The sequence below is a fragment of the Bacillus sp. CH_70 genome, from assembly GCF_038007045.1.
In the GTDB taxonomy this organism is placed as follows: Bacteria; Bacillota; Bacilli; order Bacillales; family Bacillaceae_G; genus Bacillus_A; species Bacillus_A cereus.
Genome location: NZ_JBBOWL010000002.1, coordinates 1 through 115,343, shown reverse-complemented (window position 1 = coordinate 115,343; position 115,343 = coordinate 1). Strand labels below are relative to the sequence as shown.

Below are 115,343 nucleotides of genomic sequence, written 5' to 3'. Positions count from 1 at the left end.
GATTCAAATTATATTTGTAATTAACATTGTTAGGAGGTATTTAATTTTGGAGAAAGTGTTAGCATTGTTTAGTGATGCCCTCCTACTTGCTGCTCCAATTTATGAAGAAAACAAGCAGTTATGGGCCAAATGGAATAAATATTATAAAGAAGTACAAGAGAATCATGATAAATTAGTAACATCAGCTAATATGTCCCCTTCCTTTTCGACACTTGTTTCTTGGTTAGGTCAGAAACAAGAGCAAGGAATATCGTTGTTAAACATTTATGCCAATCTGAATAAATATAAAGTTGAGATTCAAAATGTACTAGATAAGATCATTGAACAAGAATTCGGAGAAAAAGTTGAAGCAGTTGAACCAACTCAAATTTCAATTTTTGAAGATAGTCAGGTAACAGAACATATAGAAGATATATCGGATGATTACTATCCTGTAACCAATGACGCAATGTACTATCAATTACGTGATGGAATAGCAAAAAATCATTTTGAGGAAGATGAAGCAGTAGCAAAACCGGTACTGCCATTAGAAACAAAAAATTCAAGCGGAGTTGCACAACTATCATCACATAAGGATGAGGATTTGAGATTAGTGAATACAAACGAAGCAGAAAGATGGTCTATATTGGTTGATGGAGTAATTAGTAATATGGATGATCTTACAGCAGACTGTTTGGATACCATTACAATACAATGGTTAAATCAAGCTAAATCTCCAGATGAATTCATAGATTTTAGCTATGAAAATGTGTTGGAATTATGTAATATGCCAAAAGCATCAGCAAACGGTGTAGAGTATTATCGTGCAGAAGATAAGATAAAAGTAGCGCAACGTATTGCAGCGTTAGCGAGCATCTTTATTTATTTGAATGATGATAATGAAGTTGTAGTATTGAACGATCAAGCTGAAACAGGGGAAAAATTTGAAGTAAAACGTGAAGTAATCAAAAGGCTATTCGTACTGGACTCTGTAGTGTTATGGAGAGATAAGAATACTAATGAATATATGGGGATAGAATCCTGTAAGATTAAACCAGGTAGTTTTTTATCGGGCTATTTGTATGGATCTAATAGCACAACTGCTTTATTATCGAAAAAAGCATTAGAGTATAATAGCTATAGACACAAGTTTCATAAACGTTTAATACGTTATTTATCCTGGCAGTGGCGAATCCGTCAACAATACAGTACTTTAAAAAGACCATACTCCATTGGTGGAGAAAAAGGTTTACTGTCTGTAATGGGTATTACAACTACAAAGGGGCGCCCAACTCGAATTCGTGAACAACTAGAAAATGTTTTAAATGATTTAGAAAAAGAAAATGTCATTTCACATTGGGCATATGCAGAAGAATTGGATGAAACAAAGATAGGAGAACGCAATTGGTTTAAGAATTACTTTGAAAAGTTGGGAATCATTATTTTACCTCCAAAAGAATTGATGAATAATATAGATAGCATGGTGAAGAAAAAATCAATAGATACGCAAGAGAAGCAAGAGGAGCGTTATATTGTAGATACAGTAAAACAACCTACTGTAGGATCAGAGGATATGGTTCGAGAGAAAATTATGCATCAGCATATGCATCAAAATAAAACAATGCGTGAGATAGCAGATGAAATAGGTCTATCCCCTGCTACACTCTCAAGATTTTGTAATAAAAAAATGAAGCGTATTTCAAAAAGTGTTAATGAAAAACTAAACAAGTGGTATGAAAGACAAATAATTATAGAATCTATGTAAAAAGAAGCAGATACCTTTAAATTTATTATCAATACCTAAAACACAAAAAGTCATAAAAAATAAAGGGTGATACATATTAGTCATGTGTAATATGTATCACCCTTGTAATTTTTGTTCAACAATCGCGCCCGATTGTTGAAGATGCTTATTGAAGAAAAGCGCCCGTTTGTTTAAGTGTAATTGTTCACAAAGCATTAAAGGAATGCTTTGTCCGTTGTTGAAGAAAGAAAACACCTCAGTCATTTTTCTTCAGGGTAATAGCCATATGTATTCTTCCGTTCATCATGACGGGTAATTGAGAATCCATTGATAGTCTAAAAAGTTTCTAGCAGTAATAAAGTCCCCTTCTAAAAGACTATGTAGCAATAGACTATTCATATATCCAGATTCAAACACGTAGTACATTTATGCGTTTCTATACTTTACAGGCGAAATGCAAGTCAAGCGGATCGGAAATGAATTGAGCCTTGGTTTATTTTTGCTAAAATTTTTAATTGATATGCGGCTTCCAATGTTTTATGCTAATTATGCTCTTTATTGCAAATATTTCACATAAAAGGACGGGTCAACTTGAGAAAATCGACAAAGCTAATCATTGCCGGAGTTGTAGCAGCAGTACTATTGCCCTTGGTTTATCTTCAATTAGAGACAGGAGCTGTAACAAAGAAAGCAAGCAATGTCATCTATGACAGCAAATATGGTAAGTGCGGGTTTCTTGACAAGGAATGGGACCAGTTGGAAGAAGCTGGGATCACAAACGCCAGCATAGATGAAATGGTTGCAAATGCTTCGAGTCCTGGGGTTGTGTGTGACGACCTGGAAGACATGCTGTATAACATTCAAAATCCAGAGTTAACAGAAGAAGAGGAAGCCGCTAAAGAAAAAAAATCTGCTAAGTTGGAGGAGGCAGCAAACCAGGCGATTGAGAAAGACAATAGGAGAATCGAAAAAGCAAGAACCTTCATAGATACTGACCTTAAAGCCATGATTGACCCCGTGTTGGTCGATGATTTCAATATGGAGTATAGGGTTGAGGCGGATGAACATTATGCAGGGAATATTAATGTGTTTGTAGATGCCGAGCAAGAAAGCAAGCAGGGAAAAAAATTGCGAAAAGCCTTTATTCAGAAATTTGGTGACGGAGATGTGGATGCCAATTATCAAATTTTGATTTTAACTGAAGACGAAAGTGTTATTGCAAGGGTTTCATTACCTGAATTATAAAAGGAAGGGGCAGTCTGTTGCCCTTCCTTTTTGTTATTGTCTTTTTAATTGAATTTAAACTAACCTGCCCCGTTTGTTTAAGTGAAAATCATCACAATTTTGATTTTACATTTTAACAAAATATCTCCCATAGTATTGAACACGTTCCTCCAGTAAGTATCTCAATTAAAGATAATCTATTTCTCGTCTGACTTTTCCAAAAGAAAGTTTAAATTGCCATGATATAAACAATTCCAAAAGTGTCTATTGTAGTTATCATCATTAATTAATATGTTATTATCAAGCTCGACTAATTTGTTCTTCAAATCATGAAAAGTCTTTATTAGATCACAATCTTTGTAGTGCTCCTGCTCTGCTAGCTGAACCCAATACTTTTTAAAGCAATTGAAGCAGGAATACATTTTCTCTATAGAAGAATTAACAAAATATCTTTCTACTCTTTCCGTAATCTCATGTTCTAGCTCATATATTTCTCCTGTGGGCTGGTAGATAGCAATTAGATTACCTGAATCCATATTACTCCCAATAACAAGGTATGGTTTAAACTTCTCTAAACTCGCTAAAAACGCTTCTGTATAATCTTTATCCAATATCGATAGAGAAAAATCATTTTGTTTTGTCCATTCCACTATATCTAAAAGAAAACCATTTGAATAGGTGTAAAATTCTACATTGAGACATTCAAATTCATTTCCTTTAATTTGATGCTTAAGTAAAAAGTGCATACTATCAATGGGCAAATTTAATTTGGCTATTTCCAATGTCATTCCTCCAACCCTTAATAATTAATCCATTTTCTGCTTCTAAACAAACTCAATTAAATTTTAGCATAAAGAAATGGTCTTCTTGCGGAAAGTGGAATATGAAATAATAAAAAGGTATGAGTATACAACCCACACCTTTTTACCGTTATAAATATTCGTTATATGCTTAGTGCATCAATCATGGTCAATGTCACCTTCGATATATTGACTGAGTTTATCCTTAATTGCCGCACTTTCTGGGGTTACTTCTGCTACTTTACGATTGTGAAGACGAGAGCCGCCTTGCATTTCATCTATAGGTAATGTGTTTTTATCATCTTGAGAAACAGTAGCAGCCATTTGTTGCTGTAACCATTGCATTGTTAAGTTAGATGTTGTATTTTTACCATTGATTTCTGCAGTTCGTTGAATTTCCTGTTCTTGCTGATTATGAGTTACAGTCGATGTGTAAGCAGGCTCTCTATATTGTGGTGTATGCTTCGCCCTTGGCACTTCTATTGGGGTTTCAGTAATAACTGATGCTTTTTTGTTAATTTCAATAGGTTCTCTATGTATACTTGTGTCTGGTACATTTTCTTTTTGAACATTGATTACTTCATTAATTTTTGCGGGTTCTGTTGAAGTAGAAGTAGCAATTGATGCTGTAGCGTCATCCTTTTCTAGCTTAGGAGCAGAATTTCTTGAGTAATCTTGCACAGACTGATTATTTGTTAAATCACCTTCATTGTCAGTATCATCTTCATTATTATAAAAATCGTAAGTATCAGGATTTAACGTTTGTAACCAACCATCTATTGCAGTAGGCACTGTTTTAGGTGTACTCAATTCCTCAATTACAGTTTCTTCACTATCAACATCTGTATCTGTAACATAATCATCATATTTAATTTCCGTATTCAATGACTCTTCACGTACTTTTAGCCAATAAGCAGCTGCTTCTGCATCAACTTGAATCTTAGCTGTTTTAAACTCAGTGGCAGGAACAAAGTTTGCATTTACTTGTATTCCTCCTTGAGGAGCATTATCTTTTACAATTTTAGCAGCACACTGGAATGCTTTTTGAATCAATATATCATTTTCAGAAAGAATGGGTACCTCTGTTTTCGAATAAGAGTAGGATGTTCTACGTGTACTTTGAGTTTTCGTTTCAGCTGTTACCATATCAATTTCTTGATCGCCTTCACGTGCTTCATAAATTGTTTTCGTACCCATAAGCTTACTAAACAATTTAGCATCTTCATTAGTAACATCACCATAAACAAGTTTATTACGAAATGTACCTAACAGGATATCCATGAATCTTGGGCCATGTTCAATTGCTAATTGACTAATGGTTTGTGCAATAACAATTAAAGGAGCTTTATATTTACGTGATTGAGCAGGAAAACTTTTAAATGCTTTATAAATGTAATCAGCAAACTCATCAACTAAAACGGGATGGTATGGAGATACGTTAGGTTTACGACGGAAAACAGCATTTTGCACTGCATATAAACATAATTTACCGAATACATCAGATAGGTCAGAAAGTTCCCCTTTCGCTGTATTGATTAAAAGGATACCTCCAAATTCCAAATGCTTTTCAAAGTCAAAATCTGATGGACCACATAATACACGACGGAGCAGAGGTTGAGCTGAAATATCATTTAATGTGTTTCGTAAACCACGAACGAAGGTTTCTTGTTTATCAATAATCTTTGGCTGCCCATAGTATTTCCCTTCAGTATGATAAACAACTTCCCCTCCCCCACGACCGCCAGAAATTTCAGGTACATAATTTAAATCAAACCATTCATCAACTTGCTTCATTATGCGCCAATGATTTCGTTCATCTCTATCAGGTATAGATTCAATATCATTAGGAAGTCGCTCTTTTAACTTGAGATGCATCTCAAAAACGAGATTAGCATCATTATACAAATCAATTAAATGTTCAAATCTAGCTTCAAATTTTGAATCATGGAGTTTTAACAAGTAAATATGTTGTTTAAGATGCGAACGCTCAGATTGAACAAAGAAAGGATTTCCCGCGCCATTATCAGAGAGCCCCGTTAATACTGAACATAACATCTCAGCAACCTTATCGACTGGACCACGTACAAAATTTATTGAAGGGGTATCAGGATTTGTTGGGTCTAAATAGAAAATAACACTTTCGGGAATTTTGTGTGCTAATACCAATTTATATACTTTTTCGCAGAAGTCATTTGATGGCTCGATAACAGTAAGACCATTAACCTGCGTTCCTTTTACATCCTCTGAATGATAATCTTTTCTTGCATATAAAGTTTTAAAGTTATTAATCATGGAAGCCATATAGTCAAGAATTTGATTGGCAATTGGCAAACCTAGGGCAGCGGATTTCCCTGTACCAATGTTACCGATGATCATTATATTAAGCGTTAGAGACTTGCCCTGTATAACTGCCATTTCCCGTGTAGCACTGTTAGGACCAAGAAAGATATCAGGTTCTGGCAATTTTGATGGATTTTTCTCAGTGAAAAATTTGTGTAATGAAGTAGCAAGTTTTCGTTGTCGATCATCATTCAAAAAGGAAAGCATCCAACCAGGTATTTTAAATACGTATTCCCATTTTCCGAATTCATCTAAAAGCTCTTTTTTATGTTCAAAAAAAATCTTAAAGAGCCATAAGAGTACGAGAATAATAATAATTACAGGTATAGCAAATACAAGGTGCATGATATTACTGAAATTTGAAAGGATAGTATCTTCTAATCCTTTGTCATTTAGTGAAACCTCTCCAGCTTTCGAGTTTAAGAATGGAATAAATATCTTAGCTAATGGAACACTAAACGCCCATAAGTACTGGGCAACTATACCAATTAACATCATCGAGAATATAAACCATCTACGCTTTATCTCCTGGTAGGTCTTAACCTTGGTTGATAGTTGCCAAGTATAAATTAAAATCCAAAAGCTAAAAAAGGTTTCAATGTAATAATTAGTTTCAAATGGATTACCGAAGATACTTAAAGTAGGTAATGAAGCCCCCATTTGTATCGACCAGAAAGAAGCGTATTTATAAATTCCTCTAAAAGCAAAATACCAAGCTAGCAGAAGTAGTAATGTCACAACATAGTAAGATGAGCGGGCTGCTAAACGACATTTCCAGCTTTTCGAAATATCGATTGTAACTGTATAGGAATTTTTTTTGCTCTTTCCGGCTTTTGGGTCCTCCCCATTACCTGGTGCATTATTGAGTTCAGTATTCTTTTGAACTGCATTCTCCAAATTCTTGTTTCACCCTCTCTTTTAACGAATAAAAAGCAGCGGTGAAATTAAGCAATTCAGCAGAAGTAGCCAATAATATATTCTCTGGTGCTATGGAATTGTGAAACAAATCAGTAAAAATGGCTTGCTGCCCACGCTCTAATTCATCCGCTTCATATATCCCCAAGATCTTAATTGGGTTTAGTGTTCGGTGTTGATTTTGCATGGCCAACAATCCTGATAATTGTTGTAATTTAAAGTGTGCGTTAACCTCCCCTACCTTAAGTATTGTTGATATACATAATATTTCTAAGTAATCTAAAGAATTTTTTTCTTCATCAGATGATTTTTTTCGTAATACCAAAATGTCATCTGTTAGCTCAAGTAGTTTAGAATGCTGCATTCCTTTCGTTTGCATTTCATTTTTATTAGATATCCACTCTACCGAATAAGGGAAAGAAGAATTTATGTTTAAACGTTCAGTGATTTTTTTGAGTAGGTGATTTTTACTTACACTATTAGTTTTGCGAATTTCTTGAAGAATATTATTTACTACAAGTGCCGCCCCACCCATATTGCATACGTAAACATTGAGGTTATCCACTACACATAAACGTGGTATATTGCTAAAGGCTTTTTTTAAATTTGTTACACGTGTTGTCCGTTTTTTGTAAGTAGAAATGGTATGGTAGGAGTCATCGATAACAGAAAATAACACGTAATACTGCTTAGATGGGCTAGCGGCAGCGATATCGAGATATTTTTTTAACTTATTTTCTAAAAACGGAATGTTTTCCGATCCTGTATCAACTTCAATGTTGATAATAGAATTGTTACAAGTAATAACCCAATCAGGAATGATTAATGGGTTTCCCTTTGAGTCAGGATAAAATTCTTTAGATGGACGAAAAGAATATACAAGTTGAGGTAAATCTGGTAGGAAAGAAACGGGTTGAAGTTCTGGTTGAAACATTTCGCGATACTCTTCATCTTCGTATAAAAAGTAAGCATCATTTGAATTGGAGTACATTAGGTTTGGTAAATGTAAGTTTTGCTTCACAATCGAGTTTAGCGGAAAAAGATAATCTCCCTTACCACCTACAATAGCACCAGTATGTTCATTTTGGGATTCTGCTTCAAGTAAATTTAATACAAATTGTGTAATAGCTATATTGTGTTCATACTGCCTTTTGGTAACAAATGAGGTACTACAATCAGAAATTAATTTCAATCGGTATAATATTTCAACCCCTTTTGAAGAGATAGAAACAAAATCCAATGTAAATCCGCGCTTTTTTCTCACACTTATGTTTTCTTTTTTTATTAATTTCATTTTAGCCCACTTGGTTAGCTTTGATGAAAATGTAGTTCGACTTATAGGTTCCCCACTTATCAATTCATAAAATTTGCGTAATTGAATTTGAGATACTGTTCGTTGTTCATATAAAAATAAAACTGTAAAAATGTCAGAACGATTAAAATAAACTCCACGATCATTTTCCCCGACGATATATTTAACGGTATAATCAAATGATTTTTTCAATTTTAAACACTCCCTTGATATGAAAATAATATACGGAAACTTGCATAAAATTGAGTGCAATTGTCAACAAATGAAAGTAATTAATATTGGATAAATTCAGCAGTTCAGTACATAAAAATGATTAAAGTATATTTTAACTGAAATTTACAAAAAAGTAACCCATTATCCCCTAGGAACTCTCGGTTTAAAAACATATATCATTTCGTCAGGTGTGGGTAATTAAATCTAATGATATCAAGTAGAAAATTTCTATTAGAGTTGGTCATATGTACTTCGACATAGATAAGAGAACATATGACGAACTCTAATGATAAAAAAAGGATTCGTCATATGTACTTCGTCATGTAGGTGTAGAGTATCAAAAATAGTTAAAATGTACAGTGAATATACTTTTGCATGGATAAAATTAAGTATTAAACAGAATTGTATTTAATTCTGTAGAGGTATCCGTTTGTCAGAAGGAAAAATTACATCATAAAAGAAATAAGTAAATAAACATAATAAAGTAAATGAAAATTGTGTATATTTCATATTTTGCATGTTACAATCTGATTTAAGGGGTGAAAAAATGCGGAATTGGAACACAGAATATGGGTTAATAACAAGGATAATACAAAGTGAATTTGAAACAGACTTTCTTTATACTAAAGTAATCAACACATTAAATAATGAGTATGAGATAATTCCATTACAGTTTGCAGCACTAGATCCTTATAAAACGTATAATACCTCACAGGTTAGTAGAATTTTGAGAATAAAATCAAATCAGTTAAGATATTTAATTAACAAATACGGTGAATACATCCAATTAATAAAAAAAAGAGCTAAATATGTTATTTCATTTAAAGCTTTATACAGGATTTATTTAGTAAACCTATGTCTAACAAAGAAATTATTTAATTTAGCTGAGTTTAACAGCATTATGACTTCACATGTTAGTTATAGAGATTATATTGATATGAAATTGACAAGTTATACTGACAAGTTTGTAGAACTTAACTATAAAACTAGCCAATTGAATGAAAATGAATCACAATTTTATGTATTATTCCTGCAAATCTCTGAAATTACTACAGAATTAATAAAAGAAATAACTAAATATAATATGACATTAACATCCCCTTTCCTTTCTGTTGACAACAAAGGGAGAAATGAGTTGGTAAATAAGAAGCAAGATCATGAAGTTCTTTTCAATAAACTAAGTGTTTTATATAAAACTATATAGTTAAAAGAGTAATACTTAAAAAGTATTACTCTTTTTTTATAGGGTTATATACAAATTTTATTTATAAGTCTTTCATATAAGACCTTTAAATGAGTCGTGTAATAATCCGTGGTAATATTCTATTGATATGGAATTAATATAAAATCATATAAAACCTTTAATAATAAGTGTTTATATATACGTCTTATATGTAGTTCGTATATATAAGGTGTATAAATCAAATGACCATGATAATAGTACGTTATTTTAGGAGTATTATATATTGGAATTATAATTCTAGATTAAAATATACATAAATACTGCACTCATATTTATTATTTAATGGTTATTGTTAGTTATATGAAACCTGATATTAACATGTTTTATTTACTGCTTATATGAACGACTTTCATATACGTCTTATATATTTGACGTTGATATATAGGACATTGTTTCAATTTTACATTTTGTAAATATTATATAAGTCTTATATATAACAACTTAATATAAGTCTTATATATAATGACTTGATATACGTCTTACAATGATGTAATATATTTTTAGGAATAATTAACCAACGTTTTAAGGGGGGGACAACTTGAACGAGGTATTAAGTGAAAAATATAAACAAAACAAATTCACTGAAGAAGTTGTGGAAATGTTTGCAGACATTATTGAAGGAGACGAAATACTCTACAATGTATTTCATTACATAGGATCTCAAGTAAACAAACAATACCAAGAGACAAAGTATATGAGAGGAATCTCAATAAATGAAATAGTAGAAAGTGTTGTTATTGATAGGAGAGTAAAGAAACCTAAGGGTAAATCCTATTCATTAGAACTTGAAAGAACTAACATTTCAAGAAGATCGGCAGAAGGTAGTGTTGCTACTTTAGCTTCAATGTCATTAATAACAGAAAAAATTATGCATCCGTATAAGTTTTTAATTTCAACTATTAGGGGACAACAAGTATTAGTTGAATTAGGGAAACGTAAAAAAAGTAATGAGAATAAGGGAGAGATAAAATAATGGCAAAAAACTTTCTGAAAAACGAAGTAGCTGTGAAAATGACTATGGTTGGTTTTGGTCAAGCTGGAACTAGAATGGTAGATAAGTTTGCTGAGTATAAGCATACAGACGGTACAGCAGTTTATAATTGCCTAGCATTGAATAGTAATGATGGAGATTTAGCTGAACTGAAAAATGTGCCGAAAAGTAACCAAGTTTCACTAAAATTAGGTGGTTTGGGTAAGAATCCTGAGCGTGCTGTAAAGGTTTTAGAATCTAATGAAGAAGCTAAAGATAAATTAAAAGAATTCATAACGGAACGTGTTAGACCAACTGATGAATTAGTACTATTTTTTGCAGGTTTAGGCGGTGGTACAGGTACATCTACAATTATTCAAGCAATTGAAGAATTCTCCGCTTTTCATAATAAACCTGTAATTGCTGAAGAACTTAAAAGTATGGCAATGAAAATTCCTAGAGAAGAATTAATAAAAAATCAACAAAAGTATGCAAGAATTGCTTTCAATAATGCTATTGAGCGTAAAGATTTCATTAAAATGGGTATTGTAGTTACACTTCCAGTTAGGGCGGATGGGCCTGATGTACTAAGACAGGTGAATAAATTTTCACAAGAAATTTGGAAGTTAGCTAATGATCCAGCGAAAGGCGTTGCATTTGTTGTATTTGCAGATAACCAACACTTCTATGATGAGTTTAAGGGATTAAACGAAAATGAGAAAAAAGGCATTGGAAACTCACGCGACTATGCAAATCAACGCATTGGAGATATTATTCATGAGTTAAATACAGCTGCAAATGGTTCAGGAACATCAGTAATTCTAGATTCTCAGGACTTTAAACGAATTTTACTAGAAAGAACAGGCTGTTTAGTAATTAATAAGATTTCACGTAATATGAATCAAATTGAAAACAGTGAAGAAATTGTAGATATGTTCTCAGAATCATTGAAAGGAAGCTCATTCCATCACCCTATTGACCTGATGAAGACAAATGAAAATGGAGATTTAGAGGCATCGAAGGTACATCATTTTGGTATGTTAGCAATTTTAGATGAACAGAAGAACATTGATGACTCATTTATGGATGATGCAAAAGTAGAAGTGACAAATAAACTACCAATCAATGGAACTGTTTTTAATGGTTATTTAGTGAGTAAAAATGACTTTATGGGCAGCGTGTATACTTTCTATAAGACAGATGCACTACCATCACGTTTATCTAAAGGATTAGTTGAAGAATATAACGAATTTAAGGAAAAACAGAGTCAAATTCAATATACAAAGTCACAAATTAATACTATTGAAGCGCAGGACTCGGACGATGACTTCAATATTAACTTTGGTGATTACTTTGAATTAGAACCAGTTAAAGATGAAGAACCACAAACGCAAAATGATGAAGAATTAGCTGCATTTATGGATCCCGATAAGATGTTCGGAACAAAATAAAAAATAAGCCTGGAGTTTTCCAGGCTTATTTTTCTGTTTTCATTACATTTTTCATGTATTCAATCATGTTCTCATCAATATAGTTTTCTATGAAAAGTTGTTTTCTCGCAAGATCTTCCTCTTTTTTAAACCAACCAACTTTTTTAATACGAGTTTCTTCTGGTTGTGAACTCCACTCTCTTTCAGCTTGTTTTCTTAATTCTGTACGCGCTCTATGTTGAATTATCATATTATCTAGTCTTTCTTGTCTTTGGCGCTCTTTTAACATTTCAGGGTCTTCTGGTTCAGGGAGCACTGCACGTATAGCATCTTCAAACTTACCTTGATACTCTAATTCAATGTTTTGTAAATGCATTTGAATCTTTTGCTCTACTATTTTTTCAATAGTCGCTGCAGCTTCCTGCATGTTTAATTGGGTTGAGACTTCACTGGTTTGATTTTCTGGAGAAACTGGTCTTAGTTCAAATTGATGTGGTAAAAGCTCAATAATTGCATCTAGCGACCACTTTTCATCCCTTTTTAGCTTGATAAATAAAGCTATGTCTAAATCCAGTGTGTTATATAGCTTTTCATTTGTATTATTGGTTCTTAATGTTCCGTGTAACCCCTTTTCCTCTAGGATATTGAACCAATTGTATACAGTGTTATGATGTCGGCCTACTAGTTTTGAAAACTCTGTTATTCGCCAAGCTTTTTCAAAAGCATCTTCATGACTAGAGTTTGTATTATTTGACTCCATATGTTCAGTTGTATTTTTGTTATCTTGTTCAATCATCGTTGTACCTCCTTGAAATATAATGGCCATAGCAAAATGGAATTAACATATAAAGTGAGATTGACATGTTAAGTGTCTTTCGACGATATAAACCTCAATACCTTTATCGATTGACATTCACATGAAATGTGTCATTGATATATAAAGTACCACTTGTTAACATAAAGTTGATAATTAAGGGTTTGGGATTAACTATTGCTAATGTCCAGTTAATAATCCGTTAGTTATTAGTGATTATTGTTGCTATGAAATTAACAAATTAGTCTACAATATATTAATGATAAGAAAATATTAGTGATTTGTAAATAAATTATAAGGATATAGCATTAAACTTAAAGACTTAAAAACTAAAAAGTATGTATAAATCTAAAGCGAAAAGCCCATACTAATAGTAAATAAAGGCCTATATTTATTGTAATTTATGATACTCGATATTAGAAAACCATGAACGGTATAGTTAATTGGTTTCAGTAGGTCTTTAGAATGCACGTGAAGGCTATTATAGGTTGTTGAAGTACTTTTATGCAGTTTAATATAAACTCACTTTTTCTAGGGGGTATCACCCCTTACAAGTGATCTCTATATAATCAAAATTGATTCATACAATTGCCACTTTTAAATCGGAATTAATAAAAAGTGATTTATTGTTTTTGGTTACTATCAAAATACTTTCGAGAATGATATCTTCTCCGATTTATCCAGTGAATTTTGCTATAGAAAAAAGCCTTTTAATAGATGTAGAATCTAAAACTCTATTTGTATGTATATTTTCAACTTTAGAATCAATGATTGTTAATGTCATGTCAATACGTATGAGTGATAGTTGATATGACACTACCATTAATAGATAACTAGCTCTATTAACATGTTAATCTCAGGTTACATATCAATTACAAATGATTTCTTCTTTTAGGATGTTTTCTTTTTTAATTTTTCAATAGAAACCTGTTGTGGTAGATAAATTTTTAACTAATGCAAATTTCGAAAATCCAAGATCTGCATCTATGCGTATTACAACTACATAATTGTTAATGTTATATCAATGTTTAACGAAAATTGTTGATATAACATTAACAATATAGACAGTATTTCTCACTACGTATCGCCTTTAGACCATATATCAATGATAAACAAAGGCTGAAAAGCATTGAATTACCGTCGTCATTTGTTATTGTAATTAAATTTTAACTATTTTTTGATAGTGTGAAAACAACTTCTAGGATAGATCATCACTAGATTCGCTTCGAGCAAACCGCCACAGAAGAAAAAAATCACCAATATAGTTTTTGAAATCTTGAAAGTTATAAACACTTCTCCTTTTTGACACCTTATTGTTAATGTTATATCAATATCAATCAGAATAATATCGATAACAAAAGAAAACAATCGCTTAACATGTTAATTTCAGGTTATATGTCAATGATAGACAAAGGAAAAACTGTTAATTTTTCGGTGTCACTAATAAGAAACTATCAATTGTATGGAGTTCTTGTTAGTTTCTATGTGCAATTATAGTTCTATTAGAGTATTTTTGATTTTTCATTAGAAAACTGTTGTAGTAAATAAATTTATAATTAATACAGATCGCCAAGACCCAAGATCTGTATTAATGCGTATTTGAACTACTTAATTGTTAATGTCATATTAATGTTAAATGAAAATTATTGATATGACATTAACAATATAGATAGCATTCCTTTCTATGTGTTGTTTTTAGACTATATGTTAATGATAAATAAAGGGTAAAATGCTGTCATTATTTATTATCCCGATTAAATTTTTAACTATGTTTTGATGGTGTCGAGTCATTTTCTAGGATAGATCGTCACTAGATTCACTTCGAGAAAACTGCCGCAGCAGAAAAATTTCAACCGATATAGATTTTGAAATCTTGAAAGCTATAAATGATTCTTCTTTTTTGACACCTTATTGTTAATGTTATGTCAATCTTATTCGAAACGATATCGATAACAAAAGAAAACAGTCAGTTAACATGTTAATTTCAGTTGATATGTTAATAACAAACGAAAAGGTTAAAAACCAGTTATCTTTCCTTCGGTATTAACATGAGATTGATAGTTTCAGGGTGTTTCTTTTTTATGTCTTACTAGCATTGAAACATTTTTATAGGTAGTTTATTAATTAACTTATTTCCGCGCAATCTGTTGCAATGGACTAATGTTCAACTAATATAGATCTTGAAGTTTAGATAGGTGCAAACGTTTTTGATAAGTAATCGCTTGTTAATGTTATGTTGATGTTAACCGGTGAATACTAGTGATAAAGTTGGTGCGCTTCATTTGATATGTTAATCTTAGTTGATATATCAATGTCAAATATAGGTGAGATGTATTGATTTTCTGTTGGTATCAACATGAGATTGATAATTATATGACTGTTTTATAGCCCTTATTCTAAAGTGGTTTTGGGTAGAATTAATTAATTTCAAACAAAATATAATGTTATGATGATTATTTACAAGAAACTGATTATGGTTAACAAGATTGTGCTTAATAGCGCAATTAATTGGTTAGTAGAGATTATACTGTACCAAAAAAAGTATGCAGAAAACCATTAGTGAACGGTTAATAAGGAGGTCCCTTATAGTTTAGTAAATATAGATTGCTAAAATAGTATCTAATTCCGAAGAAGTTCTCGCTTCAAAAGGTCCAAAGGGGGTTAAGCAGTGAGATGCCTATGTATAATTATAGTGTGGAGTTTAATAATATTATAATTAACCTCTAGATTAAATAAAGAATTTTTAGTATATTCTTATTATAACTTGTTAATTTTTAAAATTTCTAGTGATTACATGAAGCCCTTCGGGTTACGGATTAAATTACACGTTTGTGTGGTATTTAACCTCCGTATTCCAAAGGGCTTTTTTATTTGCTCAAGGGGAAAGGAGATATGTGATGTCAATTGAAAAGTTAGCAGCAAGTAGAATATTAAGGCCAGTAAGAAGCATGAATAAGGGGAGTAATGAGAGATGGTTTGAATATTATAGAACAACGTGCCCTATATGTGGTAAGCAAGGATGGTGCATGGTTAATGATTCTGAAACTAAAATAATATGTGGACGAATTTCATCTGAAACAGTATTCGGGGAAGCAGGCTATTTACATATAATAGCTGAAGATCAAAAAAGGGGATATGACTTTTCTCAAAATCAGATGATTAAGGAACATAAGAAGAAAAATGATTACAACCTTGATATTATTTACACTTTATTCCTAGAATTTTTAGACGTGCGAGATGAACATATTAAAATGTTAATGGGATCAAAACGTAGGATTACAAGAGAAGTAATAAATGTTAGAAATTACAAAAGTTTTCCTATTAAACCTTGGGATACTACGAAAGAGCTAATAAAAAAAGTAGGGGGGAAAACAAGCTATATTGTTGGAATTCCAGGATTTTATGCAAAAGAAACAAAGGATGGAAGATATTTTACGTTTGCAGGAAGGAGAGATTCTTTATTAATACCGCAGAGAAATATATATAATCAGATATGCGGTTTTCAATGTAGAATTGATAATCCTGAATATATGACAGTTGTAAAAAATCATAAACCAAGCTTTAAGGCAGAAGTTATTGAGCAGCCCAATACTATAGAGGTGACCTATAAAATCAATGGGAAGATAGAGTCTATATTTAAAGGTAAAATCGATGTTACAGAATGGTATGAGATTAATTATGAAGGTGAAAAATTAGGTGAAGTACAATTAAAGTTAGAAAGTAAATATATTTGGATCAGCTCAGGTGGGAAATTCCATGGAACAGCAGCTGGGAACCCATTGCCAATACATGTAGCAGTACCTAGTCGAGAGTTGAAAAGTTTGGAACGTGGAGAACTAATAAAAAAGGATAATGTATGGATTTCAGAAGGGAGTCTAAAATCTGATATTTCTGCTGAAAACTTAGAGGAGCTTCTAACAAATGAGGAAAAAGTAATGTATGGTACCACAGTTGTATCAATACCAGGGGTTAAAGTATGGAGAATATTAATTGAACCATTAAAAAAAATGGGAGTTAAACAGGCGACGTTCGCTTTAGATATGGATATGATTACAAATTCAGATGTTCAACGGTCGTTATTAGAATGTGCGCAAGCGCTTTATCAAGAAGGGATAAGTATTAATTATGCAAGTTGGGATATTAATCTTGGAAAGGGGCTAGATGATTTACTGTTAAACGATTATATTCCAGCAATAGAGAAAGTGAGATAAACGCTATTTTAACGAATTTCCCGAAAGAATTCTCCTTCCTCAAGCGTGTGAAGGGCGTAGCCCAACGGTAGGTGGGAGATGAATTTCGGTTTGGCGTAGCCCAAAGGTTTTCCTTTTTATTTTGCCTCTGATATAAGCAGTCTTATAAATTATAAAGGCTGGTATATAAATGAAATTAGATAGTAATAACCATTCAGTATTCTTGTTGTATTATCACCTTGTGTTGGTCGTGAAATACAGAAGAAATGTGTTTGATGATGATATGTCAGACTATGCAAAAGATATGTTTGTTCGATTATCTGAAAACTATAACATCACATTAGTTGAATGGAATCATGATGTAGACCATGTTCATATTTTGTTCAAGGCACACCCTAATACAGAAATGACAAAATTCATCAATGCTTATAAAAGTGCAAGTTCTCGACTTATTAAAAGAGACTTTCCACAAGTGAAAAAGAAACTTTGGAAAGAGATGTTTTGGGCAAGAAGTTTTTGCTTGCTAACTACTGGTGGTTCGCCAATAGACGTAGTAAAAACATATATTGAAAGTCAAAGTGAAAAGTGAGGTGAAATGATATGACAAAGCAGAATAAAGCATATAAATTCCGTTTGTATCCAACAAAAGACCAAGCACATCTTATGCGTAAAACCTTCGGTTGTGTACGTTTCGTGTATAACAGAATGTTAGCTGAACGGAAAGAAGCGTATGAAAAACATAAAGATGATAAGGATCAACTAAAGAAACAAAAGCTTCCCACTCCTGCGAAATACAAAGCAGAATTTGAGTGGTTAAAAGAAGTGGATTCATTAGCTTTGGCAAATGCTCAACTAAACTTGCAAACTGCCTATAAAAATTTCTTTCGTGGTCTAAATGACTTCCCAACATTCAAAAGCAAAAAAGACAGAAAGTCTTATACAACGAATGTAGTGAACGGAAATATTATGTTGCTTAACGGTCATATCAAATTGCCAAAACTAAAAATGGTACGTATCAAACAGCATAGAGAAATACCACAAGGCCATATAATCAAGTCATGTACGATTTCTATGACACCTACTGGTAAATACTATGTGTCCATTTTGACTGAATACGAAAAAGAGATCGTACAAAAAGAAGTAGAAACAGTTGTTGGATTAGACTTTGCGATGGATCAATTATACGTCAGTTCTGAGGATGAGAGAGCCAATTATCCTAAGTTCTATCGTGAAATGTTAGACCGATTAGCAAATGCTCAACGAGTATTATCAAGAAGAACAAAAGATTCTATTCGTTGGAATAAACAACGTATCCGTGTAGCTAAATTACATGAAAAAGTAGCGAACCAACGTAAGAACTTCCTTCATCATAAGTCTAAAGAGTTAGCTACTCATTTTGATGTTGTAGCTATTGAAGGTCTAAATATGAAGGGAATATCGCAAGCACTTCATTTTGGAAAAAGCGTTGCTGATAATGCTTGGGGTATGTTCACTTCTTTCTTAGCTTATAAACTAAATGAACAAGGCAAACAGCTTGTGAAAATAGACAAATGGTTTCCTTCCACAAAAACATGTAGCAGTTGTGGAAATGTGAAAAGTATGTCATTGTCTGAGCGAGTCTACTCTTGTATATGCGGTGTAAATCTCGATAGAGATTATAACGCAGCTATCAATATCAAAAATGAAGCAATACGCCTATTAGCGTTAGCATAGATAGCAATAAAATAACCCTTGGAACAAGGGAGTTAGCTCGGCTGTCTTAGGACGAATTCGTTAGCTACCAAAAGTAACGACTAACCGAGAAGCTCCGACTTCAAACAGTCCGTTAGGACGTTAAGTGGCGGGTAGTTCACTTGAAATAAATTAAGAGATATATTAATAAGGGCTAGAAATGATTAAGTACTTTTCTATACCATAACTAGAATGAGTGGTTTTTATAAAATCGAAGGATGTATTGTATAGAAGAATACAATACATCCATTGTTTTATACGTGTTCTTGATAGTCATAAGGGTTTAAATTGTATATATAAACTTTGATGATTATGAAGATTTATATAAATATAATTAGTTTAATCATAAGGAAATGATGGGTATTTTAATATATCGGTAATTTTTTTAAATTTTTAGAATAATTTATTTTACATTTTGTTATAATCCTATATCATATACATACAGGAGAAATTTGGAAGAGTTTTGAAGGCGAAGTTTCGTATCTATGTAATACCGATAGTAGTTTTTAATTACTAAATAATACTATTCATGTATACGAGGTGAAACAAATGGGGAGACGAGTAAGCGAGAAGAAAACAAAAGAGCAGTTTTTATATGAGAGAAGAAGACAATTAGAAATAATGGAAGGTATTAGTAGCATCTGCAAAGGATGCGATATTTATATAGAATTGAGAAAAACGAAAGCACATAAAGAAGTTGCCAATACATGTGCAAGGAATTGTAAGTTGATTAGTAACGTACAAAAGGAGACAAAGATGTTTTTAGAAACAATTCGTTAAAAATGAGAAGGGAGGAATAAGTATGAATCATTCATATAGTAGCTTGAATCGCGATGAATCATTAGATAAAACTATAACACAAAGTTCTACTGCAAGAAGTATTAAGCCAATGGCAAATCTAGAAGAAAACACTTTTGAAATTAAGGAAATTGGGAATTATAAGGTACTATCAAAACAAGAAAGTTTAAAATTATTTCAGCGGTACAAACATGGTGAAAAGGATCTACGTGATTATTTGTTTCATGTGAATGTAGGACTAGTATTATCTATTGCAAGAAAGTACAAAAACAAGCACCCTGATATAGAGTTTGATGATCTGGTCCAAGAAGGTAATGAGGGAATGTTACGGGCAATGGAAGATTTTAATCCGGCATTAGGGTATTGCTTTTCCACGTACGCTTTTTGGTGGATACAAAAAAGTATGTTAGGAATTATATGTAAAAAAAAGTCCGGATCTTTTAAAATCCCTAATTATGTGAATCAATTTAATTTAAGATATGTCGAGTTAGAAGATAAATATCTACAAATGTACAACAGAACCCCTTCAGTGGAAGAAGTAGCAAAAGAGTTAAATGTAACTAGCGAAACAGTCATTAAGCACAACGTATATTATAAGCGAGCTACTACTATTACTTTGGATGTAGATACAATAAATGAAGATATAGGTATATTAAATCCATTCTATGATGATAGTTCAGCAATTCCGTCAACAAATGAGATGGTAATTGAAGACTTAAATTACGAGATATGGTTAATATTTGATGAAGTATTAAACCCAAAGCAAAAGATGGTACTAAATCTATGTTTTGGTCTTCTAGATGGTAAAGTATATTTGCATAAAGAAATTGCAAAAGCACTTATGATAACAACTGAAAGAGTGTCACAAATAAAGGATGAAGCAATTAAAAAATTGAAGAAATGTGACTATAAAGAAGAAATTTTTAATCTATTACATGAAAAGTTGAAAGTAATGGATGAACTTAATATGGTGTGAAAATATATTTTTGTATTCATCAGAATATACAGTATAACGAGCGTGTTGTATCCTTTTTCTGTCTGAAAATTTTAAAAAAGGGGTGTGTTAAGGGGATAACATGTACTAAAAACTCAATAGATGTAAAATAAAAAGAAGGATAAATGGGTGCTACCTGTTTATCCTTTTTTATTTATCATGCTTAAAAAAATAATATTATCTTTATTTTTCCTTAGTTTTTCTATAGAAATATCTCATGATTAATTATGAAGGATAAATAATTTAATTACTCTCATTTATGAGGTACCAATAGAAAGGAGGCCATTGTTGTTATATGCATAATAATAGAAAAAGAAACGTAATTAAAGAAAGGATTAGACAAGAAAAAGAACGACGTGAGCGATTACTAGCAGAGGAAGAAGAACAATATGAGGATGTCTATAAAGATACAATAAGTGAGCAAATACCACAAGAGCATTCAGAACAACCGCGGAACCAACGTGAAGAAAGTGTAAATGTAAATTCACCTAAAAATGAACCTTCAAATAGTAACCCAGCTCTTGATTGGATCACTACAATTCAAAAACAGGCAGGCACTTCTGAAAATGATTTAAAAATAGAAGAAGCAAGGGAACGTGAAGAAGTAGAAGCACGTAGAAAGGCAGAAGAAGAAGCAAGAAAACGAGCAGAAGCGGAAGCACGTAGAAAGGCAGAAGAAGAAGCAAGGAAACGTGAAGAAGCGGAAGCGCGTAGAAAAGCAGAGGAAGAAGCAAGGAAACGTGAAGAAGCGGAAGCGCGTAGAAAAGCAGAGAAAGAAGCGAGAAACCAGGAAGAAGCGGAAGCGCGTAGAAAAGCAGAGGAAGAAGCGAGAAACCAGGAAGAAGCGGAAGCGCGTAGAAAAGCAGAGGAAGAAGCAAGAAAACGAGCAGAAGCAGAAGCGCGTAGAAGAGCCGAAGAAGAAGCAAGAAACCAGGCAGAAGCGGAAGCGCGTAGAAAAGCAGAGGAAGAAGCAAGAAAACGAGCAGAAGCAGAAGCGCATAGAAGGGCCGAAGAAGAAGCAAGAAAAGAGGTAGAAGCTCGACGGAAGGAAGAAGAGAGAAAACTTGAAGAAGTAAGAAAAAGAAGATTAGAGGAAGAAAAGAAAATAAAAGAAGCACAACAGATACAAAAAATAGTAGTAGCTAAAAATGAACCAGAAAGTGATGAGATTAATTTAAATAAGGAAAGAGATCTACCAAATGAAACAAAATTTGAACAAGAAGAGAAAGTAGTAATCGATAAAAAAGGAATCTTAAATAATATGAAAAAATATAAGTACGCTATTATAGGAGTCGCATCGATTGTTTTATTAGTAGTAGCAGGTTTTGCCTTTAGTAATTTGAAGAATTCACAGGCTGCATCTGCAAATAATGTAAATAGTTTAGAAGTTAATGTGAATTTAATAAATGGATTAAGGTTATCTGCAGTTCAAAAATATCAAGATGCTGCCTTGGAATTTGATAAAGTTGATTATAAAAAATTAGGAAAAGAAGATAAAAAGGCAGTTTTATTTACTTATCTTTTAAGCGGTAAAGCACAAAAGGCTATTGACTTAGAGCAAGATTTTGCAGAATCAGTAGTTTCATATTATATAGCTGTTGATAACTTGAAAAAGGTAAAAGAACTTAAAACTAAAAATTCACTAATTAATTTTGAAATTGCTGCGTTAGATAACAAACATGAAGAAGTTATCAAGTTAAGAGATCAAGTGCCACTAGATGGTAGAAGAGAAGGAATGATTGTTAATAGTTATTTGAAATTAAATAAATCTGAGGAAGCTAAAAAGTTTGCTCAAAAGGTTGGAAATAAAGATTTACTTGAAAAAATTAATAATTCTGTACCCAATAGTTCTGCTACATCTGTTGCAACTATAAGTGCAGGTTAAGTAATGGGGAGGAATTGATTGTGCCTTTAGATTATTCAAAAATCTTCAAGAAAGTTTTACTTGCAACTACTGCTACTACCTTAAGTGTTGGGGTAGTTTCAGGCTGCTCGCTGTTTTCTTCGGAAAAAAAGAGCACCAAAACAGCATCAGTATCTAAAAAGAAAAAAGATACTGAAAAAGAAAAGAAGAAAGATGAGAAAAAAGATGAAAGTAAGAATGAAACGAATGAAAATTTAAATACTAACGATTTTGATGAAATCATTGATAATGCAAAACGTAGCTCTGATCAAAATTTAGCCGGAATCATTGAAAATAACAAAACTAAAAAGAAATTTGATGATTTAACTGATTCAATTGCTACCGCGGCTATAAATTCAGATAGAAATCTAGCATCAGTTATTGACGGTGATAAATCAAATAATCGTTTTTCAGATTTAAATACTTCAATAGCATCAGCAACAAACAATCCTTCTGTTTCGGATAATAAGGATAGTAAGAACTTTGTATTTGGTGGCGATTTAAATATCAATGATGGGGTTGCTATTGCAGATAACTCAATACCTCCAATTAATATTGATAAAAAACCACCAACTTCTGGTGATACAAGTGGCGGGGAAGTGAAACCGCCAACTGGTGGTGAAGGTAATAATGGAGGTAGCACAAAACCACCAACAGGCGGAGATGGTAACGATGGTGGAGGCGGTACAAAACCACCAACAGGCGGAGATGGTAATGATGGTGGAGGCGGTACAAAACCACCGACAGGCGGAGATGGTAACGATGGTGGAGGCGGTACAAAACCACCGACAGGCGGAGATGGTAACGATGGTGGAGGCGGTACAAAACCACCGACAGGCGGAGATGGTAATGATGGTGGTACAACAAAACCAGAAAAGGATACAGTGTCACCAGTAATTACAGCAAAGCAAGGTGTAACTGTACATGTAGGAGATAGTTTAAATGCAAGTGATTTAGTAGAAGTAAAAGATAATAAAGACCCAAACCCAGTAGTAACAGTAGGAGCGTACGATACAAGTAAGGCAGGGGAAATTCAAGTAACAGTAACGGCAACAGATGCATCAGGAAATAGCTCAAGTACAACAGTAACTGTCAACGTAGTCGAAAAAGAAGAAAGAGATACAGAAGCACCAGTAATTACAGCGAAGCAAGGTGTGACAGTGTATGTAGGAGATAGTTTAAATGTAGGAGACTTGGTAGAAGTAAGAGATAATAAAGATCCAAATCCAGTAGTATCGATGGGAGAGTACGATACAAGTAAAGCAGGAGAAATCCAAGTAACAGTAACGGCAACAGATGCATCAGGAAATAGCTCAAGTACAACAGTAACTGTCACCGTAGTCGAGAAAGAAGAGGAGAAAGATACAGAAGCACCGGTAATTACAGTAAAAGAAGGTGTAACTGTACATGTAGGAGATAGCTTAAATGCAGGTGATTTAGTAGAAGTAAAAGATAATAAAGATCCAAACCCAGTAGTAACAGTGGGAGCGTATGATACAAGTAAGCCGGGTATAATATCAGTTCAAGTAACAGCAACTGATAATGTGGGTAACAGCTCAATTGCAACGGTAACTGTCACCGTAGTCGAGAAAGAAGAGGAGAAAGATACAGAAGCGCCAGTAATTACAGTAAAACAAGGTGTAACCGTACATGTAGGGGATAAATTAAGTCCTGAAAGTTTAGTGAGTGTAAAAGATAATAAAGATTCAAATCCAGTAGTAACAGTGGGAGCGTATGATACAAGTAAGCCGGATACAATATCAGTTCAAGTAACAGCAACTGATAAGGCGGATAACAGCTCAACTGCAACGGTAACAGTAAAAGTAGTAGAAAAGGAAGAAGAGAAGGATACGGAAGCACCAGTAATAACACCAAAACAAGGTGTAACCGTACATGTAGGAGATAAATTGAGTCCAGGAAGTTTAGTGAGTGTAAAAGATAATAAAGATTCAAATCCAGTAGTAACAGTGGGAGCGTATGATACAAGTAAGCCAGGTACAATATCAGTTCAAGTAATGGCAACTGATAAGGCAGGAAACAGCTCAACTGAAACAGTTAATGTGGTAGTTCTTGAGAAAGAAAAGCCAGAGCAGAAACCAGAACAAAAGCCAAAACAGAAAAATGCAGGAACAACTTCTAAAGAGCAGGATAATGGATTACTTGCATCAAATTCTAATGATGTAGCTAAATAAGATTTTAGCGGAAATTTATAATAGCGAAGATTTTAGAAGGTTCATCTATAAGTTTTTTATCATTTTAGCCAAGAAGACTCCTTCTTCAAGGAACAAGAAGTGAGTAGGTGGGAGATGAATTGGCTTCGAACAAGGGATGGCAGAAAGCCATCTTAATTGTTCGACATACATAAAGTGTTACTTCACTATCCACCGAAATGGAGGTGAATCAAATGATAATTAATAAAGCCTATAAGTTTCGTATCTATCCAAATCAAGCACAAACAATTCTAATTAACAAAACAATAGGTTGTTCTCGCTTTGTATTCAATCACTTCCTATCCCTATGGGATTACGCATACAAAGAGACTGGAAAAGGTTTAACATATGGTACATGCTCTGCCAAACTTCCTGCCATGAAGAAAGAGTTTGTTTGGCTCAAAGAAGTGGATAGTATTGCGATTCAGTCGTCTGTTCGCAACCTTGCGGATGCCTATATACGCTTTTTCAAAAAACAAAATAGTGCCCCGCGTTTCAAATCCAAGAAGAATAACGTACAATCTTATACCACAAAACAAACAAATGAAAATATTGCCGTTGTAGGGAACAAAATAAAGTTGCCGAAACTAGGCCTTGTTCGATTTGCCAAAAGTCGCGAAGTAGAGGGACGTATTGTAAATGCGACTGTTAGACGAAACCCTTCTGGTAGATATTTTGTGTCACTATTAGTTGAAACAGTACAAGAACTTCCGAAAACACATTCTTACATTGGAATAGATGTAGGACTAAAAGATTTCGCTATTTTGTCAGATGGAAAACCCTATAAAAATCCGAAGTTTTTCCGATCATTGGAAGATAAGTTGGCGAAAGCACAGCGTGTTCTTTCTAGAAGAATGAAAGGATCTTCTCGCTGGAATAAACAACGAGTCAAGTTAGCTAGAATTCATGAATACATATCAAATGCTAGAAAAGATTACTTGGATAAAATCTCAACTGACATCATCAAAAACCACGATGTGATCGGTATAGAGGATTTGCAAGTATTGAATATGTTAAAGAATCATAAGTTAGCAAAAGCAATTAGTGAGGTATCATGGTCACAATTTCGAACTATGTTGGAATATAAAGCAAAATGGTATGGCAAACAAGTCATTGTCGTATCGAAAACATTTCCTTCCAGCCAATTATGTTCTTGTTGTGGATATCAAAATAAAGACGTTAAAAATTTAAACCTACGTGAATGGGACTGTCCTTCTTGTTGTACACACCATGATAGGGATATTAACGCAAGTATCAATATAAAGAATGAAGCGATAAGGCTTCTAACCGCAAGGACTGCGGGGTTAGCCTAATCAACTAGAGTTCGATAGAACTCTTTACTTAGTAATCCCTCACTTCTAAACGAAGTGAAAGTGGGAGTAGTTCAACAGTCGAACTTAACTAATCAAAATCATATTGTAAAAAGGTCCGACTGTCCTACAGTTGAACCTTTTTTATATGTTTAATTAATTGTATTAAAATTTCATAAATTTATTTAATGGTTTATAGCGTAAAATTACCTTACCTTCAATATCATTCAAAGATATAAATCCTATTTCTTTAAATCTACTGTCTAAGCTTTCTTCGCGATTATCTCCTAATACAAAAATTGTATCATTCGGAACCTTATCGAAACCGTAAATACTTTTTAATGAAAAATCAGCTGTATTACCTTTTGCGTATAGACCTTTTACCACAAGTCCATTTATATAAAGCTGCTGTGATTTATATTCTATTGTATCTCCAGGTAAACCAATTACTCTTTTTATAATTGTTTTATTATTAGAAGTGTTTTCTAGGTGGGGATTAACAACAACTATATCAAATCTTTGCAGATCGTCTATTGAATGGGTGAGGTGATTAATTAAAACCTTGTCATTATTAAATAAGGTATTTTCCATAGAGACTCCAGAAACCTTATATGGAAAAAAACGAACTGTCTTAGTAAAAGTAAGGTAACGCCAATTATAAATATTAATATTGGAAAAACAGAAATTAGACGTTTTTTCAATTGTAAATCAAACTCCAATCTGAGGGTTAATAATATTCATCATAACATAAAATCAATGGATTAAATATTCTGAATATTGTTGTTTTTATAGATGCAATTTGTTAAAATTAAGTATACCTTTTTTAAATTTCAATTTTTTATATCTATAACCACTATAGCCCTTTCGGGGTTTCGATTTTCAAAGATAGTTTAAGTTTTTTACTTTTACTTTCTTTTTAAATATAACTCCGAAAAGGGCTTTTTTGCGTTTTTTGGAGAACATCACATTGTGAAAGGATGAACCTCAAACAGATGCTTTAACTCCAATCAAAGTAGAAGATTTGAAACAAAAAATTCAATACGATTATTTGTTTGAAGATGAATTATCACAAAATGTGATTAATGACTTAGGAGGGCAATTCAAATTAATATTTGATGATATTGATAAGAACGGCCACTTAACCATTTATCAAAATAAAAAAGAACTAGAAATGTTTTTAGGAAATCATGTAACTACTGCAGAATTAGCTGATGAATTTACATCAGACTATTTTAGTACAAATAAGAACTACAAAGTTACTTATAAAAGTAAGGCAATTCTATTTATTTATGAAAAATCAAGAACAGTTACAAAAGTAAAAAAAGGATTGTTTTTGGTAAAACAAAACGACTTAATCCTGGAATTTAAATATGCACCAGAAATAGATGGATTTCGAATTTCTGAGATTACATATTTAAAATAAAAAATTATTTGGAGGGATTTATTATGTTGGTGCGAGACGTTCTCTCATAAGTAATGCGCGGGCATAAGCGACAGAGAGGACTACTCTAAGGTTTAATAACCAAAATGAGTAGGATAACTATTCAGACGAGATAAGGAATGATGGAGTAACGCCCTGAAACTTATCCAGTGAGATTTCCACCCGCATTATACAGGCATGTATAGATGTGGAAAGCCGGATAAAATATGCAATCACGAACCGAAGTGTCCGATAAGGATAACCGAAAGCCTATGGGAGTAATAAACCCGAAGGGATTGTTCAAGTATTGTATGCTGTCAACCGACATGGTGAGAATGTGGTAAACCACTGACGAACTTGCGAATGTACGCTTCGATAATAATACGGTACAGAAATGTATCGGGTCTGAAAATATGATTTGTCTAATGGAAAGAAAGGTATTTAACATTGCCCTAATCCTAACGTTGTTATAGGCAACGGAGCTAGACACGGAGTAGAGCAAGCACCTAAATCGGCAAATGATAGTCTGAATGGAACGTCGAAAGCTTTCGGGCGATTAAACAAAAGGGGGCACCCTGCCTGTAGACGAAACCCAATAGGGAAATAAGCTACTTAACCGAAAGTGAGAGTGCTGGCACGACTGACGATATCCCTTGTAATGAGGGAAGGAGGAACAGCCAGTAGACATTATATAAGGGAAAATGTGGTTTCACTAAATCCTAGCATGGGTTCTGGTATGACGAAAAAGGTCACGGAACTATGAAGGGAAGTGATAGACCATGAATAAACAATCTGTGGAATATATGCTAAAAGACAAAAAGATTAGACATTCGGAATACTATGGTATGACGGAAAGTTTTGATGAACTTTATCAGAAGGCAAAAAACAAACAAAACTTCCGAAATCTAATGCGTTACATTACCGCAGAGGAAAATATTCTCTTGGCTTACCGTAACATCAAGCGAAATAAGGGAAGCAAAACATCATCCATGGACAAAGTAACCATACGAGAAGTAGCGAAAATGACACAAGAAATGCTCATTAATTTTGTAAAACAACGCTTTAACAATTACCAACCACGAGTGGTACGTAGAAAGGAAATCCCAAAACCGAACGGAGAAACAAGACCTCTGGGTATACCATCCTTTTGGGACAGACTAATACAACAATGTATCCTTCAAGTTCTTGAGCCAATCTGTGAGGCGAATTTTCACACTAGAAGTTATGGATTTCGCCCTAACCGAAGTGCCGAAAATGCAATAGCCGATGCAACAAAAAAAATTAACATACAAGGACTAACGCAAGTGGTAGATGTTGATATCAAAGGTTTTTTCGATGAAGTAAATCATGCGAAACTTATACGCCAGTTATGGACACTAGGTATTCGTGATAAACAACTTCTCGTAATTATCCGCAAGATATTAAAAGCGCCAGTGCTAATGCCAAATGGAAAAGTAATGCACCCACTGAAAGGAACCCCACAAGGAGGTATTCTCAGCCCTCTATTAGCAAATATTAATTTAAATGAATTTGACTGGTGGATAAGCAACCAGTGGGAGACTTTTTCAGCAAAGAAAGTAAAACCGCGAATGAAAGATGGAATTTGGAGCAATGACAGTGTAACCAGCTGTCTAGCGAAAAATTCTAATTTAAAGCCGATGTATATTGTTCGCTATGCTGACGATTTTAAAATCTTCACAAACACAAAAAGCAATGCCTATAAAATCTTTATGGCAAGCAAAGTGTGGTTGGGAAAACGCCTAAAATTACCTATCTCAGAAGAAAAATCGAAGGTAACAAACTTGAAAAAGCAATCAAGTGAGTTTTTAGGATTCACGCTGAAAGCTGTCAAGAAAGGTAAACGTCAAAGCGTTACAAAATATGTGGCAAAAACTCATATCGCACCAAAGGCACTAAAAGCACTAAAAGCACTAAAAGCACTAAGAGCAAAATTAAGTGAGCAAATTAGGAAAATGCAGAAATCACCGAATAGCATGAACTGTATAAAGGAAATCGGAAAATACAATAGTATGGTTATCGGAATGCACAACTATTATAACATTGCGACACATATCAGCCTTGATCTTAAAAGAATGGGCTTTGAATTAACCAAACAAATGTATAATCGTTTTCCTAAAGCAAAAATGCAAGATAAGAAGAACTCCAATGGTTTCACAAATATGGGTGAATATAATGGGAAAGATAAGGGATTGAAGCCATACCTAAAATCAAAAGCATTACGATACTTAATGAAGGTACCAATTGTCCCTGTGTCAGCTATTAAACACCGAAATCCTATGATGAAACGACAAGCTGTCAATAAGTATACGGAAGAAGGGCGCAAGCTTATTCATGCGAGTTTAAAAATTGTCTCAGAGAAAGAACTTAAATGGCTAAGGGAACACCCTATTCTCTCGAGCAGGGCAACGATTGAGCTTAATGATAATCGTATCTCCCTTTTTGTCGCTCAAAATGGGAAATGTGGAGTAACGGGTGAAAAACTGGACCTAACTGATATGCAATGTCACCATAAGAAACTATGGAGTAAAACACATGATGATAGTTATCAAAATCTAATTCTTATCAAATCGGACGTTCACAGGCTAATACATGCGACAAAACAAGAAACAATAGATAGACTTCTTCAAACATTAAACTTAAATAAAAAACAACTACTGAAACTAAATAGATTGCGCAAGCTAGCCGAAAATGAAGAAATCTGTATCTAAACCTAAAGTTTGTGATGGAATTTTCGTTATTTTGATTTAAAAAGGCATATAACAACAGAATGTTTATGATTTAGGAGAAACCAGACTTATATAATGTTGGAACGCCGTATGCGGTGAAAGTCGCACGTACGGTGTGAAGCGGGGGGAAAGATGGAGATAACTTCAAAGTTTTACCTATCGCTATCAAATTAGAACTGTTATTGCTGATGCATTAAGAATTGATGATGAAGTGAATGGTTTTTTGAAGTATTGTGATAATCATGGAAAAATAGTTAAAAAAATAACTCCGAGCGGGTTCATGGAACGTGAACAAGGCCAACCGCTTTTGGTTATGGTAATCGAATATGAAGAGAAAAATTAACGGCAGTTATGAAAGAGACGAGGGTCAGTTCCTTGTCTTTTTTATTTTCTAAGAAGTGCGGATATATAGACTATGAAAATATTAAAAAAAGTAACCGTCTTTAATTACAAAGAATTTGAGAATTCTTTGTTAGAGATGAATAACCGTGAATTAGATGTGTCTGATTTAATGGTACCTGTTGATTTAGCTAAAGTTTATTCGTAAAGATTCATTCTCAGTTAAAGAGCTATTGGATCAGAACTTTCAACTTGAATCTATAGTGGCAGCTGTTGATTATATGCGGCCTAAAATAGTTGGAAATCATACTACTTTATACAAGATTACAAGGAATAATGCAGTGGATTTGATAAAAGGAAACCCAAGTAAGGAAATAATGAAATAACAAGGAGAAAGTGGGTATACAGAGCAAACAGTGATAGGATTAAGAGTAAAAGGTAAAACTATTTTAGCAATTGTAGGCGAGATATATCAAGATGTCTTAACAGATGAAGATACTATAGCACCTAGCGACATTTCATGTGATCGAGTAGTAGAATCACAACCACAAAAATGTAATACCAATCGATATTTGATTGTAAACCATCATATTGTATTTCATGCAAAAAAGGATATAGTAGGGTATTTCCTGCAACTGAAGAACAAAGGCAGCATATAATTTCATTTTGCATTTTCATAAAAAGGAGAATGCAAAATGAATAAATGTACATTTGGTGGAAGAGAATCAGATTTTCATGATACTAAAATTGTAGGCGGTTATCAAATATTAACATATTGCACAGATTGTGAAGAAGAAATTCCTCAAGATCAAAAGGATTTTTAGAAGAAATTTAATTTAGAGAGGGATAACTCAAATGTAGAAGTGAATGGACCAACAAGTTCATTCACTTCTTTTATTTGTGTACTCATAGTACTAATTAGAGTTACTATCTCTAATTGAGCTTATAGATGGTGCTAACTAAACACATGCTTATTAGATTAATAGTTTGAATGGACTTCTATTTTACGATTTCAATCTTTCCTCAATTTTAAGTACTGGGAAGTAATCACCAACCTCATTTGTTTCCTTTTCGTTACGAGTCATACTAACACTTCCTATGTTAGCATATGTAACAGTTAGTGTTTGCCAGCCTTCATGTTTTAGTAACTCATCTGATAATTGACTGTATCTATTAACGGCCATATCCTTAGCAGGAAATAGATTGTTAGATGCTAATACAATACTTGCTTTTATTTCACCATTTTCAACAGTTAGGTTATTTAATTTGTCATTTTCTCCAATAGAATAAAACTCAATTATTTCTTTTACTTTATCAACTGTAAGTTGCTGTGGTGATTGTTCTACTGCTGATTCCGCGTTCACGGTGGATAATTCCTGTTCTGCTTTTTGTTCTATCGGCTGTGTTTGAGTATCTTTAGTCGCTAAGTCTGCATCTTGCTTAGACGGCTGAGTTTGGGTTGTTTCAGTTTCTACGTCTGCTTGAGTATCTTCATCATGAGGTATTTGTCCAATACTTTTTTCTGTGGTACCTGCTTTATTTCCGTATTGTATATCTACAATATTCCCAGCTGCAATAACATACATATTTGTCGCTTTATTGAACTGATTAATACCATCTTTCCACTCGGTACCTTCTGTATCAGACATTCCTGTTAATAGTTTTGATGTAGATAATTCATATTCTTCCATTGCTTTTATTAGGTTCTTGTGTTGAGTTTCATACTTTTTGTCTGGAACTAAGTCTTTAAATTCTTTAGTTACCTTTCTAAATTCCATAACCGCTTCTTTATACTCTTCTTGTGACGAAGATAGCGAATGGTCTTTCTCTTGTATTTCAGTCATTTTATTGGATGCCTTCCTCATAGCTCCAGTTCCTTTTAAAAATCCTTTTTCATACTTTGTTTCATCTTCTATGTTTCCGCAACCCCCGACAAATAGCATAAGTGGAAGTAATAAATATACGAGCCTAAGCCTCAACATGTTGTAAACACCTTACTTTCTAATTTTTTGTTTATATTCGTTATAGATTAAACCACTACACTTTTTTTAGGCTTCTAAATTTAAAGTGTAGTAAACTCAGAACTTAATATGTATGTATTTGGTGGTCATCTCAATATCTTTGTTTACGAATATTATGTTTGAATAATATTGTAATTGTAACATTTAAATTGAAAACTGCACTATAAAAATTAAAGAAATCATTTCTTGTTTTGATATGCAATTAAATAATATACACACCATAAACCAACAATATGGTTTAAAGTTTTTGTATTATTTCTAGTTTTTTTGCATTGGATATTTTTGGTTATTGATGTGGTATAATAAGTATATAATCTTTTTTCTTTTTCCTTTCTGTAATTAAAGCAACCTATCGGGTTTAAGTGTACGCATTTTTAATGTGTTATGTCTTCTCCTTTTAGGTTGCTTTTTTATTTTGCTTAAAAAAGGAGTGATAATTTGAATCATTTATTGAGACTTTCAGAAACAATACATCCTGTTACCTTAAATGCTTATCAATGGAAAATAACTAAAGGGAAAATAATTAACAAAAGATTAATTAGAATTAAAAATATCGATTTAAGAATCGATACAGAACTCGAAGGTGTTAGAGTAGGTGATACAGTTTATATTCATGTAGGAGATGTTATCTCGTATATCACAGCCGCTGAATGGGATCAGTATCAAAAAGAACAACATGTAATTGAAGATAGTTACAATAAGATGGTAACTAGTAGTATTCGTAATAGAACCTTATTTTAATAAAAAAGATAAAAAAAGGAGTGTATATTGATGAATGTGTCTATTTATAATCTCGAAAATAAAGAATGGAAAGAGAGAAAAGAAACAAAAAAACAACAGTTTTAACGAAGTACTGAAGACATTGCAAATTCTTGAAAAAAATTTAGATTGGAATACCTATATTGAACCGGCAGAAATAGATTTGGGAATTTATCCAGAGTTGATAAAGATGGAAAATATAATATGAAATAAGTTAATAGGATATCAAGAAGATTTTTACTTCTTTAATATATATTAACTTATTTAAGCGAAAGGTGTTGTGGTTAGTACGAGAGACAGGAACGAGAATAATAAGTTTATGCAATTATGAAAACGTTGAAAAAAAACAAGTAGCATTTGAAATACTGGAATTCTATATTTATCAAAATTGTAGTGTAATTTATAGCATAATCGATGGGAGATTGAAAAAATTAAATAACCATCAGGCTTTAGAATTATTAGAAAGTGTAAAGATATCAAAGAATTTGATTTGTTAACTTGAGAAAGTTAAATAACAAAATAAATTTTCTGAATTTAAAGATAAAACAAACCTCATTGTGATATAATTTAGTTGCATTTTTTTCTTTTTCTTTTTTATATCACTAATTACTTATAACCTTTCGGGTTAATGAAATTACACAAAAAGGAACTTTATGTTACTTTATTTCATTGTGTAAACAATTCATTTTCCTGGAAGGTTATTTGTTTTTGCCTGAAAGGGGTGATGCTATGTTATAGCAACTAATTATTAAATAGAAACTGCTGCTGCAATGTTAAAAGTTTTTCAAAAAGGGGTGCATATTATGTTGGTTACAGTAATTGTTTCAGTTGTGGCTGGTATGGTCTCAGGATTGGCTAGTCATTACATCACAAACAAAAAGTTTTTGTTGCCTCGTAAGAGCAAGCTTGCATTTCACCCAGGTTTCTTGGGAGAGATGTTTGTAGGAAGTATTGCTTCACTCGTTGGTGTTGCAATGTTTAACCCTGAAACAATGATGGATATTCTTAAGGTGAGTATTCTTGCTGGGATTTCAGGGCAAGCTTTCCTGCTGCACAATCGCTTGGCAACGGAACAAGTAAAAACCGACGAGATTCAGTCGATTTCAAAGAAATTGAACGAACTCGAAAAAAAGAATAAGGAATAATAGAGGAGTAATCTGGTATAAATAGAAATAGAGAGATGAGGAGATTTGGTTATGTAACGGCCAAATAAAGTGAGTTGAGTTGAGGTGAGCCCGATGTCTCGAAAGGAAGTTTTTGATTATCTAGATGATCAAGAAAAGGAAGATTTAGCAGAATGGACAGAAGAGCTTAAGAATGCTCAATCTACGAAAGCAGTTAAACTGTATTCAGATAAGATAAAGGAACTGCTAGGAAAGATTGAACAAAGAATGATTAGTTCAGGAGAGGAAGCAGCGACGGTTAGCTTCTAATTGAATAGCAAGAAAAAGGAAAGCTGGTGGATTTATCCACCAGCTTTCCTTTATTATTTAAAAATGTTCTATGTAAACAGATGAGCTGGTTGATTAGGGGTTTTTTATTAAAAAATTTAAGAGGAGTGTTTATAATGAGTACAGATTTATTACAGCAATTATTAGAGGTTGATCAAAAAGCAAGAGAACAAGAAAGAGTTCATTTAATCCAAAACTTTTTCAATTTAGGTGTTTCAGTTGAAATCATAGCGGAAGCAACTTCAGTAAGTGTAGAGGATGTAAAAAGAATAATTGAATAGTAAATGTATAAGGTTAAAAATTGTTTAATGCCCTATTTAAAAATATAATAACCATCTATCGTATAACAGATAGATGGTTATTAAAATTGTTTTAAAAACTAGTTAAATATAAGTATTGAGTCAATGTATTCATCTCAAAGCGTAAAAAAGACACAATGGATAGTGTCTTTTTTACGTTGACATGCTATGAAAGAAAATGTAGTGATTAATCATAATTTGTTGGATGCTTCTTGGTTAATTTTAGTATAATATTATCATTAGTGATTTTAAATGTAATTATTCATATATACATAAATTTTATTATGTTTATATCTATGTTTTTTCTTCTTATATATGGTGCATAACTTGAGATTGTATAATGTCTTTCCATAAATCCTCCCTTATTGAAGTAGAAGGAACATCTATACTGGGAACAAAAAAGGAACATTTTCATAATAGAACCAGATTTTATAGTAAAATAGATACCATGGTATGAATGTACGTTTTAGATATGAGCTCAATGGACCATATGCTTATAGAATTGAGAAAGAACTTAAAATAAATAGGTTGTATATTTTAAGACAGTAATGCTTCAAGCAATATAGATGGCACGTTAATAAATTAAATGATTTAAAATTCACACTATATAAAAGTTAAAGAATACGACTAAGGAAAAGAGGGGTTTGCAGTGTGCTGCACATTCAAGAATTAATTCTTACGTAGGGAGTGCTTATATGAAAAGTTTGAAGCATGTAATATTGCTAGTATTATGTTTCTTATGTCTAAGTGGTTGTAATCAAGAAAATGGAGCTGAGGTACAAGAATATATAAAAGAAAAACACGGTATTGATGTAGTTGTAACAGATTGGAGCTCGATAAATGAAAATAATGGTGGTAATACCTACCATACTGTGCAAGAAAAAAATAACAAATATCTAAAATTCCGAGTAAAGGTACAAGGTCTCCTCTATTCAAAGCCAGTAGGTGATGAATACCAATACGGAAAAAAAACATTTGAGGAATATAAGAAATTCAAACCAACTCTAGAAGAAATAAAAAAATTAGGCTACGTGGAATCTGAAACAGAAAATCCTCTTCAATATATATTAGATAATAAAGATCCAGATGAAGGAAAACCAACTAATGAATTATTATTAACTTTGCAAATGAGTAATGAGATTGACTTTAACCAATTGAATTCAGTAGAATTAGATCGTTTATATGCTCTATTTCAACTCATTCAGGAGAATAATAAAAAGATAACAGAACTTGAAATTAAGGATCATACTGGCCAATCTTTAGGTGAACCTTTTAAAAATGTGCAAGAAATGATAACAAAAGAAGAACTGTTACTAACAATGAAATCTACGATGTCAGATGCCATAAATAAATATTGGGAAAACTGGATTAGAACACACACCAAAGTAGAAGAAAGATTACATGAAATGCAAAACGATCGATTTGCAATTAAAAGTATTACTTATTCAAGTTCAGATGAAGAGGATAGTCGAAAATATTTAGTGACTTTAGTTATTAATACCACCAATAATATATTTGAAAACAATCCCCTTTTAATTGAGGATTTAATCAAAGTAACCACAATCCTTAAAGAAGAACTATATAATAAAAAATTTAACATCTATTTAACCAATAAGACAGGAACAATAAATGAAAATTGGTTATCGTCAAAAGAAATCAAAGAAGCAAATAACATCGAAGATCTTGTAAAAGAAAGAGATCCTGCGAATTAAATTTAAAGTCCTCTGCATGTTTGTTATTTGATGTGAATGCACAATATTTCGAAGTCCCAACCCAGGCTAAAAATCCAACGTATTTTTGAAAGAAAAGGGCTTATATTTTCATTTTGAAGTATTTACTTTTCATAGCTTGATAGTGATGTAGTGCTATCTCTATATGTTATTATTAATTGTACTAGGAGCATAGGAGCGTTATAATATTCCCTAATTACATATAATGAGGTGCAGAAAATGAATAAAACAGAATTAACAAAAGTAGTTGCGGATAAAGCAGAACTTACACAAAAGGATGCTGCTACAGCGACACAAGCTGTATTAGACGCTATAACAACAGCTCTTGCAAATGAAGAGAAAGTACAGATTCTTGGATTCGGTACATTTGAAGTACGTGAAAGATCTGCACGAACAGGTCGTAACCCGCAGACAGGTGAAGAAATGCAAATTGCTGCCTCACAGGCACCTGCATTTAAAGCTGGAAAAGAATTGAAAGAGGCAGTGAAATAAGTATACTAAGAGAAAAAGGATCTGATACTCATGTCGGATCCTTTTTATTTGTAATACAGCAATTTCTAATTTAAATTGTAAAAGGACAATAAATCTATTAAATTTTTAAAACCAAAAACAAGCATAACCCCGTTCTAATTTTAGGACGGGGTTAAAATATAGTTGTTTCTGTAGTGTTTTAAGAAAAGAATGTACTTTTTAATAGACTACATGCTACTGAATTAAGTCTATACTTCTTTGTGATAATTCAAGCTAGAATTCTATTCTATATTTTTTTTAGTTGCGTAATCACCATAAAAATAAGTGTCACGTATATCATCATAATTAGGAGTAGCAATTACGGTATATTTACCATTTTCATTGACTTCAAACAAAGCTACGTTATTATATTCCCAACCAATAAAATGATCTGGATTTGAATCATCTACAAACATATCTATGTTGTATATCCCCTTTGTTAATACCCCACTTTTTTGGAAGTCCTCAATTAGATCTTTGGCCTTTGGAATAGGATGTTTATTTTTATTCATATCAAATCTAAATAGAAAATTCACCACACCTACATACCTACCATTATAATTTTCACGTCGGGGATCACTTGGTATTAATGTAGGTAAAAGTTCAGGAGTATCAATTTTTTGAGTCTTTTTAAAATTATCAAGTAGCTCTTGAGAATTATTTATATTAAACTCAATGTTGTCATAAGGAAATATACGAATAGGACCATTTTCTTCTGGGTCTGCTTTACCAGGATATTTTACTAATCCATATTTTTTTATGATCTGTTTCATTACTTGAACTACTTCTGGATGTTGCTCAATATATGCGCCCTTGAATTGTTGGAAATAGATATCGTCACTTTCATCTTCTAAAATTTTAAAGGTATATTTTTCAATCATTAGGAAGGGATAAGCACGATATGGCTTTTTAATTTCTACATAAGTTTGATGACCAATCCCATTAAAAGTATTATCTGTCCGAATAACAGAAAACTCATCTTGTATTCCATAGTTTGTTTTTAAATATTCTTGTATTGGTTGATTCAGATCATCTTGAGAGAAACTAGAGAAACATCCACTAAGAATTAGGAATGATGTACTTACTAAGATGACTTGAATCAATCTTTTAATACTCTTCATTTTTCCCCCTACATTTCTAAAATTTTATTAATATTATAACATTTTCCATTACACTAAACTGCTACGTTGACTTAAATACACTTCTTCACAATATTAATGAAATAATTAATAAAATCAATCTGCAATCTGGTCCAATTGCTGAATAACATGACCGATATTTTTATAGCAACTCTATTATTTCTGTACAAAAGGAGATTTTATGTGAGAGATGTCGTAAAGTTTTTTAGAAAACTACCGGGTTAAGAGTATGCAAATTTTTATGCGGATTTTCGGCTAATTCAGTAACAAACGAGAACTCTAAAACTGGGCTAGGATAGAAATGTATAAAAAATACATAGATCCATAGAACAAAAAAGAAGGTTCCTTTGTAGGAATACGGTTTCCTCTTTTCGTTGCTACCGATAATGAGATCACATGAATACCCTATTTATGCGAATCTGTACAAAGTTTTCTTTGCTGATGGTACAATCAAAAACATGGAGGGATATTATGGGGATTTTTTATGTAATACCACTTTTTCTAATATTCGGTACTGCAACATTTTTATTTATCAAGGCTGGTTCACCAAAAATTAAGGATAAAAATCTATCATTGATAATGGTTTGTTTAGCGATAAATATACTCTTAATTCCAATATCTTTTTTGGGAGGTTCGTTTGTTTCTTATAAAAATGAGGCGGCAACAGAATTTACATATAATAATCCACTTTATTTTTGGAAAGGATTTTTCTTTATTCAAATAATACCGCTTTTTATACTACTTGCTGCTTTAATATGGTGGTTTATCCGCAAGGGTAATGAAAAAATCGACACATAAAGTTTAGGTATTACTACCAATAATGAGACGTTATGTTAACCTTCTATGTATACTGTATACATAGAATTAAGAAGATAAAAAGGGAGTTTAACTTTGGAGGACATGCAATGGAATTTTTTATGAGTTGTGAAGTTTGGAAAACGGTTAAACATAGTGATGTAAAGTTAATAAACGAAGTAGAAAACACCTTAAAAGAACTTGAAAATAATCACTATGGTAATGAAATTGAAAGCATAGGTATTATTCCAATTGTTGTTGATATAATACCCGAACTTGAGAACTCAGGCTTTTTCAAAGAAAGAAAACTCTTCAAAAGAAAAGACAAAAAAGCGGATTTAAGATTAAGAATTAATATTGAGACGTTTTTAAATGCCGATCGTGCCGCAAAGAAATTACTAATCGTTAAAAATGTCATTGAATGTGTAAGAATATTAGGAACAAAGGCCAAGAAAGATTTTGATGCTGAAAGATTAGAGAATGACATTCTAAATTTGTTTGAAGTTGAAAAAGGCGTAATTGATAATATTAATATGTAAGTGAATTACAAATTACTTCCAATAACGAAAATTATGTAAATAAGCTGTCCATATGGACAGCTTATTTTATATTTTTGCTAAACGGGGTCCTGCCACATCGCTATCAAGCTAAGAAATTCATTGCATAACAAATACTGTTACAATAATATTTTTATATTTTGTCGAATGAAAATAAAAAAAGAGAGCCGCAGCTCTCGCTGTTAAATTTTTTTATTTAATCTCTAGCAAGTGAAAAAAGTTTCTTTTATGATTAAATCAAATCACAGTATATCTTTGTTGTTACGCAACATTTTTACATAAAAAGCTAGTCGTTTAGCGAATTGTAGCCTTTGCTGATGACAAATTTTATAAAAGAAAAACCCATCAAAAACTAGATGAGTTTAATTTTCATACCAAGTTCCATTCACTTTCACCCGAACACGTTTTTGTTACTTACATGACGTTAGTTTGTTATAGCTAAAATTCAAACTATATTGTAGATGCTGTCATAGTTCTAAAAATACACAGGGTGATTTTTTTATAGTCTTTCCATTCGTTACTATATGTACCTTGGTTTTTTAAATCACCTTCTCCACCGAACACTGCTGCGACTTCTTCGTAGGACATACCTTGACGTAAGTTTTTGAGAGCATCAATCATGCGTTTCTGCTTAGCTTCTGCATTACAATTCTGTTCTTCTAGCTCTTCTAATCTTTTTTCTTCTTTCGCTAGCTGTTTGTTTTCTTCCTTTTCCATTTCTATTAGTTCTTTTTCGTAGTCGGCATGGACTTTTGTTCATTCGTATTCATATTTGTAATCTAAATACTTATTCCATCCCATAATCACAAGGGTGATAAAAATTAAACTACATAGTATAACAATCAGCTTCTGCTTCAAATCCCCATCCCCTTTATGTACTCAAAATATCAAAACAAAGGTTATACAAAGTTGAAAATGGTTGATGTAATGCATTTAGATGGAAGTCAATCGGTGAAAATGAATCCTCGTTGGAAACAAAAAGGGCGTTTATTTATTCATGAAATACTAACGAAACGCGGAATTATTTCAGAAATGGATAGGGCGGAGATTTAAATGATGGAGGAAAGCACATTATCACTGGCGATCGTATCGTCAGTAATATGTTTATTATGTTTATCGGAATACCTGGTACACCGAATGAATAGATGTCTGGTATAAAAAAACGGGATGGTAACAAGATGACGAATAGACAGCAGCGTGATGAATAAGAACAAAAGAAAATCTTGTGGGTCATAAGGGATTTAAGAACTAGGGTTGAGGAAACATGCAAGAGGTATATATCACTCTAGCCAAATGATAAAAGCCCTACAGGGGATGTAGGGCAAGACTAAGGGTATTGAAGAATTGTCGATTCTAAAAGTAAAGGACTTCTTGGAATGTTATAAGTTTAACATAAAATCTATTAAAACATTATATAAAGATGTTACGAAATTATGAATATAAAAAAACAAAGATAAAAATTATGAAAAAAGTTGATAATCCATAGGAGCCAAAAGGGATTATGTTTGTAATAGCGTTTTTATAGAGTGAATACGACAAGCTCTTGCTTTTCGTAATATTCGGTAATCTAATAGGGTGCCCTACCTAATAGACTGGTTCCTGAGTATTATGATGCCTGAAAGCATCAAAAAAGCCCGTACAGAAGCACAGGCCAGTTGTTACACATATCGGTAACTAAATTTTAACAGATTGTTAGGTAGTTATCTATTAAAAATGAAAAAACGCTCGATGGCAACGAGCGTTGTAGAGAAAATATTCCCTAAAATTAGCTACATGTATTATAACATACGTTTTCTCTCAGTAAATAAGGAGGAATGAAATATGATTGAAAATCCAATTACTTACGGTAATTATCATGACTCATCAGCAAGAGACTTTATTGAAGAATGTGAAGGTTGCAATGGAGAAATATACTTCGGTGAAAGTTACTTAGATTTTGGTGGTGATTACTTACACGCAGAAACAGAGTGCATTACGCAATATGTAATGTCTCATTCTACAGAGAAAGTGGCAGGTGAATAAGATGGGACTACAAACCAAAATTGAAGCTGAAATTCAAATTTTAATGAATTTGGTTGAACGATATAAGCAAAGCAAAGAGCCTAACGCTGCATCAATGGTTGTAGCTTACGAATATGGATTACAAGCACTTATGCAAGTCTATGAAGCTAGTAAACAAACGGAACTAGCACCATTTTAAAAAAAGGGGGGATTCATATGAAAACTGAAAATTACTTTTCTAAATTAGCTTAAATAGATTGCACGGAACATGTTGAAAAGGAAGGGCGTTTTACCTGCTTATCATGGACAGTTAAAAAACTTCGTGAGGTAGATTCAATAGCAACATGGGAAGTAAAACGATTTAATGGAGGGTCTTATCTCAAAACAGATTGTGGTTACTTTGTAGAGGTTGAATTAACTGTACAAGAATACCACTGAGTCAAAGTCACCCAATACTAAACAATCAAAACAAGACGATTGCAGAGCGTAACAGCTTTGACATTAACACGAGTATCCAGCGGTGCTTAGTAAAAGCAATTGCAATTCACAGATTAGGTTTATAAATTTATGCGGGTGAAGATTTACTAGAAATCCAAGAGGAAATAATTAATGCTCAACAAGTTAGTGCAATTAAATTAAACATAAAAAAATTAGCTACTCGTCGAAAAGTAGATGAAGACAGGATTAAAGGACAATTAAGTATTAAAGAAATTGGCGAATTGACATTAAAACAAGCAGAAGAAGTACTTAAGAAATCAACAAAGTGGGTTAAAGGCAACATAGCAGTATGCGAAAGGGCGAATGCGTGATGTTTAAGATACCTGTAAGGCGTGGGTCTATGAAGGAGATGTTAATAGCAGTTCGTGATTTAGAAAAACGAGGTTATGACTATGTAACGCCAATTAAACGAATATATAGGGCAGAAAGAACCTTTTATCATGAAGGTAAGTTCAGAGGGAGAGAAAAGGTTCGGTTTACTGGCATGGAGGACAATGTGAGTTATGAGTGTTGGATGAAGAAAGTGAACTAAATGAGCAAATTACTTATACATTAACAACCGTCAATCGTTTTATTAGGATTAATAAAACGATTGGATTAATTGAAGCGATATTTTTACAACAAGTTCATTATTGGTAAATATATTAAAGTATTTCAATGAAGGCTATAACAGTTACGATGAATGGCTTAAGTAATTTCCTTTATGGTCTTCTGCTACATTACGAAGGATAATAAACAAACTTGAGAAGCAAGGGTTACTTATAAAAAGGAATTACAACAAGTTAAAAATAGATCAAACAAAATAGTAAGGTTCAATCTACTATATTTACAACAAGCCTTACAGGAGTGTGTTTAGAGGGTGCGTATTACGAACGGATTGTATCGCGGATTCTCAATAACTTCAGAACGATTACTTTCAAAGAAACAAAGTATTACAGAAGAAAGACATTATCATTTTTAAAGGGGGAATTAAAATGTGTGCATGTAACGGAACGGGAGTAATTAAGAACGATATGGGTAATGGATGCTTTCAATTTGCACCTTGTATTTGCGAAGCAGGGAATCGCAGTCCTGAAGAAGTGGATAGAAGACGTCATGCCGTTATGGCGGAGCTAAGGGAAATTCATCAATTACAACTGGAGGGGAAATGGGATGCCACGACTTGGAACGGATTTGGAAAAGGAGAATTACATAATGGCGTTGCAACAGGAAAGGTACATGAAGAAATTGCGTCGTAACTTATATATCGCTTTAGAAGAATTAGACTTAGTGTTTGATGAAAGTGAAGTGATTCAATTAAGAAAAATGTGGGATGAGGATAAAGGTATTCTCGAAATAGCAAAAGAGCTAGGAAGGCATCAACTAGAAATCGCCGCATTAATCATGGATCAGGCAGATAAGAACAAAATCAAATCGCGCCCAATGGGGTTAGGAGCATGAAACAACTAACACTAGAGGATGTAGTCGGAAGTTTTGATTATACTGCAACAAGTACAGCGGATAAGTTTTTGAAACGTAATAGCATTATGACGTATTCAGTAGAGTTTTACGATAAAGACGAGAAATGGAAGCTCCGTTGGTTTGACGCGAAGTCCGGGGGCGCAGCTATAGAAATGGCTAAAAAGAAATACGGGAATATACAAATCATTACCACCCATATTTCAGATAGAACTTTAGAGGAGATTATGAATTTGGATTAGGAGGCATAGCGCCATGATGATAAATAGATGGCTAGAAAAGGAAGATTATCAAGCAGCCGAGAAGAACGGCATTGGCTATAACATGTTATATCGTAGGGTGTATCAAATGGGATGGGATGTTAGTAAGGCAATTAATACACCGCCTCGGAAATATCAATTTAGGGAACAAAAGTGGTTAAGGATAGCATTAGAAAATGGGGTTAAAAAGAAGACATTTTTAACTCGTGTTTATAAAGGGATGTCACCAGAGGAAGCAGCAAAAAAGCCTGTAAAGAAATTAAGAGCAACAATGGAAGATATGGTCAATTTAGCTGAAGAGAACGGTATTTCATATAGCACATTTAGTAAAAGAGTATTAAAAGGAGGATGGAGTCCACAAAGGGCAGCAACTACACCTATAAGGAGACCTAAGAAGAAAAGCGGCTAGGAGGCAACATGGACAGGAAACAAATCTATATCGATGTTTTACTACAAAAAGGAATTTATAAAGAGGAAAAGACAGGTCGACAACTTTATGAGATGACTGAACAAGAGTTGTGGAATCTAATTAAAGGAGTGTATCAAGAATGATGGAAATACAACATGGTGTTTACGAAGTGACTCAATTATTAATCAAAGCAAAGGGAGGTAATTGACACTCCCACGGCTAAAGCCACAAGCTAGCTAACGTCAGTGGGATTCTTACTACCAAAGGCGAAGTCTATTTCTAGTATCGCTGACGTGCAAGATTGCGGTGTGCCATCACCACGCCGTATCCAGTGCATATAGCAGATACGGCACTCATTCTATTACCAAACGAGTCAGATTGTGAGTTCTCAAATGTGTTTTAGCGTCTTGTGCTTGACGACTCAATACATTTTACGGAGTAGAAGAATTTGTTACTTCAACCTCCTATGTATTCTGTTTTCAGAGAACAAGATTGTTTTAGAGACTTTTACTTGCCTATTATGAAAATGATACCAATTCAAATTCTTGATGTAGAGAACGTACCTTCGGTGTTTTATTTGTACATCGCATTTGACCTCACTCTCATCCCATTCCTAAAGTGGGTGCTATCGCACCGTAGTGGGGTTTCCCGTTCGGAAAATCTATAAAAGATGTGGAGTTACCAAGATATGCAAAGTCTGGTGGTGCTGGTTTTGATTTTGTAGCAGCAGAGGACACGATTATATGGCCGGGCCAAACAAAGGTTGTACAAATGGGATTAGCTTTGGAGATTCCACCAGGATATGAAATGCAGCTACGCCCGCGTAGTGGTATGACGCGTAATTCTTGGAACTGAGGATAGTGTACTTGTTGATTACATTGAATTCCTTAAAGAGGCTAGCATGCAAGCTAATGTAATTGAAAGAGGGAATCTGGTCTTCGGATCAACGGAGGGTGAAATAAAAAAGGCTAGGATTTGTTCCTAGCAAAGAATTATGTCGTACAGAAAGGTAAAAACCTAATGTTTGCAATTTCATTATATAACGTTTCTGGGGTGGAAGAATTAAATCATAGCAATCTTTATGTAACTTTTACATGTGATTGAAATATTTGATAACACAGAAATAGATTTATTAGAAATTGAAATTATTAAAGGGATTTCTGCACATGGAAATCCTAAATGTAATGTATGCGGTAAAGAAATCTTAATAGTACCGAGTTACGTGGTTATTGATTTAGATGAAGATACTGCTTACTAGGAATAGAGCTCCTAGCAAAATTAAAGAATCAACTAAAATTAAGAACTGGTTTTTCTGTGGTTTTCGAAATTCCCTTATTAAGCTAAAAACGACACTCATTCCGAAACAAATGTATAACAAAATCATTATTGTTCCTGACATACTTAACACTCCTAATATATTGATAATTTAATTATATATCGAAAAGTACGCGTATGTAAATTTTTAACAAAAAACTTGCTGGAATAAAAAAATGGCTCTTACTATTACGTAAGAACCCCATAACCGAAGAAAAAAGTCGTATGTGAAACCAAACGGGAATCACAACAATATTTTAACATTTCAATATATAGTTGTCTATACATCGAATTGAAAAAATATTTATTTAAACGAAGGAGCCCTAGATTTAGGGATCTAGAGCTTCTTGTGTGGGTATAATTCACACAATTTATGAAAAGAAAAGAACTTACTGAAGATAACACATAAATGTTTCATAAATGTATCAAAAAAGTGAAAAAATAGTTATTTGAATAGAAAATGACAGCTGCCACAAAAATAAAAATTCATTTTTATTAATTGGTATTTTTACTCTTCTTAGAAGAAATTGTACCAAAGATTGCTCCGGACATTGCTCCAATTAAAATCATAAAAATTGCACTCCATGCTGCAAATGACATAATTACACCTCCTAAAAATAACTTATTGTAACTATTTAAAGCTATTGTTTCTTATTCTTTTTAATAGAAATGATGATTGCAACAACTGTTAAGAAAATAAGAGGAGACCAAGAAAAGAAAGACATTTAGTATCCTCCTTTCGATATTAATTTTAAATATTGTATAAACCGATTATTACATGTTTATAAATTTAATGTGTAGAATATGTAATATTGCATATTGAATTGTAGGACGTGGGGAGATGAAGACGATAGTCGAACCAAAACACCATTTTAATAGAGAACATTTAACAGGACCCGATTAGGGGGGACGGGTCCTGTTAAGGGAACGATAGATTCTTATAGGATTACCAATATATTACCATAAAAGGTAATTAAATTCCATCAGTTGGGTGTTGAGAAAGCTTTTCATAAATGCTTTATTTTACATAACAAGGCAGCTAGCTAAAGTAGCTAATTGCTCGGTTGTACAATTTTAGAAGTTTCACTGGATACAGATATATGTTTTACAAAAGTTACAACTATATTATAAACAAATATTAAAATATTATATATGAAAGAAAAATAAATAAAAATTTCATTTTGTTTATTTTAAAACCAAAAAAGAGCACTTTATTAAGTGCTCTCGTGACGAGATTCATTTTGTGAAGACTACTTTATTTTATAAAGAAAGGAACACAGAATATTATATGCTTTTCTTGTTAATTGAGTGTATTTTTACAGACAAAGAGCAGCTAGCAAAAGCTAACTGTTCGGTTCTCCTAGGGGGAATAAGGAGAAAATCTAATGTAATATAAAATATTGACAGAATATTTAGTTTCATTCACAAGAGATTATATTCCGAAATTTGGATTATGATAGTCGATATTCTCCATATTGACCAGAAAAGAACTAAAATTTCTAGTGAAATTCCAAGGGTTCTTTTCTTAGTTTTTTGAGATTCTTTTATCAAATAGCCAACAGCACTAATTGCTATAAGAATAAAAAGAATAAGTTCTAGTGTAACTGGCATTTTATCTGCTCCTAAACAAAATATTTCGTATATAACAATTATAAGATATTTAATGATTATTAGTAGTACACATTTGAAAAAATAATCCTTTTGTCATAAACAAAAAGGCAGTTGTTTCCGCAGCCACCTTTCAGTAAAATAAAGCACTTTTTCATGAATGAAATATGGATGATTCTTGAAAAGGTTATAGGGTTTAATCCCATTTTTATAATTCAAGTGACGAACTTAATTTTAAGAAAGGCATGACTACATTATATGATAGCTTGTCAATAATGCTCACGAGTAAATGAGCAGTTAGCAAAAGTTAACTGCTCTATACAAGGAGATACAAAGAAAACTATTTCAAATGATTTTTTGCATACAGCCTACATATAGTATTGACTGAAAAATTATTTTAAATCCAATTTACTTAAAGTAAACATCCCTACAGATACAATGGCTGCACCTATTGTAGAACCTATCCAATCTCTCCAACTTAATGCATTTAAAGGTGTATCTGTTAGATCCATAATTAAGAAGATAGCAAACATTAATACACCAAATGCTAAGCATCCCCAAAAAGTTTGTAAAGATTTAATTATCCTCTTCCGGAATTTGTTCATATAAATCATCCTTACTAATATCTTGTATTTTTATAAAAAAATTATTGCATGTATGGAAATTGAAAGGAAAGAATATGCAATATTACATATTGAAACTTAACGAAATAATCATTTTTATAAAAAGTGAGGAATAACAATATGATTTAACAGCAGAAGAGATTCCTGAAATATTAAAAACATAAAATCACAAGCAGCCATAACGGGTGCTTTTTTCTTTGTTATAAAGAAATTACACATTAAGCATGTATTTATACGCGCTGTTACGACACGCTAAGGAATAGTAATAAAAAGATGAGACCAATAAAACCGTATAAAAACCAAAAGAATCCTAATACGGGGAATATTTTATGAAAATTAAGCATGATAAACCTCCTTGGGTATATAAAGGATTATAATATATCGTTGGTCTATATAGAAGGAAAAACATAAATTGGTACATGTTAAACGAAGGGTTGAATAAAATGGAAATACAGATTAAAGGATTCTATATAAATAGGTAGAATCTAATTATTTAGTTCACACTTTAATCCAAGGGGTACAAATTCGATGCGACGTGAAAAGGATTTGTTGAAACAATGGAAGGCGGATTTGCAAGCTATTCAAGAAGAGAAGAGACTGAAAAAGAAGGCTAAGAAAAAAAATAAGAAATATAGCATTCCGGGTAATACAGCTGACTTCATGGATGGCAAGAATACTTATCGTAAAGAGAATGGGGTTTGGAAACAAAAGAATAAATAAAGTGAGAATAAAGGATTTTGATTAAGTGTATGGTAAGTATCGTAGGCGCTGCCGTGTTCTGGTTAGCGTCTTGTTTGATGTTAAGGAAAGATAAGGGGTGAGATAGACTTGCAAATCGAAATATTATTAGTCTGAAACATAGACTAGTAAACAAACTATTTCTAACTTTTAATCATAGAATATAATGAATTCTAATTTTAGAGGAGGGAATCATATCTATGGGATGGGATAATAATTTTGGGCATTCTCGAGATTGTAATAGATTTTGGGATGATTTAGTATTTTGCGGATGTGGTCGTAGACGAAGAAGAAACGATTTTAACGACTGTCATTGTAGACGTGACTGCGATTGTGATGAGTGTCGTCGTAGACGTAATCATGACCGCGATCGTGAGCATGAACATGGTGACCATCGAGATTGGTAAAGCCTTTTGAAAGAGTGCATATTTTAATAGCACTCTTTTTTATTATTTTTTTTAATCAGAAGGATGCTGTTTCGATTTTATTTAACATTTTACAAAACAAACGAACACAACGAACGAAAATAGAAGGTGAAGAATCTTGAACTCAAATGTTACGTTTTCTATGCAAATGAATGGTGAAAGAAAAGATGCTACGGCTTATGTTAGTGGCATAGCGAATATAGCTGTATTTTTGTTAGCTAACGCAGATAGACATATAGTCGATAAGTTGATAGGTCAAGTTGGACTGGAAGAGAAAATGTTTATCGAAGCTACTTTAGCGGGATTAAAACATCATTCTCAATAAGTACAATGTCTCAAAAACATTTGATTACGAGACATAGTCGCCATCAACCAAATATCAACGATCATTATGTATCAAAACTATGTCTCAAAAACAATTGAATTTGAGACAGGAAATTGATACAATCAACCTATCAAACATAAAGGGTGATGTGGAATGATATTTGGTTATGCGAGGGTATCAACCAAAAAACAAAGTTTGGATATGCAATTAGATGAGTTGAAACGATACGGTTGTGAGGAAATCATAACTGAAAAAGAAAGTGGTGCGAAGAAAGATAGAAAAGAACTTCATCTGCTTCTTAGCAAACTTCGAAAGGACGATACTTTAGTTGTTTATAAACTGGATCGTTTAGGAAGAACAATGCATCAGCTTGTTAATTTGCTTCAAGAGTTCAATGAAAAAGGTATTCACTTTGTTTCTATTAAAGATGGAATTGATACATCTACAACAATGGGACGATTCCTATTCCATATATTTGGCGCAATGGCTGAAATGGAACGCGAAGTAATAAATGAGCGCGTTATTAGTGGTGTAGCTGCTGCTAAGGCAAGAGGAAGAGAAGGCGGAAGAAAGAAAGCTCATACCCCTCAACAAATACAAGGTATGATGGAAATGCTTGCTTCTGGCAAAACGAAAGTTGAAGTATGTGAGATGTTCGATGTAGCTCGTGCAACCCTGTATAGGTATATAAAAGAACATGATTCTAAACAATCGGTTTTAAATGCTGAGGAGGGTGAAAATGAATAGTAGAGAGGAATTCGAACAGAATCGTACGTACTACTTAAAAGTTTTACCAAAAGAGTGTGCAAATTGTGGAGAAATAAATGATTTAGATATACACCACGTAGTTCCTTTAGCGAAAGGCGGAACGAATCGGATTAGTAATTTGGTTATGCTATGTCTTGAATGTCATGGAAAAATACATGGTGTGAATAGGGTTAAACATAAGGAATTACAAAGGATAGGGATTGAAAAAGCGAAAGAGCGCGGTGTGTATAAAGGAAAGCCTAAGAAATATATTGAGACAAATGAAAGTATGAAACAAGCTTTGGAATTATTTAAAGATCGTAAGAATAACGGTTATACCGTAAAGAAGATATGTAATGAAACTGGAGTTAGTCGTACGGTGCTTTACGAGAGAGCAAAAGAAAAGGGGATTATGTAGGAGGGGGGAAGGTATGGGAGAATTAAGGTTCATGAGTATAGATGAGTTTAATAAAAAAATACACAATCTCGACAGTGGCGTTTACTTAATTACAGATCATAACAACCAGGTTGTTTATGTAGGTAAAGCTTTTAAAATAAAAAATAGGGTTAATGCTCATTTTAAGGGGTATTCCAATACTAAGGATCACGCACACTTATTTAATGAAGTAGCTTATATTCTTGAGGATAGTCCATTGAAACGCTCTTTATTAGAGATAACTTATATGATTGAATATAAAACAGTGCTGAATAAAGAAGTGCAAGAAGAGTTTCCAGATCTATATACTAAATATATTAAGCAGACAAATCAAAAGCGAAGATCAGTTGCCATGTCGTTGGAGGTTGACGAGGCATGGGAACAAGCGGAAATAGAAAACGTTGTAAGAGATATAGAAAATGGAAAGCAGCAAGAAATAGAGAAACAAAGAATTGAAACGGAACAACAACGCAGATTCGAAATAGAAGTGAAAGAACTGCAAAAGAAAAGGAACAGAGAAAGAGATAAATTAAAAAAAGATTTGATTAACATAGCTGGTGGGAAATCAATGTTTTATGAAATTCTGTCCTTATTGGAAAGTGGATATAATCCTAATCTTTTAGCTGATGCGCTTAAGATGGAGCTTGCAACTATAAATTTATTTAAAGAACATAGGAAGAGTTTTCATATACCGCGTGATCATAAGAGGTTGATTAAACATCAAGATATCATGTATTCATTATCTGGTAAAAAGAATACAGGGAATTCAAGATTAAATCATTTACTTTAAAGTAGCGAATCCGCTGCTTTTTTTAGTTTATAAAGAAAAAAGCCCAATAAGGGGCTAGATACTTTTCTTCATGCCACATTTACGGCATTCTCTTAAATAGATGAAATCTTTAACGGAACTTTTGAATGCGGTATTTCCGCAATTATCACAGCGACCGCTGATTTTGTCAGGATGTTCTGTGTAAGAGTATATCTTGCTTAGATCATACTTTTGTTCATGTTCTTTATTTTCCATTAGTCTCACCTACATATCAATCTGAATCAATACAGCTTTATCATAATAACATGAAGCGTTCATATAATGGATGTTTTTATTTTGCAAAAAGAACCCGCTGGAGTTCGGGTCCTTTCAGAAGTGATGATGTTTTCTCGGCTTAGGAACTGAGAAAATATAATACATCGAGATTCATAGAATTTCAAGACTGAATTAGGGATTTTTTACCAGTTAAGGGATTACAATAGTTCCTGAGAGTGCTAGGCATCATGAAGGTTACAATTCTGTCAAAATTACAGCTACAGGCCAAACTGCTAGTAAGTAGTCTGGTATCATGCAGCGTGTCCCGGCCTGCTTTTTTGATTTTAAAATATTACTTATTATCAGGGTTTTATTTAAATTTATAAATATTCATATATTAATATTTATATAAGGTGAAATATGGTATTTTATAGGTAGTAACTAATATTTGATAGGAGTGGGAAAAATGATTAACATTAAAAAACTAGCTTCTTCATTACTTGTAAGCGCTTTATTTGTTGTCCCTACAAGTGCAAGTGCAGCGAGCGTGTATGGCGTAGTAACTAATAAGTGGGATGCTAATAGTAGCACTATTCAAAACGCAGTACTAATTAATGACAACAAAATTTATGCTGTAAGTTCCAATGATTATGCTTTTCTTAGTACTGAAAATGGTCAAACAGACTCAAATACAAAAGGAAAAGTTAGTCCTAGTTTTCCTACCAAAGGTATGGTGAAAATAATAGAATTTTCATTGCTGGTATGCAAGGAAAATGGAAAGTTGTAGGAACAAATGGAAAAGATTTAGAGAAAGGGAAATTATCAGATCCACGTACTCCGAGATTTGTTAAAAAATTATTGAATGGACAAATTTTGTTAGTGCATAATGACGGATATTATACACTTCTAGATGCAACTTCGAATGTGAAAGTGGCTAGAACAGGCAAGTGGCAAAATAACTGGAATAGTAACGATACAGTTGAGTTTACGAATGGAAAACTTTTAATGGTAGGGGATAAAGGGAACTATCAAGTCATGTCAACTAACGATGGTAAAGTTATTGAATCAGGAGATTGGGGATTCCCTAAACATGGTATCCAATCTATTGACCAACTTACTGATGGAAAAATGTTGGCTGTAGGAGAAGGTTCAAATATCATTCTTTTTGATAAAGATGGTAAAAAGATTGATGACTCTGGAACAGTACTATCCGATAAACCAAATAAGAAGTATAAGTGGGATAAAGTAGTAGCTCTTGAAGAACAGCATGCATTAGTAATTAGTTCATCTGGTGACATTTTATTGGTTCATGTGGACGATACAAATAATATTTCAATTAAAGCGCAAACAAAAATAAATAACTATGCTCCTGATAAATCTATATTTAAAGTTAAAAATGATAGAGTGTTTGTTACGCTTACTGGAGGTAGATTTATAATTTTCCAAATAGATTTAGATTCATAAAATCATAAACGTATGTCGTAGAAATGAATAAATTCGGATATAAGTTAGACTAACATTTTAAGAATTCAACAAAAAAGCAAAATATTCTATGTAACTGTAAATGAATTATATGTATATGCAAAGTGAAAACTAAAACCGTCCAGTTTGAAGTGCACCCCAATTATTAGACACAGTCTAACAATTGGAGGTGCATTTTTTATGACTAAATTTTCTTCAACAGAGAAAATCCAAGCAGTGAAACGATATTTAGATGGTACAGAAAGTGGAAAAACAATTGCTAAATCTATAGAAGTTACTCCTAGCTTACTTCGTGAGTGGATTAGACGATATGAATCTTCAGGTGAAAATGCTTTTGAAAAACGCTATACACCCTACTCTACCAAGTATAAACTAAACGTACTTAATTATATGAATGAACACGGGATATCTATCAGAGAAACAGCGGCACTTTTCAATATTCCGTCTTATAAAACACTTCGGAAATGGAAAATAGCTTATGAAACAGGAGGATTGGATGCCCTATATTCAAAGAAAAAGGGGCGTCCAACCATGAAAGATAAGAAAATAAAACCAGTAGTAGAGGGCTCAATAGAAGCAGTACAAGCGGAAAATGAGCGTTTACGTATGGAAAATGCCTATTTAAAAAAGTTGAATACCTTAGTTCAAAACAAGAAACAATCACAAAACAAGACAAAGCCGAAGTAATCTATGAGTTAGGGCATGAATTTCCTGTCAAAGAGTTACTTCAACTAGCAAACATTCCACGTAGTACGTACTATTACTGAATCAAACGGTTCAATCGTCTTGATTCAAATACGGAGGTAAAAGAACAGATTCAAGCTATTTATGATGAACATGGTGGGTGTTATGGGTATCAGCGTATTCGTGATGAACTGATAAATCGTGGACACAAAATAAATCATAAAAAAGTGTATCGCCGTATAAAAGAATTAGGGTTAAAATATCTTGTTCGTATAAAAAATATCGCTCTTACAAAGGGACAGTTGGGAAAATTGCGCCGAATATTTTAAATCGCAACTTCCAAGCCGATAAACCAAATGAAAAGTAGGTTACAGATATTACGGAGTTTAAGTTATTTGGGGAGAAGTTATAGTTAGCACTAATGTTAGATTTATTTAAGGGTGAAATTATCACGTATACAATTGGTTCTAGACCGACCTATTTCCTTGTTTCAACAATGTTAGACCAAGCCTTTGAACGTGTAACAGATCAAGACAAACCCCTCATTCATTCTAATCAAGGGTGGCACTATCAAATGAAACAATACCAGGCTCATATTCTAGAGGCTGCCTAATGAAACGACTTGTCTAGCTTTCGGGGGTCACTCCACTGTAGAGCTAGCCTAATAAATTAGAGTTCGATAGAACTCTTTACTTAGGAATCCTCCTATTCTAAGCGATGTGAAAGTGGGGGTAGTTCAAAAGAAGTAAATATGAAAAAGTTAGAGAATTATCTTAGTTATTAAATAGATTCTGCCTATACTTTAAGTAGAGCCCAATTTATTAAATTTAAATAGTTTATATGTTCATATATAGAATTTTGAAGGGGGTAAATTGTAAATGGTTCCAACGTCAACATATGTGGCTAAATGGGTATTAGATGACTTAACACTTGTATCAAGACCAAACCAGGGGATCAAACTAAGTACATTTAAAAAGTTAGAAAAACTTTATGTAGAATACAGAGAAATGATTGAGAGAGATACTAGTTTTGAAATTACACATTATCTGCTAGAGTTTATCAATCCACATAATCTTTTTGTAGTAAGAGATGGTTACTATATATTTGATAATAAAACGATGAAATTTATTAAAGTATCAGGCGATATTCATTTTTTAAATCAAAACTTAGCGTATTGTAATAATGGAGTTGCGGTGGATTTAATAAACGGAAAAATGCATTTTTTAGAAGGGCATTATTATAAAGTTAAGACCTCATATGTTGATTTATTAAAAGGAGAAACTATCCCTGTAATGGTACTAAGTCATTTAGATAATAATGTTGGAGTATCAGTTCCTTTGACAATGTTTAATGAGGAAAGAACTTTTAAAATTTCAGAGAGTTATATAGTGGATCTTGCCTCAAAGAATTGTAACAATGAGAGTGAATTTAGTGAAAAGGAAAACGTAATACGATTTCTAAAACCTTCTATTGTGTAGTTAAGTATATATGTTAATTAAATTCATAATGAATTTAAAAGGGTGAAGTAAATTTCTTTTGAAATGTATACAGCCTTTCGAGATAAAGTAATTATAAAAGATGAATATAAAGGATTGGTGGAATTAATACATACAGGAAGCTGGGAAGAAGCTGCTTTAAAGTTTCCATTCGTTAAAGAATATATAAAAGTTAATCATAGTAAAGATATTCCATTTACAAAGAAACAGATAAATGAAGCATTTGCAGAAGATGATTTTTTATATATGAGGTGGCACATAGGAACCTGGGAAGAAGAGAATGATTATTATACAAATTTTAAAGATAATGAATGGTCATTTATAGCCAATCTAAGGAACTATAGAGATCTAGAACATAACGTGGCACCTATCATATTATTTATGAATGTGGTTTTAAAGGAAGTAGCAGCACATATTATAAGGCTGGAAGTTTGATATGGTGAGGCTGATGGACCGGAAGAATACTTTTTTATAAATAATGAATTTAAAAAGAGTAGCAGTAATTAAATATTGCTGCTTTTTATTTATACACTAGAAATTATTGTTGTTAGCGTTATATATATTCATTTATAATAGAATATGGAAAATTTTACACTGCAATAATAAAGATTTTAGTATATAAGAGCTGGGAGCAGTTCTTTTTATTTTGCTCAGAGGGAGTGTGAAAGAAACAAGTTTATGTTAGTAGCGAAGTTAAATAATTTAATAGAAAATAAAAAATTAGAATTAGTAGAATTGGTAAATAAACATGGCTTTAGTCATACGAAAGTCCTCTATTTAAGTCAGGAAATTGATAACTTAATTAATAAATATATGATTATAAAAAAAGGAACCCTATAATAGTAGGGTTCAAAGGGAACAGATACATAAAATAAATAAAGAGAATAATTTTATTATATAAGAAATCTGATACCGTAATATTGAGAAAGTGTAAAACCTTAATTAAATATTTTGATTTGAAAAGTGATGTGATTACGATTTTAAAATTAAGAACAGATTTAATAGAGAAAGCGTTTAAACTAACTCATATAAAAGAAGACAGCAACGCTAGTAAACAGGAAATTAATATTGCATTTAATTTAAATGAAGACTTACAAAAAATAAACGAACCTAAGAAATTTAAATTTTATCTTTATAATGAAAAGCAAGCCAGTGAATTCTCATCATCTGATTTCTCAAAAGACGCTAAAAAAATTACACGTTTATGGATACATCTTTGCTTTAACTTAATGATGATGGGATACGGAAAAGATTCGTATCGATAAATTTTTTAGGGGAAAATAGTTAATCATCGATATAATTAAATTTACAATATATTCAAAGGAGGAGCTCAATTTGAAGAAAACATTAATTGTTGGAGCAATATGCTTATCGCTCGCTTCTTTAACTGCATGTGGTAATGAAGAAGCATATTCTGAAGCGAGTAAAAATGAGATTGTAATACACATACCTAAAGAAAAATCTAGAAATCTAGAACGATTTGAAACATTTTCTCAAAATGTAAAAGATAAGAAAAATGACGAGATACACATTAAAAATTATTTAATTGACGAGGAGGCCAAAGTACCGAGTTTAGACACTGTAACTTATCAGAATGAGAAATTTACTTTTATTCACAAGTACAAAAACGACAATAGAAAGGATATATGTAATAAGTTCGTTACTCCTCAAGAAACACATGGTCTTGCATATATGCTAAGAGATTGCACCCAGTCAGAAGATGGTATTATACTTCAATATACAGCGAAGGATGGTGAGGGATCACACTCCATAAAAAATAAACCTGTTGAATTTATTGAAGTTGAGGGTGATAAAAAATACATATTCGTTAAGGACTTAGAGATTGGAGACTTCTTGAATGCTATAAAATTCACTCACTTCGATACCCCAACAAATCCATCTAACATAAAAGAACCAAATTTTAAAATCAATGTTCATTATTTAAACGGAACTACCCAGACGTATCATTTGTGGATTGACAAAGATAGATCAAAAGCATTACTTATGGACCCAGAACAAATAAACCATGGACATGAAATCGATAAAATATTTGTAGATAACATAATAAAAGCATTAAAGTGAAAAAGACATATCTTAATACTCCTCGTAAAGTTGCATTTTTTCGATGGAAACATGAACTTAATTACTACTTAAAAAATTGACCGCTCTCACAGGTGGTTTTCTTATGCGTTTATCCCAGTCATCTCGTCTAACACATTATCCTTCGGGTACAGAAAACATATTGTCAGTCTACAACTACTGTTCAATAGTCTAAAACATATTTTTAATCAAACAGATTCTGCTTTTTTCTCCTTGTGTTAAAGATAAGATTGTATTCTTTAAGCTTCTCTTTTTTTGTAGATTTTTGATACGGATGTTTTTGCCCCCCTCGAAAAGGAGGAATACGGGATTCAGCCCATCAAATTAAGATTTTGAGCTTCACCTTTAACGAAAATTTTGTGTTTTTTATCGCAAAGAAGTTCATTTTTATCGTTTTTGGGGCAACCTGTTTTGTTAAGCTTGATGGGAATGGGGTAACACCACATCGCTATCAACCTAAGAATTTTCTAACACCCCAAAACGAGCTAACTTCTCAAGGATAATTCTAGAATGAGCATTTTTATAGGTTTTTCGATTAATTTTCGAATGATGTCCTATCGCTATCGAAAACCATAGTAGGGAGGGCCGCCGTTTCGAATCCTGTTCAGACGATTGAAATTAGAAGTAGAGTACATGTTTGCATTCTACTTTTTCATGTTTTGTAGTGAAAAGCATATTTTAGTATGATAGGTTCAAAGGGGGAGAAGAAATGGAGAGCATGGCTTTTTTGGATGATTCTAAAACGTATCGTTATTCGTTAGAACGTATTTGGGACCCATATAAAGAACGTGTACTGTTTATTATGTTAAATCCAAGTTCAGCGAATCAAGATAGTGAAGATGCGACTTCCAGACGTTGTTTAAATATTGCGAAGCGTCTTGGTTATGGTTCCTTGGAAATTGTAAATTTGTTCGCGTATATAGCCACAAAACGTAAGGATTTGCTTCAAGTAAGTAAAGAAGATGCAATTGGACCTGAAAATGAAAATCATGTGATCCGTGCTTTAAACCGAGCAGATATGGTGATTGCAGCTTGGGGAGAAAATTGTAAATATCACAATCGGCATAAAGATATTTATGAGTTATTCAGAGGTTATCATTTACACTGCCTAGGGAAAACTAGGGATGGGTTTCCGAGACATCCTTTATACCTAAGCAGGGATTCGCAGCCAATAGATTACATAAAACCAGAGCGGGTTGTGCACCGCCTTATACGAACAGCAAGAAACCATGAACGAACAAGTAAAGAGGGACTCACAACAAACTGTAATGGTGAAACTGGAGGCGACGCATGGGTGTGGTGTTCCATTTGTCATGAAGAACATCCCGTTGCTGGATCCACCGCTTGCTTATCTTGTATTAATAAACTTATAGAAGGCTATCATAAAGAAGCATGAAAAATGCCCTACTCCTTTATAAGGAAGTGGGGCATACATTTATCCAAGATTAATTTCTTTTCTGCGCTTTTCTACATATTTTAACATCTTTAGAAATTCATCATCTTTTCTTTGTTGTTCTTCTTTTTCGTTTTCAGAATATAAGTGTGACTCCAGTACTGCGTCCTCTAAATCGAACTGTTTTCCGTTCCTTGGATTGGTAACGCGAATAGAATAGAGTTTGAATGTATCAGTGATACAATTCGAAGTGCCAAGGATAGTAACAGGAGCTCCCTTAAACAACAAAAATGGAATAATTCCATGTACTTCTAATTCTTTTCTAAGATATGCGATATCTCCCGCTTTAAATTTGTTTTGCATCATGCATCAACCTTTCTAATTTTTATTTCGTAATACATTAATATTATATTATTTAAATTTATATTTTATAACGATTCTTGAAAAAAATTTTGATGGTGTTGAAATAAGAATCTACATTGATTCTAGTAAAAAACCTTTCTGATTCATATGAGAGGTTTTCATCGTTCTATATGGTTAGCACTTTTTATTTTATTTCGTAGGTGGAAACAATCCAGTTGTCATGATATTGTTTTCCGTTAAGATGATCGATTTTCAGAGGCACTATCTTGTGTAAACACCTTAAATGAATGGTAGGTGTAAGAGTAGGGGCATCTCTTTTTATTTTTGAAAGTATGGTTACGATACTAATAAAGGTGTGATTCCATGCGTGAGATACAATTTCAAAATCTATCTTTACAAAATATGAACTTTCACACAGTTTTTGAGCAAATCTATTCGTATATAAAAAGTGACCCGCGGCAAAGCTACAAACTTATGATTGGAACGGACTCACAAGTGCAAAAAAGGGGGACATTGTTTATTATGGGTATTGTGATACAAAGGGAGGGGAAAGGGGCCTGGGCATGTATACGAAAGGCATATACTACGAGACAAATGAAGGTATTACATGAACGGATTTCGTTTGAAACATCTTTTACAGAAGAAGTGGCTATGTTGTTTGATGAAAGGAAGAAAGAGAGACTCATTCAGCTGATTTTGCCATATGTGTATGATGGTGGTTCACTCTCCATTGAAGGACATATCGATATCGGGTCAGGTAAAAGAAACCGTACGCGAGAATATGTGGTAGAAATGATGAATCGTGTAGAAAGTATGGGACTGGATCCTAAAATCAAACCTGAATCATTCGTGGCTTCTTCCTTTGCAAATCGGTATACAAAGTAAGAATATTAGTGTCGTAGCAATATAAAACGCCCACTTGTTTTGAAAATAAGTGGGCGTTTTGTCGTGAATTCATATAACATATTTAATTGAAAGCGTCTTCCATCTCCTGATAGCACTTTTCGTGTTTGTCTCTTGTTATCTCAAGTACGGCTCTCATGTCTTCAAAGCTGAGGCTTTCCTGGCACTTGTCACAGATGAAAACAAAAGCATTGTTTTTTAAAATATCAATACCAATAATGCGCATTTCTTCTTCACTTAATGCTTCAATTTCGTGTTCTATCGCAAATTTGATTAAAGTAATGGCATTAGGATCTTGCACACGTTTAATGAAAAGGTGATTCGTTCGTGTTACAACGGTACTTCACTCTATGGAGGGATTCAGGAGGGGTATGTACTTAGATTAACGGATGTGTTTCACTATAATGATTTTTCAAAATCTGTAGGAAAATTTGTCCGAAAAAATCATGTGCAAACCAAGCGACACTGGATGACACAAGCGGTTATCCCAAATCAATTAGTAAAATAGAAAAAACGCAATTCCAAGTGGAACTGCGTTTTTGTTTTTATTTGAGTAGCATGCATGAATCTGTTAACAGAGAATACACGTGACTAAAATGGATTACTAATAACATATTTTTATTTATTCGTAACTTTTAGAGTATCTAACACGACTTTAGTAGCATCTGCAATAAGTTTATCATCGTATTCTGCATCTTCTTTATTATGATTAGAAAGGATGGCAAGAACAATTGGCTTTTTATTTGGTGGCCAAATTATTGCGATATCATTTCTTGTTCCATAAGAACCTGCACCTGTTTTATCAGCTACTTCCCATCCTTTTGGTACGCCCGCACGAATTAATTTATCCCCAGTTGTATTTCTCTTCATCCAATCTACTAACAGTTCACGTTTTTCAGATGGTAGTACAGTTCCTAATGTAAAAGATTGAAGCGTCTTAGTGATTGCTTCTGGTGTACTTGTATCATGTGTTTCTCCTGGATTTACTTCATTTAATTCAGGTTCAAATCGCTCAGAATTAGTAACAGTATCACCAATTTCTCTCAAGATTTTTTCAAATGCGGATGGACCACCTAACTTTTTAAGAATTAAATTATGTGCCGTACTGTCACTATATCGAACTGAAGCATCTGCAAGTTCTTTTAACGTCATTCCTGTATCCACATGCTTTTCAGTAATTGGATTATAATTAGATAGGTCTTCACGTGTATACGTAATTCTTTCATCAAGAGCTTCTATTGAATTTTGACGTAAAAGAGCTCCCACTGCTAATGATTTAGATGTAGAGGCAAATGCAAAACGATTATCTGCATGGTAAGCAACAGTCTGATTTGTACTTGTGTCCAGTGCGTAAATACCAAGCTTAGCGTTATATTCTTTTTCAAGTTTAGCAAAAGCATGATTGCCTGTATTTACTTGCTTAACTTGATTGATTTGATTTGTTTGTTTAGGTGATTCTGATTGCGTATTACTATTAGAACAGCCTATCAGTGTCACGCATGAAAGTAATACGACAGGTACAATTTTTTTGTAATGTGAATTGGTAAAGAACTTGTTTAAAACGAACATAATTTTCAACCTCTTTCAAGAATATATGGATTTAGTCTAGTTTTTCATACTGATGCAATTGTAGAGAGCATACGATAACGATACTCTGCAGCTAAAATATTTCGGGTTAAAAACGTTTACGAAATGAATAACCCACTGTTCAAGCGAAGCGTTTTTATTACCTATTCACTTGTAAGGAGTAGCCCGTAAAAGTATGAAACTGGTAACATGTAAACGTAGTATTTCAATACACACCTTTTTTACATTCTTCTCCTTTGCAAAATAATGAGTCCTTTCATTTTTTTATTAACTGTATAAATAGGTGTCTAACGAGATAGGTTGTATCCGATTTGGACATCTATTTTCAGGAATACACGTAATAGACATTCTAAGTAATGTATTTGTTCCACTTTTAGATGAAGAAGAACTTGATTATGGTAAAAATATATTATGAATTACTATATAGAAACCTAGTTCGGTAAAGAAAAGTAATCGTGTAGCATTCTTATTGCTACCTCCTCCTAAAATACGCTCACTGACTTTATAAACTGTATTTTCAGAAATATTGCAAGCGTGTAAGACAAATGAAAGGTAATTCAATATGAGAAAAACAACCTTACTACTACAATGAAAAACAGAAACATGAATAAAATTCATGTGTTACGATATGAAATTTAATTTGGTACTTAATAATTTTGACCAAGTATCCCAGTTTCAATAGGAGAAGCCGAAACAGATCAGTTGTGAATTGTACATGACTCGTATTAAAAAAAATCATACTGTGGGCAGATATCTTCTATCAAATCTCATTCGTAGTGTGTACATTTGGAGGGAATTTCTCATATGAAAATAGTAAAAGTAAATGATCTTAGTAAAGAATATACAGGAAAGGTTCCACATACAGCACTTTCAAATATAGACTTAACAATTACGGAGGGGGAATTTGTTGGGATAATGGGACCTTCGGGAAGTGGGAAAACAACATTATTGAATATGATTTCTACTATTGACTCGCCAACATCAGGCAGTGTATGTATTCATAATCAAAATCCGTATCAACTCTCCTCCGATGATTTGGCCTTATTTCGCAGACAACAATTAGGATTCGTTTTTCAATCCTTTAATCTGCTTCATACTTTAACAGTAAAAGAGAATATAGTTCTTCCGCTCGTATTAGATGGCATGAATGTGAAAAGAATAAATAAACGAGTAGAATCTATTTCGGAAAAATTAGGAATCAACGAAATTTTAAATAAGCGAACATATGAAATATCAGGAGGGCAGGCACAGCGAACAGCGATTGCCCGTGCACTCATTCACTCTCCTAAATTGGTTCTTGCCGATGAGCCGACAGGAAACCTAGATTCTAAAGCCTCTCAAGATGTGATGGAACTATTAACACTATTAAACAAAGAAGAAAAGGCAACAATGATGTTAGTAACGCACGATCCAGTTGCTGCAAGTTACTGTGACCGCATAATTTTTATTAAAGATGGCCAGTTATACAATGAAGTTACTTGCAAAGATAATCGTCCATTATTTTATAAAAAAATTATGGATAGTCTTTCTATGTTAGGGGGGAATAAACATGACTTTTCGACAACTCGCATTTAATAATGTTTTACGAAATAAAAGAATATATCTTGGTCATTTTTTTAGTAGTACATTTGCGGTATTGATTTTTTTCACTTATGGGCTACTTGTCTTTCATCCGAACCTACAAGGTGAGCTGACTCATCTAAGTACCATCATGAGTGCATTTGGAAAAATAGGATTTCATTTATCCTATTACTTAATCTTTGTTTTTTCTTTCTTATTTATTTTCTATTCTGTTAGTGCATTTTTAAAAAATAGAAAAAAAGAGTTTGGATTATTAATGTTACACGGAATGTCTAATAAGCAGCTTCATCGATTAATTTTCTTCGAAAATATGTTGATTGGAATCCCTTCAATCGTAGTAGGCATTGGACTAGGAATGGTTTTTTCTAAATTGTTTTTATTAATTAGTGGGTCTTTATTAGGGATAGAGCAAACGTTAGCATTTTACTTTCCAATCAAGGCAATGGTAGTAACAGCAATGTCCTTTTTGGTTTTATTTCTACTTATTTCTTTGTTTACATCAAAAATGGTGAAAATGAATGAACTTGTAGAACTCATAAAATCAGATGAAAAACCAAAAACTGAGCCAATAGTGTCTGTTTATATATCCTTGTTGGTACTTATTTTATTGGGAGCGGGTTACTCCTGCGTTCACCACAGTATCGCTGCGGTGGATTACATGACTTTAAAACAACTATTCTTACTCGTAGGAGTAGGAGTCGTATTCATTGTATGTGGGACCTATTTCTTCTTTACTCAATTGTGTGTATATGTGTTATCTGCTTTAAAAAATAGAGAAACTACATTCTTTAAAACAACCAATCTCCTTGTTATTTCAGAATTAATGTATCGCATGAAAGATAATGCGAGAACCTTTTTTATCGTATCAGTTATATCTGCAGTATCTTTTACAGCAATTGGAGTTTGTACGGCTATTGCAAATCCTGAATTGGCTAAGCATGAGACTCCATATGCATTTACCTATCGTTCAGATGAGGGGAATATAGAAGAAAAAGCTCATATTGAAGAAATAAAGAAACAATTAGAGGAATCTGGATTTTCATATAACCTTGTAGCAACAGAATTTAAAAGGACATTAGACGGATTGGCTTTGATTAATCTTTCTGCGTATAATGAATACGCTAAAAAATTAGGGCATGAAATAGAGAAATTAACAAATGAAAATGATAGCATTGCTATACGACTTAATAAGAAAGAGAAAAGTACAGAGCATCTGAAATTTTTTGAAATAAATCATGGTGAACTCGAGATTCCACTTTCTGTACAAAAAACAGTGTATATCCCAGAGTTAGCCATGATTGATAACCCTGTTATTGTTTCTGATGCTGTTTATAATAAGGTCATACAGGTTCAAGAAGAAGGCGTACTCCGAGATTACACTATTTACGGTTTTATCGTTAAAGATTGGTCTGAAACTAGTGCGATTTCCACAAGTCTTAAGAAGTTCATTGGTACGAATCAAGAAGATTATTATAAGTTTTCATCACTGTATTTAAGATGGATTGAAATGAAACAACAAAATGGATTACTTTCTATTTCAAGTGTAATGGTGGGCATTGTATTTTTCGTATTTACGCTAAGTTTTTTATATTTTCGTCTATTTACTGATTTAGAACGTGATCAAGTGCAATATGAAATGATCTCAAAATTAGGTTTAAGTCAAAGAGAGTTAAAGCAAATTGTGACAAGACAAATGATGTTACTATTTTTCCTGCCGATAGTAGTGGCGATGATTCACAGTAGTTTTGCATTTCTAACGTTTCATCAATTAGGACAAACAGTAAGCAGAGAAATGTCTGTTTTACAAAGCTCAATTGTAGTATTAGTAAGCTTTATTTGCATTCAAATGATTTACTTCTTTATTATTAGACACCACTATTTAAAACGCATACGTACAAAAATGTATTCATATAATAGATAGGCAAATATTAAAGGTGCATACTCAATCAGTAAATTTGATTGGGGATGCACCTTTAAATTGTTGGGGAATATATCCAGGTTAATGAGGAACACAAGGAAAAAGATAATTAAAGCCAACCCATAAATAAAAGTAGCTACTAAAAGCTAACTGCTCTCCAAATGGAATGAAGTGTGTATTTATATTATGACTTAGCTGCCCATTGTTCTATTTCAATTTTAACATCTGATAATCCTAATTCTGAAATGTATGCAATTTTCATTGCTGGATGTTTCGTTAATTTGGTCTCTCATACGGATGATACCGGTAGCATATTTACTCTTTGCAAGGAATGTGACTTTATGACACCGGAGCGATAGGAAGTTCAATCAAATCACGCAGAAACCACGCAACTTACTTCATACACAATCAGAATAATCTCACGGTGAAGAGAGAATAGTTGACGATCTACCAAGAGGCATTCGTGCTTCTTTTTTTAATAAAAGCATTATAAACACTGATACATCAATAAAAAACGAATGTAAAATCTATTTGATTTATCACTCGTTTTCATGTTTTGTTTTGATAAAATGAAATATGGTTAAGGCATTATAAATAAATAGAAAAATCATGAATACCAGCATAGGGAGTTTCATTTTTAATTTTTGTTTCTAGATTTTGCATGGTGTACTCTTGCCATGCTTCTAAATGATTCGTATCCCATGATTGATTAAATAGTTGATACAAATAAATCTCTCTTAATTTCAAGAAGGTTGGGATTTGTTTGATTGTATCCTTATGTAGGCTATTTTCCGTTGTATATCCCTTGAAGAAATTACGCATAAAACTATCACAAAAAGTATGTGTATTGCCATTGAAGGAGTCGTGCTGCCAATAAGCATGATAGAAAGCTACTGCAAGATCCTGTGCAAACCAATTGTAAGAACACTCATCAAAATCAATAATGGTTATAAATCCTTTCTTGTTCATAATTAAGTTCCCCTGATGATAGTCATTATGGATAGGGCCGAAATTGTCAGGCGTTATGTTATCGGATGTGAGACTGTTAAGTAACTTATCATATTTTTCGCCAATCCACGGAATTAGATTTTCTCTAATATTAAAGACATCAAGGTTATCATTACGCCAAGCAGGACGGTGTATGCTTTCAAATTTGTGGGTTTTTGATATTGCATGCATTCTCCCTAAACTTTTACCAAATTGTTTAAACGTTACTTCATTCCAGTGTGATTTATTTGTAACATCAATTGAATCGCCTGGAATATATTCGAAATTTGTCTTAACTCGTTCTCCTTCATACGCTAATGGAAGTATAACCTTTGGAACAGGTACACCTTTATCATGTAGAAAACCCATCCACTCTATTTCTTGCATTACCATCTCTTTCGTTTTACTTTTTTGGGAAATCCTGACTACGCTGTTGTGCTCTTTGTTATGAAAAATATCGTTATGAAAACCTCCATTTAATCTAACCCTATTTTCTGGAATTTTGTATTCCCCTTTCCCTCTCAATTTACAAAGATGCATTTCTAAAACAGTGGGATTGTAAACATATTTAGGTCCTATTGACCAATTCATATTAGTCTTTCTTTCACTTTTTAGTACATATTTTCAGAAAAGGAAGCTACTCTCACTGTATTTATTTTGCTACTACAAATATGTCGTTCTCCCTAAATAATAAAATTTTTGAGTTCTTTATGAAAATTCTGTTGTTTTTCTATCTTATAATATATATAATAAATGAGTTTGCTTCATAAGGTGTAATAAATGAAAAGAATCTACTTTTCCTAACTGTAACAGAAGTACATAATAGATGGTGCTATATAAGTACCAAATGGTTAGTTAAGCTGATTGGCAGAATAAATTTACAATGATATACCTTTTATATCAAATTATGATTACATATAAATATAAGGAATAACGATAACGTTAATACAGAAAACGGAGGAATTTATGAGTACATTACAGGCATCATGCCAACATATGCAGGAAATAGTTTACCTAGTACATAAATATTACAATGAACTGTATCAATATCAATCCATACTGGAGGCATTTCCTGATGTATCCATTCAGCGTATTTCTGATGAAGAACCAGTAGTATTAGACGGTGTATTGTTTTCTCATTATGTACAAACAACAGACTGTCTTGTTATTTTTGTATCAGATAAAGGAGAGCAACCAGCTTGTGCCGTGTATCATTTAGTTGGTGAGGATGAACTACTTCCTTGTTTAGTGGATAGTTCATATATAACTGATGAAACAAGAGAAGAATTCTATCTGTGGGCGAATATCTGGAATGATACATATTACCAGCTCCAAAAAATTGCGCAGGTTATGCAGCATAGAGTTTATCAGAAATTAGAAGAAAAACAAGTTGACCTTGATAAATTACAATCTGGATTAGAGAAAATGGAGAAAAGAAATCTCTCTCTCAATGCACAAAGTTATCGCGGGGTGATACCAAGAAATTATAACCAATCGCTAATCAATAAGGAATTGGTAACACATGAATAAGTGACTGGATATCAACAACGAGCAACAAGATATTGTTGTCTATGATGTAATGAAATATCATTTATTTAAACAAAAAAAGGACTAATTGTATAGGATAGTCAACTGGACATCTGATGTCTAGTCATGTAAAATTTTACATGTAACTAAATTGTTATAAATAGATTATTGAGTAACTAGAGGGAGAGATTACAAATTATAAAATCAGAGAAATCTACAATTGCTGAGAAAGTACAATCTATTAAAGGAAAGACAGTTGCAAAGTATGGGGCAGTTGTTTTCCTATTCTTTGGATTGACATCTTGTTATAACCAAAAAAACGATAGATTATCGTCACAAGTAGAACTTTATCGAGAAAAGTCAATGGAATTAGCCGAAAAGTATGATGACCTAGTAAGTGATTACGACAAGCTGAAGGCTAAGCTGTATGCTATAGAGAATCCACCTGAAGAAACACATGCAGAAGTTGATAGCGCTGAAGAAAATCCTGTTGAGAAAGAGGAAGAAACGCCGATTCAAAATACGGAGCCAGAGAAATCTGAAGAGAAAACACTCAAAGAGGAGCAATATGCAGCCCGAGAAAAGAAAGCATATGCGAATCTCACTTCTCTAGGAAGTTCAGAAGCGCAGGAAACATACAAAGAACTAATTAAGCCAAAGCTTTCAAGATGGGCTAGTAAGGATATGTTACAAATAGCGAAGGAGGGTGTGAACTTTCGTGAGATAGATGATAGTAACCTACCTTGGACAGATGTTACTGAGCCGAACGGAACGAGTACGAAGCATATCTATAAGAATGGTTATGACCAATTAGAGATTACATACAACTTTGACGGGACCATTACAAAATCTGAATGGAAAACAGGAGTGAACAAATAAGCTGAAAAACCTAATGTCTACACTTACGTCGTCAAATTTTGATAAAACAGTTATCGCATACTCAAATGGGGTTCAGGTCTTTAAAGGTACATTACAAGATTACTTATTTATGCCCTATCAAGAGAAGCAGGCACTAAAGGTCACAACATTCCGTATCTGTACCAAAGAGGGGAAGTAATATTTTTATATTTGAAAGATTACAAGAAGCATAAACTCATAGCAGTAAGAGAGATTATGAATGAATCTTGATTAATAACTACGTTTATGGAATAGAATGCGAATTGGCTATATTTACGAATAAAAAAGTTACTACAATAGATGCAAATGATGGTTGATATTGTGAAAGACAATAAATTCATTCATACAGGCAATGCGGTGGAAACAAAAATGTACCTAGAGTTCTTATTTCAAGAAAAGTTAAGTTTTTCTCCTATTTTAGAAGTCTGCGAAGTTACTTTATACGATGATCCCGATAACTTTATTATAGTCATGGATGATGCGACTTGGGAGAACGCTAGAACAGAAGGGAATAGAGGAGTAAAACAACGTTATTCACAAAAACAAATACAGCAATTACATGAGGTAATTTAAAAAGACAAATACCCGAAATTAATTGCATTTAGGGAACTGTACCCCTTTACGGGGGAGCAGCTGACAGTGTTTAAAAATATTATACATGCAGATATTATGCATTTTCTGGGGTTTCTTACGGTGTATGGTTCCAAAAAATAGAAACACATTCGTAACAGAAAAAAGGTATTCCATATTTTTGGATGGAATACCTTTCTCTTTTTAGATACATCAACGCTTTATATCTTCTTCTTCGCTTCTTTCCGCTTCTTCCACGATTTTTGGAAATCACGGAATACAAGTACACATAAGATAAATGTCAGTATAATATGCAGTAATTTCCAAAATGCATCTACATTTGTACCTCTAAAACTAGATTCTTCAATGGCACGGCTCACGAAATCGATTAGGAAAATGAAAGATAAGAAGAGTATCATTCTATCTTCTCTTTTTCCTGTAAAATATAAAAGTAGAAAGACTATACCTAAAATAAGTGGTGTATAAATCGTGTCTAACATGAATTGTATGTCTCCTTTTGCTACTAGATATTCTAATATGTAAACTATATACTATTATAATTGCTTATGTAGTGAATTTGAAGATAGACTTCCCATTGGTTCGACACATAGAACTAGAGCATGGATGTTTACCACATAACTAATGATAAACTTCAAAAATTTACAAATTACCCATTTATTGATGAGATATTCCTAAAATCCCATAAGATCCTTTACATGTGTAGCGTTCTGTTTAGATGTTAGTATTTCAAGTAATAAAAAGGCAACATCAAAAGCTGTACCTGGATTTGAAGATGTAATAATATTTCCATCATGAACAATTAAATCATTTTGTACGATCGCACCAAAATTCTTTAATTGCTCTTTTCGTTTACTCGTTGGATGACTGTATGTGGTTGCTTTTTTATTTATAAGGATTCCGCTTTTACCGAGTACTAAGGATGCTACACATATACTGGCAATTGGCTTCTGTTTGGCATGAAAATGTTGAATTACATGTAAGAATTCATTACTGTATGCATCCCGATAAAAACCAGCTTCTTCAAATCCTCCTGGAATAGCTAATGCATCAAACTCGTCTAATTGAATTTCATCAATCGTTTTTTCTGGTATGACAGTAAAATTCCAGGTACAGGTCAATTTATTTCGAAGACCAACTGTTACGACCTCGGTGGACCCATCACCCTCCCAATTATTCCAACCTAGTACGTCAGTAAATACACTCGCTTCCACTGCTTCAAATCCGTCAGCTAATAATAAACAAATCTTTTTCATATTGAAAATCGCCTCCTTCTATCCTAATTTTATATAAAGATAGTAGGCTGATACATAAGTTGAATAAGGAAATTTGATTGTTTAGCTTTATTATATAAAGAATTTCATTTATTCTAGTTTATAAAAAAAGGTTGGATAATTTATGGATCAGATTGATAAAAAAATCGTGGAATTATTACAGTCAAATGCAAAAATTTCAATGAAGGATTTAGCAGAATCCGTTCACTTATCTTCTCCATCAGTAACTGAGCGCGTACGGAAGTTAGAGGAACAGCAAATTATTGAAGGATATCATGCACATGTTTCTCTAAAAAAATTGAATCGCCCAATTTCTGCACTTATTTTGTTTAAGACAAAGGATTGTAAATCATTAGCTAACTTTTGCTATAACCATCCAGATGTACTTGAATGTTACAGAGTAGCAGGGGAAATTAGCTATATTGTCAAAATAGCAACATATTCTGTAGAAAGTTTAGAGCAATTTATTGATGATACAATGCAATATGGTACGCCTTCAACGAATATCGTGCTATCTTCTTATGAAAAAAAAATAATTGCTCCTTTTATTAGTGAAGAATAAAATACTGGATTAATCCATTTCTTACTGTTTATTCAATAATCCTAAAGTCTTTAAAAATAGCCTGATATTTCTAACCTGTATAAATAAATTAAGGTCTCTAATCATTTTAGTGTACCTATTTTAATTAATTTGATGGGTACGGTAAACCCCGACATGACTATCATGCGCAATAGTAAAGAATGATGAATTAATGCAAGGTTGCGGCAAGAAAAATAATATATCTTTACTCGAAATTCAGTCCTTTTGTAATACATATGGATAAGAAATAGAATTTCTTAAAACTGTTAGAATTATTAATCGCATATGTTCAGTTATCGATTAACATAAAGGCACTTGTTAAGGTGCGCTGGTCAGTGAGTTAATGTCGGTTGGATATAGAATCAAGAGAGTATAAAAATATTATCCTTCGTAGAACTTGAATTGAAAGTATATTAGACACTTCTGTGTCTTTTTTATCTTCTTTTGATTTTCGGTTTGTGTGATAATTAAGCCGAAAGGTTGTGGATGAATGAAGATAGCAGTGATACAAGCAAGTACCCAAACTAGCAAAAATGAAGTGATTTTTGAAGAAACAAAAAAGGCTGTGGCGAAGCATGGATATGAAGTTTTCAATTTTGGTGTTACAGCTGAAGAATCGGAGTTGAGCTATATCCAAGTGTCCTTAGCTGTTGGACTACTTCTAAATTCAGGTGCAGTTGATTTTGTCGTCACTGGATGTAGTAGCGGTGGTGGAATGTCGATCGCGTGTAATACACTTCCCAATGTCATTAGTGGATATCTGCCAACTCCAACAGATGTGTTTCTATTCGGTAGGATAAATAACGGAAACTGTGCATCACTGCCTCTTGGAGTAAACTTCGGGTGGGCGGGGGAATTAAACCTTCGCTTCACTCTTGAGAAATTATTTGAAGAACCATTCAATACAGGATATCCTGCAGAATCAGCTGATCGAAAAAAGCGTGATGCAGAAATTTTTAAAGCTATCAAAAGTTTTTCACATCATGACATTATTCAAATTATAAGACAGTTAGATACAGACGTTATGGATCCAGTTCTTCAAAAACAAGATTTAGTAGAATTCCTCTTAGGTAATGGTTCCAATACAGATATATCAAATTATCTTATCGAGCAAACGAAGCGTTTTAATTATAGTACGTAATTCCTTTTTTTCAGAACGTTTGGTGAATTTATCATTAAGCATAGGTTGATTCAAAGTCATTGACTAATTGAAGGAATATTTTGATTTAAAGACACTTCCCGCCGTGTTATACTGATAGTAGATGGTCTAATACACCAAGCGAATAATGTTTTACGTCTTTTCTTGTGCGCTATTTTTTGACACTCGGGAATGAAAAACCGATTGAATCCTATGAGACTCAATCGGTTTTTCTATGTAAAAAATACATTAGATATGTTACTAGGTTTAGGAAATTCAGAAACAGAAACGACCCATTCTATAATTTAAACCTTCTTCTCACTTTTTCACGTGCATCTCTTTTTAATTTCTGAAAGTACTTTTTGAGTAGATAAGGAATAACAACGAATAATATAAAAATAAAAATAGCTGAAATATAAAACTCAGGGCTAACAGCTGCGTAAACAAACATACTAACAGTAAGTACTGCCACAGTTGGTAAAATAATTATACCAGCAATAATAAAAACGAGACGAATTAAGAAAAGAGCTGCCTTAGGATGTTTATCACATAAATCTTCGAATAAATAAAATAAATGTTCCATTCTTACAAAATCCCCTTTATTGGTCTTTATTGCATGTCTTCATGCAGAGTAAATGCTATTTTGTACGCTATAGCAAATGCACTGTTTATGAATAAATAGAAACACTCTTAATGTATTTACATCTTAACATAAGGATAATAATATATATATACCGAGTTTGGATTACTTTTCCAAACTAGAATAGGAGATTACTTATGATTTATAAATTTTGGGAAGGATTAATATGGTCCTGTGAGAAGTGTAGAAATATGTCTCTATTTACAGGGATGCTACTGGTAGGGTGTATAGTAGGGAGTATGGGGTTGATAAATTTTTCTATGATGCCAGACAATGTAAGCGATGTACTTTCACTTACGCAAATTGAAACAAAAACCGATTATCCTATAAAAGGAAGGTTGTTTAGTTGTGTTGCAGCACTTATCTTTCTTATCTTGGGTTTTTCTCAAATCTTATTATCGTTAGAAAAGCTTTTACAAGTTAACATATGGAAAGCTATGCTACCTTTAGTTTTTGGATTCGTACTTCTAATCGTAGGACGTGCTTTCTTTGTGTTAGCTTTCTCGTTTTATTCTGTAAGACTGATCATCATAGGCATATTACTAGTGGCAATCCTGTATTTCATACGAAAAAAGAAGTAATATGAGTGCAGCGATTTTTTGCATCATTAGGTCTATATGAAATGCCAAAAGGCAGGTAGGGACCAATCAGGACCTGAAATTTCTTGTAATTGTCTCCCTATCATCTTTACTTGGCTATAATAATGGAAATCTATATTTGTAATCTCTCTACCTACAATCATTGTTAGACAAACTACATGACGTAAAGGAAACGGCAAAAGGAAGTATTCATTTATAAACGAGGGAAGAATAGGGAACTATCATTATTTTACTGTGATGCAAAGAAAGGCCAGCGGGCATGCGAATAAAGGTGAAAACATCCGTTACTATCATTACCGAAAATGTCTAAGAACAGGAGCGAGTACCTGCATAAACAACCTTACGATTTCCATGCATACTCAGCGACACTTGAGCAATAGGGGAAAAGTACTATTATTTGGTAGGCGTACCAGCCTTCACTTGTAGAAACGGAAGTATTCTTATCTCTGCTGAAAGATGAAGGTGCCTATTTACCAGGAATCGGCTCCATTCAGCAGTTAGAATCTTTGAAATTGAAATTTTAGAAAACAGATAGTGAAGAGGGAACACAACTTGTGTTTTCTTTTTTTATTTTTATAGATAAGTCTAGGGAGAAAAAAGGATTTCTATGCGTAACATAGACCCTATTGGTATACTAATTATGTTTTATGTATAGCTGGGGGGGTGGTGATATTTGCAATTGATGCGAGATTATGTCATTCTTTTCATGAAATTGAACTATTAGACATTCCAAATATATTGTTTCCAAGTCAGCGCGGCAAATTGTATCAAGTAATTGGGATTGGCATGCAAGAAAAATTTCGCAATCCCTACGTCATTATAAAAGGGCAACACGGCTCCATTACATACCGATTACCAGAAGAATTATTAACATGGGTGCCGCACAAATTACTACTAGTTAAAGTGGGTGCCTGTTTGTTTCCATGTCCTTGCGAGTTTTCATATTTCCAAGGTCGCTGCTTCGCGTATTCTTGTCAACTGTGTATCATGATGAACACCGCAGGACACTTTGTAAAAAGTGTTTCTTGCAGTGTTTTGTATAAAGAAGAAAGAACTGTTTTTTTAGGAAGTTAGGTAATGAAAATGAAAAAAATAAAAGAGGAGTATTGGGTGGGGGTACAAATCATAGTAGGGGTAATTTTCTCTATCGGAATGATCTGTTTTTTTACGACCTATATGCCTAAATTCCATCTATTTAATCTACATCTTTCTTTTGAAAAGACTATTCTTTTGGCCCATATTACTTTATTAATTCTAGCCATATGTTTAAAATCTTTACTAGGCTTTCTGTTAGCGTGGTTGATACCAAGTACCTGTTATTTTCTATTATCTAGGCTTCTTTTTACTTTTTAATCCCTTTTTATAAGAGGGGAATCATAGAGGTTTCTTCATTGGAATGTGAAGCGTTGACGCAAGCAGCATGTGATTTGCGATTGATGGAGTGGGGAAAGGTTTTTTCATTCCAAAAGATGATAAGAGATGTACAAGCCACTATGAAAGAGAGCCTAATCCCTTAATTTTGGATGTTTAACCATATGCATGATTTTTGTTTAATTATTTCTCGAGTATTTGAACAAAGGAATATGAATAGAAAAGAGCCTCCATTCTTTATGGGAGGCTCTTATTTTTTACTTTAATACAGAAGGTGATGTTTTTTCTAACCAGAGAATGCCATCATATTGTTCTGTCGGAATCATGATTTCTTCATTTTTTTTATTTCCCCAATAACTTGCTGCAGTAGGAGTAAACATCCATGAAGTTTCTGGTCGGTTACTTTCTCCTTTTAAGTTAACGAAAACATGGGGACTTCCCACCGTGCTGATGATTTTTTCAACGCTTTGTTCTTCATGTTCGTTATGTACAAGAATAACATCTTTATTGCCATCATCCCAACTGCTTCCACTATACGAAAATACGCCAATCGTGTACATTTGGTCTTTAATGCGTTGCGGAAGATAATCCATCATATTAGGGGCTACATAATTGTATTCTTGCACCTTCATGAAGTCTAATATCATTTTCGAATTTTGTTTTCGAATATGGTAATTATGTCCCCATACAATGATTTTTTTGTTTTTATATTTCATTTCAGTGAGCCACGCTAAGTTTTGTGCCATTTTTTGATCTCGGATATAAAAAGAATAGTCTGTCAGGTTAGGTGAGGAGATGCCACCTCTGACTTTCATATCAGCATCTAAATGCGTTTTAATCGCATCAATGCGTATACTGATTGATTTCTCTAAGAAATTCACATCATACGTAGGATGTGGTGCAACTTGATTCAATTCAGATTTATGATTCTGAATAAATGTTCTAACCTTTTCAAACTTGTTAATTACGGGCTGTATTTCCATTTTAAATTGATTATAAGGATACGTACCTTCATATTTACTGTAATACCTATCCAGTCCAATCAACTCTGACACTGCTGCATCAAATTCACTCGCGACTTCAGGACTTACTTTTTGCAACCATTCTTTTGCATAGGAGCGGAATGAAGAATTATAAAACAAATTCATATCAAAACCAGCTAATGTGAGTGGCTTTCCTTTTTCTTTTTGTTCTTTCATATAGATAAATAATTGTTCAAGTTCCTCAGTTTGCCATACAGGGTATAAAGATTGTTTCATCGCTTCTGTAGCAGTTAAGTGATCAATATTTTGCTGAACAGCTGCTGCTTCCCCAAGCCCTGTTTCAAATGCAATCACATCATATCCCATTTGCTCATGTAAGTACTTAATCATACGAATTTTGGATTGATTCATTTCCTTTGCACCATGCGTACTTTCTCCAAGTACAACAATACGCTTGTCCTGTACGGCCCCTTTAAGAAATGATAAATCCTCTGTTGTTTGGGAAGTTGGTTCATTTAATTTTTTTGCATGACCGTTTAACCATTCCTCCCATTTGGGTTGATCGACTGGTTTTTCTGCCGCGAATGCTACAGATGTAAAGGTGGTACAGGCAAGAAGAGTACTCATTAGTCCAAGCTTCCATTTTTTACGCACAACAACGCCTCCAAGTATCATAGTTTAAAAGCTGAAAAGAAGTAATACTAAAATTTACTAATATACCATTATTTATAATAATATATATGATAATTTTTAACAATATCAATATTCAGAAAAATAAAAATGATCCATCTATGTAGTGAAAAACCCCTTCTTTCTATAGCACATTTTGGATGAATGTTTACTACTTTATCATTTTAGCCAAGAAGACTCCTTCCTCAAGGAGCGTGAAGGGTCACAGCCCAGTGAGTAGGTGGGAGCTGAATTGGCTTCGAGCAAGAAAAGATAAAACAGGCAATGGATAATTACTGGGATGCTCTGCAATTACTCTCAGAAGCATTAGAAGAACAAAATAATGTATGCTGGAACACGTAGATAGCAAAGCAGAACAGGTAATGAAAATATTTAAAAAGGCTATCAGTAAAACTGACGGCACAATTCCCAATACAATTATTCTTTATCGCTTCATTGCCATCCGATTAAACCTCTTTATAACGCTTCTGTAATAAGGGGTCTCGCCACATCACCATCAAGATAAGACAAACAAATACCCCAAAACGAGAAAATTGACATCTTCAGGCGAAAATGGGCAATTTTTTTGTTTTGGGGTATTATAAAAATCTTAAGTTGATGGGCATGGGGTTTTAGTGACAAAAGCTAATTCTTATTGCTATAAACAATTATATAGGGGAGTGTTTACATTGATAAATTTTTTTAAATATAACTGGCAAGTAAGAGACGAATGGTTTGAATGGTGTAATCAACTATCAAATGAAGAGTTGATAAAAGAGCGAACTGGAGGAGTAGGAAGTATTTTATATACCCTTTTTCACATTATTGATGTTGAATATAGTTGGGTTCGCGGTATTCAAGGCAAAGAAGACATAGTAGTTGAATTTGCTGATTATGATACACTTGAAAGGGTTAAATCTCTTTCAGATAGATTCCGGAATGAAATAGCTGAATTTCTCAAAAAAAATTTAGATGAATTAAAAGAGAAAGCTGTATGTGTTGCTTGGGATGAAGATAAATATACTGTTGAGGAAATATTACACCATATAATTGCTCATGAGATTCACCACATTGGTCAACTCTCTGTTTGGTCAAGAGAAATAGAACTCAACCCCGTACCTGCTAACTTTATTGGAAGAAAGTTTAAATCCATTCATTCTTATTAAACTAAATGGTGCGTTAGTGGTATAAGGAAAATTAAATTAATCAGACTTTTTTATGAAAAACAGTTCTGGAAAATAAAAGAGAGCCATCGTTTTGTTCAATTACTGTTTAAAACAATGGCTTTTTATATGCATTGAAATTATGGGTTTAGAATGCTTTTTTAACCAAACTTTATTTTAAACCAGCACCAAATCCTTAAGTTGATGGATGTGTGGTGCTACCCCATGCCCATCAACTTAAGAATTCAGAATTACCCCATAACGAAAATTATTTGCATGACGTTATATTTAGAGTAATTATCTTGATTATTTTTAACATCCCCTTAATTCTTAAACTGATGTATTGGGAGACCACTCCATATACATCAGTTTTTAAAAATTAAATACTTTATTTACCAAGTTAATATAAAATGCCTCCGCATAAGAGACAGTAGAAATTCTAAATCTTTATTTTAATATTAATCAAATCAAGCGTATTCCTTCAAATGCATTTATTACCAAGTCATGCACATAGGAATCATCCAACTTTTCACCGGTTACTAGCAACCGATAAAAAATTGGTCCATAAATGAGATCGATACTTAAGTCAACATTGAGATTTTCTTTTAATTCGCCTCTTTTAATTCCCTTCTCCAGGAGTTGCCTTGCTTGCAGGCGACGTGGCTGGAAATATCGAGTACGATATTCCTCTGCCAGCTTTGAATCAAATTGTCCTTCGCCAACTAACTCAGTAATAATAGTCCCTTCCCGACTTATCAAAAATTTGGTTAAACTTGTAGCATGAATTAAAATATCATTCAATGCTGAACCTGTGTCAGGTATAGGCAATCTAGCTGCGGCAGCAAAAAGAAAACCATCCATTACTACAGCAGCCTTATTAGGCCACCATTTATAAATTGTAGCTTTACTAACTTTAGCACGGTCTGCAATTTTATCGACTGTGACTGCTTTAAAGCCACTTTCCAGTAATAACTCATAAGATGCAGAAAGGATAGCTTTTTGGGTTTCGACATTACGTGGTCTACCTCTTTTACCTTGCACATTAATCATTCCTTCCAAGAATCATAAACTATACGTTTAGTATACTTAATATGAACAAAAAATAAAATAGCCTATTTACAAAACTGAACGTTTAGTATATATTTTAGTTGATTAATAAACTGAACGTTTAGTTTATTAATTGTTAAGGAATCTTGTAATGGCCATGTCTTTATCTAAGTTACAAAATACACCAAGGTAATTCTGAAATAAAAGTATGGGGGGAAATAGTTATGTCTAATGTTAAAAATAAAGCAAGTGATAAGGAAATTTCATCGGGTTTAATCATTCTTCTGGCAACCGCATGTGGTATCATCGTAGCTAATCTTTATTATGCGCAGCCTTTAATTGGTTTAATTAGTAATGTAATTGGTCTTTCTAATAGTAGTGCTGGATTAATTGTAACGCTAACCCAGATTGGATATGTTGTTGGCTTACTATTTCTTGTACCATTAGGGGATATTGTTGAGAATAAAAAATTGATAATTATATTGTTATTACTAAGTGCAGTTGCTCTAACTGCCACAGTTTTTGTAAAGAGCGCAATCATGTTATTAGTAGCTTCATTCTTTATCGGACTGGGGTCGGTCGCAGCGCAAGTGCTCGTACCTTTTGTATCATACCTTTCATCGGAAGATGCACGCGGTCGTGTAGTTGGTAATGTTATGAGTGGCCTGTTATTAGGTATTATGCTTGCGCGTCCGATATCTAGTTTAGTAGCTGATATCTGGGGATGGAATTCAATATTTGCTTTATCTGCTACTATAATCATTGTCTTGTCGTTTGTATTATCGAAGGTACTCCCTACTAGGAAACCAACGGAAAAAACAAATTATACCGCCTTACTTAGTTCAATGTGGAAACTACTACGAACTACTCCAATTTTACGCCGTCGTGCCATTTATCATGCTTGTGTATTTGGGGCTTTCAGCTTATTCTGGACCACTGTTCCATTATTATTATCTAGTCCTGCTTTTCATTTTTCTCAGACTGCCATAGCATTATATGCACTTGTCGGAATTACAGGTGCAATAGCCGCTCCAATAGGTGGTCGTCTAGCTGATCTTGGCTGGACACGACCCGCCACTGGGATAGCTCTCACTGTTGTTATTATTTCTTTATTACTACCACTTATTATTCAAAGTAGTTCGCCCATCGGAATAGCTGTTTTAGTAATTGCTGCAATTCTGTTGGATATGGGAGTATCTGCAAACCTTGTGCTTAGCCAACGTTTAATTTTCTCGTTGAGTCCAGAAATTCGTAGTCGATTAAATGGGCTATTTATGGCTATTTTCTTTTTAGGAGGTGCTGTTGGATCCTTTATTGGAGGATGGGCATATGCCTTAGGAGGATGGAATCTAACATTATGGATAGGAATTGCTTTTCCGACCATAGCCTTGCTTTATTTTGCCACAGAAAAATAGTTCTATAGTAAAATTTTAGCAGTCAGGATACTGACTGCTAAAATTTAATTATCTGAGATTTAAAAATTATTTAGGAATTGTATTAAGCTTTTGTTGCAGATTTCAAGTTTTTAAAGACTTCTAAATTCTAGTTAGAGAAGTATGAAATAGAAGTGATGGGACGTCAGGGAACAGGAAATCAAGAGCCAATTATCTAAAGATGGATGCCGGCTGTAAATGTATACTTTTTGGATCATCATGTAACATAAAAAGCCTCTTTTTAGTCTATAAATATTTTATAATGAGTGTACATTTCTTTGGTGTAGCTGTAAATTGTAACTGTTCCTCAGATAATTCATAGCATTTTACTTGTTTTTTAAATCGTTCTTCAAATTCAAATAACCCCATAATGTCCGCCTATTAATTCTCCCCGTTTGTTGAATAACTTTATCTCAAATGTTATACCTTTATATGGATAAAGTTGATACCCTCGTATTTGAGAATATCAACTTTCATTTTTATGTAACTTTATAATATAAAAAAGAACTTTATTTCCATTAAACAGCTTCGTTGCTATAAAAGGCAAAAATTTCGTTCTGGGGGGATTTTGTTTTGTTAGCTTGATGGCAATGGGCTTCAGGCAGAAAACGTTTTAAAAAAAGAGACAAAAAGATTTAGATCTAGAATTAGGTCTAATTGAGTTACAGAATCTCTAATTTAAAGAGATCCTTGTTTTGTTAAGGTCTCTATTTCATTTTATTAATTAGTATGATATACCATCACAGCACCAGAAAGACTAATATAAGCTAGTATCCATACAATAAAAAACGTTATCATTTTTAATCTATCCTGTTTAGAAATGATAACGCTTTTTTGTACTTAAAGGTATTAAAATTTCTTAAGTTGATGGGCATGTAGGGTGACCCCTATATGGTGGAGATAGAATCGTAGCGGATAAAATAGGAGAAAAACTAAATGGCCTAAAAGTATTGTATTTTAATATTAAAATTTTAAGGGTAGTCAACTATATAAAATGTAACACTGACGTTCCAGGGGATTATGTTGAATACAATAATGAGGAGAGATGGTTTATGTTTATGTCTATATTATTTTCTCTTCCAATTACTATATATTTTTAGCATACTATTAACTATAAGGAGGGAGTGCAGAAATGGAAGAAAAGAAAGTGACGTGGTTAGAACTCTTTTATGATTTGTTATTTGTGGCGGCAGTGACGGCTGCGACTCATGTTTTACTTCATGTTGAAGATGGTCAAATCCATGCAGAGTATTTAGTAAAATTTGTCTTAATTTTTATTCCGATCTGGTGGGCTTGGGTAGGGCAAACCATCTTTGTTAACCGGTTTGGAAAAGATTTATTTCATCAAAGAATTTTTTTGATCCTGCAAATGTTTTTTGTCCTAATAATGACATCAAGCTTATCAGCTGATTTTGATCCTTATTATCTTTCTTTTTTAATTGGCTATATTGGCTTAAGGGTCGTGACTGCAATTCAATATCTTGTTGTCCAGCGTATAGAAGAGGGAGCTCGAAAAAAAGCAGCACTCTTTTTAGGAAGATATTTTTGGATTGGAATCGTTATTTCATTATTATCCGTCTTTTTTGATTCTTGGATTCGATATGCTGTGTTATATTTTGGGATTCTTATCGATATTATTGTCCCACTGCTTGGAAGGAAGTGTTTAGAAAAGGTTCCTACAAATACAGCCCACTTGTTAGAGAGATTTGGTCTATTTTCCATTATTCTCTTTGGGGAAGCTCTTGTAAGCACTCTTGTGGTCATTCAACCTAAACAAGGAAATTGGGATTCAATAAGCTTTGCGATCATTTCATTTATCCTCATTATTTCGATGTGGTGGCAATATTTCGATAACATGGAGAAGAAACTCGACAAGTCTAGACAAACTTCTGGTCAAATTATTATTTACGGTCATCTACTTATTTTAATGTCTTTGAGTATGGTTGCAGCATCCATTAGATTATTATTTTTAAATGAGGTCTATTATTCTTTTATCTTATATTTTGTTTTTGGTTCTGTATTGCTCTATTTCCTGTCAACTACAATTGTTTTTCATCAATACAGGTTTGAACAACACCGCTTGAACATTTATCATTTATGCTTGTTTTTAGGTATTTTAGCAGTCTTTTTTGTTATTAATTTAATTATAGTAGTGCCGAATATTGTGATAATAGGACAATTAACCTTATTTTTTATCATCTATGCTAAATTAACAAGCACATAAATAAAAGAATCAAATAAATTAGTATCAAACTATACTACTGGTTTATATGTATATATTGGTAAGTTTTACATTTGATATTAAATCTTATAATTCACGATGACTCTGATGCAACTGTACCTTTTGAGTTTAGTGGAAAACGTACATATGATTCCATTCCTGATAGTAAACTTGCTCTAATACAGGGTGTCCTCATGGATTAAACGTAACTCATGCAAAAGAATTTAATGAAGAATTATTAACATTTTTAAAAGAATAATCTTTGGGGAACTACCAGAGGCGGTTCAACAGCAATATCAAGAATAATAACACGAATTTATCGATTATGGGTTTTCCAAAAAGAGTAGCGCTATGCTTAATCTTTTGGAAAACCTTCTTTACATAGTTTTTTTAGGTCTCTTAGGGGAATCGTCACAGCGCTATCAAGTTAAGAAATAAATTCTTCCCATAAACGAAAAAAACGAACTGAACTTCTATGGACAACTATGAAAGAATGAAATTTTCGTTTTAGGGATAATTCAAAATCTTAGGTTGATGGACATGTGGTGCTACCCCATCGCTATCAAGCTAACAAGACAAAATACCCCCTAAAATGAAAAAGGCGTTATTCTTTCTGAGAAATCATAGGAAAGGATAACGCCTTTATATCAATATGACGGTATCCTATATGAAAAATTAACATCGTTCCAAATGTATATATTGTATATATTGTGCACATTGTATATAATGTATTCATAAGCATTTAAAAGGCAAGGAGTTGAATCATGAAAATCTTACTATCTAATAAGTCTAAGTCTCCTATTTATCAACAAATCATTGATCAGATTATATTACAAATATCAAATGAAACATTGAAAGTAGATGATTCGTTACCTTCTATGCGTTCATTAGCAAGAGACTTGAAGGTAAGTGTTATTACTTCAAAAAGAGCGTACGAAGAACTTGAAAAGGCGGGTTACATCTACTCTATAGTAGGGAAAGGCTCGTTTGTTGCAAAACAAACAAAGAAACAACGAGCGGATGAACCAAGTGATCCAATACGTGAAAAGTTCAGTACAATCGTTCGAGAGAGTAAGGCTAATCATTTATTAAGGGATGAGTTAATACAAATTATTAATCATATTTATGAGGAGGAATAAAAATGGAGAACATTGTAGAAGTGAAAAATGTTTCAAAAACATATAAGGGATTTTCTTTAAAAAATGCATCGTTCAACATCAAAAAGGGGTTTGTAACGGGATTTATTGGCGCAAATGGTGCTGGGAAAAGTACGACAATTAAACTTATTATGGATCTTATTAGCAAGGATAGCGGAGATATCACAGTTTTCGGTAAAGATCATCAAAAGGACCAAGTTTCTATTAAAGAGCGTATAGGATTCGTATACGATGACAATATCTATTATGAAGATATGACAATTCATCAACTGAAAAAATTCATTGCTCCAGCGTATAAAAAATGGGATGAAAATCAGTTCCAATCTTACTTACAACGCTTTGAGTTACCAACTAACATAAAAATGAAAGAGATGTCTACAGGGATGAAAATGAAGACTTCCCTAGCGTTTGCACTTTCACACCATGCCGATTTTATACTTATGGATGAGCCGACATCTGGACTCGATCCTGTATTTCGAAGAGAACTTTTAGACATTCTTTATGATTTAATGGTCGATCAAGATAAAACAATTTTTTTCTCCACACATATTACCACTGATTTAGATCGTATTGCTGATTATATTGTATTTATTCATAATGGTGAGATTGTGTTTGAAAAAGATATACATAGTATTTCTGAAGAATATGCAACTGTAAAAGGGGATAAATCCTTGCTTACGCCTAAAATCAGAGAACAATTAATCGGGATTCGTGAAACAAACATGGGGTTTGAAGCACTCACAAGTAACGCCAGCCGTTCACGTACGCAATTAGGGAATGATGTATTAATTGAAGAAGCGACATTAGAAGATATTATGTACTATACAAAAAAGGGGAATGTTCAATATGTATAATTTAATATTAAAGGATTTTAGATTGCAAAAATTATTGATCTTACTCTATCTACTTGGTATATGCTTTTTTATAGGGACGTTTGGAAGTTTTGGGTTCATAGTCGTTTTGGTGGCTGGTTCTTATATGATAAATCTACATTATTACGACGAAAAGAATAATAGTCACAAATTTATTAATAGCCTGCCTTATAGTAGAAATAAAATTATTATGTCAAAATATATTGGTACAGTGTTGTTTACAATTCTAGTAGTTCTATTCTCATTATTGATACAAGCAGTAATTCAAGTTGCATCCCCGACTTATGGAGTTGAAATTGAAACTCCACAGACAATTGTGGTTAGTGTTCTTACTGTCATGTTGTTTACGTCTATCTACTTACCATTTTTCTATCGCTTCACCAATAAATATTTGATGGCTGCTGTCAGCATTATTTTCCCTGTATGTGTTGTTTTATGGAGACCAATTGAGGCATATGTAAATATTACTGACCTTGTATATAGCGTTACTACACATTTTACTATTAATCAACTAATTATAATTGCTTCAATCGTTACCATGCTTATATTTATCGGTTCTTACTTCTTAACAGTGAGAATTTATAAACGTACTGATTTTTAAAAATTCTTTTTAACTGAAGTATAGAAAACCTAACAAATAACTGTTGTACAGTTTTATTCTTAAACGCTTTGGTGCTACTCAATCGCTATCAAACTAATAAAACAAAGTTTTCCCTTCAAATGAAAAAATACGTCATACTTTCCTATGATTCTACAGAAAGAATAGCGTATTTTTTCTTTTTATGGATACATTTTTTTAGCTCGATGGCGATGTGGTGTTGCCTCAAATATAATTATTTTATTTGAAGGTCTCTTTTAAATTTTTATTAAATCTTTTCATAGGTTGATATACAAGGACGTGTAGTGATAAACCTATCACTGCAGTAATGTTTAAAATAATACTTATAATCATTAAAGACCATTCTATAACTGGAGAAAAGTATCCGTTCGTGCTTAATGTAGAAGAACTTACACCTAGTATTAAAATCACTATTAGTAAAGGTAAGTTTTTAACCAATTTGAATCCCCCCTTTAAATATAATATCTTTACATTATTATATCGCACTATATTATGTAATTAATGTAAGATAGTTATCTATGAGAATTTAACATATTTTCTCTTTTTGGGGGTGACCTACTTCTTTAGCTTGATGGGCATGTGTCTGTACCCCTAATTTAAGATGATGTCGTACTTCCTCTTCAATCAGATTGGACTATACTTATTCTAACTTTCTACCTGTTAATAAACTTTACAACTGAACCCTAATTTGCAAGCTGGCGGAACAAATCGAAATATCATGCTTTCCCATCAAATAACAAACAGCAACAGTACTTTAAATTTAATTCTTAGGATATCGCTCTTTTACAAGTTCTTCGATATTGATAGCTTTTTTAATTTCTTCTGATGATAACCAAGGTGTATATCTTGTTCCATTCTTAGTTTGTAAATATATCTGAAATTTTTTATTATATAGTTCTTCTTTAAGGATTGTGGTTACCTTGATTAAATCTTTAATTACAAGGGGATTATTTTCAAATTCATTACTACCGGTATTAATAATTAAATTCACCTTATATCCTCGAACATCCATATATTCCAAATTTGCATAAGAAATATCTTGTAATTCAAAACGATTGTTTTGAATTGCAATTAATCTCTCTTCTATTTTTGTATGATTTTTAATCCGATTTTCCAAATAAATGTCTATGGTATTGTTCATCGTTTTTTTCATTGTTAATAACAGCTCTTCTTTTGTTATCATTTTTTGCACATTTTTAAAAGGTCCACCTAAAGATTTTCCATTATAATCCTTAATTTCAAGTTCTGTTATCTTTTTATTATTTTTCTGGATGAGTTGAAATAGAGTATATAAACGATCTAATTCTATTGATTCAAATTGGCTAAAGTCAATCTCGTTACTCATTTGCAAAGTTAATAATAATTCATTAGTTGGTTTTCCTTCATCTGATCTTCTATCCTCTGACAAATATTGAAGAGTGTTATCAGTTTTAGTTTCCACGTACCCTAACTTTTTTATTTCTTCTAGAGTTGGTTGGAATTTCTGATATGCCTCATATGTTTTTTTTCCATATTTGTATTCATCACTTTTTATGGATGAATAGAAGAGACCATCTACCTCTACTCGAAATTGAATATTTTTATTATTCTTTACTTGCACATTATGGTATGCATGTCCCATATTATTTTCATTTAAAGGGCTCATATGTGTTACAACAACATCGATTCCGTGTTTTTCTTTTATATATTTTTGTACCTCATCTTCATTAACTTGATTACAACCATTTAAAAATATGAAAAATACTACTAACAATATTACATTTTTCATGCTTTTCATATAAGCACTCCCTACGTAAGATTAATTCTTGAATATGCAGCACACTGCAAAGCACTCTTTCCTTAGTCGTATACTTCAACTTTTATATAGTGTGAATCTTAAATCATTTAAGTTCTTGACGTTCCCATCTATACTGCTTGGAAAATTACTGTCTTAAAATATATAACTTATTTATTTCAAGGTCTTTCTCAGTTCTAAAAGCATATGGTTCATTGGGCAAATATCTAAATTGTACATTCATACCATGAGACCTATTTTACTATAAAATAATGAAAAAAAACGCCATCCTTTCCTATGATTTTACAGAAAGCTAGCGTATTTTTTCATTTTAGGGGGTATTTTGTTTATATTTTATAAATGTAAAAAGTTTTTGACAAAATTAGGGGTGATGTTTATATAAATGGAGAACGTAATTCGGATTTTACGTAAGGAGAAAAAACTTTCCCAAGATGATTTAGCTAAATTATGTCATGTTTCAAGACAAACGATTAATGCAATAGAAAATAATAAATATGATCCTACATTGGAACTTGCTTTTAGTTTGGCGAAAAATCTTGGTGTAACAGTTGATCAATTGTTTATTTATAAAAGCTAGATGAGGAGAAATAACAAATGAAGAATGGAATTAATATCGTATTTACTAGTTTTTACATTTTGATTATGGGTTTACTTGCGCTTGAGTGGTATCAGAAGCAACAGCTCTCTATCACCACGTTATTTGTAGCTACGCTCATTTTGCAATCATTATTCATGAAGAGAATTTTAAAAGGTAAAAAAGAGAACGATCATTTTATCGATGAAATGTTTTTACATATCAGACAGAAAAGCTTAGCAATTTGTTGTTTTATTATGTATGTATTAACTGTAGGTATTTTATTTATATCAGAAGGAACATGGAACTTTAACCATATGCATAACAAACCGTTAATTTTTTTAGTCTTTTTATACCCTATTGTTTACCAAATTATCCATATGTTTGTTGGAAGGCGTAATTCTTAATTTGGATGCATAAACAATAAATTTATTTGTAAAGGAAAGATTAGAATGGAAATTATTTTAATAATTATTTTGGTTGGAATATTTAGCTTATTTACACGCAACTTAGCAGGAGAAGGTGGAGGTTTATCAAAGGGCGATGAACGTCAAAAAATAATATTTAAGGACGCTTCCATTACAAGTTGGCAAGTGATCCTTTTTTATGCTTTAGTACGTCTATTGGCAATCACACCATTTATAAAACAATTATTTGTTAATGAAAAAACATCCATCCTTCTATCCAATTCTTTATTTACAAATGGTGGAGATATCTTAGTTGTCGGTTTATTAGGATATACGATAGGGATTTTTAGTAGTTATATAAAGCGTACGCAAATTTGATAGTAGAGGTTACGAAACAGATTCATCTAGCTAACATTTTGAAGCGCCCCAAAAAGAAAATTTGGTCTTTTCATAGGTGTATATGAGATTTCAGTCCATTTTTTCGTTTTTGGGTATTTGCTTTTCTTAGGTTGATAGCGATGTGGCGGTACCCCTACTTGTTAAATGAGGTTATAATATTCAAAAATTAACAAAAAATAAATTATGATAAGAATATGATGGTTATTCTTTTGTTTACTCCTTACGCTGAAGATAAGATCGTGTTCCAGGATCTTATCTTTTTATTTTTGGATTTAGATACAAAAAAAAGAGAATCCTTAAGGGGTACGGAAACGATTCTCAGTATGAGGGGCCACTCTGGGGTTTAATTACAAATCAAAAAAAGAACTTTATTCAAGTTCTTTTAATCTACGATACAGAGCGGCCTGACTCACACCTGTAATTTGGTATATTTCTTTAACAGTTTTATTGGTATGCTTTCGCAATTCAATCGCATGATTCATACCTGGGTGCTTATACGTATATTTCTTCAATCTTCCTCTATACACTCCTTTTTGTTTCGCTAACTTTATTCCCGCACGTTGCTTTTCTTTAATCATTTCTCGATCAAGTTCACTAAAGGCAGCCATGACAGTTAAAAAGAATTTTCCTGTTGGCGTTCTCGTATCTATTCCTAAATTTAAAATCGCAAAGTGAACATCCTTTTCCCGAAGTTGTTCTACTAATTGTAATAGCTGAATGGTATTTTGACCTAAACGATCCATTCTAGTTACGACTAAAGTATCCCCAGTAGTTAGTTTTGAAAGTATAGTGTCTAATTCTGGCTTTTGTTTGGTTACTTCACTTATTTTTTCTTTAATAATTTCATCTATTCCATATTTCATGAGCTGTTCAATCTGTGTACCTAGATTTTGATCTTGTGCACTGACACGAGCGTATCCATAAACCATTTTTCTCCTCATTTCAATTGTATTTTTGATAAGTTTTATTGAGAGTCTCTGAGACTAATAATATCAAGGAAAGGATTTTTTCTAGGGTACACTCTATTGAGAAGGTAAATATGCAATTATGCATATTTATATTTTTTTATTTTAATAGCAATAAAACCTAATATATAATTAAAAGGTTTTTTACGAATTGATAAGGAGATGCGAGTATGAAGAAAATCATAGGACTTATATTATCATTATTTTAATTATTTTCTACCTATACACCAATGTTTACAGAGGAAGTCGAAGTTTTAAATCAAATAGGCCGCATCAAAGAGAAAGGAGACTGGCATTATTGTGGTTCTCGTCAACATAATGCGAATTTTACACTAAGGGATTTTCAAATTTAAAAATTTGGTTTTACTGTATATTAAGAAGGTTCTATAAACGGGCTACTACATTAAAAAAATGAAACATCTTATGAATTAATTATTGTTTAGACAGAATGACTTAGGTTGTCCTTATGCGAAATATCAGTATGAATAGAAATTTGATAATTATATAAAATGCCGTAAATGAAGGATAAAATAAGTGCTAATTTTGCAATTATATTTTTAAAAATTGAATAGGAGATTTATTATGAATAAAATTAAGAAATTATTTTTAAGTTCTGTGATATGTATTTTATTATTCAGTACAGTAGGAACAGCGTATGCAGAACAAAATAATCAAGGAAATTCATCATCATTTATTGACGTTCCTAAAACTCACTGGGCATATAAAGAAATGATGTATATGGCTGAGAATAAGATTATAACAGGATACGGAAATGGGTATTTCGGTGCTACGAATCCTATTATTCGCGAACATCTTGCTGCTTTCTTGTACCGATATTTAAAACCGCAAGATAGTACCAATAATCCATTTGTTGATATTGGTGACAGCAATTTTAAAAAGGAAATTTTGGCACTTACTGCACGGGGCATATTTAGCGTAAATGTAGAGAAACAATTCAATCCGAAAAATAATATGACGCGTGCTGAAATGGCTGCAGTGCTTGTCAGAACATTCGATTTAAAACCGCAAGGGAATTTTGACTTTACGGATATGAAAGGTCATTGGGCTAACGAATATGTCAAAATATTAGCTGGGAATAAAATCACAAATGGTACTGGTGATGGAAATTTTAATCCAAATGGACTTGTCACAAGAGAGCAATTTTCTGTGTTCTTATATAGGACAATCATGGCAACATCAGGTATAAAAAACAATGAATCGGTTGGCTGGGTTGTAGATGGAGAAAAGAAATACTATTATGACAAACCAGGCGTGAAACATACTGGATTATTACGTTCAGGGGATGATACCTATCTCTTCGATAAAAATGGTAATCTAGCTTTAGGATGGAATACCGTAGACGGAAAGGACTACTATTTTGATACGGTAAGTGGAGCTGCACAAAAAGGATGGTTCTCTCAAACTACCCATTGGTATTATGCAGACGATAACGGTGTGATTCAAAAAGGCGATGTAACCTACAAAGGAAAACAGTTCCAATTCGATAGAACAGGTAAAATGGTAAAAGGGTGGATAACAATCCAATCCCTCGACCAAAATATCTACAAATCCAGAACAGTTGTAAGGGGATTTGACCCGATAAAAGTTAGAAAGGATGAAATTCTTGAAGTAGTAGGGGAAGACGGTCCTCTATGGTTTAAGGTGAACTACAATGGTCAAACATACGTTGTGCAAAAATTATTTGCAGTCGTGTTTGATCAATCCTTGTCTAATAAAATAGATACAATTCGTCATGATATTGACGATTTAAAAACGAGTGCTGAGTTAGTAAAAAAATATTCCGAACGCTATAAAAAAGCAAAAGAAACTAAAAATGATGATGCGGCTTTAGTTGAATCAAGTGAATTCGCACAAAGTGTTTCTCAATTATTAACGACACTAAAAAAATCTGAATTGAAGAATACTGTAGATAAGATTTATGAAAAAGAAGCTGATCCAGCTGTAAGAGAAAAATACAATTCTACTATCGCAACTTTAGAGATGATGAATCAGGATTTCGGGAAAATCCATAAATTAATGCTACTAAAAGATAGTGTTATGATTATCGATAAAGCGAATAAGGATTCAGGTAATATTATTCAACAAATTCAAGAAGGTAAATATTTAGTACAACAGGATAAAGCTAACCTTCAAAACTATGTGAATGGTTTAACGGATTATAAAAATAGTATGACAGCCTATAAAAAGCAAATGTTGGATTGGTTTGTAGATACTGTAGATGCAGGAACAGATGCCATGATAATGTTTATGGACATGACAACAGCTTACTCGCTCTCAATTAATAAGGTGTTTATCGAACCAGCAGAAAAATGGGTTGGCACATTACCAAAAGGTGAAATAGAAAAATTTGCAGATGGTGTTCGCGACTATGGACAGCAACTTACTGCCATGCAGGAAGGATTCAAAAACAGACTACCTGAATATAAACAAATGGCCAGTGATTTACGCGTAGTAAATCAAAGTTTCCATAAGTTTGGAGATTCAGTACAAAAAGCTGGGGCATCACTTCATAAACAAGCAGTAATGGCTGATGGACTAATTAATAGTGTCTCAACGCATGTTGCAGAAGCTCAACAAGCATTTCCAACACTACATACAGATATTATGTCTGGATTAGATGCTGCCAATAATATTATGGACTCTACTAATAAAATTGCGAGTTATAAAATTGATGTACCTGCAGCATCCCAAAACATTGGAAATATTGACTTGAGTAATGCACTACGTGATTTAGGTGGTGATCCATCTAGAGTATATGATCGTAAGAATGATGGAGATTTATCTTTCGTATTGGGTATTACGCCTATAATTGGTACAGGAAAAGAAATTGGACAACTCATAAAAGGGGAAGACTTAGTAACAGGTCAAAAATATGGTCCAGAAGATTATGTATGGGGGACACTGGCTGTCGTATCTGGTGGTACAACACGAGTTGTTGGTAAAGTTTTTGGAAAGGCTGCTGATCTTGAGAAGAAAGGTAAGGCTTTAGAAGCGGCTGCCAAAAATACAAAATTCACGAAATATCCTACGGGTTTTGATGAAGTCGCTCAGTATATAAAACAAAATAAGAAATTACCGGATAATTTCATCACAAAAGATCAAGCAGAAGCACTAGGGTGGGTGAATAGAGATGGCAATCTGCATAGAGTAGCTCCTGGTAAAAGTATAGGTGGCGATATTTTTGAAAACAGAAAGAAGCAACTACCCGACGTTCCGGGTAGAACTTGGTATGAAGCGGATATTAATTATATTTCAGGTTATCGAGGTAATGATAGAATTGTCTATTCTAGTGATGGACTAATTTATAAAACCTCGGATCATTATAAAACATTTACTGAGATAAAGTAGGAGAAGTTTTTATGGAATTTTTAAATTTAGATGGTCGACAATTTACAAGTGAAGAAGTTTTACACAAAGTATTAAAGGAAAAATTAGATCTCCCTGATTATTATGGGGAAAATGCTGATGCACTATGGGATTGCTTAACGGCATGGGTCATTCTTCCGTTAACAATAGAGTGGGAGTTTTTTAAGGAAAGTCAAAATATGTTAGGTCAAGAGGCAGATATAATTTTAGAAACATTTCAAGATGCACAAGAAAAAATGCCAGGTAAATTCTATATTGTTGTAAAATAATTAAAAGAATCTTAGGTAAAAATAAAAACCGTGGAAATATTTAATTTCTACGGTTTTTATTGTATCAATTAGATTTTCTTTCATAGTGGCCCCTCATACCTCGAATCGTTGCCGTCCCCCCTTAATAGCTTAAGGATTCATCCCAATTCTTACACCCTTTTGATTAATGCAATGATGACTTCTCTCTCTTTTCTCTCATATACACTGCAAATTGCATCATTTCTTTTGGAGTAAATTGTTTTCCTTCAGTTGCCCCTTGTTTAGCTGTCCCGATATATTCTAAATCATCCCATTTAGAAAATGGTGCTTCTCCTTTAAAAACCATTTCACTATATATTTTCCATTCCCCATCAATGTTCACTACATTATATCTTCCCTCATTTGCTAAGAAACTCATTGCAAACATTTTATCAGAGTAATAGAAATCACATTCCCTATTCGGATCGAGTAATTCTTCCCAACTAATATTAGCCTTTAAATCTTCTTCTGGAATTTCACGTTTCTCTGTTTCAATAAGTTCATAAGATGTAATTGGTAAATCGTCTAATTCATCATCATATATTTCTTTCATGATCCAACAGTCTTTACTTGCGTCTTCTGCATAATATTGATACCAGTTATTGTCATGCGTTTTAAATACATAAATAAATCCATTTGTAACTGTCTTACGATAAGTTTCAGTTACAATAATGAGTTTCTTTTTCTCGCCCTTAATTATATATTCATAGCCGTCGACTACTGGAAAGTCTTCTGGATAATCATTCATACACTTTTTCTCTATTAAGCAATCTTTTACTTTGCTTATGGCTGCTTTAGGGATTTCTTCCAACTTTACGAATTCTTCAAATTCATTATTAATATCTATTCCATAAGGTTCTAATATTTGATGCAATTGTCTAGTAACCCTTGTTTCTTCATAAATCATATATTCATACTCTTTAGGATTGAATTTTGTTACTAAAACATATGTATCTGAAGGGCTTATCGTATATGTATTTACCCATTTATTAGGCTGATTGAAAACTCCGTGTGGGATTAAATATCCCCATAGCACCACATACGTCTGAAATTTCTCTTCTGGTAGGGGTATCGCCACATCGCTATCAAGCTAAACTTCTGAAATATCCCCAAAACGAAAATTTCATCCTTTCATAGTTGTCCATAGGATCTTAGGGTGATTTTCATTTTTGAGAAGAATACATTTCTCAAATTGATGGCAATTATGGAGGGGTAAAAATAATGTTACGATGTTTATAAAAAATATGCGAAGAAATATGTTAATAGATTTTTTAATAATATTCATATAAAATACTATTTTGACTTAGATTAAACTTTGTTTCAAACAAACATTAAAATTTATTTTAAAGAAAGGGAAATATGGTAGAAAATGAAAGTAAACATTAAAATTATTGAAAAGCTTAAAGAAGAATCTTGTACCTTCTACATTCACAAAGTAACATCTTTTATTCTAGATATGGTATCAACACTAGAGAATAGTTCTGATAACTATTTAATAGTTAATTCTACTCACAAAGGTGAACAAGAAAAAATTTCTTGCTCAACTGTTATTTATTTGGAATATCTTGAAAGGAAAATTTTTGTTTATACAAAAGAAAATATATTTGAGATAAAAAGTCCTTTATATAAATTACAATCTGAACTTCCATATAACTTCATTAGAATTTCAAAAACTATAATTATCAATATTCATTTTTTAAACAAATTCTCCGCTAAAGCAAACGGAAATTTGGAAGCATTGCTTTCAAACAGAGAAACAGTAATTGTGTCAAGAAAATATGTTTCTTCATTAAAAAAACAGCTAAAAAAACATTCCCAATAACCACTTATGTATTGATTTTTACCACTTATGTTTAAAAGTATTTCTTTATATCTCCTTTGGTGTAAATATTAATAAAAACAAAGGAGGATATACAATGTATACTATGATTAAAGAAGTATTTATAAGAACTCCATTATGGGTATGGATATTATTATTCATTTTAATAAAAAGGGGTATTGCTATTTCTCAAGAAAGACCAATTAATTTATCTAAAATGTTCCTTGTTCCCATGATTTTTATGATATGGGGGTTAGATAAAATTATCACTAAATTTTCTTACTTAGGATATTGTTTAATAAGCTATACAATTTTCATTCTTCCAGGCATTTTGATTGGATATTTGTTATATGCAAAATATCAATTTTTTTTCAAGCAAGAGACGGTTACTTTCAGGAAGAAATGTTACCTTCCATTAATAATTATATTGATTAATTTCTTTGTAAAATATGTCTTAAATGTAACTTTAGGAATTTATTCATCATTTTATAATAATATTTCGTTTAATATAATTTATTCTGCCATAAGTGGACTATCTGTAGGGTTATTTTTTGGAGGAATATTCTACACATTTTATATACAATCAAAATTAAATAAACTTATCTTAAAATCATAAAAAAAGAAGGGAAAGACTTTATTGAAACTAAAAAATCGACTGTATACAGGTTTAGGAACTGGTTCATTTATATACATGATAGTTTTGCTATCAAGAAACAATAATATATCTATTACACAAGCTGAGATAATAAGTGTTCTTATAATCTCAGCTTGTGCAGGCATTTTTACATTCATTTTTGATATTGAAAGAATCAGCTATTTGTTCGCCTTGGTAATCCATTTTTTCATGATGATTATAGTTGTCTTTCTTATATCTACATATAACCATTGGATAGAAATATTCCCAACTGCTGATTTTCTTGAAAGTATAGTTTTGATATATGCATTTTCTTGGTTAATATCATTTTTAAATACAAAAAAAGATGCTAAAGAATTAAATATGTTACTAAAAAATAAGAATAACATTTAAAGTGTCCTTCTATACGAGGCTGCTGCATCGATATTAAATTAGTAAAAAAATTCCCCCGAAATTTAAAAATACGCTATTCTTTCTATAGAATCATAGGAAAGGATGGCGTTTTTGTATGTCTATTTCTGTATCTGATGGATTACAACTATTTGCTCAGGAGATTCAAAGATTTTTATCTCCAAATATCTTACTAGATTTTGCTAGAGATGTCGGTTTCGTACAACGGACCAGTAAGTACCAAGAAAAAGATTTAGTAGCTTTATGTGTATGGATTAGTCAAAATGTCGCTAAAACCTCTTTAACTCAGTTATGTAGCTGTTTAGAAGCATCAACAGAAGTGCTCATCAGTCCTGAAGGACTGAATCAACGATTTAATGCCACAGCCGTGCAATTTCTACAACAAGTGTTAGCCGAACTTCTCAATCAAAAGTTATCTTCAACTAAGCTGTTCTCTTCTCCATACACTTCTATTTTCAAGCGTATTCGTATCCTGGATTCAACTGCATTTCAACTTCCCGATGTATTTTCATCTGTTTATCCAGGTGCAGGAGGATGCAGCCATACAGCGGGGGTGAAAATTCAGCTTGAGTATGATCTATTAAGTGGACAGTTCCTGCATATCCATACAGGTCCAGGTAAACAACATGATCGAACCTACGGTTCTCTATGTGTTCCAACTGTGGCAGCAAATGATTTATGTATCCGAGATTTAGGGTATTTTCATTTGAAAGATCTTCAACATATACAAGATAAAAAGGCTTACTATATCTCTCGTATTAAATCCAATACACGTATTTATCAAAAAAATTCCACTCCTGATTATTTTCAAGATGGAAGGATCAAGAAAGGTACAGAGTATATACAGATAGATATGGAGGTCTTAATGAACTCTCTTCAACCAGGACAAACATGTGAAATATCCGAAGCTTATGTAGGAATGACTGATAAAGTACCAACTCGTGTGATTATTCATCGGCTAACAAAAGAACAACAACAAAAACGATTACAAGATCAAATTGTAAGAGAAAAAAAGAAAGGAATGAAGTATTCTCCTCGTAGTAAACGACTCAGTGGTATCAATGTATATATGACAAACACCCCCACAGATACTGTCCCGATGGGACAAGTACATGATTGGTATTCTTTACGTTGGCAAATCGAAATTTTATTTAAAACGTGGAAGTCATTCTTTCAAATTCATCAGTGTAAAAAGATAAAACGAGAAAGATGGGAGTGCCATTTGTATGGACAATTGATTGCCATTCTACTCTGTTCTTCTACGATGTTTCAAATGCGGCAATTACTTCTTATGAAAAAGAAACAAGAATTGAGTGAGTATAAGGCCATATATATGATTAAAAATTATTTTCTTCTTTTTTCCAAGCTATACAGAAAGACACCCAAGAGCTATCAAAGGTTTTACTTCGCCTGTTCAACCTCCTACAGCAAAGTGGACGGAAATCTCATCGATATGAGAAAAAGACGGTCTTTGATATATTAGGTGTCGTTTACAATTGTACCCTGTCTGATAATCAAGCCGCTTAATTCAAAAAAGCGAAACCCGATAGGGTTTATTTCGTATGCAAATCTTTAAATTTCCTATACGTAGTCTTTAGAAAAAGGAAACAACCTCTACTATAATTGATGTTGTATGAGCTTAGCTTGATAGCGATGTGGCGGTACCCCTTAAAGTAAAAAAAGGACAAACCTCGCCCGAGTTAACTGGGCGTAAGGTTTGTCCTTCACGCTACGTACAATAGAGTATAAACAATGGAAACAAATTTTCTATTTATATTTTAACATAGAATCTATATAAAATACTATACAAATTTAAGGTCGTAAATAAAAAAAACAACAAAACAAAACATATTTAAAATTTCACATACCGAATAGTTAATAGAAAATCAGAAAAAAATAAGGACATAGGGGGCTTTTTAACTTCTTATTTACTGTTATTATTTATTTGTTTCTGAAACACCAAAGAATTTTGAGTATGTGTAAGATCATATTCTTCTTATAGATGTCTTGACGCATTATCCAAGCTAAGGTCTTTGAAGAGAGGTGGACTTTCATAGTTTGATGGGGAGTAGTCTTATTATTACACTGAGTAAAATTGAAGGAGTCTAAGGGCTTTGTTTTTATATAATTTAAGTATATTAAGTAAATTAAATATATCCATACCAATATAGATATATTACAATGTATTAAGTGAATAAGAAGGAGGTAAGGTGATCGAAGCAATTAAAGACGTTGTAGCAATAATCGCTTCAGTGTTCGGAATCATAAACTTAGGTTTAGACATCCATACTAAAGCGACTAAGAAACTACAACAAAGCAAAAAGCGGAAGCGTAATAAACGCAAGCGCAAATAACCAAGTTGAGGGATAAGGTTGACAGCCAGTTTCCCCTCATTATTATAACATCGATCACCAAAAAATGATGAAGAGATTAAAACTAATTGATTTAAGTATTTTTGTTGTTCTGTTCTTATGGTTACTATCTAATGATTTTAGTGTAAAGACTAAGTTGGGCTGGGCATTTGTAGTTGTATGCATTGTATATGCTATTCTATTGATAATTAAGTTATGTATGAGAGGTGAAGACGAATGAAGTATCATTTAAATTCTAGGGAAGAAATAGATAATTTCATTAGAAACGAAGTTCTTATAACATCGGAAGCAATGGAGATTTTAGATGTTAGCCGTTCCCGTATGAGTGTTATGATTAAGTCTGGTAAATTAACACCAGTTAAAAAACTAGGGAATGTGAGTTTATTTCTAAAAGCTGATGTAGAAGCCAAAAAAGAAGAATTAGAAGGATTAAGAGAAAAGTTTCGTCCTTATGATGAGTAAGAAGAGGTTAACCCGATTACTAACAACCTAATCAAGAAAGATCTCCCTTAAAGGGAGAAACGCTATTCTTCCCGTGATTCTACAGAAAGAATAGCGTTTTTTATTTTATGAATTTTTCTTTAAAAATTGATTAATGCTGTACCATTCTTGTTTATTGGTAAGGCTAAACAAGATACAACAGAAGAGTAACAATTCATAAAGAAGAAAGGAACACTCTATATTCAATTAGATATGGAAGAGCTCATGAATCAATTATCCCATGGTCAAACAATGGAAATTTCAGAAGCGTACATTGGACAGTATCAAAAATTACCAGCTCGTGTTATTATTCATCGATTAACAAAGGAACAAACAGAGAGAAGAATGAAGGAACAAGCTAAAAAAGAAAAAAAGAAAAAAAGAAAAAAAGAAAGGTATTATCTACAAAGAACGAAGTAAACGGTTGAGTGGAATCAACGTGTATATTACAAATCTTTCTGCAGAAAATGTTCCAACGAAACATATCCATGAGTTATATTCATTACGCTGGCAAATTGAAATTTTGTTCAAAACATGGAAATCTTTCTTTCAAATTCACAAGTGCAAAGAAATTAAGAAGGAACGCTTAGAATGCCATTTATATGGGCAACTTATTAGCATTTTACTCTGTACATCTACTATGTTTAAAATGCGTCAGTTACTCTTGGATAAGAAAAAGAAAGAGTTAAGTGAATACAAATCCATTTATATGATAAAGAATTATTATCTATTGTTTTACCAAGGATTACAAAGGGGCACCCAAGAATTATCAAAGATTTTCCTACGTCTGTTCAACCTTTTAGAGAAAAACGGACGGAAATCTCATCGTTACGAAAAGAAAACAGTCTTTGATATCCTCGGCGTTATGTATGAGTGTACGTTGTTAAAGAGCTTCAAAGTCGCATAATATTTTTCAAAACACCTCTTGGTAGGTTTATTTGTTATGCACATTTTTAGTGTAGTCGTAGAAATTCCCAAAAAATACACTCGCATATACCGTCATGATACCCTTAGCTTGATGGTGATGGGGGTACTTTAAAATCTTAGCTTGATGGGCATGGGGTGTTACCATTATACGTAATCCTCTTTAAACCCAAAATATAATTAATTTATATTTAATTATATTTACATACTTTTAACCTTATGTTAATGTAAACTTTATTATAATTAATTCTAGTTAATTTTTAAGTCTCTTTACCTTCGTGATAAGAATGCATAAACCCTAAACCAAATAGTATTCTTTAAACTTTATAGGAAATTACCACTTTTATATCTTTGAAATATAATAATCAGATGTAAAATGTGATTTTAATGAATAGCAGGTACACAATGGTAATTTGAATTTAACAGCGACGAAGTGATTATAAATTGATTTTTTATTTTTGAGGGTGTGAAAGTATAATGAATCCGGTTTTTAAAAAAATATGTATCTCCTTTGCTTTTTCTGTAGCAGGGCTGTTTTGTTTTTTTAAGTCAAATGGAGACCTGTTATTGTCTGGAGTAGGAATTATAATGGGATATTTATCTTTATTTAATATCATGAGTTTATATTCTCAAAATACTCACGATAAAACATTCACTAAATTTTTGAAAAAAATAGCAGTTATTTGCTTTTCTTTTGCAGTATTAGGAATATCCTTTGGGATAATACACGAATTATTAGGAGCATGGAGTCTTAGTATAATGGCAAATTATTGGTTTCTAATGCTAATTTTATATGTAACAAACATAATTTCATTAGTTATTTTAGTATTTGCAAATCAAAATGACCCACATTATCCCTGGTTATATAGAATTCTTATATTTTTTAATCTACTTCTTACACTAGGGCCAGTTTTATTCCCAATATTTATTCTAATCCTTGGAAATGGCATGAATGCACATACAATATGGTAATAACATTTAAATTACATAAGATTTTAAAGTACCCCCTAAATAAAGATTTTGTGTTTTTTTGCACCGAAGTTCACTTTTATCGTTTTGCAGGCATTTATTTTTCTTAAGGTGATGAGGATATAGGTCTACCCCATCACCATCAAGCTAAGTTTATATCAGTTTAATTTCATAAGACAGTTTTAGAAAAGAAAAGCTGATTTTCCTATGTTATTGTAAAAAGTAAAAGAATACATGAAGTAATAAACCGGGGAGAAATGTAATTCTCCCCGGTTTATTACTGTTTTAGTGATGGCGAAATTATAGGTAGATACACATAAAAAGTTGTTCCTTCTCCAAACTTACTTTTTACAGATACTGTTCCTCCATGTGCTTGCGTAATAGTTTGAGTAATTGCAAGCCCTAGACCAGATCCACCATGCTGTCTTGTTCTGGAATTATCAATTCTATAAAAACGATCAAATACATAAGGAAGGTTTTTTAATTTTATGCCTGATCCATTGTCCTTTAAGGATATTTCTACTTGATTTTCTAAGACCATTAAAGAAATTGTTATTTTGCCTGTAGTCGAATCAGTATGTTGGACGGCATTATGGAATAGGTTTAAAATAATTTGTTTGATTTTATTAGCATCATAATTGCCTTTCACTCCTTCTGTTAGATCATATGATATCTGTCGATTTCCACCTAAAACGCTTAATTGTGGTTTCATCTGCCAGATAAGTTTGGTGAGATTGGCTTCCGATAAGTGTAGACCAGGCTCACGATCCATTTTTGCAAGAAACAATAAATCTTCTACTAACTTTATAATGCGTTTTGATTCGCCGTGCATACTGTTTAAGGCGTTATAAAGCTGTTCAGGGCGATTAGCTGCGCCTCGTAATAATACTTCTAAGAAACCATGAATAGATGTAAGTGGTGTTCTTAGTTCATGAGAAGCATCGGCAATGAAACGTTTCATTTTCTCTTTTGTTTCTCTTTCATATTGAAAGGATGCCTCTAATCGCTTCAACATGTCATTATATGCTAGAGCTAATTGGTCAACTTCTTCTTGCCCTTGGTGTGTAGGTAGTCGTTCAGCCAAATTCCCCGCATTCGTATTTTTCACTGCATTTACAATGTTAGAAAGAGGAATCAATGTATTTTTTAGAACGGGTAAATATAGCGCTAAACCGATAAGTAAAGCTAGTACAGATAGAACAATGAATGTTAGTAATTGCTGAAATAGAACATCGCGTAAAGGAGCAATAACTGTTCCGATTTGAAGAATTTGATCAGGAACTTGATTAAAATCTCCATCAGAACCGTTTGGAAGACTCCGAATAGGTTTGAAAACAATTAATTGCTCAATCCCCTCTTTATTACGTACTACTTTATAGGTTACTTGTTTACGATTCGAGAACTGTTCTAATATTTTTTCATACTCTTTACTAGATAACTTTGGCGAGGACATGCCCGTACTCTCTGCGAAATCCTTATAATCACCAGCTTGTCCGATAGTTGCAAGTGAAATATCTTGTGAAAACAGAAATCTTGGTCGATTAGGATCAGGATGTTTTTTTTCATTATTTTCTGAGTTAAAAGGAAGTAAATCTAATTCTGGTGGTAAAGACATCATCTTCGCTCGTAATGTCTCGGCTTCATTTTTATACAAGAAGTCTTTCATTACCCAAAATTGTAAAAGGCCAATACTCAAAAGAATAAGAGATAAAATAAATAATGTTCGAGTTAAAAGTTGCTTTCGTAAGGAACGAGACATTAGTTTTTTGTTTTTCAAGAACTGGATTATTTTCATCATGGTAGATCCACGCGATACCCCGATCCCCTAATTGTGCGAATGAGTCGGTGTTCTTTATCTTTCAATTTTTCCCGGAGTGAACGAATATACACTTCCACAATATTTTCATCTCCTTGAAAATCATATCCCCATACTTTATCAAGTATCACACCCTTACTTAGTACAATCCCATGGTTAATTACAATATATTTAAGTAGTTCATATTCAGTAGGAGAAAGTTCCAAAATTTCATCTTTAAATCGTATTTCTTTTCTACGATCATCTACCTTAAAAGGACCATAAATAATCTCACTGAATAAATTAGGAAACTGATTACGAAGACGTGCGTGTATACGGGCAAGTAATTCATCAAAACTGAAAGGTTTAATCACATAATCGTCTGCACCTAATGTTAATCCTTTCACTCGATCATCTACTTCGTCTTTTGCAGTAAGCATAATCACAGAAGTAAGAGCACCACTTTTTTTTATCATTCGGCATACTTCAAACCCATCTGTACCAGGCATCATTACATCTAAGATGGCCACATGTGGCTCAAATTCTTGTACTAAATTCATGGCACTTATTCCATCCGTCGCTTTTTTTACTACATATCCTTCGTTCATTAACCCGATCTCTAAAAACTGTAAAATATGTGGTTCATCATCTACTATTAATATTTTAACCCCTTTAAGAGAGTTCATAATCTATGCCTCCTTTTTCTTCCTTATTATTAGTATCTACGATTATGCTTAAAATTTGCTGAAAGTCATTTAAATACCTGGTAGTTTTTTATTTTTTTGTCATTTTCTCTTTTCATACGAAAGATATTTCATGTATTCAGGAAACTTTCAGCTTACTTTCAAGTTCACTTCAGATAGAAGAAAGATAATACATTTAAGGCCTAGTTAACTTTATAAAATGATTAAGGAGTTGTAATTCTATGTTTTTACAATTGAAAAAGCGATTGGATATTCCTCTAATATTCATAGTCTTGTTAGCACTTTTTCTAAATGGCTATAATATTTGGACGGATCATTATGTGAATACTTATTATACGACTGCAGTGGCAAGTATGCTGCAAAACTTTCATAATTTCTTTTTTGGTTCCCTCGATTCAGCTGGGTCTGTAACGGTAGATAAACCACCTGTTGCATTTTGGATTCAAACAATTAGTGCCTATATTTTTGGGCTGCACGGCTGGAGTGTAATTCTACCTCAAGCATTGGCAGGGATAGGATCTGTATTGTTAATTTATTTTTTAGTTAAACCTTCTTTTGGTGTAGTTGCTGCACGTCTTAGTGCCTTAGCCTTTGCATGCACACCAATTGCAGCTGCAGTGAGTCGAACAAATAACATTGATAGCATGCTTGTATTTACTCTTTTGTTAGCTACTTGGCTCTTGTTTAAAAGTGTGAAGCGTGAAAGTGTTTGGAGTCTTTTAGGATCTTTCGCGGTAATTGGGATAGCTTTTAATATGAAGATGCTACAAGCATATATGATACTGCCTGCTTTTTATCTCTTTTATCTTTTAGCTGCGAAAGTAAACTGGAAAAAAAAGATTGGTTTCCTTACTGGTGCAACAGCTATCATGCTCGTTATTTCTCTTTCTTGGGCGGTAATTGTAGACAGTATTCCTGAAAACAAACGTCCGTATATCGGAAGCAGTGAAACAAATTCAGTTTTAGAATTAGCATTTGGTTACAATGGTATATCACGTCTTACTGGGAATCAGGGAGTACCTGGTGCGAAGGAACATCAACAATCGCCTCAAAATAATATGTGGGGAATGCCAAATGATGGTGCTGAGAATGGTAAACAGGAAGTTCCAGCAGATAAAGGAATGCCTAATGAAAATGATCAATCTCAAACACCTGAAGGTAACAATGAAGTAGTACAGAAAGATAATAATCAAAATGGAGCTAATTTACCACAAGGAAATGGTGATAATAGTCAAGGATTTCAAATAAACAAAGGGGATGGTCCACCGACAGGTAATAATGGTGGTCCAGGTGGCATGGCAGGCGGTATGTTTGGAACTGGAGAAAAAGGGCCGTTCCGTCTATTCCAGTCTGAGTTATCTGGCCAGGCTAGTTGGCTGTTACCGTTTATTATTATTGCTAGTATTAGTTTATTGGCTAGTGTAAAAAGAAATAATATAACTTTAAAACATAAAGAAGCTGTCTTTTGGCTCGCATGGTTAATTCCAGTTATGGTATTTTTCAGTATTGCAGGATTTTTCCATCACTATTATTTAATAATGCTTGCGGCTCCTATTGCAGCTCTATTTGGAGCTGGTTCAACACAGCTTTTTGAGGATTATAAGAATAATACTGGCTGGAAGTCTTGGTTATTGCCAATTGCAGTTGTAGGAACAGCAGGTTTCCAATGGTATATCATGCATCCTTACAGTGATGTCATTGGAGCTGAGTGGCCACTTTGTATAGCAGTAGCCGGAATTATCATGACTTTTGTACTTGTTTTGTTCAAGTATAAGAAGATTGTATTACCTTTTACGCTGCATATTGCAGGATTACTTATATTATTCATCGGACCATTGTATTGGGCTGCTACGCCGATTACATATGGTGGAAATAGTATGCTCCCACAAGCGGGCCCAAGTTCAGCTGATGGTAAAGCAGCTTTTCCAGGAGCAATGCCTGGATTTTCTGGACAAGGAGGACCCGGTGGTAACGGACTTCCAACTGAACGGGAATATATTGAAAAAGATTCTGCTTCACCAGAAGATCACATGCAAATCCCAAACCCTAGTAAAAAATCTTCAGGATTACCAGGAAGCAAGCCAGGAGGTATGGATAACGAGAGTTTAGATGATAAAACTTTTTCATATTTAAAGAAAAATAATACCGGTGAACAATACTTATTTGCTACAACAAGTTATCAAACCGCAGCTCCTTACATTATAGATAAGGGGGAATCAGTAATAACGATGGGTGGTTTTTCTGGTTCAGATCCAGTGTATTCTGTTGTGGAATTAAAAGAGTTAGTTGTAAGTGGGAAAATAAAGTACTTCCTTATTTCAAATGAAGGAATGAGAGGGGGAAGTTCTGAAGTAACAAAATGGATTCAAGAAAATGGTGAGAAAATACCTTCTGATGAGTGGCAGACAAAACAAACTGGTGGAAAAGAAGGTATGAATATGGGTGGTCCTGGGCGCTCAAATACTTTATATAAAGTAACTTTGTAAAGGAGTGGTTAGAGTGGGAAACAATATATGTTATTCAATAATCATCCCCATGTATAACGAAGAAGCTGTTATTGAAGAAACATATCGAAGACTGAAAAGGGTCATGAAAGATGCAAATGGTACGTATGAATTAATATTTATTATCGATGGAAGCCAAGACAAATGTGCGGATATTATAAAGCAATTTATGATAGGTGATAAGACAGTAAAACTTATCGATTTTTCACGGAATTTTGGTCACCAAATTGCAATTACAGCTGGTATGGATTATGCAAATGGAGATGCAGTTATCATTATTGATGCTGATTTGCAAGACCCACCAGAGCTAATTCTGCAAATGATTGAAAAATGGAAAGAGGGGTATGAAGTAGTCTACGCTAAGCGAATGAAGCGTAAGGGTGAAACATGGTTTAAAAAATGGTCGGCAAGCACGTTTTATCGCGTGCTTCGCGCCTCCACAGATATTGATATACCAGTAGATACGGGAGATTTTCGCCTTATGGATCAAAAGGTATGTAAAGAAATGAGAAAGATAAACGAAAATAATAGATTTGTTAGAGGATTAGTTAGTTGGATCGGCTTTCGTCAAATAGCGATTGAGTATGTTCGAGATGAAAGAGTAGCAGGTGAAACCAAGTATCCCCTTAAACGAATGGTAAAGCTATGCTTAGATGGAATTCTGTCTTTCTCTTATAAACCTTTGAAGTTAGCAATTTATTCGGGTTTACTTCTTTCTAGCTCAGGCTTTCTATACTTTATATATGTGCTATACCTTACTTTATTTACTGAAGCAACCATGAAAGGGTGGCCTTCTATCATTAGTATTATGCTAATTTTTAATGTCTTTATGCTATTTATGCTAGGCGTTATTGGTGAATATATTGGGCGGATTTATGATGAAACAAAAGGGAGACCTCTATATATTGTTCGAGAGTTTTATGGGGAACAGGAAAATGAAAAATTAGCAATCCGACATGAGACAGCGTATGAATGAAGATTTAATACGAATTTTTAAGTTTTTAATAGTAGGTATACTGAATACGGGCATAGATATAGTAATCTTTTCATTACTTGTCATGGGGGACGTGCCCATATTACTTGCGCAATCAATCTCCTATTGTTGTGGTGTTGCTAACAGTTACTTACTAAATAGGGTTTGGACATTTAAACAAGAGAAAAGTCGAGTTGCAGTAGAAGCATCTAAATTCATTTGTGTTAATCTTTTAAGTCTTATTGTAGTATCTCTAATACTAAGAAGTATGTATGATACCTTGGAGCAGTCGTTGATTGTCTCTAAAGTGACTGCAACTTTGATTGGTAGCTTAATAAACTATGTAGGATCGAAGTATTGGGTGTTTCATACTTCCCACACTAAACCAGTGAATTAAGATGGGATGTGGTGAATTGTTTTATATTATTATATAGATTTAATGTGTGGAATTAGCAAAGACTTCCTCTGTTTCATTGAGGGAGTTCTTACTTGTCTAAACTATATAAACTTTTGCAGTGAAATCGTGTAGTTAATCTTTTGGTTTTTTATTACAAAAAAACTTTCGTAAGAGGTTTTACATGTAAGGTTGAACTTTTAAGAAAAAGTTAAGGAACGAAAGTCACAATAGGTTTACCAAAAACATATACGAGGTGGAGTAAAAAATGGAACAAACGAAACAAAAGTTAATACAAATTTTACTCATAGTAAACTTGGGGATTAGTACGTGTGCAGCTATCGGAGTAGGTTATGTAGCTTATAAACAGAGTAAAAGTCCGGACTTTTCAGAGATGGGCTCAAGAGGGCGCGATAAGATGTTCCCGGGTAATGGTAACGGTCAATTCCAGCCGAATCAAGAACAATCAGGACAAACAGAGCAATAGAGAGGGGAATAGAGATTTGAAAAAGTGGATTATTATTTCAACAATTATTGTTGTAATAGGAGGAGCGAGCGCTTGGTTCTTTCTCCATAAAACAGATAAAACACAAGGTGTTGTGGCAACTTCTCAAACAACGACAGTACAACAAGGAAAACTGGAGGTAGCAGTTAGTGGTTCGGGTTCGGTTACAGCAAATACAGATCAAGATGTAACAGCGAAAGATACAATTCTTATTGTTGATACTATAAGTGTAGCGGCTGGAGATACAGTGAAAAAAGGTGACACGCTTGTAACCTTTAAAAATGGTGCTGTCGTTACAGCTCCATATGACGGGGAAATTCAATCAGTTAGTGTGAAAAAAGGCGGTAAAGCGTCACAAGGAACAATTCTTCTTCGTATGAAGGATGCAGATGGATATACATCACCTGTAACGAGAGGGAACAATAGTGCAAATTCAGATAAAGCAAGTGGCGGAAATGGTTTGACAGCCGATAGTGTCAGTGTAAAAGAAGGTGATGTTGTAGAGGCAGGTGCAACACTTGTAACCTTTACAGATGGAAGTATTTTGCAAGCCCCAGTAACGGGGACAATTACAAGCCTTTCTGTTGCAAGCGGTGATTCTGTACAAGCTGCGGATCCAATTGCACACATAACAAACTACAACGCTTTGCAAACAACGATTAGTGTTGATGAATTAGATGTACCGAAAGTAAAAGAAGGTCAAGCGGTAAAAATAACAGCAAGTGCATTCGGAGATGAAACATTCAGCGGAAAGGTAACAAATGTAGCAGCAAAAGGAACAGCGGACAAAGGCGTTTCTACATTTGACGTAACTGTACAAATTGAAGATCCGAAAAATATGAAGATTGGTATGTCAACAGAAGCAAGTATCTCAATAGAAAGTAAAGAAGGCGCATTATATGTCCCAGTAGAAGCGGTGCATACAAACGGAAATGAAAAATATGTACTAGTTCCTACATCTTCAGACGATGTAGCGCAGTCAACAAAAAAAGTAACAGTAGAAACTGGTATTTCAAATGATACGCATGTAGAAATTACAAAAGGATTAGCAAAAGGAGATACGGTGCAAATACCGAGAGTTCAATCTAAAGGGAATTCTTCTCAAGGACCTATGATGATGCCTGGAGGAAACTCTCAAGGAGGATTTGGTGGCGGCAATTTCCAAGGAAGACCTGGTGGTGAATTTGGAGGAAGATCTAACGGCGGAGCTCCAGCTGGTGGCGGACAAGGAGGGCGTTAATGTTATGGTAGAGCCAATTATTCAAATAAAGAACATGAAGAAAGTCTATGAACTTGGTGGCGAAACAGTAATGGCTCTAAAAAGTGTTTCCCTCGACATTCAAAAGGGCGATTTTATCTCTATCATAGGACCATCAGGCTCTGGGAAATCAACATTTATGAACATGATTGGATGCTTAGATCGACCGGATTCAGGTGAATACTTACTAGATAATGAAGAGATAGGGAAAATGAAAAGCTCTGAGCTGGCGACGATTCGAAATGAAAAAATAGGTTTTATATTTCAAAATTTCAACCTGATAGCGAAACTTACAGCAGTTGAGAATGTAGAGCTTCCACTCATTTACCGAGGCATGAAAGCGGGAGAACGAAGAGAAACGGCATTAGAAGCATTACGAAAAGTAGGGTTGGCAGATAGAGCGAATCATTTGCCTTCTCAATTGTCTGGTGGGCAGCAGCAACGTGTCGCAATAGCACGTGCGTTGGCTGGACATCCTCCTATTCTACTAGCAGATGAACCGACCGGAGCACTTGATAGTAAAACGAGTAAAGAAATATTAGGAATTATGAATGCATTAAATGAGCAAGGGCACACCATTATTCTGATTACGCATGATTTAGATGTTGCAAAGAAAGCAAGCCGCGTCGTTCGGATTCACGATGGACAGCTCTATGAGAATGGAGGTGAATGGTTTGCAAACATTCAAAATGGCACTGAAAAGCATTAGAGCAAATAAAATTCGAGCATTTTTAACGATGCTTGGGATTATTATCGGTGTATCCTCTGTTATAGTCATGGTTGCGATAGGACAAGGATCGACAAAAGAGGTACAAGATCAAATTGGCAACTTAGGTACAAATGTATTAACGGTATCGATTACGGATTCAGATGCTACATTTAAAGAAAAAGATACAAAACAAATTCAGGATATCGATGGTATTAAAGCTATTGCACCGACAGTATCAGGAAGAGTAACAGTGAAACATGAAAAAACGAATACACAAGTATCAATGATTGGAACAACTTCTTCGTACTTAGACGTCCGTGATTTAAAACTGCAATCTGGACGCTTCATTGCAGACCTAGATCAGGGGAATCATTCAAAAATTGCTGTACTTGGTGCAAGCACAGCACAAACATTATTCGGTTTAGGAGACCCGGTCGGTAAATCAGTAAAGGTAAACGGAACGTCTTATAAAGTTGTTGGAGTTCTTGAATCAGTGGGAAGTTCTTTAGGAACAAGCGGAGATAGTACGATTATTGTTCCGCTTAGCACCGGACAGCGTTTAGCTGCCACTAAGAATGTTGGGACAACATATGTGAAGGTAGAAAATGAAGATATGATTAATTTCATATCGAACCGAATTGAAAGAACGATGAATTCAATCATAGGTGATACAGATAGTTATAGCGTATCAAGTCCAAAAGATTTAATGGAAACTGCATCATCTGTCAATGATACGATGACATTAATGCTAGGCGGAAGTGCAGCAATTTCTCTTATTGTAGGCGGGATTGGCATTATGAACATTATGCTCGTATCAGTTTCAGAACGTACGAAAGAAATAGGCATTAGAAAAGCAATTGGAGCAAAACGTAAAAACATTCTGCTTCAATTCCTTATCGAAGCAGTTGTGTTAAGTTCATTCGGTGGAATAATTGGAATCGGGATTGGGATAATTAGTGCACAAATATTTACGTTAGCGACAGGTACAACAATAGCGTATTCCATACCCGTTATGCTGTTATCATCTGTTTTCTCTTTATTAGTTGGAGTTGTATTCGGTGTATTTCCGGCGAATAAAGCGTCTAAACTTGACCCAATTCAAGCACTACGATATGAATAGAAAAAACAAAGCGATCGTGTCCAGCGATTGCTTTGTTTTTTACTATGTAAGAAAACAGGATTCTAAAAATGTAATTATATAAAAAGATACTGATTCATAAAGGAGTAGTAATAAATACATCGAAATTGATATTATCTTATTTAAAATAGATAAAAGTATATAAAGGAAGATTCGATATTTTAGGTTATTTTGGGCTGGGAAAATTATTTATCATTAATATTTCGTAAGCCATAAGGTACGTTTTACAACTTACAGGTAAAAGAATACTCTTTTATAGATGAAGGTACTTTTTATGTCAGGTATTGTAATTGTTTAAAAAATATGAAGCATAAAAATCCAAAAGAAAAAAGATCTTTACTCAAATTAAACTTTAGACCTAATTTTCTCTTGAAATAATGAGTAAAAAAGTTCTTTACTTAGTCAAGAAATATAGAATTTCTATAATTATTAGTAAAGAACTTTTTTATTTGGGGACATAAATAAAGTTTACTTAGGTAACCGTTCATACGGAATTGCAACAGCAGTACAAAATTACTATGGTAAGGAATTGAGAGATTTAACACTACCAGAAGTTGCAATGCTTGCTGGCTTAATGAAAGCGCCTAATAACTATGATCCAACGAAAGAACAAAATATCAAAAAAGCAACAGAAAGAAGAAATGTTGTACTTCAATTAATGAATCGACATGGTTATATTACAAAAAAGGAAATGGAAGACGCATCAAAAATTCCAGTAACAGAAGGACTTAAGAAAGCAACTGAACAAAAAGAAATGCCATATCCTGTTTTTATGGATGCGGTTGTGAAAGAAGTTGAAAAAGAAATGCCAGATGCAAATATTGGATCTGACGGTTTAGAAATTTATACAACATTAGATCCAAAGGCACAGGATTTTGCGGACAAGCTTTTAAATAGCGGTATTATTAATTATCCAAGTGAGAAATTCCAAGGGGCTTTCACATTTATGGATACGAAAACAGGAGAAGTACGTGCAATTGGTAGTGGACGTGGTGAAAATAAAGCTGTTTTTAAAGGACATAATATTGCAATTGAATTAAATCGCTCAGCAGGTTCCACGATGAAACCAATTTTTGATTACGCTCCTGCAATTGAATATTTAAAATGGGCTACTTACCATCAAATTGATGACTCTCCATATAAGTATTCAACAGGACAAGAAGTTAGAAATGCAGATAGAAAGCATTTAGGACCAATTACAATGCGTGATGCATTGAAAACTTCCCGAAATATCCCGGCTATTAAAACTGCAAAAGAAGTAGGAATTAATAAATCAAAAGCTTTCTCTGAAAAGCTAGGTATTACATTTAATGTAGCACCGACCGAATCAACAGCGATTGGTACAAATGAAGCGTCACCAACTGAAATTGCAGGCGCTTATGCGGCATTTGGTAATGATGGTAAGTACACGAAACCACATTTTGTTAAGAAAATCGTTTATCCAGATGGTAAATCAAAAAGCTTTGAGCAAAAGCCAAAACGAGTTATGAAGGATTCTACAGCATATATGATTACTGATATGCTTCGTACTTTTGTTTCATCTGGATTTGGTACAGCAACTAATATAGGTTCTTTAGATGTAGCCGGTAAAACAGGGACAACAAGCTATTCTTTAGAACAAATAGCACAATATAATCTACCAGAAAGTGCTAATCGTGATAGTTGGTTTGCTGGTTATACACCACAATATACGATGGCTGTATGGACCGGATATACAAAGGATAGTAAAGATGATTATATTAGTAGTAAAAATACGAAAATTGCTCAATTGATTTTTAAAGAAATGATGAGTAAGTTTGCTACAGATAAAACGCAATTTAAAATGCCGAACAGTGTGGTTCAAGAAGATAGTGAATTACGTATTAAAGGTGAGAAGCGTGATACTTCTCCAAATGCGAAAATAGCCAATACGACTGAACAGCCAAATGAAAATAAGCAAAAAGAAAAGCAAAAGAAACAAGAAGAATTAAAGAAACCAGAAGATCAAAAGCAAAGTGAGCCAAACAACGGTAGTGGCGAAGGAAATACAAAGCCGCCAAACAGTGGGGAGGGTCATGGAACGCCAATGCAACCAAGTAATGATGGGAATTCAGGAGAGAATCCAGCCAATAATGGATAATAAGTAATATGAAAATATTGTTGGTCCTTTGCAAATTTAAAAAAAGCATAAATATATTAGTAAATGAGGAACAACGTTTAGGAAGTAGCTAGTAGTCGTTGAAGTACATGGTAAGTCGAAAGGGTGAAGTCTCTTTATATAGTACCTTTTAAATGAAAAATGCGCTATTCTTTTTACAGAATTATAGGAAAGGATGGCATTTTTCTATGTATTTATCGATTCGAGATGAATTTCACTTCTTTGGTGAATCTCTACATATTCTTCAACAACTTGCAAACAAGACAGGTCGTTATATTAAACTACGTGCATTAAGCGAGGTAAACAATAATCCATGGACAAGTGCGGCTGAAATCAATGCATTTGGAGTGACTCAATGATATATTTGTAAGTAGCTATTTAAATCATTGATACACTATTTCAAAAGGTTATCATCTGCTGAGAGTTCCGTTCGGCATTTGATAACCTTTTTATCCTATACTAGTCAATATGTAAAAGAAAACCTCGGATTGATAAAATTCACTTTCTTAGTTTAATAGTGAAACCCGTTCGGTTGTATTTCATATTCAAATCTTTCAATTACCTAAACTTGAATTTGCATAAAATTAGCTTGATAACGATACCACTGTATACATTATAAATTGCTAATTTTTACATAATTGTGTACAAAATTTCAAGTTTTATTTTGTCTATTTTTTCTGAATAATACATATTGACAAAATAACGGCGGCAATATAGAATTGGTTTTGTTCACCGGTGAACATTTTACAGGGTTTTTGTTTAGTGTTATTTTTATTAATCTTATATAACATCAAGATATCCTAGCTCCTTTGTATGTAGTTTGATATATTATCAGTTATTTAAAATCAATAAAACGGTTTATATTGATAAAATTATTTAAAGGGATGATTGTATGACAAATGCTATAGCGATAAGAAATGTTCGAGAGTTTAGTTCTCACCCATTATCTTCTAATTGTGCTGAAATATTTAAACGTAATAATCATGCATTAATAGGTATTAGTCCGTTTAATAGTAGATTTTCAGATGAATATATTAATAGACTCATTAAATGGGCATTACATACTTTTGATGATGTTAGTGTTTTATTAGCTGGAAAAGAAGCTGCAAATTTACTTGAGGCTTTAGGAACACCAAAAGGTAAGGCGGAAAGAAAAGTTAGAAAAGAAGTATCTCGAAATAGAAGATCAGCTGAAAAGGCGCTTAAAGAGCATGGTGGTGATGTAAATGCAATCCATACATTTTCTGATTTTAATGACAACTATGCATATAACAGCATGAGGGCAGAAGCGGAACATAACTTTTTAAACGAAACTCATTTTCGAAATGCTTGCTTAGAAATGTCACACGCAGCTATTCTAGGTAGGGCAAGGGGTACCAATATAGAAATTGACCAAATATCAAATGATATGCTAAACATTGCAGTAGAATATGTCATTGCAGAACTTCCATTTTTCATTGGCGGAGCTGAAATATTGGGAACTCAAGAAACTATACTTATTTATCATAAACCATGGGAACTTGGTGAACAGATAGTTAGAAATGATTTCTCTATCAAGATGAAACCAAATCAAGGATATTTAATGGTTCAAGAAATGGAATATTTATCTTAATAAATATTAAGTATCCAATACAAGGGGGAAGTAATATGTCAAATACAGTGCAATCGGTAAATATATTATCAGAAGAATTTCAAGAAGATCCATATAAGTATTTTTCATACCTACGTCAGAATGATCCAGTACATTATGAACCTGAGATTGATAGTTATTTTATTAGCAGATATCAAGATGTCCGTAATATATTAAATGATACAGATACATTTACAACAAAATCGCTAGCTGAACGTGCTGAACCGGTAATGCGTGGGCCAGTATTAGCACAAATGCGTGGAAAAGAGCATGTTGCGAAAAGAAAAATTGTTTTAAGAAGTTTTATGGGAGATGCTTTACAAAAATTAATGCCTTTAATTAAAAAGAATGCAGAAGATTTACTATTTCCACACCTTCCAAATGGAAAGATAGATTTAATTCATGATTTTGGCAGAACATTTGCTGTTTATGTAACAATGGATATGATTGGATTAGATAAGAAAGATCATAAGAAAATAGGAGAATGGCATAGCGGTGTAGCTGACTTTATTACCAGTATAAATCAACCACCAGAGGCAAAAAAACATTCTCTTTGGTGCAGTGAACAGTTAGCTAATTATTTAGAACCAATAATTAAAGAGCGAAGATTAAACCCACAGGAAGACTTAATTTCTAAATTATGCAGTGCAAAATATGAAGGAATAGCTATGACTGATACTGATATTCTAGCATTGATTTTAAATATATTATTAGCTGCAACAGAACCTGGTGATAAGACTCTTGCTTTATTAATTTATAATTTAATTAACCAACCGAAACAACTGCAAGATGTATTAAGTGATCGTTCATTAGTACCATTAGCTATTGCAGAAACTTTACGTTACAATCCACCAGTGCAATTGATCCCACGTCAATTGTCAAAAGATACGGAAATAAGTGGTATCCAACTATCCAAAGGAACTACGGTATTTTGTATGATTGGTGCAGCGAACCGTGACCCTAATGCATTTGAAAGACCTGATGAATTCAACATTTATCGTCCGGATCTTGATATTAAAAAGGCATTTAGTGGTGCTGCAAGACATCTTGCATTCGGATCAGGTATTCATAATTGCGTAGGCGCAGCGTTTGCGAAATCAGAAATTGAAATAGTTGTAAATGTAGTCTTAGATAATATGAAAAATATT

111 protein-coding genes and 10 pseudogenes are annotated in these 115,343 nt (G+C 33.1%); 94 read left to right on the top strand and 27 right to left on the bottom strand.

The window, feature by feature from the left end:
• Nucleotides 1–46 precede the first annotated feature (46 nt).
• Together N2V79_RS27545 and N2V79_RS27540 are read left to right on the top strand one after the other, a co-directional pair.
• Nucleotides 47–1,744, top strand: coding sequence for a helix-turn-helix domain-containing protein (locus tag N2V79_RS27545; protein ID WP_340720405.1), 1,698 nt, complete (start codon nucleotides 47–49; stop codon nucleotides 1,742–1,744).
• A gap of 570 nt (nucleotides 1,745–2,314) precedes the next feature.
• The gene (locus N2V79_RS27540; RefSeq protein WP_046960426.1) at nucleotides 2,315–2,968 is read left to right on the top strand and encodes a hypothetical protein; all 654 of its coding nucleotides are present in this window, start codon (nucleotides 2,315–2,317) and stop codon (nucleotides 2,966–2,968) included.
• 176 nt (nucleotides 2,969–3,144) lie between these two features.
• Here the strand turns inward: N2V79_RS27540 and N2V79_RS27535 are convergent, their stop codons facing one another.
• From N2V79_RS27535 to N2V79_RS27525, 3 genes are all read right to left on the bottom strand, one after another.
• Nucleotides 3,145–3,735 carry an SUKH-4 family immunity protein gene (locus tag N2V79_RS27535; RefSeq protein ID WP_340720404.1) on the bottom strand — a complete coding sequence of 197 codons (591 nt, stop codon included), beginning with the start codon at nucleotides 3,733–3,735 and terminating at the stop codon, nucleotides 3,145–3,147.
• Nucleotides 3,736–3,906: 171 nt separating this feature from the next.
• Nucleotides 3,907–6,984 carry a type IV secretory system conjugative DNA transfer family protein gene (locus N2V79_RS27530; protein ID WP_340720403.1) on the bottom strand — a complete coding sequence of 1,026 codons (3,078 nt, stop codon included), beginning with the start codon at nucleotides 6,982–6,984 and terminating at the stop codon, nucleotides 3,907–3,909.
• A complete protein-coding gene (locus N2V79_RS27525; protein ID WP_097946468.1) occupies nucleotides 6,956–8,506 on the bottom strand; it encodes a replication-relaxation family protein in 1,551 nt (516 codons plus the stop codon). The genes N2V79_RS27530 and N2V79_RS27525 overlap by 29 nt, the downstream gene beginning before the upstream one ends.
• A gap of 538 nt (nucleotides 8,507–9,044) precedes the next feature.
• On the opposite strand from N2V79_RS27525, the gene N2V79_RS27520 reads away from it, so the two are divergent.
• From N2V79_RS27520 to N2V79_RS27510, 3 genes are all read left to right on the top strand, one after another.
• Nucleotides 9,045–9,731 (top strand): hypothetical protein, encoded by a 687-nt coding sequence (locus tag N2V79_RS27520; protein ID WP_002094243.1) that lies wholly within the window; start codon nucleotides 9,045–9,047, stop codon nucleotides 9,729–9,731.
• Between the two features lie 577 nt (nucleotides 9,732–10,308).
• Nucleotides 10,309–10,743, top strand: coding sequence for a hypothetical protein (locus N2V79_RS27515; RefSeq protein WP_001006721.1), 435 nt, complete (start codon nucleotides 10,309–10,311; stop codon nucleotides 10,741–10,743).
• On the top strand, nucleotides 10,743–12,191 hold the full coding sequence (locus N2V79_RS27510; RefSeq protein WP_001097024.1) for a cell division protein FtsZ: 1,449 nt from the start codon (nucleotides 10,743–10,745) through the stop codon (nucleotides 12,189–12,191). The genes N2V79_RS27515 and N2V79_RS27510 overlap by 1 nt, the downstream gene beginning before the upstream one ends.
• A gap of 25 nt (nucleotides 12,192–12,216) precedes the next feature.
• On the opposite strand, the gene N2V79_RS27505 is transcribed toward N2V79_RS27510, so the two are convergent.
• The gene (locus N2V79_RS27505) at nucleotides 12,217–12,966 is read right to left on the bottom strand and encodes a MerR family transcriptional regulator (protein WP_000572415.1); all 750 of its coding nucleotides are present in this window, start codon (nucleotides 12,964–12,966) and stop codon (nucleotides 12,217–12,219) included.
• A gap of 2,915 nt (nucleotides 12,967–15,881) precedes the next feature.
• On the opposite strand from N2V79_RS27505, the gene N2V79_RS27500 reads away from it, so the two are divergent.
• The 8 genes from N2V79_RS27500 to tnpB all read left to right on the top strand — a co-directional run bounded on the left by N2V79_RS27500 (nucleotide 15,882) and on the right by tnpB (nucleotide 26,123).
• Nucleotides 15,882–17,195 carry a DUF3854 domain-containing protein gene (locus tag N2V79_RS27500; RefSeq protein ID WP_000021185.1) on the top strand — a complete coding sequence of 438 codons (1,314 nt, stop codon included), beginning with the start codon at nucleotides 15,882–15,884 and terminating at the stop codon, nucleotides 17,193–17,195.
• Nucleotides 17,196–17,364: 169 nt separating this feature from the next.
• A complete protein-coding gene (tnpA, locus tag N2V79_RS27495; protein ID WP_340720402.1) occupies nucleotides 17,365–17,763 on the top strand; it encodes an IS200/IS605 family transposase in 399 nt (132 codons plus the stop codon).
• An 11-nt stretch (nucleotides 17,764–17,774) separates the two neighbouring features.
• Entirely contained in the window at nucleotides 17,775–18,887 is a 1,113-nt protein-coding gene (locus N2V79_RS27490) for an RNA-guided endonuclease TnpB family protein (protein WP_340720401.1), read from the top strand.
• 567 nt (nucleotides 18,888–19,454) lie between these two features.
• Nucleotides 19,455–19,685 carry a hypothetical protein gene (locus N2V79_RS27485; protein ID WP_000533697.1) on the top strand — a complete coding sequence of 77 codons (231 nt, stop codon included), beginning with the start codon at nucleotides 19,455–19,457 and terminating at the stop codon, nucleotides 19,683–19,685.
• Between the two features lie 22 nt (nucleotides 19,686–19,707).
• Nucleotides 19,708–20,679, top strand: a complete 972-nt coding sequence (locus N2V79_RS27480; protein WP_001016824.1) for a sigma-70 family RNA polymerase sigma factor — start codon at nucleotides 19,708–19,710, stop codon at nucleotides 20,677–20,679.
• A 313-nt stretch (nucleotides 20,680–20,992) separates the two neighbouring features.
• Nucleotides 20,993–22,582, top strand: coding sequence for a hypothetical protein (locus tag N2V79_RS27475; RefSeq protein ID WP_340720400.1), 1,590 nt, complete (start codon nucleotides 20,993–20,995; stop codon nucleotides 22,580–22,582).
• A gap of 20 nt (nucleotides 22,583–22,602) precedes the next feature.
• A complete protein-coding gene (locus tag N2V79_RS27470) occupies nucleotides 22,603–24,792 on the top strand; it encodes an adhesin (RefSeq protein ID WP_340720399.1) in 2,190 nt (729 codons plus the stop codon).
• Nucleotides 24,793–25,004: 212 nt separating this feature from the next.
• A complete protein-coding gene (gene tnpB / locus N2V79_RS27465) occupies nucleotides 25,005–26,123 on the top strand; it encodes an IS200/IS605 family element RNA-guided endonuclease TnpB (protein ID WP_340720398.1) in 1,119 nt (372 codons plus the stop codon).
• Between the two features lie 162 nt (nucleotides 26,124–26,285).
• Here tnpB and lepB read toward each other — a convergent pair.
• Nucleotides 26,286–26,821 (bottom strand): annotated as a pseudogene (gene lepB, locus N2V79_RS27460) (signal peptidase I).
• Nucleotides 26,822–27,141: 320 nt separating this feature from the next.
• On the opposite strand from lepB, the gene N2V79_RS27455 reads away from it, so the two are divergent.
• The 3 genes from N2V79_RS27455 to N2V79_RS27445 all read left to right on the top strand — a co-directional run bounded on the left by N2V79_RS27455 (nucleotide 27,142) and on the right by N2V79_RS27445 (nucleotide 31,450).
• Nucleotides 27,142–27,543, top strand: coding sequence for a peptide ABC transporter ATP-binding protein (locus N2V79_RS27455; RefSeq protein ID WP_340720397.1), 402 nt, complete (start codon nucleotides 27,142–27,144; stop codon nucleotides 27,541–27,543).
• 776 nt (nucleotides 27,544–28,319) lie between these two features.
• The gene (gene ltrA, locus N2V79_RS27450; protein ID WP_340720396.1) at nucleotides 28,320–30,269 is read left to right on the top strand and encodes a group II intron reverse transcriptase/maturase; all 1,950 of its coding nucleotides are present in this window, start codon (nucleotides 28,320–28,322) and stop codon (nucleotides 30,267–30,269) included.
• Nucleotides 30,270–31,321: 1,052 nt separating this feature from the next.
• The gene (locus N2V79_RS27445; RefSeq protein WP_340720395.1) at nucleotides 31,322–31,450 is read left to right on the top strand and encodes a hypothetical protein; all 129 of its coding nucleotides are present in this window, start codon (nucleotides 31,322–31,324) and stop codon (nucleotides 31,448–31,450) included.
• Between the two features lie 180 nt (nucleotides 31,451–31,630).
• Here the strand turns inward: N2V79_RS27445 and N2V79_RS27440 are convergent, their stop codons facing one another.
• On the bottom strand, nucleotides 31,631–32,608 hold the full coding sequence (locus N2V79_RS27440) for a hypothetical protein (RefSeq protein WP_340720394.1): 978 nt from the start codon (nucleotides 32,606–32,608) through the stop codon (nucleotides 31,631–31,633).
• 477 nt (nucleotides 32,609–33,085) lie between these two features.
• Between N2V79_RS27440 and N2V79_RS27435 the strand changes: the two genes are divergently transcribed.
• The 6 genes from N2V79_RS27435 to N2V79_RS27410 all read left to right on the top strand — a co-directional run bounded on the left by N2V79_RS27435 (nucleotide 33,086) and on the right by N2V79_RS27410 (nucleotide 37,378).
• The gene (locus N2V79_RS27435) at nucleotides 33,086–33,388 is read left to right on the top strand and encodes a hypothetical protein (RefSeq protein ID WP_340720393.1); all 303 of its coding nucleotides are present in this window, start codon (nucleotides 33,086–33,088) and stop codon (nucleotides 33,386–33,388) included.
• Between the two features lie 821 nt (nucleotides 33,389–34,209).
• On the top strand, nucleotides 34,210–34,551 hold the full coding sequence (locus N2V79_RS27430; RefSeq protein WP_000961794.1) for a DUF4257 domain-containing protein: 342 nt from the start codon (nucleotides 34,210–34,212) through the stop codon (nucleotides 34,549–34,551).
• 93 nt (nucleotides 34,552–34,644) lie between these two features.
• Nucleotides 34,645–34,839, top strand: coding sequence for a hypothetical protein (locus N2V79_RS27425; RefSeq protein ID WP_000087398.1), 195 nt, complete (start codon nucleotides 34,645–34,647; stop codon nucleotides 34,837–34,839).
• A 134-nt stretch (nucleotides 34,840–34,973) separates the two neighbouring features.
• Complete coding sequence (locus N2V79_RS27420; protein ID WP_000102283.1) at nucleotides 34,974–35,138, top strand: hypothetical protein; 165 nt, start codon at nucleotides 34,974–34,976, stop codon at nucleotides 35,136–35,138.
• Nucleotides 35,139–35,851: 713 nt separating this feature from the next.
• Nucleotides 35,852–36,868, top strand: a complete 1,017-nt coding sequence (locus N2V79_RS27415) for a hypothetical protein (RefSeq protein WP_340720392.1) — start codon at nucleotides 35,852–35,854, stop codon at nucleotides 36,866–36,868.
• A gap of 237 nt (nucleotides 36,869–37,105) precedes the next feature.
• Complete coding sequence (locus N2V79_RS27410) at nucleotides 37,106–37,378, top strand: HU family DNA-binding protein (RefSeq protein ID WP_098654224.1); 273 nt, start codon at nucleotides 37,106–37,108, stop codon at nucleotides 37,376–37,378.
• A gap of 260 nt (nucleotides 37,379–37,638) precedes the next feature.
• Here N2V79_RS27410 and N2V79_RS27405 read toward each other — a convergent pair whose 3' ends face one another.
• Nucleotides 37,639–38,517, bottom strand: a complete 879-nt coding sequence (locus N2V79_RS27405; RefSeq protein ID WP_340720391.1) for a hypothetical protein — start codon at nucleotides 38,515–38,517, stop codon at nucleotides 37,639–37,641.
• A 489-nt stretch (nucleotides 38,518–39,006) separates the two neighbouring features.
• Between N2V79_RS27405 and N2V79_RS27400 the strand changes: the two genes are divergently transcribed.
• Both N2V79_RS27400 and N2V79_RS27395 read left to right on the top strand, forming a co-directional pair.
• Nucleotides 39,007–39,333, top strand: a complete 327-nt coding sequence (locus tag N2V79_RS27400; RefSeq protein WP_340720390.1) for a hypothetical protein — start codon at nucleotides 39,007–39,009, stop codon at nucleotides 39,331–39,333.
• A 107-nt stretch (nucleotides 39,334–39,440) separates the two neighbouring features.
• Nucleotides 39,441–39,869 carry an Imm44 family immunity protein gene (locus N2V79_RS27395; protein ID WP_340720389.1) on the top strand — a complete coding sequence of 143 codons (429 nt, stop codon included), beginning with the start codon at nucleotides 39,441–39,443 and terminating at the stop codon, nucleotides 39,867–39,869.
• Between the two features lie 468 nt (nucleotides 39,870–40,337).
• On the opposite strand, the gene N2V79_RS27390 is transcribed toward N2V79_RS27395, so the two are convergent.
• The gene (locus N2V79_RS27390; protein WP_340720388.1) at nucleotides 40,338–40,604 is read right to left on the bottom strand and encodes a hypothetical protein; all 267 of its coding nucleotides are present in this window, start codon (nucleotides 40,602–40,604) and stop codon (nucleotides 40,338–40,340) included.
• A gap of 120 nt (nucleotides 40,605–40,724) precedes the next feature.
• Between N2V79_RS27390 and N2V79_RS27385 the strand changes: the two are divergent.
• The 14 genes and pseudogenes from N2V79_RS27385 to N2V79_RS27320 all read left to right on the top strand — a co-directional run.
• Nucleotides 40,725–40,940 (top strand): annotated as a pseudogene (locus N2V79_RS27385) (phage antirepressor KilAC domain-containing protein); the annotation flags it as partial.
• Between the two features lie 768 nt (nucleotides 40,941–41,708).
• Complete coding sequence (locus tag N2V79_RS27380; RefSeq protein WP_000572102.1) at nucleotides 41,709–41,909, top strand: hypothetical protein; 201 nt, start codon at nucleotides 41,709–41,711, stop codon at nucleotides 41,907–41,909.
• Between the two features lies 1 nt (nucleotide 41,910).
• Nucleotides 41,911–42,087, top strand: a complete 177-nt coding sequence (locus N2V79_RS27375) for a hypothetical protein (protein WP_340720387.1) — start codon at nucleotides 41,911–41,913, stop codon at nucleotides 42,085–42,087.
• A 53-nt stretch (nucleotides 42,088–42,140) separates the two neighbouring features.
• Nucleotides 42,141–42,697: pseudogene (locus N2V79_RS27370) on the top strand (Sak single strand annealing protein).
• Nucleotides 42,697–42,918, top strand: a complete 222-nt coding sequence (locus tag N2V79_RS27365) for a hypothetical protein (protein WP_000472844.1) — start codon at nucleotides 42,697–42,699, stop codon at nucleotides 42,916–42,918. Before N2V79_RS27370 ends, N2V79_RS27365 begins: the two are co-directional and overlap by 1 nt.
• Nucleotides 42,897–43,025, top strand: coding sequence for a hypothetical protein (locus N2V79_RS27360; protein WP_327898178.1), 129 nt, complete (start codon nucleotides 42,897–42,899; stop codon nucleotides 43,023–43,025). The genes N2V79_RS27365 and N2V79_RS27360 overlap by 22 nt, the downstream gene beginning before the upstream one ends.
• A gap of 89 nt (nucleotides 43,026–43,114) precedes the next feature.
• Complete coding sequence (locus N2V79_RS27355; protein WP_109102930.1) at nucleotides 43,115–43,192, top strand: hypothetical protein; 78 nt, start codon at nucleotides 43,115–43,117, stop codon at nucleotides 43,190–43,192.
• A gap of 7 nt (nucleotides 43,193–43,199) precedes the next feature.
• Nucleotides 43,200–43,388 (top strand): annotated as a pseudogene (locus N2V79_RS27350) (hypothetical protein); the annotation flags it as partial.
• Nucleotides 43,361–43,624, top strand: a complete 264-nt coding sequence (locus N2V79_RS27345) for a hypothetical protein (protein WP_098833720.1) — start codon at nucleotides 43,361–43,363, stop codon at nucleotides 43,622–43,624. The pseudogene N2V79_RS27350 and the gene N2V79_RS27345, both read left to right, overlap by 28 nt.
• On the top strand, nucleotides 43,539–43,826 hold the full coding sequence (locus tag N2V79_RS27340; protein ID WP_025118343.1) for a hypothetical protein: 288 nt from the start codon (nucleotides 43,539–43,541) through the stop codon (nucleotides 43,824–43,826). Before N2V79_RS27345 ends, N2V79_RS27340 begins: the two co-directional genes overlap by 86 nt.
• Nucleotides 43,823–44,086, top strand: a complete 264-nt coding sequence (locus N2V79_RS27335) for a hypothetical protein (RefSeq protein WP_000811969.1) — start codon at nucleotides 43,823–43,825, stop codon at nucleotides 44,084–44,086. Before N2V79_RS27340 ends, N2V79_RS27335 begins: the two co-directional genes overlap by 4 nt.
• A gap of 13 nt (nucleotides 44,087–44,099) precedes the next feature.
• Nucleotides 44,100–44,513, top strand: coding sequence for a hypothetical protein (locus N2V79_RS27330; protein ID WP_000973345.1), 414 nt, complete (start codon nucleotides 44,100–44,102; stop codon nucleotides 44,511–44,513).
• A gap of 8 nt (nucleotides 44,514–44,521) precedes the next feature.
• Nucleotides 44,522–44,656: a Fur-regulated basic protein FbpA gene (locus N2V79_RS27325; protein ID WP_000375383.1), complete on the top strand. Its 135-nt coding sequence runs from the start codon at nucleotides 44,522–44,524 to the stop codon at nucleotides 44,654–44,656.
• A 520-nt stretch (nucleotides 44,657–45,176) separates the two neighbouring features.
• Nucleotides 45,177–45,450, top strand: a pseudogene (locus N2V79_RS27320) (dUTP diphosphatase); the annotation flags it as partial.
• Between the two features lie 1,799 nt (nucleotides 45,451–47,249).
• On the opposite strand, the gene N2V79_RS27315 reads toward N2V79_RS27320, so the two are convergent.
• Nucleotides 47,250–47,438 carry a hypothetical protein gene (locus N2V79_RS27315; RefSeq protein ID WP_071732260.1) on the bottom strand — a complete coding sequence of 63 codons (189 nt, stop codon included), beginning with the start codon at nucleotides 47,436–47,438 and terminating at the stop codon, nucleotides 47,250–47,252.
• Nucleotides 47,439–47,827: 389 nt separating this feature from the next.
• The gene (locus N2V79_RS27310; protein WP_078386046.1) at nucleotides 47,828–48,040 is read right to left on the bottom strand and encodes a hypothetical protein; all 213 of its coding nucleotides are present in this window, start codon (nucleotides 48,038–48,040) and stop codon (nucleotides 47,828–47,830) included.
• Between the two features lie 546 nt (nucleotides 48,041–48,586).
• Between N2V79_RS27310 and N2V79_RS27305 the strand changes: the two genes are divergently transcribed.
• From N2V79_RS27305 to N2V79_RS27280, 6 genes are all read left to right on the top strand, one after another.
• Nucleotides 48,587–48,778: a hypothetical protein gene (locus tag N2V79_RS27305; RefSeq protein ID WP_071732262.1), complete on the top strand. Its 192-nt coding sequence runs from the start codon at nucleotides 48,587–48,589 to the stop codon at nucleotides 48,776–48,778.
• Between the two features lie 218 nt (nucleotides 48,779–48,996).
• Nucleotides 48,997–49,203 carry a hypothetical protein gene (locus tag N2V79_RS27300; protein WP_082682420.1) on the top strand — a complete coding sequence of 69 codons (207 nt, stop codon included), beginning with the start codon at nucleotides 48,997–48,999 and terminating at the stop codon, nucleotides 49,201–49,203.
• 160 nt (nucleotides 49,204–49,363) lie between these two features.
• Nucleotides 49,364–49,546 (top strand): hypothetical protein, encoded by a 183-nt coding sequence (locus N2V79_RS27295; RefSeq protein ID WP_340720538.1) that lies wholly within the window; start codon nucleotides 49,364–49,366, stop codon nucleotides 49,544–49,546.
• Nucleotides 49,547–49,699: 153 nt separating this feature from the next.
• Nucleotides 49,700–50,293, top strand: coding sequence for a recombinase family protein (locus N2V79_RS27290; RefSeq protein WP_340720386.1), 594 nt, complete (start codon nucleotides 49,700–49,702; stop codon nucleotides 50,291–50,293).
• Complete coding sequence (locus N2V79_RS27285; protein WP_340720385.1) at nucleotides 50,286–50,711, top strand: HNH endonuclease; 426 nt, start codon at nucleotides 50,286–50,288, stop codon at nucleotides 50,709–50,711. Before N2V79_RS27290 ends, N2V79_RS27285 begins: the two co-directional genes overlap by 8 nt.
• A 13-nt stretch (nucleotides 50,712–50,724) precedes the next feature.
• Complete coding sequence (locus N2V79_RS27280; protein ID WP_340720384.1) at nucleotides 50,725–51,519, top strand: GIY-YIG nuclease family protein; 795 nt, start codon at nucleotides 50,725–50,727, stop codon at nucleotides 51,517–51,519.
• Between the two features lie 54 nt (nucleotides 51,520–51,573).
• Here the strand turns inward: N2V79_RS27280 and N2V79_RS27275 are convergent, their stop codons facing one another.
• Nucleotides 51,574–51,753 carry a hypothetical protein gene (locus N2V79_RS27275; protein ID WP_025921811.1) on the bottom strand — a complete coding sequence of 60 codons (180 nt, stop codon included), beginning with the start codon at nucleotides 51,751–51,753 and terminating at the stop codon, nucleotides 51,574–51,576.
• 466 nt (nucleotides 51,754–52,219) lie between these two features.
• On the opposite strand from N2V79_RS27275, the gene N2V79_RS27270 reads away from it, so the two are divergent.
• From N2V79_RS27270 to N2V79_RS27235, 9 genes and pseudogenes are all read left to right on the top strand, one after another.
• Nucleotides 52,220–52,540, top strand: coding sequence for a hypothetical protein (locus N2V79_RS27270; protein ID WP_340720383.1), 321 nt, complete (start codon nucleotides 52,220–52,222; stop codon nucleotides 52,538–52,540).
• Nucleotides 52,516–53,217 (top strand): hypothetical protein, encoded by a 702-nt coding sequence (locus tag N2V79_RS27265; protein ID WP_340720382.1) that lies wholly within the window; start codon nucleotides 52,516–52,518, stop codon nucleotides 53,215–53,217. The genes N2V79_RS27270 and N2V79_RS27265 overlap by 25 nt, the downstream gene beginning before the upstream one ends.
• Nucleotides 53,218–53,415: 198 nt before the next feature.
• Nucleotides 53,416–54,508, top strand: a pseudogene (locus N2V79_RS27260) (IS3 family transposase); the annotation flags it as partial.
• 289 nt (nucleotides 54,509–54,797) lie between these two features.
• Nucleotides 54,798–55,397, top strand: coding sequence for a hypothetical protein (locus tag N2V79_RS27255; protein WP_340720381.1), 600 nt, complete (start codon nucleotides 54,798–54,800; stop codon nucleotides 55,395–55,397).
• Between the two features lie 63 nt (nucleotides 55,398–55,460).
• The gene (locus N2V79_RS27250; protein WP_340720380.1) at nucleotides 55,461–55,850 is read left to right on the top strand and encodes a hypothetical protein; all 390 of its coding nucleotides are present in this window, start codon (nucleotides 55,461–55,463) and stop codon (nucleotides 55,848–55,850) included.
• Between the two features lie 243 nt (nucleotides 55,851–56,093).
• Nucleotides 56,094–56,255 (top strand): aspartyl-phosphate phosphatase Spo0E family protein, encoded by a 162-nt coding sequence (locus tag N2V79_RS29290; protein WP_151527379.1) that lies wholly within the window; start codon nucleotides 56,094–56,096, stop codon nucleotides 56,253–56,255.
• A gap of 128 nt (nucleotides 56,256–56,383) precedes the next feature.
• Nucleotides 56,384–56,680 (top strand): hypothetical protein, encoded by a 297-nt coding sequence (locus N2V79_RS27245; protein ID WP_327898307.1) that lies wholly within the window; start codon nucleotides 56,384–56,386, stop codon nucleotides 56,678–56,680.
• Nucleotides 56,681–56,750: 70 nt separating this feature from the next.
• A complete protein-coding gene (locus N2V79_RS27240; protein WP_340720379.1) occupies nucleotides 56,751–57,497 on the top strand; it encodes a DUF4362 domain-containing protein in 747 nt (248 codons plus the stop codon).
• Nucleotides 57,498–58,224: 727 nt separating this feature from the next.
• The gene (locus tag N2V79_RS27235) at nucleotides 58,225–58,911 is read left to right on the top strand and encodes a DUF1643 domain-containing protein (protein WP_340720378.1); all 687 of its coding nucleotides are present in this window, start codon (nucleotides 58,225–58,227) and stop codon (nucleotides 58,909–58,911) included.
• A gap of 39 nt (nucleotides 58,912–58,950) precedes the next feature.
• On the opposite strand, the gene N2V79_RS27230 is transcribed toward N2V79_RS27235, so the two are convergent.
• Nucleotides 58,951–59,271, bottom strand: a complete 321-nt coding sequence (locus tag N2V79_RS27230; RefSeq protein ID WP_340720377.1) for a hypothetical protein — start codon at nucleotides 59,269–59,271, stop codon at nucleotides 58,951–58,953.
• Nucleotides 59,272–59,634: 363 nt separating this feature from the next.
• On the opposite strand from N2V79_RS27230, the gene N2V79_RS27225 reads away from it, so the two are divergent.
• On the top strand, nucleotides 59,635–60,156 hold the full coding sequence (locus N2V79_RS27225) for a ribonuclease H-like YkuK family protein (RefSeq protein ID WP_340720376.1): 522 nt from the start codon (nucleotides 59,635–59,637) through the stop codon (nucleotides 60,154–60,156).
• Nucleotides 60,157–60,238: 82 nt separating this feature from the next.
• Here the strand turns inward: N2V79_RS27225 and N2V79_RS27220 are convergent, their stop codons facing one another.
• A complete protein-coding gene (locus tag N2V79_RS27220; RefSeq protein WP_340720375.1) occupies nucleotides 60,239–60,400 on the bottom strand; it encodes a hypothetical protein in 162 nt (53 codons plus the stop codon).
• A 392-nt stretch (nucleotides 60,401–60,792) separates the two neighbouring features.
• Nucleotides 60,793–61,743: a class A beta-lactamase BlaIII gene (blaIII, locus tag N2V79_RS27215; protein WP_071729408.1), complete on the bottom strand. Its 951-nt coding sequence runs from the start codon at nucleotides 61,741–61,743 to the stop codon at nucleotides 60,793–60,795.
• 822 nt (nucleotides 61,744–62,565) lie between these two features.
• Here blaIII and N2V79_RS27210 point away from each other — a divergent pair.
• Nucleotides 62,566–63,336 (top strand): ABC transporter ATP-binding protein, encoded by a 771-nt coding sequence (locus tag N2V79_RS27210; protein ID WP_224413777.1) that lies wholly within the window; start codon nucleotides 62,566–62,568, stop codon nucleotides 63,334–63,336.
• On the top strand, nucleotides 63,311–65,263 hold the full coding sequence (locus N2V79_RS27205; protein ID WP_340720374.1) for an ABC transporter permease: 1,953 nt from the start codon (nucleotides 63,311–63,313) through the stop codon (nucleotides 65,261–65,263). Before N2V79_RS27210 ends, N2V79_RS27205 begins: the two co-directional genes overlap by 26 nt.
• Nucleotides 65,264–65,848: 585 nt before the next feature.
• Here the strand turns inward: N2V79_RS27205 and N2V79_RS27200 are convergent.
• Nucleotides 65,849–66,748, bottom strand: coding sequence for a phosphotransferase enzyme family protein (locus tag N2V79_RS27200; protein WP_340720537.1), 900 nt, complete (start codon nucleotides 66,746–66,748; stop codon nucleotides 65,849–65,851).
• A 465-nt stretch (nucleotides 66,749–67,213) separates the two neighbouring features.
• Between N2V79_RS27200 and N2V79_RS27195 the strand changes: the two genes are divergently transcribed.
• From N2V79_RS27195 to N2V79_RS27185, 3 genes are all read left to right on the top strand, one after another.
• On the top strand, nucleotides 67,214–67,777 hold the full coding sequence (locus N2V79_RS27195; RefSeq protein ID WP_340720373.1) for a hypothetical protein: 564 nt from the start codon (nucleotides 67,214–67,216) through the stop codon (nucleotides 67,775–67,777).
• Between the two features lie 360 nt (nucleotides 67,778–68,137).
• Nucleotides 68,138–68,653, top strand: coding sequence for a hypothetical protein (locus N2V79_RS27190; protein ID WP_340720372.1), 516 nt, complete (start codon nucleotides 68,138–68,140; stop codon nucleotides 68,651–68,653).
• A gap of 387 nt (nucleotides 68,654–69,040) precedes the next feature.
• Nucleotides 69,041–69,244: a hypothetical protein gene (locus N2V79_RS27185; RefSeq protein ID WP_234581490.1), complete on the top strand. Its 204-nt coding sequence runs from the start codon at nucleotides 69,041–69,043 to the stop codon at nucleotides 69,242–69,244.
• Between the two features lie 218 nt (nucleotides 69,245–69,462).
• On the opposite strand, the gene N2V79_RS27180 is transcribed toward N2V79_RS27185, so the two are convergent.
• Together N2V79_RS27180 and N2V79_RS27175 are read right to left on the bottom strand one after the other, a co-directional pair.
• On the bottom strand, nucleotides 69,463–69,741 hold the full coding sequence (locus N2V79_RS27180) for a hypothetical protein (RefSeq protein ID WP_069604406.1): 279 nt from the start codon (nucleotides 69,739–69,741) through the stop codon (nucleotides 69,463–69,465).
• A 192-nt stretch (nucleotides 69,742–69,933) separates the two neighbouring features.
• Complete coding sequence (locus tag N2V79_RS27175) at nucleotides 69,934–70,515, bottom strand: DJ-1/PfpI family protein (RefSeq protein WP_340720371.1); 582 nt, start codon at nucleotides 70,513–70,515, stop codon at nucleotides 69,934–69,936.
• 142 nt (nucleotides 70,516–70,657) lie between these two features.
• Here N2V79_RS27175 and N2V79_RS27170 point away from each other — a divergent pair, with 142 nt between their 5' ends.
• Both N2V79_RS27170 and N2V79_RS27165 read left to right on the top strand, forming a co-directional pair.
• Nucleotides 70,658–71,095 (top strand): Lrp/AsnC family transcriptional regulator, encoded by a 438-nt coding sequence (locus tag N2V79_RS27170; protein WP_071729417.1) that lies wholly within the window; start codon nucleotides 70,658–70,660, stop codon nucleotides 71,093–71,095.
• Between the two features lie 508 nt (nucleotides 71,096–71,603).
• Complete coding sequence (locus N2V79_RS27165) at nucleotides 71,604–72,254, top strand: RpiB/LacA/LacB family sugar-phosphate isomerase (protein ID WP_340720370.1); 651 nt, start codon at nucleotides 71,604–71,606, stop codon at nucleotides 72,252–72,254.
• Between the two features lie 295 nt (nucleotides 72,255–72,549).
• Here the strand turns inward: N2V79_RS27165 and N2V79_RS27160 are convergent, their stop codons facing one another.
• Nucleotides 72,550–72,834 (bottom strand): hypothetical protein, encoded by a 285-nt coding sequence (locus N2V79_RS27160; RefSeq protein ID WP_340720369.1) that lies wholly within the window; start codon nucleotides 72,832–72,834, stop codon nucleotides 72,550–72,552.
• A 194-nt stretch (nucleotides 72,835–73,028) separates the two neighbouring features.
• Between N2V79_RS27160 and N2V79_RS27155 the strand changes: the two genes are divergently transcribed.
• Nucleotides 73,029–73,472: a hypothetical protein gene (locus N2V79_RS27155; protein ID WP_340720368.1), complete on the top strand. Its 444-nt coding sequence runs from the start codon at nucleotides 73,029–73,031 to the stop codon at nucleotides 73,470–73,472.
• A gap of 684 nt (nucleotides 73,473–74,156) precedes the next feature.
• A complete protein-coding gene (locus N2V79_RS27150; RefSeq protein ID WP_340720367.1) occupies nucleotides 74,157–74,564 on the top strand; it encodes a hypothetical protein in 408 nt (135 codons plus the stop codon).
• 554 nt (nucleotides 74,565–75,118) lie between these two features.
• On the opposite strand, the gene N2V79_RS27145 is transcribed toward N2V79_RS27150, so the two are convergent.
• Nucleotides 75,119–76,498 carry an erythromycin esterase family protein gene (locus tag N2V79_RS27145; RefSeq protein WP_340720366.1) on the bottom strand — a complete coding sequence of 460 codons (1,380 nt, stop codon included), beginning with the start codon at nucleotides 76,496–76,498 and terminating at the stop codon, nucleotides 75,119–75,121.
• Between the two features lie 704 nt (nucleotides 76,499–77,202).
• On the opposite strand from N2V79_RS27145, the gene N2V79_RS27140 reads away from it, so the two are divergent.
• Nucleotides 77,203–77,679, top strand: coding sequence for a DinB family protein (locus N2V79_RS27140; RefSeq protein WP_033667686.1), 477 nt, complete (start codon nucleotides 77,203–77,205; stop codon nucleotides 77,677–77,679).
• 459 nt (nucleotides 77,680–78,138) lie between these two features.
• On the opposite strand, the gene N2V79_RS27135 is transcribed toward N2V79_RS27140, so the two are convergent.
• Nucleotides 78,139–78,726 (bottom strand): TetR/AcrR family transcriptional regulator, encoded by a 588-nt coding sequence (locus N2V79_RS27135; RefSeq protein ID WP_071729435.1) that lies wholly within the window; start codon nucleotides 78,724–78,726, stop codon nucleotides 78,139–78,141.
• A gap of 221 nt (nucleotides 78,727–78,947) precedes the next feature.
• On the opposite strand from N2V79_RS27135, the gene N2V79_RS27130 reads away from it, so the two are divergent.
• Nucleotides 78,948–80,138 (top strand): MFS transporter, encoded by a 1,191-nt coding sequence (locus N2V79_RS27130; RefSeq protein ID WP_069604040.1) that lies wholly within the window; start codon nucleotides 78,948–78,950, stop codon nucleotides 80,136–80,138.
• A 264-nt stretch (nucleotides 80,139–80,402) separates the two neighbouring features.
• On the opposite strand, the gene N2V79_RS27125 is transcribed toward N2V79_RS27130, so the two are convergent.
• Nucleotides 80,403–80,525, bottom strand: a complete 123-nt coding sequence (locus N2V79_RS27125; protein WP_257206316.1) for a hypothetical protein — start codon at nucleotides 80,523–80,525, stop codon at nucleotides 80,403–80,405.
• A 763-nt stretch (nucleotides 80,526–81,288) separates the two neighbouring features.
• Between N2V79_RS27125 and N2V79_RS27120 the strand changes: the two genes are divergently transcribed.
• The 5 genes and pseudogenes from N2V79_RS27120 (at nucleotide 81,289) to N2V79_RS27100 (ending at nucleotide 85,007) form a co-directional block, all read left to right on the top strand.
• Complete coding sequence (locus tag N2V79_RS27120; RefSeq protein ID WP_340720365.1) at nucleotides 81,289–82,380, top strand: low temperature requirement protein A; 1,092 nt, start codon at nucleotides 81,289–81,291, stop codon at nucleotides 82,378–82,380.
• Nucleotides 82,381–82,454: 74 nt separating this feature from the next.
• A pseudogene (locus N2V79_RS27115) lies at nucleotides 82,455–82,636 on the top strand (alpha/beta fold hydrolase); the annotation flags it as partial.
• 505 nt (nucleotides 82,637–83,141) lie between these two features.
• Entirely contained in the window at nucleotides 83,142–83,516 is a 375-nt protein-coding gene (locus tag N2V79_RS27110) for a GntR family transcriptional regulator (protein ID WP_016128586.1), read from the top strand.
• Nucleotides 83,517–83,518: 2 nt separating this feature from the next.
• A complete protein-coding gene (locus N2V79_RS27105; protein ID WP_016128587.1) occupies nucleotides 83,519–84,388 on the top strand; it encodes an ABC transporter ATP-binding protein in 870 nt (289 codons plus the stop codon).
• The gene (locus N2V79_RS27100) at nucleotides 84,381–85,007 is read left to right on the top strand and encodes an ABC-2 transporter permease (RefSeq protein WP_340720364.1); all 627 of its coding nucleotides are present in this window, start codon (nucleotides 84,381–84,383) and stop codon (nucleotides 85,005–85,007) included. The genes N2V79_RS27105 and N2V79_RS27100 overlap by 8 nt, the downstream gene beginning before the upstream one ends.
• A 237-nt stretch (nucleotides 85,008–85,244) precedes the next feature.
• On the opposite strand, the gene N2V79_RS27095 is transcribed toward N2V79_RS27100, so the two are convergent.
• Both N2V79_RS27095 and N2V79_RS27090 read right to left on the bottom strand, forming a co-directional pair.
• Nucleotides 85,245–85,463, bottom strand: a complete 219-nt coding sequence (locus tag N2V79_RS27095) for a hypothetical protein (protein WP_072941790.1) — start codon at nucleotides 85,461–85,463, stop codon at nucleotides 85,245–85,247.
• 322 nt (nucleotides 85,464–85,785) lie between these two features.
• Nucleotides 85,786–86,802: a hypothetical protein gene (locus tag N2V79_RS27090; RefSeq protein WP_340720363.1), complete on the bottom strand. Its 1,017-nt coding sequence runs from the start codon at nucleotides 86,800–86,802 to the stop codon at nucleotides 85,786–85,788.
• Nucleotides 86,803–87,202: 400 nt separating this feature from the next.
• On the opposite strand from N2V79_RS27090, the gene N2V79_RS27085 reads away from it, so the two are divergent.
• From N2V79_RS27085 to N2V79_RS27075, 3 genes are read left to right on the top strand one after another with little or no spacing between them, the layout of a single operon-like run.
• Nucleotides 87,203–87,397 (top strand): helix-turn-helix transcriptional regulator, encoded by a 195-nt coding sequence (locus tag N2V79_RS27085; protein ID WP_033700006.1) that lies wholly within the window; start codon nucleotides 87,203–87,205, stop codon nucleotides 87,395–87,397.
• A gap of 17 nt (nucleotides 87,398–87,414) precedes the next feature.
• Nucleotides 87,415–87,801: a hypothetical protein gene (locus N2V79_RS27080; protein WP_340720362.1), complete on the top strand. Its 387-nt coding sequence runs from the start codon at nucleotides 87,415–87,417 to the stop codon at nucleotides 87,799–87,801.
• Nucleotides 87,802–87,846: 45 nt separating this feature from the next.
• A complete protein-coding gene (locus tag N2V79_RS27075) occupies nucleotides 87,847–88,179 on the top strand; it encodes a hypothetical protein (protein WP_327898371.1) in 333 nt (110 codons plus the stop codon).
• Nucleotides 88,180–88,568: 389 nt separating this feature from the next.
• Here the strand turns inward: N2V79_RS27075 and N2V79_RS27070 are convergent, their stop codons facing one another.
• Complete coding sequence (locus N2V79_RS27070; RefSeq protein WP_109737692.1) at nucleotides 88,569–89,129, bottom strand: recombinase family protein; 561 nt, start codon at nucleotides 89,127–89,129, stop codon at nucleotides 88,569–88,571.
• 618 nt (nucleotides 89,130–89,747) lie between these two features.
• Here N2V79_RS27070 and N2V79_RS27065 point away from each other — a divergent pair.
• Nucleotides 89,748–92,534, top strand: a complete 2,787-nt coding sequence (locus N2V79_RS27065) for an S-layer homology domain-containing protein (protein WP_340720361.1) — start codon at nucleotides 89,748–89,750, stop codon at nucleotides 92,532–92,534.
• A gap of 11 nt (nucleotides 92,535–92,545) precedes the next feature.
• Complete coding sequence (locus N2V79_RS27060) at nucleotides 92,546–92,821, top strand: barstar family protein (RefSeq protein ID WP_000395059.1); 276 nt, start codon at nucleotides 92,546–92,548, stop codon at nucleotides 92,819–92,821.
• 163 nt (nucleotides 92,822–92,984) lie between these two features.
• Here the strand turns inward: N2V79_RS27060 and N2V79_RS27055 are convergent, their stop codons facing one another.
• Entirely contained in the window at nucleotides 92,985–93,917 is a 933-nt protein-coding gene (locus N2V79_RS27055; RefSeq protein WP_340720360.1) for a hypothetical protein, read from the bottom strand.
• 291 nt (nucleotides 93,918–94,208) lie between these two features.
• Here N2V79_RS27055 and N2V79_RS27050 point away from each other — a divergent pair, with 291 nt between their 5' ends.
• From N2V79_RS27050 to N2V79_RS27015, 8 genes and pseudogenes are all read left to right on the top strand, one after another.
• The gene (locus N2V79_RS27050) at nucleotides 94,209–94,661 is read left to right on the top strand and encodes a LytTR family DNA-binding domain-containing protein (protein WP_340720359.1); all 453 of its coding nucleotides are present in this window, start codon (nucleotides 94,209–94,211) and stop codon (nucleotides 94,659–94,661) included.
• A 94-nt stretch (nucleotides 94,662–94,755) separates the two neighbouring features.
• A complete protein-coding gene (locus tag N2V79_RS27045; RefSeq protein ID WP_340720358.1) occupies nucleotides 94,756–95,274 on the top strand; it encodes a hypothetical protein in 519 nt (172 codons plus the stop codon).
• Between the two features lie 21 nt (nucleotides 95,275–95,295).
• On the top strand, nucleotides 95,296–95,685 hold the full coding sequence (locus tag N2V79_RS27040; protein ID WP_000769224.1) for a DUF3021 domain-containing protein: 390 nt from the start codon (nucleotides 95,296–95,298) through the stop codon (nucleotides 95,683–95,685).
• A gap of 115 nt (nucleotides 95,686–95,800) precedes the next feature.
• Nucleotides 95,801–97,230, top strand: a pseudogene (locus N2V79_RS27035) (IS4 family transposase).
• Nucleotides 97,231–97,913: 683 nt separating this feature from the next.
• Nucleotides 97,914–98,057 carry a hypothetical protein gene (locus tag N2V79_RS27030; protein WP_340720357.1) on the top strand — a complete coding sequence of 48 codons (144 nt, stop codon included), beginning with the start codon at nucleotides 97,914–97,916 and terminating at the stop codon, nucleotides 98,055–98,057.
• 234 nt (nucleotides 98,058–98,291) lie between these two features.
• Entirely contained in the window at nucleotides 98,292–98,537 is a 246-nt protein-coding gene (locus N2V79_RS27025; protein WP_340720356.1) for a helix-turn-helix domain-containing protein, read from the top strand.
• A gap of 201 nt (nucleotides 98,538–98,738) precedes the next feature.
• Nucleotides 98,739–99,462, top strand: a pseudogene (locus N2V79_RS27020) (transposase); the annotation flags it as partial.
• A gap of 494 nt (nucleotides 99,463–99,956) precedes the next feature.
• Nucleotides 99,957–100,451, top strand: a complete 495-nt coding sequence (locus N2V79_RS27015; protein WP_071724350.1) for a DUF3902 family protein — start codon at nucleotides 99,957–99,959, stop codon at nucleotides 100,449–100,451.
• A gap of 274 nt (nucleotides 100,452–100,725) precedes the next feature.
• Here N2V79_RS27015 and N2V79_RS27010 read toward each other — a convergent pair whose 3' ends face one another.
• Complete coding sequence (locus N2V79_RS27010; RefSeq protein ID WP_340720355.1) at nucleotides 100,726–102,246, bottom strand: sensor histidine kinase; 1,521 nt, start codon at nucleotides 102,244–102,246, stop codon at nucleotides 100,726–100,728.
• Nucleotides 102,243–102,929 (bottom strand): response regulator transcription factor, encoded by a 687-nt coding sequence (locus tag N2V79_RS27005; RefSeq protein ID WP_071724352.1) that lies wholly within the window; start codon nucleotides 102,927–102,929, stop codon nucleotides 102,243–102,245. The genes N2V79_RS27010 and N2V79_RS27005 overlap by 4 nt, the downstream gene beginning before the upstream one ends.
• A gap of 239 nt (nucleotides 102,930–103,168) precedes the next feature.
• Between N2V79_RS27005 and N2V79_RS27000 the strand changes: the two genes are divergently transcribed.
• The 11 genes and pseudogenes from N2V79_RS27000 to N2V79_RS26955 all read left to right on the top strand — a co-directional run.
• A complete protein-coding gene (locus N2V79_RS27000) occupies nucleotides 103,169–105,433 on the top strand; it encodes a glycosyltransferase family 39 protein (protein WP_340720354.1) in 2,265 nt (754 codons plus the stop codon).
• A 13-nt stretch (nucleotides 105,434–105,446) separates the two neighbouring features.
• Nucleotides 105,447–106,427: a glycosyltransferase family 2 protein gene (locus tag N2V79_RS26995; RefSeq protein WP_340720353.1), complete on the top strand. Its 981-nt coding sequence runs from the start codon at nucleotides 105,447–105,449 to the stop codon at nucleotides 106,425–106,427.
• On the top strand, nucleotides 106,408–106,821 hold the full coding sequence (locus tag N2V79_RS29285) for a GtrA family protein (RefSeq protein ID WP_445661892.1): 414 nt from the start codon (nucleotides 106,408–106,410) through the stop codon (nucleotides 106,819–106,821). The genes N2V79_RS26995 and N2V79_RS29285 overlap by 20 nt, the downstream gene beginning before the upstream one ends.
• 265 nt (nucleotides 106,822–107,086) lie before the next feature.
• Nucleotides 107,087–107,305 carry a hypothetical protein gene (locus tag N2V79_RS26990; RefSeq protein WP_048564053.1) on the top strand — a complete coding sequence of 73 codons (219 nt, stop codon included), beginning with the start codon at nucleotides 107,087–107,089 and terminating at the stop codon, nucleotides 107,303–107,305.
• Nucleotides 107,306–107,321: 16 nt separating this feature from the next.
• Nucleotides 107,322–108,563 (top strand): efflux RND transporter periplasmic adaptor subunit, encoded by a 1,242-nt coding sequence (locus tag N2V79_RS26985; protein ID WP_088344719.1) that lies wholly within the window; start codon nucleotides 107,322–107,324, stop codon nucleotides 108,561–108,563.
• A 4-nt stretch (nucleotides 108,564–108,567) separates the two neighbouring features.
• Nucleotides 108,568–109,290: an ABC transporter ATP-binding protein gene (locus N2V79_RS26980; protein WP_033699979.1), complete on the top strand. Its 723-nt coding sequence runs from the start codon at nucleotides 108,568–108,570 to the stop codon at nucleotides 109,288–109,290.
• The gene (locus N2V79_RS26975) at nucleotides 109,256–110,410 is read left to right on the top strand and encodes an ABC transporter permease (protein WP_445661891.1); all 1,155 of its coding nucleotides are present in this window, start codon (nucleotides 109,256–109,258) and stop codon (nucleotides 110,408–110,410) included. Before N2V79_RS26980 ends, N2V79_RS26975 begins: the two co-directional genes overlap by 35 nt.
• 475 nt (nucleotides 110,411–110,885) lie before the next feature.
• Nucleotides 110,886–112,547 (top strand): annotated as a pseudogene (locus N2V79_RS26970) (transglycosylase domain-containing protein); the annotation flags it as partial.
• Between the two features lie 206 nt (nucleotides 112,548–112,753).
• On the top strand, nucleotides 112,754–112,924 hold the full coding sequence (locus N2V79_RS26965) for a hypothetical protein (RefSeq protein WP_340720546.1): 171 nt from the start codon (nucleotides 112,754–112,756) through the stop codon (nucleotides 112,922–112,924).
• 533 nt (nucleotides 112,925–113,457) lie between these two features.
• Nucleotides 113,458–114,177: a tRNA-dependent cyclodipeptide synthase gene (locus tag N2V79_RS26960; protein WP_340720351.1), complete on the top strand. Its 720-nt coding sequence runs from the start codon at nucleotides 113,458–113,460 to the stop codon at nucleotides 114,175–114,177.
• Between the two features lie 35 nt (nucleotides 114,178–114,212).
• A partial coding sequence (locus tag N2V79_RS26955) for a cytochrome P450, cyclodipeptide synthase-associated (RefSeq protein ID WP_340720350.1) occupies nucleotides 114,213–115,343 on the top strand: 1,131 nt, incomplete at its 3' end.

Coding starts and splice junctions, on each gene's coding strand:
- N2V79_RS27365 (WP_000472844.1), top strand. CDS start 42,697: ATGTTTAAGATACCTGTAAGGCGTGGGTCTATGAAGGAGATGTTAATA.
- N2V79_RS27430 (WP_000961794.1), top strand. CDS start 34,210: ATGTTGGTTACAGTAATTGTTTCAGTTGTGGCTGGTATGGTCTCAGGA.
- N2V79_RS27270 (WP_340720383.1), top strand. CDS start 52,220: ATGATTAACATTAAAAAACTAGCTTCTTCATTACTTGTAAGCGCTTTA.
- N2V79_RS27220 (WP_340720375.1), bottom strand. CDS start 60,400: ATGCGCATTATTGGTATTGATATTTTAAAAAACAATGCTTTTGTTTTC.
- N2V79_RS27160 (WP_340720369.1), bottom strand. CDS start 72,834: ATGGAACATTTATTTTATTTATTCGAAGATTTATGTGATAAACATCCT.
- N2V79_RS27500 (WP_000021185.1), top strand. CDS start 15,882: ATGTCAATTGAAAAGTTAGCAGCAAGTAGAATATTAAGGCCAGTAAGA.
- N2V79_RS27075 (WP_327898371.1), top strand. CDS start 87,847: ATGGAAATTATTTTAATAATTATTTTGGTTGGAATATTTAGCTTATTT.
- N2V79_RS27300 (WP_082682420.1), top strand. CDS start 48,997: ATGGGATGGGATAATAATTTTGGGCATTCTCGAGATTGTAATAGATTT.
- N2V79_RS27305 (WP_071732262.1), top strand. CDS start 48,587: ATGCGACGTGAAAAGGATTTGTTGAAACAATGGAAGGCGGATTTGCAA.
- N2V79_RS27005 (WP_071724352.1), bottom strand. CDS start 102,929: ATGAACTCTCTTAAAGGGGTTAAAATATTAATAGTAGATGATGAACCA.
- N2V79_RS27230 (WP_340720377.1), bottom strand. CDS start 59,271: ATGCAAAACAAATTTAAAGCGGGAGATATCGCATATCTTAGAAAAGAA.
- N2V79_RS27050 (WP_340720359.1), top strand. CDS start 94,209: ATGAAAGTAAACATTAAAATTATTGAAAAGCTTAAAGAAGAATCTTGT.
- N2V79_RS27415 (WP_340720392.1), top strand. CDS start 35,852: ATGAAAAGTTTGAAGCATGTAATATTGCTAGTATTATGTTTCTTATGT.
- N2V79_RS27380 (WP_000572102.1), top strand. CDS start 41,709: ATGATTGAAAATCCAATTACTTACGGTAATTATCATGACTCATCAGCA.
- N2V79_RS27310 (WP_078386046.1), bottom strand. CDS start 48,040: ATGAACAAATTCCGGAAGAGGATAATTAAATCTTTACAAACTTTTTGG.
- N2V79_RS27480 (WP_001016824.1), top strand. CDS start 19,708: ATGAATCATTCATATAGTAGCTTGAATCGCGATGAATCATTAGATAAA.
- N2V79_RS27280 (WP_340720384.1), top strand. CDS start 50,725: ATGGGAGAATTAAGGTTCATGAGTATAGATGAGTTTAATAAAAAAATA.
- ltrA (WP_340720396.1), top strand. CDS start 28,320: ATGAATAAACAATCTGTGGAATATATGCTAAAAGACAAAAAGATTAGA.
- N2V79_RS27445 (WP_340720395.1), top strand. CDS start 31,322: ATGAATAAATGTACATTTGGTGGAAGAGAATCAGATTTTCATGATACT.
- N2V79_RS27395 (WP_340720389.1), top strand. CDS start 39,441: ATGGAATTTTTTATGAGTTGTGAAGTTTGGAAAACGGTTAAACATAGT.
- N2V79_RS27120 (WP_340720365.1), top strand. CDS start 81,289: ATGGAAGAAAAGAAAGTGACGTGGTTAGAACTCTTTTATGATTTGTTA.
- N2V79_RS27405 (WP_340720391.1), bottom strand. CDS start 38,517: ATGAAGAGTATTAAAAGATTGATTCAAGTCATCTTAGTAAGTACATCA.
- N2V79_RS27440 (WP_340720394.1), bottom strand. CDS start 32,608: ATGTTGAGGCTTAGGCTCGTATATTTATTACTTCCACTTATGCTATTT.
- N2V79_RS27340 (WP_025118343.1), top strand. CDS start 43,539: ATGCCACGACTTGGAACGGATTTGGAAAAGGAGAATTACATAATGGCG.
- N2V79_RS27315 (WP_071732260.1), bottom strand. CDS start 47,438: ATGCCAGTTACACTAGAACTTATTCTTTTTATTCTTATAGCAATTAGT.
- N2V79_RS27390 (WP_340720388.1), bottom strand. CDS start 40,604: ATGGAAAAGGAAGAAAACAAACAGCTAGCGAAAGAAGAAAAAAGATTA.
- N2V79_RS27080 (WP_340720362.1), top strand. CDS start 87,415: ATGAAGAATGGAATTAATATCGTATTTACTAGTTTTTACATTTTGATT.
- N2V79_RS26990 (WP_048564053.1), top strand. CDS start 107,087: ATGGAACAAACGAAACAAAAGTTAATACAAATTTTACTCATAGTAAAC.
- N2V79_RS27275 (WP_025921811.1), bottom strand. CDS start 51,753: ATGGAAAATAAAGAACATGAACAAAAGTATGATCTAAGCAAGATATAC.
- N2V79_RS27535 (WP_340720404.1), bottom strand. CDS start 3,735: ATGACATTGGAAATAGCCAAATTAAATTTGCCCATTGATAGTATGCAC.
- N2V79_RS29290 (WP_151527379.1), top strand. CDS start 56,094: ATGTTAGTAGCGAAGTTAAATAATTTAATAGAAAATAAAAAATTAGAA.
- N2V79_RS27085 (WP_033700006.1), top strand. CDS start 87,203: ATGGAGAACGTAATTCGGATTTTACGTAAGGAGAAAAAACTTTCCCAA.
- N2V79_RS29285 (WP_445661892.1), top strand. CDS start 106,408: ATGAGACAGCGTATGAATGAAGATTTAATACGAATTTTTAAGTTTTTA.
- N2V79_RS27090 (WP_340720363.1), bottom strand. CDS start 86,802: ATGAAAAGCATGAAAAATGTAATATTGTTAGTAGTATTTTTCATATTT.
- N2V79_RS27185 (WP_234581490.1), top strand. CDS start 69,041: ATGTACCTAGAGTTCTTATTTCAAGAAAAGTTAAGTTTTTCTCCTATT.
- N2V79_RS27190 (WP_340720372.1), top strand. CDS start 68,138: ATGGAATTAGCCGAAAAGTATGATGACCTAGTAAGTGATTACGACAAG.
- N2V79_RS27110 (WP_016128586.1), top strand. CDS start 83,142: ATGAAAATCTTACTATCTAATAAGTCTAAGTCTCCTATTTATCAACAA.
- N2V79_RS27330 (WP_000973345.1), top strand. CDS start 44,100: ATGATGATAAATAGATGGCTAGAAAAGGAAGATTATCAAGCAGCCGAG.
- N2V79_RS27255 (WP_340720381.1), top strand. CDS start 54,798: ATGGTTCCAACGTCAACATATGTGGCTAAATGGGTATTAGATGACTTA.
- N2V79_RS27060 (WP_000395059.1), top strand. CDS start 92,546: ATGGAATTTTTAAATTTAGATGGTCGACAATTTACAAGTGAAGAAGTT.
- N2V79_RS27165 (WP_340720370.1), top strand. CDS start 71,604: ATGAAGATAGCAGTGATACAAGCAAGTACCCAAACTAGCAAAAATGAA.
- N2V79_RS27345 (WP_098833720.1), top strand. CDS start 43,361: ATGTGTGCATGTAACGGAACGGGAGTAATTAAGAACGATATGGGTAAT.
- N2V79_RS27265 (WP_340720382.1), top strand. CDS start 52,516: ATGCAAGGAAAATGGAAAGTTGTAGGAACAAATGGAAAAGATTTAGAG.
- N2V79_RS27490 (WP_340720401.1), top strand. CDS start 17,775: ATGACAAAGCAGAATAAAGCATATAAATTCCGTTTGTATCCAACAAAA.
- N2V79_RS27485 (WP_000533697.1), top strand. CDS start 19,455: ATGGGGAGACGAGTAAGCGAGAAGAAAACAAAAGAGCAGTTTTTATAT.
- N2V79_RS27070 (WP_109737692.1), bottom strand. CDS start 89,129: ATGGTTTATGGATACGCTCGTGTCAGTGCACAAGATCAAAATCTAGGT.
- tnpA (WP_340720402.1), top strand. CDS start 17,365: ATGAAATTAGATAGTAATAACCATTCAGTATTCTTGTTGTATTATCAC.
- N2V79_RS27425 (WP_000087398.1), top strand. CDS start 34,645: ATGTCTCGAAAGGAAGTTTTTGATTATCTAGATGATCAAGAAAAGGAA.
- N2V79_RS26965 (WP_340720546.1), top strand. CDS start 112,754: ATGTATTTATCGATTCGAGATGAATTTCACTTCTTTGGTGAATCTCTA.
- N2V79_RS27505 (WP_000572415.1), bottom strand. CDS start 12,966: ATGATTGAACAAGATAACAAAAATACAACTGAACATATGGAGTCAAAT.
- N2V79_RS27170 (WP_071729417.1), top strand. CDS start 70,658: ATGGATCAGATTGATAAAAAAATCGTGGAATTATTACAGTCAAATGCA.
- N2V79_RS27105 (WP_016128587.1), top strand. CDS start 83,519: ATGGAGAACATTGTAGAAGTGAAAAATGTTTCAAAAACATATAAGGGA.
- N2V79_RS27375 (WP_340720387.1), top strand. CDS start 41,911: ATGGGACTACAAACCAAAATTGAAGCTGAAATTCAAATTTTAATGAAT.
- N2V79_RS27000 (WP_340720354.1), top strand. CDS start 103,169: ATGTTTTTACAATTGAAAAAGCGATTGGATATTCCTCTAATATTCATA.
- N2V79_RS27155 (WP_340720368.1), top strand. CDS start 73,029: ATGATTTATAAATTTTGGGAAGGATTAATATGGTCCTGTGAGAAGTGT.
- N2V79_RS26960 (WP_340720351.1), top strand. CDS start 113,458: ATGACAAATGCTATAGCGATAAGAAATGTTCGAGAGTTTAGTTCTCAC.
- N2V79_RS27015 (WP_071724350.1), top strand. CDS start 99,957: ATGAATCCGGTTTTTAAAAAAATATGTATCTCCTTTGCTTTTTCTGTA.
- N2V79_RS27285 (WP_340720385.1), top strand. CDS start 50,286: ATGAATAGTAGAGAGGAATTCGAACAGAATCGTACGTACTACTTAAAA.
- N2V79_RS27135 (WP_071729435.1), bottom strand. CDS start 78,726: ATGATTAATGTGCAAGGTAAAAGAGGTAGACCACGTAATGTCGAAACC.
- N2V79_RS27420 (WP_000102283.1), top strand. CDS start 34,974: ATGAGTACAGATTTATTACAGCAATTATTAGAGGTTGATCAAAAAGCA.
- N2V79_RS27295 (WP_340720538.1), top strand. CDS start 49,364: ATGCAAATGAATGGTGAAAGAAAAGATGCTACGGCTTATGTTAGTGGC.
- N2V79_RS27235 (WP_340720378.1), top strand. CDS start 58,225: ATGGAGAGCATGGCTTTTTTGGATGATTCTAAAACGTATCGTTATTCG.
- N2V79_RS27520 (WP_002094243.1), top strand. CDS start 9,045: ATGTTACAATCTGATTTAAGGGGTGAAAAAATGCGGAATTGGAACACA.
- N2V79_RS27195 (WP_340720373.1), top strand. CDS start 67,214: ATGAGTACATTACAGGCATCATGCCAACATATGCAGGAAATAGTTTAC.
- N2V79_RS27205 (WP_340720374.1), top strand. CDS start 63,311: ATGACTTTTCGACAACTCGCATTTAATAATGTTTTACGAAATAAAAGA.
- N2V79_RS27400 (WP_340720390.1), top strand. CDS start 39,007: ATGGGGATTTTTTATGTAATACCACTTTTTCTAATATTCGGTACTGCA.
- N2V79_RS27210 (WP_224413777.1), top strand. CDS start 62,566: ATGAAAATAGTAAAAGTAAATGATCTTAGTAAAGAATATACAGGAAAG.
- tnpB (WP_340720398.1), top strand. CDS start 25,005: ATGATAATTAATAAAGCCTATAAGTTTCGTATCTATCCAAATCAAGCA.
- N2V79_RS27175 (WP_340720371.1), bottom strand. CDS start 70,515: ATGAAAAAGATTTGTTTATTATTAGCTGACGGATTTGAAGCAGTGGAA.
- N2V79_RS27125 (WP_257206316.1), bottom strand. CDS start 80,525: ATGGGGTTATTTGAATTTGAAGAACGATTTAAAAAACAAGTAAAATGC.
- N2V79_RS27475 (WP_340720400.1), top strand. CDS start 20,993: ATGCATAATAATAGAAAAAGAAACGTAATTAAAGAAAGGATTAGACAA.
- N2V79_RS26980 (WP_033699979.1), top strand. CDS start 108,568: ATGGTAGAGCCAATTATTCAAATAAAGAACATGAAGAAAGTCTATGAA.
- blaIII (WP_071729408.1), bottom strand. CDS start 61,743: ATGTTCGTTTTAAACAAGTTCTTTACCAATTCACATTACAAAAAAATT.
- N2V79_RS27180 (WP_069604406.1), bottom strand. CDS start 69,741: ATGTTAGACACGATTTATACACCACTTATTTTAGGTATAGTCTTTCTA.
- N2V79_RS27100 (WP_340720364.1), top strand. CDS start 84,381: ATGTATAATTTAATATTAAAGGATTTTAGATTGCAAAAATTATTGATC.
- N2V79_RS27325 (WP_000375383.1), top strand. CDS start 44,522: ATGGACAGGAAACAAATCTATATCGATGTTTTACTACAAAAAGGAATT.
- N2V79_RS27250 (WP_340720380.1), top strand. CDS start 55,461: ATGTATACAGCCTTTCGAGATAAAGTAATTATAAAAGATGAATATAAA.
- N2V79_RS27225 (WP_340720376.1), top strand. CDS start 59,635: ATGCGTGAGATACAATTTCAAAATCTATCTTTACAAAATATGAACTTT.
- N2V79_RS27065 (WP_340720361.1), top strand. CDS start 89,748: ATGAATAAAATTAAGAAATTATTTTTAAGTTCTGTGATATGTATTTTA.
- N2V79_RS27045 (WP_340720358.1), top strand. CDS start 94,756: ATGTATACTATGATTAAAGAAGTATTTATAAGAACTCCATTATGGGTA.
- N2V79_RS27130 (WP_069604040.1), top strand. CDS start 78,948: ATGTCTAATGTTAAAAATAAAGCAAGTGATAAGGAAATTTCATCGGGT.
- N2V79_RS27025 (WP_340720356.1), top strand. CDS start 98,292: ATGAAGTATCATTTAAATTCTAGGGAAGAAATAGATAATTTCATTAGA.
- N2V79_RS27510 (WP_001097024.1), top strand. CDS start 10,743: ATGGCAAAAAACTTTCTGAAAAACGAAGTAGCTGTGAAAATGACTATG.
- N2V79_RS27410 (WP_098654224.1), top strand. CDS start 37,106: ATGAATAAAACAGAATTAACAAAAGTAGTTGCGGATAAAGCAGAACTT.
- N2V79_RS27335 (WP_000811969.1), top strand. CDS start 43,823: ATGAAACAACTAACACTAGAGGATGTAGTCGGAAGTTTTGATTATACT.
- N2V79_RS27290 (WP_340720386.1), top strand. CDS start 49,700: ATGATATTTGGTTATGCGAGGGTATCAACCAAAAAACAAAGTTTGGAT.
- N2V79_RS27010 (WP_340720355.1), bottom strand. CDS start 102,246: ATGATGAAAATAATCCAGTTCTTGAAAAACAAAAAACTAATGTCTCGT.